The organism is Dietzia timorensis (genome assembly GCF_001659785.1).
Classification (GTDB): domain Bacteria; phylum Actinomycetota; class Actinomycetes; order Mycobacteriales; family Mycobacteriaceae; genus Dietzia; species Dietzia timorensis.
This window is the reverse complement of the sequence record NZ_CP015961.1, coordinates 3,262,069-3,377,014: the sequence shown is the minus strand read 5'-3', so window position 1 is coordinate 3,377,014 and position 114,946 is coordinate 3,262,069. Positions and strand designations below refer to the sequence as shown.

Annotated in this window: 100 protein-coding genes and 1 pseudogene (1 of these 101 cut by a window edge); 48 read left to right on the top strand and 53 right to left on the bottom strand. The window is 67.1% G+C overall.

The features are described 5' to 3' along the window. The 4 genes from BJL86_RS15570 to BJL86_RS15555 form a co-directional block, all read left to right on the top strand. On the top strand, positions 1-795 hold the 3' portion of the coding sequence (locus BJL86_RS15570) for a DUF1906 domain-containing protein (RefSeq protein ID WP_067478822.1). 72 nt of this gene lie to the left of the window's left edge; 795 of the gene's 867 nt are visible here — the last part of the coding sequence; the start codon falls outside the window, past its left edge; its stop codon occupies positions 793-795. Positions 796-875: 80 nt separating this feature from the next. After that, on the top strand, positions 876-2,165 hold the full coding sequence (locus tag BJL86_RS15565; protein WP_067478819.1) for an alpha/beta hydrolase-fold protein: 1,290 nt from the start codon (positions 876-878) through the stop codon (positions 2,163-2,165). Between the two features lie 31 nt (positions 2,166-2,196). Then, positions 2,197-3,033, top strand: a complete 837-nt coding sequence (locus tag BJL86_RS15560) for a serine acetyltransferase domain-containing protein (protein WP_231887358.1) — start codon at positions 2,197-2,199, stop codon at positions 3,031-3,033. Then, positions 3,030-3,902 carry an aldo/keto reductase gene (locus BJL86_RS15555; RefSeq protein WP_083657658.1) on the top strand — a complete coding sequence of 291 codons (873 nt, stop codon included), beginning with the start codon at positions 3,030-3,032 and terminating at the stop codon, positions 3,900-3,902. Before BJL86_RS15560 ends, BJL86_RS15555 begins: the two co-directional genes overlap by 4 nt. 93 nt (positions 3,903-3,995) lie before the next feature. Here BJL86_RS15555 and tpx read toward each other — a convergent pair whose 3' ends face one another. Continuing rightward, complete coding sequence (gene tpx, locus BJL86_RS15550) at positions 3,996-4,493, bottom strand: thiol peroxidase (RefSeq protein ID WP_067478813.1); 498 nt, start codon at positions 4,491-4,493, stop codon at positions 3,996-3,998. Positions 4,494-4,690: 197 nt separating this feature from the next. On the opposite strand from tpx, the gene BJL86_RS15545 reads away from it, so the two are divergent. After that, positions 4,691-5,347: a YdcF family protein gene (locus BJL86_RS15545; protein WP_067478810.1), complete on the top strand. Its 657-nt coding sequence runs from the start codon at positions 4,691-4,693 to the stop codon at positions 5,345-5,347. A 68-nt stretch (positions 5,348-5,415) separates the two neighbouring features. Continuing rightward, on the top strand, positions 5,416-5,859 hold the full coding sequence (locus BJL86_RS15540) for an SRPBCC family protein (RefSeq protein ID WP_067478807.1): 444 nt from the start codon (positions 5,416-5,418) through the stop codon (positions 5,857-5,859). On the opposite strand, the gene aroD is transcribed toward BJL86_RS15540, so the two are convergent. The 4 genes from aroD to BJL86_RS15520 all read right to left on the bottom strand — a co-directional run bounded on the left by aroD (position 5,856) and on the right by BJL86_RS15520 (position 9,988). Continuing rightward, positions 5,856-6,641: a type I 3-dehydroquinate dehydratase gene (gene aroD, locus BJL86_RS15535; protein WP_067478804.1), complete on the bottom strand. Its 786-nt coding sequence runs from the start codon at positions 6,639-6,641 to the stop codon at positions 5,856-5,858. The genes BJL86_RS15540 and aroD overlap by 4 nt on opposite strands. Positions 6,642-6,675: 34 nt before the next feature. Next, positions 6,676-8,043: a lipase family protein gene (locus tag BJL86_RS15530; RefSeq protein WP_082908772.1), complete on the bottom strand. Its 1,368-nt coding sequence runs from the start codon at positions 8,041-8,043 to the stop codon at positions 6,676-6,678. A 95-nt stretch (positions 8,044-8,138) separates the two neighbouring features. After that, complete coding sequence (locus BJL86_RS15525) at positions 8,139-8,795, bottom strand: response regulator (RefSeq protein ID WP_067478801.1); 657 nt, start codon at positions 8,793-8,795, stop codon at positions 8,139-8,141. Continuing rightward, positions 8,792-9,988, bottom strand: a complete 1,197-nt coding sequence (locus BJL86_RS15520) for a sensor histidine kinase (RefSeq protein ID WP_197487688.1) — start codon at positions 9,986-9,988, stop codon at positions 8,792-8,794. The genes BJL86_RS15525 and BJL86_RS15520 overlap by 4 nt, the downstream gene beginning before the upstream one ends. Before the next feature lie 137 nt (positions 9,989-10,125). Here BJL86_RS15520 and BJL86_RS15515 point away from each other — a divergent pair, with 137 nt between their 5' ends. From BJL86_RS15515 to BJL86_RS15505, 3 genes are all read left to right on the top strand, one after another. Beyond that, positions 10,126-11,262 (top strand): patatin-like phospholipase family protein, encoded by a 1,137-nt coding sequence (locus tag BJL86_RS15515; protein ID WP_082908770.1) that lies wholly within the window; start codon positions 10,126-10,128, stop codon positions 11,260-11,262. Positions 11,263-11,354: 92 nt separating this feature from the next. Further along, positions 11,355-12,848: an FAD-binding oxidoreductase gene (locus BJL86_RS15510; RefSeq protein WP_067478798.1), complete on the top strand. Its 1,494-nt coding sequence runs from the start codon at positions 11,355-11,357 to the stop codon at positions 12,846-12,848. Positions 12,849-12,939: 91 nt separating this feature from the next. Continuing rightward, a complete protein-coding gene (locus tag BJL86_RS15505) occupies positions 12,940-14,259 on the top strand; it encodes a class I SAM-dependent methyltransferase (protein ID WP_067478795.1) in 1,320 nt (439 codons plus the stop codon). Here BJL86_RS15505 and BJL86_RS15500 read toward each other — a convergent pair. The 6 genes from BJL86_RS15500 to BJL86_RS15475 all read right to left on the bottom strand — a co-directional run bounded on the left by BJL86_RS15500 (position 14,256) and on the right by BJL86_RS15475 (position 20,870). Then, the gene (locus tag BJL86_RS15500) at positions 14,256-15,671 is read right to left on the bottom strand and encodes an amidase (RefSeq protein WP_067478792.1); all 1,416 of its coding nucleotides are present in this window, start codon (positions 15,669-15,671) and stop codon (positions 14,256-14,258) included. The genes BJL86_RS15505 and BJL86_RS15500 overlap by 4 nt on opposite strands. A gap of 80 nt (positions 15,672-15,751) precedes the next feature. After that, entirely contained in the window at positions 15,752-17,611 is a 1,860-nt protein-coding gene (locus tag BJL86_RS15495; RefSeq protein WP_075845094.1) for a penicillin-binding transpeptidase domain-containing protein, read from the bottom strand. Between the two features lie 89 nt (positions 17,612-17,700). Further along, positions 17,701-18,426 carry a GTP pyrophosphokinase gene (locus BJL86_RS15490; RefSeq protein ID WP_231887357.1) on the bottom strand — a complete coding sequence of 242 codons (726 nt, stop codon included), beginning with the start codon at positions 18,424-18,426 and terminating at the stop codon, positions 17,701-17,703. 83 nt (positions 18,427-18,509) lie between these two features. Beyond that, positions 18,510-19,139, bottom strand: a complete 630-nt coding sequence (locus BJL86_RS15485; RefSeq protein WP_156896136.1) for a hypothetical protein — start codon at positions 19,137-19,139, stop codon at positions 18,510-18,512. A 455-nt stretch (positions 19,140-19,594) separates the two neighbouring features. Beyond that, the gene (locus BJL86_RS15480; protein WP_067476436.1) at positions 19,595-19,963 is read right to left on the bottom strand and encodes an Ig-like domain-containing protein; all 369 of its coding nucleotides are present in this window, start codon (positions 19,961-19,963) and stop codon (positions 19,595-19,597) included. A 376-nt stretch (positions 19,964-20,339) separates the two neighbouring features. After that, the gene (locus BJL86_RS15475) at positions 20,340-20,870 is read right to left on the bottom strand and encodes a ferritin (protein ID WP_067476433.1); all 531 of its coding nucleotides are present in this window, start codon (positions 20,868-20,870) and stop codon (positions 20,340-20,342) included. 349 nt (positions 20,871-21,219) lie between these two features. On the opposite strand from BJL86_RS15475, the gene BJL86_RS15470 reads away from it, so the two are divergent. After that, complete coding sequence (locus tag BJL86_RS15470) at positions 21,220-23,070, top strand: Hsp70 family protein (RefSeq protein WP_197487622.1); 1,851 nt, start codon at positions 21,220-21,222, stop codon at positions 23,068-23,070. A 12-nt stretch (positions 23,071-23,082) separates the two neighbouring features. On the opposite strand, the gene BJL86_RS15465 is transcribed toward BJL86_RS15470, so the two are convergent. From BJL86_RS15465 to BJL86_RS15455, 3 genes are all read right to left on the bottom strand, one after another. Next, positions 23,083-23,610: an RNA polymerase sigma factor gene (locus BJL86_RS15465; protein WP_067476429.1), complete on the bottom strand. Its 528-nt coding sequence runs from the start codon at positions 23,608-23,610 to the stop codon at positions 23,083-23,085. A gap of 25 nt (positions 23,611-23,635) precedes the next feature. Further along, on the bottom strand, positions 23,636-24,112 hold the full coding sequence (locus tag BJL86_RS15460; protein WP_067476427.1) for a hypothetical protein: 477 nt from the start codon (positions 24,110-24,112) through the stop codon (positions 23,636-23,638). 236 nt (positions 24,113-24,348) lie between these two features. Then, complete coding sequence (locus BJL86_RS15455) at positions 24,349-25,716, bottom strand: L,D-transpeptidase (RefSeq protein WP_082908627.1); 1,368 nt, start codon at positions 25,714-25,716, stop codon at positions 24,349-24,351. Between the two features lie 538 nt (positions 25,717-26,254). On the opposite strand from BJL86_RS15455, the gene BJL86_RS15450 reads away from it, so the two are divergent. After that, the gene (locus BJL86_RS15450) at positions 26,255-26,908 is read left to right on the top strand and encodes an SDR family oxidoreductase (protein WP_067476421.1); all 654 of its coding nucleotides are present in this window, start codon (positions 26,255-26,257) and stop codon (positions 26,906-26,908) included. Here the strand turns inward: BJL86_RS15450 and BJL86_RS15445 are convergent. After that, complete coding sequence (locus tag BJL86_RS15445; RefSeq protein ID WP_067476418.1) at positions 26,895-28,067, bottom strand: pyridoxal phosphate-dependent aminotransferase; 1,173 nt, start codon at positions 28,065-28,067, stop codon at positions 26,895-26,897. The two genes, BJL86_RS15450 and BJL86_RS15445, sit on opposite strands and share 14 nt — an antisense overlap. Before the next feature lie 37 nt (positions 28,068-28,104). On the opposite strand from BJL86_RS15445, the gene BJL86_RS15440 reads away from it, so the two are divergent. Then, positions 28,105-28,599, top strand: a complete 495-nt coding sequence (locus BJL86_RS15440; RefSeq protein ID WP_082908626.1) for a Rieske (2Fe-2S) protein — start codon at positions 28,105-28,107, stop codon at positions 28,597-28,599. Beyond that, the gene (gene pnuC, locus BJL86_RS15435; RefSeq protein ID WP_067476415.1) at positions 28,596-29,309 is read left to right on the top strand and encodes a nicotinamide riboside transporter PnuC; all 714 of its coding nucleotides are present in this window, start codon (positions 28,596-28,598) and stop codon (positions 29,307-29,309) included. The genes BJL86_RS15440 and pnuC overlap by 4 nt, the downstream gene beginning before the upstream one ends. A 56-nt stretch (positions 29,310-29,365) precedes the next feature. Here pnuC and BJL86_RS15430 read toward each other — a convergent pair whose 3' ends face one another. From BJL86_RS15430 to BJL86_RS15415, 4 genes are all read right to left on the bottom strand, one after another. After that, complete coding sequence (locus BJL86_RS15430; RefSeq protein WP_067476410.1) at positions 29,366-29,971, bottom strand: class I SAM-dependent methyltransferase; 606 nt, start codon at positions 29,969-29,971, stop codon at positions 29,366-29,368. 32 nt (positions 29,972-30,003) lie between these two features. Then, a complete protein-coding gene (locus BJL86_RS15425) occupies positions 30,004-30,639 on the bottom strand; it encodes a TetR/AcrR family transcriptional regulator (RefSeq protein ID WP_067476408.1) in 636 nt (211 codons plus the stop codon). An 83-nt stretch (positions 30,640-30,722) separates the two neighbouring features. After that, positions 30,723-32,117 carry an SPFH domain-containing protein gene (locus BJL86_RS15420; protein ID WP_075845092.1) on the bottom strand — a complete coding sequence of 465 codons (1,395 nt, stop codon included), beginning with the start codon at positions 32,115-32,117 and terminating at the stop codon, positions 30,723-30,725. A gap of 94 nt (positions 32,118-32,211) precedes the next feature. After that, positions 32,212-32,646 (bottom strand): NfeD family protein, encoded by a 435-nt coding sequence (locus BJL86_RS15415; protein WP_067476404.1) that lies wholly within the window; start codon positions 32,644-32,646, stop codon positions 32,212-32,214. A gap of 459 nt (positions 32,647-33,105) precedes the next feature. Between BJL86_RS15415 and BJL86_RS15410 the strand changes: the two genes are divergently transcribed. Beyond that, positions 33,106-33,993, top strand: a complete 888-nt coding sequence (locus BJL86_RS15410) for an HAD family hydrolase (protein ID WP_197487621.1) — start codon at positions 33,106-33,108, stop codon at positions 33,991-33,993. 36 nt (positions 33,994-34,029) lie between these two features. Next, positions 34,030-34,386 (top strand): hypothetical protein, encoded by a 357-nt coding sequence (locus tag BJL86_RS15405; protein WP_231887258.1) that lies wholly within the window; start codon positions 34,030-34,032, stop codon positions 34,384-34,386. On the opposite strand, the gene BJL86_RS15400 is transcribed toward BJL86_RS15405, so the two are convergent. Further along, complete coding sequence (locus BJL86_RS15400) at positions 34,383-35,498, bottom strand: LLM class flavin-dependent oxidoreductase (RefSeq protein ID WP_082908625.1); 1,116 nt, start codon at positions 35,496-35,498, stop codon at positions 34,383-34,385. The two genes, BJL86_RS15405 and BJL86_RS15400, sit on opposite strands and share 4 nt — an antisense overlap. A 71-nt stretch (positions 35,499-35,569) precedes the next feature. Between BJL86_RS15400 and BJL86_RS15395 the strand changes: the two genes are divergently transcribed. Next, a complete protein-coding gene (locus BJL86_RS15395) occupies positions 35,570-36,388 on the top strand; it encodes an inositol monophosphatase family protein (RefSeq protein ID WP_082908624.1) in 819 nt (272 codons plus the stop codon). 6 nt (positions 36,389-36,394) lie between these two features. Here BJL86_RS15395 and BJL86_RS15390 read toward each other — a convergent pair whose 3' ends face one another. After that, positions 36,395-37,204, bottom strand: coding sequence for a TetR/AcrR family transcriptional regulator (locus BJL86_RS15390; RefSeq protein WP_067476403.1), 810 nt, complete (start codon positions 37,202-37,204; stop codon positions 36,395-36,397). Between the two features lie 577 nt (positions 37,205-37,781). On the opposite strand from BJL86_RS15390, the gene ectA reads away from it, so the two are divergent. The 4 genes from ectA to bluB all read left to right on the top strand — a co-directional run bounded on the left by ectA (position 37,782) and on the right by bluB (position 40,856). Continuing rightward, positions 37,782-38,204 (top strand): diaminobutyrate acetyltransferase, encoded by a 423-nt coding sequence (ectA, locus tag BJL86_RS15385; protein WP_231887259.1) that lies wholly within the window; start codon positions 37,782-37,784, stop codon positions 38,202-38,204. A gap of 110 nt (positions 38,205-38,314) precedes the next feature. Further along, positions 38,315-39,628 (top strand): diaminobutyrate--2-oxoglutarate transaminase, encoded by a 1,314-nt coding sequence (gene ectB / locus BJL86_RS15380; RefSeq protein ID WP_067476402.1) that lies wholly within the window; start codon positions 38,315-38,317, stop codon positions 39,626-39,628. Positions 39,629-39,711: 83 nt separating this feature from the next. After that, the gene (locus BJL86_RS15375) at positions 39,712-40,113 is read left to right on the top strand and encodes an ectoine synthase (protein WP_067476395.1); all 402 of its coding nucleotides are present in this window, start codon (positions 39,712-39,714) and stop codon (positions 40,111-40,113) included. Positions 40,114-40,205: 92 nt separating this feature from the next. Beyond that, positions 40,206-40,856, top strand: coding sequence for a 5,6-dimethylbenzimidazole synthase (gene bluB / locus BJL86_RS15370; RefSeq protein ID WP_067476390.1), 651 nt, complete (start codon positions 40,206-40,208; stop codon positions 40,854-40,856). Between the two features lie 19 nt (positions 40,857-40,875). Here bluB and BJL86_RS15365 read toward each other — a convergent pair whose 3' ends face one another. After that, positions 40,876-41,925: a DUF2332 domain-containing protein gene (locus BJL86_RS15365; RefSeq protein ID WP_067476388.1), complete on the bottom strand. Its 1,050-nt coding sequence runs from the start codon at positions 41,923-41,925 to the stop codon at positions 40,876-40,878. Positions 41,926-42,037: 112 nt separating this feature from the next. On the opposite strand from BJL86_RS15365, the gene BJL86_RS15360 reads away from it, so the two are divergent. Together BJL86_RS15360 and BJL86_RS15355 are read left to right on the top strand one after the other, a co-directional pair. Beyond that, positions 42,038-43,114 carry a glutathione S-transferase family protein gene (locus BJL86_RS15360; protein ID WP_082908622.1) on the top strand — a complete coding sequence of 359 codons (1,077 nt, stop codon included), beginning with the start codon at positions 42,038-42,040 and terminating at the stop codon, positions 43,112-43,114. 126 nt (positions 43,115-43,240) lie between these two features. Then, positions 43,241-44,113, top strand: a complete 873-nt coding sequence (locus BJL86_RS15355; RefSeq protein ID WP_067476383.1) for an SGNH/GDSL hydrolase family protein — start codon at positions 43,241-43,243, stop codon at positions 44,111-44,113. A gap of 6 nt (positions 44,114-44,119) precedes the next feature. On the opposite strand, the gene BJL86_RS15350 is transcribed toward BJL86_RS15355, so the two are convergent. The 4 genes from BJL86_RS15350 to BJL86_RS15335 all read right to left on the bottom strand — a co-directional run bounded on the left by BJL86_RS15350 (position 44,120) and on the right by BJL86_RS15335 (position 49,444). Further along, on the bottom strand, positions 44,120-45,412 hold the full coding sequence (locus BJL86_RS15350; RefSeq protein WP_067476380.1) for a globin domain-containing protein: 1,293 nt from the start codon (positions 45,410-45,412) through the stop codon (positions 44,120-44,122). A 44-nt stretch (positions 45,413-45,456) separates the two neighbouring features. After that, positions 45,457-45,906: an Rrf2 family transcriptional regulator gene (locus BJL86_RS15345; RefSeq protein ID WP_075845091.1), complete on the bottom strand. Its 450-nt coding sequence runs from the start codon at positions 45,904-45,906 to the stop codon at positions 45,457-45,459. Between the two features lie 111 nt (positions 45,907-46,017). After that, positions 46,018-47,802, bottom strand: a complete 1,785-nt coding sequence (locus BJL86_RS15340) for an acyl-CoA dehydrogenase (RefSeq protein WP_067476371.1) — start codon at positions 47,800-47,802, stop codon at positions 46,018-46,020. Positions 47,803-47,839: 37 nt separating this feature from the next. Further along, positions 47,840-49,444 (bottom strand): acyl-CoA synthetase, encoded by a 1,605-nt coding sequence (locus BJL86_RS15335; protein WP_082908620.1) that lies wholly within the window; start codon positions 49,442-49,444, stop codon positions 47,840-47,842. Positions 49,445-49,580: 136 nt separating this feature from the next. Here BJL86_RS15335 and BJL86_RS15330 point away from each other — a divergent pair, with 136 nt between their 5' ends. The 7 genes from BJL86_RS15330 to BJL86_RS17870 all read left to right on the top strand — a co-directional run bounded on the left by BJL86_RS15330 (position 49,581) and on the right by BJL86_RS17870 (position 56,285). Continuing rightward, positions 49,581-50,582 carry a Zn-ribbon domain-containing OB-fold protein gene (locus BJL86_RS15330; protein WP_067476370.1) on the top strand — a complete coding sequence of 334 codons (1,002 nt, stop codon included), beginning with the start codon at positions 49,581-49,583 and terminating at the stop codon, positions 50,580-50,582. A gap of 12 nt (positions 50,583-50,594) precedes the next feature. After that, complete coding sequence (locus BJL86_RS15325; protein ID WP_075845090.1) at positions 50,595-51,644, top strand: lipid-transfer protein; 1,050 nt, start codon at positions 50,595-50,597, stop codon at positions 51,642-51,644. A 3-nt stretch (positions 51,645-51,647) separates the two neighbouring features. Beyond that, a complete protein-coding gene (locus BJL86_RS15320; protein WP_075845089.1) occupies positions 51,648-52,874 on the top strand; it encodes a thiolase domain-containing protein in 1,227 nt (408 codons plus the stop codon). Next, positions 52,871-54,106 (top strand): acyl-CoA dehydrogenase family protein, encoded by a 1,236-nt coding sequence (locus BJL86_RS15315; RefSeq protein WP_075845088.1) that lies wholly within the window; start codon positions 52,871-52,873, stop codon positions 54,104-54,106. The genes BJL86_RS15320 and BJL86_RS15315 overlap by 4 nt, the downstream gene beginning before the upstream one ends. A gap of 14 nt (positions 54,107-54,120) precedes the next feature. Next, a complete protein-coding gene (locus BJL86_RS15310) occupies positions 54,121-55,245 on the top strand; it encodes an acyl-CoA dehydrogenase family protein (RefSeq protein ID WP_075845087.1) in 1,125 nt (374 codons plus the stop codon). Between the two features lie 138 nt (positions 55,246-55,383). Continuing rightward, positions 55,384-56,109, top strand: a complete 726-nt coding sequence (locus tag BJL86_RS15305) for a hypothetical protein (protein ID WP_067478642.1) — start codon at positions 55,384-55,386, stop codon at positions 56,107-56,109. Between the two features lie 11 nt (positions 56,110-56,120). Beyond that, on the top strand, positions 56,121-56,285 hold the full coding sequence (locus tag BJL86_RS17870; protein ID WP_197487675.1) for a PIN-like domain-containing protein: 165 nt from the start codon (positions 56,121-56,123) through the stop codon (positions 56,283-56,285). Between the two features lie 248 nt (positions 56,286-56,533). Here BJL86_RS17870 and BJL86_RS15295 read toward each other — a convergent pair whose 3' ends face one another. Beyond that, positions 56,534-57,643, bottom strand: coding sequence for an NAD(P)H-dependent flavin oxidoreductase (locus tag BJL86_RS15295; protein WP_197487676.1), 1,110 nt, complete (start codon positions 57,641-57,643; stop codon positions 56,534-56,536). A 2-nt stretch (positions 57,644-57,645) separates the two neighbouring features. Continuing rightward, positions 57,646-59,286 (bottom strand): acyl-CoA synthetase, encoded by a 1,641-nt coding sequence (locus BJL86_RS15290; RefSeq protein ID WP_067478632.1) that lies wholly within the window; start codon positions 59,284-59,286, stop codon positions 57,646-57,648. Positions 59,287-59,338: 52 nt separating this feature from the next. Between BJL86_RS15290 and BJL86_RS15285 the strand changes: the two genes are divergently transcribed. Then, positions 59,339-60,175: a crotonase/enoyl-CoA hydratase family protein gene (locus BJL86_RS15285; RefSeq protein ID WP_082908758.1), complete on the top strand. Its 837-nt coding sequence runs from the start codon at positions 59,339-59,341 to the stop codon at positions 60,173-60,175. Positions 60,176-60,199: 24 nt separating this feature from the next. Here BJL86_RS15285 and BJL86_RS15280 read toward each other — a convergent pair whose 3' ends face one another. From BJL86_RS15280 to BJL86_RS15260, 5 genes are all read right to left on the bottom strand, one after another. After that, positions 60,200-61,723 carry a fatty acyl-CoA synthetase gene (locus BJL86_RS15280; RefSeq protein ID WP_067478629.1) on the bottom strand — a complete coding sequence of 508 codons (1,524 nt, stop codon included), beginning with the start codon at positions 61,721-61,723 and terminating at the stop codon, positions 60,200-60,202. A gap of 65 nt (positions 61,724-61,788) precedes the next feature. After that, on the bottom strand, positions 61,789-62,889 hold the full coding sequence (locus BJL86_RS15275) for an NAD(P)H-dependent amine dehydrogenase family protein (protein ID WP_067478626.1): 1,101 nt from the start codon (positions 62,887-62,889) through the stop codon (positions 61,789-61,791). A 9-nt stretch (positions 62,890-62,898) separates the two neighbouring features. Next, entirely contained in the window at positions 62,899-63,873 is a 975-nt protein-coding gene (locus tag BJL86_RS15270) for a DUF1648 domain-containing protein (RefSeq protein WP_067478623.1), read from the bottom strand. A gap of 63 nt (positions 63,874-63,936) precedes the next feature. Next, positions 63,937-64,935 carry an IS481 family transposase gene (locus BJL86_RS15265; RefSeq protein WP_083657683.1) on the bottom strand — a complete coding sequence of 333 codons (999 nt, stop codon included), beginning with the start codon at positions 64,933-64,935 and terminating at the stop codon, positions 63,937-63,939. A gap of 66 nt (positions 64,936-65,001) precedes the next feature. Continuing rightward, positions 65,002-65,397 (bottom strand): GntR family transcriptional regulator, encoded by a 396-nt coding sequence (locus BJL86_RS15260; RefSeq protein WP_067478731.1) that lies wholly within the window; start codon positions 65,395-65,397, stop codon positions 65,002-65,004. 375 nt (positions 65,398-65,772) lie between these two features. Here BJL86_RS15260 and BJL86_RS17865 point away from each other — a divergent pair. Continuing rightward, positions 65,773-66,090 (top strand): annotated as a pseudogene (locus BJL86_RS17865) (transposase); the annotation flags it as partial. 278 nt (positions 66,091-66,368) lie between these two features. On the opposite strand, the gene BJL86_RS15250 reads toward BJL86_RS17865, so the two are convergent. After that, complete coding sequence (locus tag BJL86_RS15250; RefSeq protein ID WP_156515488.1) at positions 66,369-67,604, bottom strand: esterase/lipase family protein; 1,236 nt, start codon at positions 67,602-67,604, stop codon at positions 66,369-66,371. 810 nt (positions 67,605-68,414) lie between these two features. Between BJL86_RS15250 and BJL86_RS15240 the strand changes: the two genes are divergently transcribed. Beyond that, positions 68,415-69,703, top strand: a protein-coding gene (locus tag BJL86_RS15240) for an IS3 family transposase (protein ID WP_156515443.1) whose coding sequence is annotated in 2 segments (ribosomal slippage) — positions 68,415-68,688 and positions 68,688-69,703 — 1,290 coding nt in all. Because the reading frame shifts where the segments join, the coding sequence is not laid out codon by codon here. A 211-nt stretch (positions 69,704-69,914) separates the two neighbouring features. On the opposite strand, the gene BJL86_RS15235 is transcribed toward BJL86_RS15240, so the two are convergent. After that, complete coding sequence (locus BJL86_RS15235) at positions 69,915-70,760, bottom strand: aldo/keto reductase (protein WP_067476699.1); 846 nt, start codon at positions 70,758-70,760, stop codon at positions 69,915-69,917. Between the two features lie 168 nt (positions 70,761-70,928). Between BJL86_RS15235 and BJL86_RS15230 the strand changes: the two genes are divergently transcribed. Then, positions 70,929-73,208: an ATP-binding cassette domain-containing protein gene (locus BJL86_RS15230; RefSeq protein ID WP_067476696.1), complete on the top strand. Its 2,280-nt coding sequence runs from the start codon at positions 70,929-70,931 to the stop codon at positions 73,206-73,208. Here the strand turns inward: BJL86_RS15230 and BJL86_RS15225 are convergent, their stop codons facing one another. Beyond that, the gene (locus BJL86_RS15225; protein WP_156515399.1) at positions 73,209-74,159 is read right to left on the bottom strand and encodes a hypothetical protein; all 951 of its coding nucleotides are present in this window, start codon (positions 74,157-74,159) and stop codon (positions 73,209-73,211) included. Between the two features lie 109 nt (positions 74,160-74,268). Between BJL86_RS15225 and BJL86_RS15220 the strand changes: the two genes are divergently transcribed. After that, complete coding sequence (locus BJL86_RS15220; protein ID WP_082908638.1) at positions 74,269-75,783, top strand: flavin-containing monooxygenase; 1,515 nt, start codon at positions 74,269-74,271, stop codon at positions 75,781-75,783. 30 nt (positions 75,784-75,813) lie between these two features. On the opposite strand, the gene BJL86_RS15215 is transcribed toward BJL86_RS15220, so the two are convergent. Further along, complete coding sequence (locus BJL86_RS15215; protein WP_067476690.1) at positions 75,814-76,323, bottom strand: hypothetical protein; 510 nt, start codon at positions 76,321-76,323, stop codon at positions 75,814-75,816. Between the two features lie 169 nt (positions 76,324-76,492). Between BJL86_RS15215 and BJL86_RS15210 the strand changes: the two genes are divergently transcribed. After that, a complete protein-coding gene (locus BJL86_RS15210; protein WP_231887268.1) occupies positions 76,493-77,296 on the top strand; it encodes a GAP family protein in 804 nt (267 codons plus the stop codon). A gap of 24 nt (positions 77,297-77,320) precedes the next feature. On the opposite strand, the gene BJL86_RS15205 is transcribed toward BJL86_RS15210, so the two are convergent. From BJL86_RS15205 to BJL86_RS15195, 3 genes are all read right to left on the bottom strand, one after another. Continuing rightward, entirely contained in the window at positions 77,321-78,163 is an 843-nt protein-coding gene (locus BJL86_RS15205; protein ID WP_067476687.1) for a PIG-L family deacetylase, read from the bottom strand. Between the two features lie 34 nt (positions 78,164-78,197). Continuing rightward, on the bottom strand, positions 78,198-79,376 hold the full coding sequence (locus BJL86_RS15200) for a glycoside hydrolase family 3 N-terminal domain-containing protein (protein ID WP_067476684.1): 1,179 nt from the start codon (positions 79,374-79,376) through the stop codon (positions 78,198-78,200). A gap of 81 nt (positions 79,377-79,457) precedes the next feature. Then, a complete protein-coding gene (locus BJL86_RS15195) occupies positions 79,458-79,919 on the bottom strand; it encodes an SRPBCC family protein (protein ID WP_067476681.1) in 462 nt (153 codons plus the stop codon). Positions 79,920-79,967: 48 nt separating this feature from the next. Here BJL86_RS15195 and argJ point away from each other — a divergent pair, with 48 nt between their 5' ends. After that, positions 79,968-81,209 (top strand): bifunctional glutamate N-acetyltransferase/amino-acid acetyltransferase ArgJ, encoded by a 1,242-nt coding sequence (argJ, locus tag BJL86_RS15190; RefSeq protein WP_067476678.1) that lies wholly within the window; start codon positions 79,968-79,970, stop codon positions 81,207-81,209. Positions 81,210-81,233: 24 nt separating this feature from the next. On the opposite strand, the gene BJL86_RS15185 is transcribed toward argJ, so the two are convergent. From BJL86_RS15185 to BJL86_RS15175, 3 genes are all read right to left on the bottom strand, one after another. Further along, positions 81,234-82,361 carry an alpha/beta hydrolase family protein gene (locus BJL86_RS15185; protein ID WP_156515398.1) on the bottom strand — a complete coding sequence of 376 codons (1,128 nt, stop codon included), beginning with the start codon at positions 82,359-82,361 and terminating at the stop codon, positions 81,234-81,236. 96 nt (positions 82,362-82,457) lie between these two features. Next, complete coding sequence (locus tag BJL86_RS15180; RefSeq protein ID WP_075845083.1) at positions 82,458-84,353, bottom strand: long-chain-acyl-CoA synthetase; 1,896 nt, start codon at positions 84,351-84,353, stop codon at positions 82,458-82,460. Between the two features lie 102 nt (positions 84,354-84,455). Beyond that, positions 84,456-85,025 (bottom strand): TetR/AcrR family transcriptional regulator, encoded by a 570-nt coding sequence (locus tag BJL86_RS15175; RefSeq protein ID WP_067476672.1) that lies wholly within the window; start codon positions 85,023-85,025, stop codon positions 84,456-84,458. A gap of 429 nt (positions 85,026-85,454) precedes the next feature. Between BJL86_RS15175 and BJL86_RS15170 the strand changes: the two genes are divergently transcribed. After that, on the top strand, positions 85,455-85,616 hold the full coding sequence (locus BJL86_RS15170) for a DUF2613 domain-containing protein (protein ID WP_231887267.1): 162 nt from the start codon (positions 85,455-85,457) through the stop codon (positions 85,614-85,616). Positions 85,617-85,622: 6 nt separating this feature from the next. Continuing rightward, the gene (locus tag BJL86_RS15165) at positions 85,623-90,200 is read left to right on the top strand and encodes an alpha-(1->3)-arabinofuranosyltransferase domain-containing protein (protein ID WP_083657657.1); all 4,578 of its coding nucleotides are present in this window, start codon (positions 85,623-85,625) and stop codon (positions 90,198-90,200) included. Here the strand turns inward: BJL86_RS15165 and BJL86_RS15160 are convergent. Further along, positions 90,125-91,384 (bottom strand): acyltransferase family protein, encoded by a 1,260-nt coding sequence (locus BJL86_RS15160; RefSeq protein WP_075845081.1) that lies wholly within the window; start codon positions 91,382-91,384, stop codon positions 90,125-90,127. The two genes, BJL86_RS15165 and BJL86_RS15160, sit on opposite strands and share 76 nt — an antisense overlap. 183 nt (positions 91,385-91,567) lie before the next feature. Here BJL86_RS15160 and pgfA point away from each other — a divergent pair, with 183 nt between their 5' ends. Further along, positions 91,568-92,851, top strand: a complete 1,284-nt coding sequence (pgfA, locus tag BJL86_RS15155; RefSeq protein WP_075845080.1) for a cell envelope lipid trafficking protein PgfA — start codon at positions 91,568-91,570, stop codon at positions 92,849-92,851. A gap of 136 nt (positions 92,852-92,987) precedes the next feature. On the opposite strand, the gene BJL86_RS15150 is transcribed toward pgfA, so the two are convergent. Beyond that, a complete protein-coding gene (locus BJL86_RS15150; protein WP_198034332.1) occupies positions 92,988-94,250 on the bottom strand; it encodes a polysaccharide biosynthesis protein in 1,263 nt (420 codons plus the stop codon). A gap of 57 nt (positions 94,251-94,307) precedes the next feature. On the opposite strand from BJL86_RS15150, the gene BJL86_RS15145 reads away from it, so the two are divergent. Continuing rightward, positions 94,308-96,194, top strand: coding sequence for an MmpA family trehalose lipid delivery protein (locus tag BJL86_RS15145; protein ID WP_075845079.1), 1,887 nt, complete (start codon positions 94,308-94,310; stop codon positions 96,192-96,194). On the opposite strand, the gene BJL86_RS15140 is transcribed toward BJL86_RS15145, so the two are convergent. Beyond that, positions 96,191-96,856, bottom strand: coding sequence for a phosphatase PAP2 family protein (locus tag BJL86_RS15140; RefSeq protein ID WP_198034331.1), 666 nt, complete (start codon positions 96,854-96,856; stop codon positions 96,191-96,193). The two genes, BJL86_RS15145 and BJL86_RS15140, sit on opposite strands and share 4 nt — an antisense overlap. Continuing rightward, positions 96,856-98,040 carry a glycosyltransferase family 4 protein gene (locus tag BJL86_RS15135; protein ID WP_075845077.1) on the bottom strand — a complete coding sequence of 395 codons (1,185 nt, stop codon included), beginning with the start codon at positions 98,038-98,040 and terminating at the stop codon, positions 96,856-96,858. The genes BJL86_RS15140 and BJL86_RS15135 overlap by 1 nt, the downstream gene beginning before the upstream one ends. A 458-nt stretch (positions 98,041-98,498) precedes the next feature. On the opposite strand from BJL86_RS15135, the gene BJL86_RS15130 reads away from it, so the two are divergent. Then, complete coding sequence (locus BJL86_RS15130) at positions 98,499-99,341, top strand: RNA polymerase sigma factor (RefSeq protein ID WP_067478786.1); 843 nt, start codon at positions 98,499-98,501, stop codon at positions 99,339-99,341. 554 nt (positions 99,342-99,895) lie between these two features. On the opposite strand, the gene BJL86_RS15125 is transcribed toward BJL86_RS15130, so the two are convergent. Further along, complete coding sequence (locus tag BJL86_RS15125) at positions 99,896-100,852, bottom strand: hypothetical protein (RefSeq protein ID WP_067478439.1); 957 nt, start codon at positions 100,850-100,852, stop codon at positions 99,896-99,898. Between the two features lie 195 nt (positions 100,853-101,047). Here BJL86_RS15125 and BJL86_RS15120 point away from each other — a divergent pair, with 195 nt between their 5' ends. Beyond that, positions 101,048-101,878, top strand: coding sequence for a class I SAM-dependent methyltransferase (locus BJL86_RS15120; RefSeq protein ID WP_067478442.1), 831 nt, complete (start codon positions 101,048-101,050; stop codon positions 101,876-101,878). On the opposite strand, the gene BJL86_RS15115 is transcribed toward BJL86_RS15120, so the two are convergent. From BJL86_RS15115 to BJL86_RS15095, 5 genes are all read right to left on the bottom strand, one after another. After that, the gene (locus BJL86_RS15115; protein WP_067478445.1) at positions 101,875-102,546 is read right to left on the bottom strand and encodes a response regulator transcription factor; all 672 of its coding nucleotides are present in this window, start codon (positions 102,544-102,546) and stop codon (positions 101,875-101,877) included. The two genes, BJL86_RS15120 and BJL86_RS15115, sit on opposite strands and share 4 nt — an antisense overlap. 171 nt (positions 102,547-102,717) lie before the next feature. Further along, entirely contained in the window at positions 102,718-104,217 is a 1,500-nt protein-coding gene (locus tag BJL86_RS15110) for a sensor histidine kinase (protein WP_067478448.1), read from the bottom strand. A gap of 79 nt (positions 104,218-104,296) precedes the next feature. Continuing rightward, positions 104,297-104,737, bottom strand: a complete 441-nt coding sequence (locus tag BJL86_RS15105; RefSeq protein WP_156515475.1) for a DUF6802 family protein — start codon at positions 104,735-104,737, stop codon at positions 104,297-104,299. Beyond that, positions 104,737-106,110: a hypothetical protein gene (locus BJL86_RS15100; RefSeq protein ID WP_075845076.1), complete on the bottom strand. Its 1,374-nt coding sequence runs from the start codon at positions 106,108-106,110 to the stop codon at positions 104,737-104,739. The genes BJL86_RS15105 and BJL86_RS15100 overlap by 1 nt, the downstream gene beginning before the upstream one ends. Next, entirely contained in the window at positions 106,107-106,754 is a 648-nt protein-coding gene (locus BJL86_RS15095; protein ID WP_156896135.1) for a hypothetical protein, read from the bottom strand. The genes BJL86_RS15100 and BJL86_RS15095 overlap by 4 nt, the downstream gene beginning before the upstream one ends. Positions 106,755-106,862: 108 nt before the next feature. Between BJL86_RS15095 and trmB the strand changes: the two genes are divergently transcribed. The 6 genes from trmB (at position 106,863) to BJL86_RS15065 (ending at position 114,881) form a co-directional block, all read left to right on the top strand. After that, positions 106,863-107,681, top strand: a complete 819-nt coding sequence (gene trmB, locus BJL86_RS15090; protein ID WP_414836064.1) for a tRNA (guanosine(46)-N7)-methyltransferase TrmB — start codon at positions 106,863-106,865, stop codon at positions 107,679-107,681. A 249-nt stretch (positions 107,682-107,930) separates the two neighbouring features. After that, a complete protein-coding gene (locus BJL86_RS15085; RefSeq protein ID WP_067474123.1) occupies positions 107,931-108,662 on the top strand; it encodes an NYN domain-containing protein in 732 nt (243 codons plus the stop codon). A gap of 46 nt (positions 108,663-108,708) precedes the next feature. Then, positions 108,709-111,405 (top strand): MMPL family transporter, encoded by a 2,697-nt coding sequence (locus BJL86_RS15080; RefSeq protein WP_067474120.1) that lies wholly within the window; start codon positions 108,709-108,711, stop codon positions 111,403-111,405. 86 nt (positions 111,406-111,491) lie between these two features. Beyond that, positions 111,492-112,844: a lysylphosphatidylglycerol synthase transmembrane domain-containing protein gene (locus BJL86_RS15075; RefSeq protein ID WP_067474114.1), complete on the top strand. Its 1,353-nt coding sequence runs from the start codon at positions 111,492-111,494 to the stop codon at positions 112,842-112,844. After that, the gene (locus tag BJL86_RS15070; protein WP_082908469.1) at positions 112,841-113,251 is read left to right on the top strand and encodes a DUF3054 domain-containing protein; all 411 of its coding nucleotides are present in this window, start codon (positions 112,841-112,843) and stop codon (positions 113,249-113,251) included. Before BJL86_RS15075 ends, BJL86_RS15070 begins: the two co-directional genes overlap by 4 nt. A 70-nt stretch (positions 113,252-113,321) precedes the next feature. After that, entirely contained in the window at positions 113,322-114,881 is a 1,560-nt protein-coding gene (locus BJL86_RS15065) for an adenylate/guanylate cyclase domain-containing protein (protein WP_067474112.1), read from the top strand. The last annotated feature ends 65 nt before the right edge of the window (positions 114,882-114,946 follow it).

Sequence of the window (114,946 nt, the reverse complement as noted above, 5' to 3'; positions counted from 1 at the left end):
GGCCTGGCGCCGTCCGCCAACGCGCAGTCCTCGGTTCCGGGTCTGCCGGAGCTCTCCGGGCTCCTTCCGGGTGGCGGTCCCATCACCAACGCCGGGTCCAGCCCGCAGCTCGGTACGATCATCGACTACTCGGCGGGCGTCCCGTCCGCCGGCGCCGTGCGCGGAGCGGGCCACATGGGCGCCATCCGCTACTGCTCGAATCGCCGTCCCGGCGCCGAGTGGATGCTGGGCAAGCCGCTCGCTCGCCCCGAGGCAGATGACTTCCGCGCCAACGGCCTGACGGTGACGTCGTGCTACCAGTACGGCAAGGACGCCACCGCGGACTGGCGCGGCGGCGAAGGCGCAGCCAACCACCACGCCCCCATCGGCATCGGCATCCACTACGGTGCGGGCGGACCCGCTGGTTCCGCCATGTACGTCGCCATCGACGACAACCCCAGCCGCTGGGAATTCGACAACCAGATCGCGCCATACCTGCGCCGCTGGGACCAGCTGCTTCGCGGCGCGGGCCTGGTGCTCGGCGTGTACTGCAACGCCCCGACGATCGACTGGTGCCGCGGGCAGAATCTCGGCACCTACTACTGGCAGCACGGCTGGGGCTCGAACGGCATCATCCACCCGCTCGCCACGATGTACCAGATCCCCGGGCATTACCCGAACATCGGCGGGATTTCCTCCGACGTCAACCGCGTGTACTCGGTCAACTATGGCCAGTGGGGCACCAGCGGGGGCTTCTCCCTCCCGCCGCTGCCGCAGCTTCCGGAGCTGCCGGACTTGGGATCTGTTCAGGGATAGTTATATTGCCATAAGATACGTTGCAGCCGCCTCTTAGTTCGACTTCCTAACCGTCGGGCGGCCGAACGAGGAGTATCTCTATGGCGCTTCGCCCGTCCCCGTCCACCTTTTTTCGCGCACTGACGTGCGCCGTTATCGCCCCGGCGCTGGTCTTCACGGCCGCACCCGCCGGGGCGCAGGTGTCTGATTCACTGGATCAGCTCCAGGGCTCGCTGTCGGGCGAGGACGGATTCACCGCGTCGGTGTCGGATTCGCTCGGTTCGGCGGGGCCGGACACCTCTACCCAGATCCTCGGCTCCTCTGGCCATCCGCTGTTTGCCGGCTCGACCGGCATCGGCTCGATCGCCGCGGTCGGTATCTCCCCGGCGATCCTCGGGCCGGAAGCCGGGAAGATGCCCGATTCGGATCCTTCTCTCGCGGACGACGATATCCACGTGGTCCGGCAGATCGACCGCAACGAGGCGCTCGACGGGAACTACGGCGACCCGGTGATCCAGGGCTCGATCGACAAGCTGCGCAGCGATGAGCGCTACGAGCAGTGGGAGATCGCCTATGGCCCTATGAAGCGCAAGATCAAGGTCGAGGTGTACCGGGCGGCGGGAGGCGGCGAGGCGCCGAACCTGTACCTTCTCGACGGCGTCGGCGCGTCCGATCCGAGCGGCTTCGCCCAGCGCGGGGTTTTCGACACGTTCAAGGACGCGGGCGTCAACGTCATCGTCCCGACCCAGGGGCCGGGCGCCATGTGGGCGGACTGGGAACAGGAGGACGACGCCCTCGGTATCAACAAGTGGGAAACATTCATCACCCAGGATCTTCCCAAGGTACTCGCCGGCGACGAGATCGACCTGAAACACAGTGGAAAGACCGGCATCGGCGGCGTGTCCATGGGTGCTTCCGCTGCGATGTCGATGGCCGCACGTCACCCCGGGAAATACGACGCGGTTGCCGGCATCTCCGGCTGCTACGAGACCAAGGGGCTGGGCAAGATCCTCGCCGATTTCACCGTCGCCTCGCGTTCGGGCGACATCGACAACATGTGGGGCGAGTACCCGAACGAGACGTGGGAGGCACACGACCCCACGATCAATTCCGACAAACTGCGGGGGACGAAGGTTTTCTTCTCCTCGGCCACGGGGGCGGCGGCCCCGAACGAGCTCGCCACCTACGACTACAACCCGCTGCACTACACCCAGGGGCTCTTTCTCGAGCAGGCGGTCAACGTCTGCACCAACCGATTCCACCGCGCGCTCGACCGCGAGGACATCGACCACGAGTTCACGCTGGTCCCGCAGGGCATGCACAACTGGTGGACGTTCGCGGGGCAGATGCCGGCGGCCTGGGAGTCGATCCGCGGAACTCTCGGGGCATAGATTCACGCTGATCTGAAGTATTGTGGGCGAAGTGACTAGCACGCATCACGACGCCAACGCCTCTGCATCCGTGTGCACCGCCGACCCGTCGACGGCCACCCGGGTGTGGGACCAGCTGTCCGAAGACGCCCGTATGTCCAGGGACGAGCCGCTCGTTGCGGGGCTCGTTCTCGACCTGATCGACGGGTGCGACACCTTCGCGGAGTCGCTCGCGAGACTGGCCGCGGCGAGGATCGCGACGCCGGAGATCCCCCGCCACGTCCTCACCAAGGAGATCCACGCGGTGCTCGCAGCGCACCCGCCGCTCATGGACGCGGTCGCGGCGGACCTGCAGGTCTCGTTCGAGCGTAACCCCGCGTACCCGAACCACCTCGTGCCGTACCTCTTCGCCAAGGGGTTTCTCGGTTTCCAGATCCACCGGGTCGCGCACGAGATGTGGAACGCCGGCCGCGTGATGGCCGCCTCGTTCCTCCAATCCCGGGTGTCCGAGGTATTCGCCATGGACATCCATCCGGCCGCGCGCGTCGGGTCGGGGATCCTGGCCGATCACGCCACGGGCATCGTTATCGGCGAGACCGCCGTCATGGGTGATTGTGTGTCGATTCTCCAGGGCGTGACTCTCGGCGGAACAGGTAAGGAGGACGGCGACCGCCACCCCAAGGTGGGCAATGGTGTGCTGCTGTCCGCGGGCAGCAACATCATCGGCAACATCTCGATCGGCGACAACGCGAAGGTCGCTGCCGGCTCGGTCGTGCTTTTCGACGTGCCCCCGTTTACGACGGTCGCCGGGGTGCCCGCGAAGGTCGTACGGGTGGGCGAGCCCGACGTCATTCCTGCCGAGGACATGGACCAGAGCATCGCGAGGTGAGCGACGTGGCGACGAGGTCGATAGCGCTCCGCTCGGGGGCGCAGATGCCGATGCTCGGGCTCGGCACGTACAAGCTGGGCGCCGAGGGCTCGGATTCGCTCGCCGCGGACCGCGCCGCGCTCGAAACGGCGCTTGAACTGGGCTATCGCCATATCGACACCGCCACCGCGTACCACAACGAGCCCTTCCTCGGCGGCGTGCTGGACGGGTCCGGGGTCGACCGCGCGGAGCTTTTCCTCACGTCCAAGCTGCGCAACGCCGACCACGCCGAGGGTGAGTGGCGCGGCGCGCTGGAGCGCTCCCTCGAGGCGCTGCGCACCGACTATCTCGACCTGTACATGATCCACTGGCCGCTACCGGATCACGACCTGTATCTTTCTGCCTACGCAGAACTCGCCCGCGCTCGGGACGAAGGACTTATTCGTGACGTCGGTGTGGCGAATTTCCTCGCCCCTCACCTTGATCGCCTCGTGTCGGAGACCGGGGAGGCGCCGGCCGTCGATCAGATCGAGTTCCACCCCTCGTGGCACAACCCGGACACCGTCGCCAGCTGCGCGGAGCTCGGCGTGGCAGTGGAGGCGTACTCGCCCTTGTCGCGGGGAGCGGATTTCGGCGCGGAGCCCGTGGCCGCGGCGGCCTCCGCGCATGGCGTTCCCGCCTCGCAGGTGGTGCTCGCCTGGGCATTGCAGCAGGGGGTGTCGGTGATTCCCAAGTCTGCGAATCCCGAGCGGCTCGCGGAGAACTTCGCAGTCGCCGACACCACTCCGCCGTTCGAGCTTTCTGCCGAGGAAATCGCGGCGATCTCCGCGCTGGAGGGCCAGAACCAGATCGGACACGACCCGAACACCTACGCCGGGATGCAGCGGTAGGAGTACGAGCCGCCGAGCGGCCGGAACGAACGTCGACGAACAAGAAGAAGCGGCCCACCTTCTCGGTGGGCCGCTTCTTGGATATCGGGTGTGCTACTTGAGCGAGGCGATGGCCGAATCGTAGTCCGGCTCCTCGGTGATCTCGGGAACGAGCTGGCTGTGGACGACCGTGCCGTCCTCGTCGTAGACCACGACGGCACGAGCGTTGAGTCCGGCCATCGGGCCGTCGACGAGCGAGGTGCCGTAATCGGTGCCGAACGAGGAGCGGAACGTCGAGCCCGTACGCACGTTCTCGATGCCTTCGGCGCCACAGAAACGAGCGGCTGCGAACGGGAGGTCCGCGGAGACGCAGACGACCTCGGTGTTGTCGAGACCGGCGGCGAGCTCGTTGAACTTGCGCACCGAGGCCGCGCAGACGCCTGTGTCCACGGACGGGAAGATGTTGAGCACGACGCGCTTGCCGGAGAGGTCCGAGCTGTACAGAACCGACAGGTCAGAGCCCACGAGCTCGAAAGCGGGAGCAGCGGTTCCGCTGGCCGGGAGGTCGCCGACGGTGTTGACGGGATTGCCCTTGAGTGCAGTAGTAGCCATACCTTCGTTGTACCCGAAACAAGGAGGCGGTGTCGCAGCTCACCCACGAATTATTAAGAATCGGCGACAAGTTGGTCACAAAACGATTGGCAGCGGCGATGTAGCCAGGTAGCGTGGCGCACGCGTATAGACAACTCTAGTCACATTTGTCACAGCCGGGGATTGCGCCGCCCCGGATATCGGAAGGCTTGCTGTCCATGGTCAACATCTCCGAGACCCGCCCTTCGCGGCGGCGTCCCCTGCTCCGTGCCGCTGCGGCCACCGTTGCCGCCGCCGGCATGGTCTTCACCGGCGCGACGACGGCGACTGCGCAGTCGCTGGAAATGCCCTCGGACAACGCCCTATTCAACGGCGGCCTCTCCCTGGCGTGCCAATACGCGCCCGCGGACATGCTCGAACGGTGTGGTCAATACGAGCACTTCAGTTCGGACAGTCCGGCCGTCCTCAGCGTCAACCCGTTCACCACGTACATCGTGGTGCTCGGCGCCGGCCTCTACGAGGACGGATCGATTCGTCCGGTCCTCGAGCAGCGCCTGCAGGCCGCGCTGCGGCTCGCCAACCAGTACCCGACCGCGCCGATCATCGTCACCGGCGGCGTGCCGCAGAATGGTGTCACCGAGGCGCGCGCGATGAACGACTGGCTCGTGGGCGCCGGTGTGTTCCCGGGCCGGATCACCCAGGAGGATCGCTCGGGGAGCACCGTGCAGAACGCGCAATTCTCCAATCGAATCCTCGAAGAGCGCGGTGCCACCGCGGCCGTTGTTGTCACCAACGACTTCCACCTGAACCGCGGCGTGCTCAACTTCCGCCAGGCAGTGGGCGGCAGGATCCCCATCACCGGCGTCGTCGCCTAAAGCCCTCTTGGGGGCAATGCGCGGGTTCTCGGGCATAGATGTGAGTTGCCTCACTATAATTGCCGGTTATGGCTGTTTCAGTGAAGAAGGAAATCGATATCGCGGCCTCGGTGCCCGAAGTGATGGAGGTCCTCGCCGACGTCGAGTCGTTGCCCACGTGGTCGACGGCCCACACGTCCGCGGAGATTCTCGACAAGGACGAGGAGGGGTGGCCTCTCAAGGTGCGAGAGGTCATCTCCCAGTTCGGCGTCAAGGACACGATGGTCCTCGACTACGAGTGGTACGAGGGCGAACTCTCGTGGACCCTCGCCGAGGAGAGCTCCGCACAAAAGGCTCAGGAGTGCCGTTACCAGCTCACCGATAATGGCGACGGGACGACGCACGTCGAGTTCGACCTCACCGTCGAGCTCAAGCTCAAGCTGCCCGGTCTCGTGGTGAAGCAGGGGCAGAAGCTCGCCGCCGATACCGCGACCAAGGGCTTGAAAAAGGAGACCGAGCGTCGTTACGGCTAGTCTCGCGCGGCGTCGAGACGATCGACCGCCTCGCGCGCCTCGCGTGCCGGCACCTGCCCGGGCGCCGAGGCCGCCGCGACCGTGCAATACGTGGCGCACGAACCGAAGGCGGGCGCCGCGACTCGGGTGACCTGCCCGAGGCCTCCCATCGCGATGGCTATCAGCGGGACCTCCGACTCCTCCGCGGCCAGCGAGGTGGCATACATCAGCTCGGTGACGTCGGACGCCGAAGCGGGCATGACCGCGAGCTTGGCGACCGACGCCCCGGCCTCCGCCATCGCGGCGAACACCGCACGCACCTCGTCCGCAGGCAGCGCGCGATCGAAGTGATGCTCCGATAACACGACGGGCGTGCCCGCGCGTCGGCATGCGTCGAGGGCCGCCGCGGCGAGGGTATGGGAGCGCTCGACGTCAACAAGCGCCACACCCTGCGCCCGGGCGAGCCGAGCAACCAGAGCGAGGTAGTTGTCCGGCAGGTCCGGGCTGGCCGCGGGAGGATTCGGGCGCAGCTCCGGTCTGCCCTCCTCCGCCGGGGTGCGGTATGTGGCAAGGATCGGCATGCCCGGCAGCAGGTCGGCGATGACGGCGAGGGCCGCGTCGATCTCGCCTTCGTGGGCGGCCGGTTCGAATCGATCGACCCGCCACTCGACGAGGTCGACAATCCCCGGCCCCAGCGCCGCGATCTGCTCGCATTCGGAGCGCAGCCCCGCGGTTTCGGCGGAGACGAGCGGGACGATGACGGCGGTGCGCCCGGCGCGCAAAGGGGCGGGAAAGCTCGGCATGGTTATCGAGCTTTCCCGCCCCGTGAGCGATTCGTCAACCCGCGCAGTTCTGTGGTGCAGGCCGGTCGAGCACGCGATCGACGAGGTAGTCGTTCACCGTGTTGATGTTGGTGAGATACGGGGTCATGTGATTGATCGCCGAACGCGGGACGATCGGCGGGAGCCCGTCGGTGACGAACTCGACGTCCGTGCCCCCGGCGCACCACGTGGCCGCGGCATTCTTGATCGGCTCGTAGGGGATGACGTCGTCGTTGAGGTTGCCCTGCAGGCGAACCGGGACCGCGGGTGCCTTCTGCCCCAGCCGTTGACTGTCCATGAGCTCGCGCAGTTCCGGGCGCCGCTCGATGATCTGGTCGAGGGATTCGCCGGTGGCGGTGAACTCGTTGGTCGACCTCAGCGGGAAGGTGAGGATCGAGTCGCCGATGCACTGGTTCGCCGTCTTGTCGAGCATGTGGCGACCCGCGTCGCTGAGCTCCTCGTCGAGCACGGTCTCGAGCTCGGGTTCGGCGGCGACGAAGGAGTTGACCGCGTAGCCGATGACTCCGGCGATGAGATTGCCGTCGACCTGCTTGAGCGTGGCGCGCAGATCGAGCGGCGGTGCGGAGGCGTTGACGCCCTTGAGGTTGAGCTCGGGCGCGTACTCGGGTGCGGCTTCGGCTCCAGCGGCGGCCGCGCCTCCGCCCTGCGAATAGCCGGTGACAACGACCGGGGATTCGGGCGACAGGCGGCCATCGGACGCCGCGATCGCCGAGCGCGCTCCGTCGAGCACGGCGTGGGCCTGGGCGTCGCTGTGGACGTAGGTGTGCTGCCCCGGCGTGCCGAGGCCCTCGTAGTCGGTGACGAGCACGTCGAAGCCGCGGTCGACAAGCGTCCACGCGGCGAGCGCCTCGTAGCCCGGGGACAGGCTCGGAGGGGACGTGGCCACGTTGATGCCGGTCTCGAAGTTGCGGGAGGGCGCGCACTGGTCGCCGGCGCCCTGGGTGCCCGGGGCGACGACGGCGAGCGGGCGCTCGCCGCCCGGCGCGGGTGCGGTGGAGCGGATGTAGGTGCCGGTGACGGGCACCTCCCCGCCGCGCGCGCCCACAGAGGTGTACATGATGCGCTGCGCATCGCCCTTCCACAGTCCCGGGAGTCCATCGAGCGCGAGGTGCATGGGCTCGGAGCGAATGATCTGTCCGGTCTCCCCACCGGGGAGTTCGGCCGGGGGTGCATAGAAATCGGGATGGGTGAAGCCGTTATCGGACACCGACTGGGCGGAGGCCGTCGGCGCCATCGCCGCAGCGCCGGTGCCGGCGAGCGCAAGTGCGCACGTGCCTGCCGCGATGGTCCGGAGCCCTCGGCGAAGGGCTGAGGGCGTTCGCGACGCGCCTGCGTCAGGCGGAGTGAGCTGAGTCGTATTCATGGCGCTCACGATACGAATTTCGACCCCCGCCCGAGGGCTTTTCGGGGTTTTCGTTCCGCGCGAGTCGGTGCCGGAGTGCCTTGTGTGTGGAGGTGCTAGAGAAGGCCGAGTTCGCGCCCCTTGGCGACTGCGGCTGTGCGCGAGGAGACGTCGAGCTTGCCGAACACGTGAGTGAGGTGAGTTTTGATCGTCGCCTCGGAGACGCCGAGCTCGCGCGCGATCTTCCGGTTCGTCTCGCCCGACGCGACCGCCTTGAGGACCTCGTGCTCGCGCGGCGAGAGCTCGGTGTCCGGATGCGCCTGACGGCCGGTGCGCAGGTTACCCATCAGCGTCGCCTGCACGGCCGGGGCCAGCGCCGATTCGCCACGCGCCGCCGCGCGGATCGCCCCGACGAGCTGATCGGGTTCGGCATCCTTGAGCATGTAACCAACCGCGCCGGCCTCGATGGCGCCGAGGATCTCGGGGTCGGAATCGTAGGCCGTGACCACGAGCACCGCGGGCGCGTCCTCGCGGGACCGGATCGCGCGCGTCGCCTCCACCCCGCCCGGGGTAGAGCCCAGCTCTCCGACCTCCCCGAAGCGCAGGTCCATGAGGACGACATCGATGTCGCCGATGCGGGCGCGCTCGATTGCCGCCTTCGACGTCGACGCCTCGGCGACGACCTCGAGATCGTCCTCGGCCCCGACGAGTGCGGCGAGGCCGCGTCGGACGACCGCGTGGTCGTCCGCGAGAAGTAACCGGATCGTGCTCATCGCGTGGAATCCTCCTTCGAGGCCGCAGCGAGGTCGCCGTCGCCTGCGACCATTCGTACAGGTGCGGTGGCGCCCAGGACCGTTCCCACCCCGGGCTGGGAGTCGATGCTCAGCCGGCCGCCGAGCTCGTCGAGACGTAGGCGCATGTTCTCGAGCCCGAAACCCTCGGCCTCGCCCAGCCGGGCGGTGTCGAAGCCGGTTCCATTATCGCGGACGATCAGCTCGATGCCGTCGCGGGCGCGGGTCGCCGAGACCTCGATCTGCGTCGCATGTCCATGCCGCACCGCGTTCGACACCGCCTCCTGTGCGATCCGCACGAGCGCCGAGGACACCCGCACCCCGCCGTCGACGTCCCCGGTGCCCGTGACCCGCACGCGCGGGCGGGTGCCGTCCGGGAGTGCGGGCGCGTGCAGTGCGACGCGCTCGAGCGCACCCGCGAGCGTCGTACCCTCGAGTACCGCCGGGCGCAGGGCGGCGACGACCCGGCGAGCCTCGTGCAGCGAATTTCCCGCCGTCTCGCGGGCCAGGCGGATGTCGTCGATCGACGGGTGCTCGGGGGCCGAACGCTCGACGGCGCGCAGCAGCATCTGGATGCTCGCCAATTCCTGTGCGATGGTGTCGTGGATTTCCCCGGCCAGCCGCGTCCGCTCGGCCTCCTGTCCCGCCGCACGCTCTTTCGCCGCGAGCTCGGCCCGTGTGTCCATGAGCGAGCGATAACCGACGGCCACCGCGATCGCCGCGGCCGCCGCGACCGTCGGCCCGGCGACTCCACCGATCGTCCACTCCTGTTGGGTGCCAATGGTGACCACGGCGATCACACAAACGAGGACCACCGCGAGCGAGCCCGAACGTAGCGGCAGCACGTGCAGGCACAGGAAGAACAGCGGGAACGCGAGGTAGGCCGCCGAGGGAACGTGGACGATGAGCAGCGTCCACAGCACAACGAGAGCCGCGACCCACAGGAGCGCCCCCTGTCCGCGGGCCAGGCGCGGCAGGACCGCCCCGAGGCCGTAGACCAGGAGCAGGCAGGATGCGGCGGCGAGAGAGAACAGCCGTTCGCCGTCATCCAGCGAAAAGGCCTGTACGACCGCGACCAGCCACAGTCCCGCGAACAGGGCGTGCAGCGCCCAGTTGAGGGCGAGCATGACGTGGTCGGGCGCCTGGTGCGCGGTGCCTGATGGGGCGTCGATCATGCCCCTGAACTTACGTGTTCTCCCGATGCGAATCAGCGTGTACGGGTTACGCGGGGCGGAACGTGGAGGACAATGGGGGCGGAAGACGTGCGCAGGGCACGGGAGTAGACGCTCGAATCGAGGAGGTGCGCCCGAAAATGCGAGTGGCATTGGCGCTGGGATCCGGCGGTGCGCGCGGGTACGCGCACATCGGCGTGATCCGCGAGCTCGAGGCGCGGGGGCACGAGATCGTGGCGATTTCCGGGTCGTCGATGGGTGCGGTTGTCGGCGGACTTTATGCCGCGGGCAAGCTCGACGAGTTCGAGGAGTGGGTGCGCCCGCTGACGCAGCGCGATGTCGTGCGGCTCATCGATCCGGCCCTCACCGGCGGTGGCGCGATGCGCGCACGGCGGGTGATGCAGCGCTTGTCGAAGATCCTCGACGGCGCACGCATCGAGAACGCCCGCATCCCGTTCACCGCCGTGGCGACGGACATGCATTCGCGGCGCGAGGTGTGGTTCACGCGCGGGCCGATGGACGTGGCGATGCGCGCCTCTTTCGCGATTCCCTCGGTGATCACGCCCGCTGTGGTGGGGGAGCGGCTGCTTATTGACGGCGGGGTGATGAACCCGGTGCCGGTCGAGCCGCTGATCGCGACGAACGCGGACATCATGGTCGCCGTCTCGCTCACCGGTCGGCGTGGAGATGCCCTCGGCTCGGTGATCAACGAGTCCTCCGACGAGGCCGAGGAGGACATCGAGGCGAAGGTGAAGAAGGCCGACGATGCCCCGCACCGGATCGAGGACCGGGCGACGCGGCTGCGGGCGGCGACCTCGGAGATGTTCGACCGGGAGATGACCCGCTTTATCGCCAACCGCCTACTGCCCGCGCTCGAGGACTGGGAGGTCGGCAAGACCCAGGCGGGCACGAAGGTGCGTAAGCGGCTCGCCGGCAAGGTCTCGCCCGAGATGGTCGCAGACGCCGGCGCCACGTCGAACTACGACGCCGCGGAGGAGATGGTGAGCGACGAGCTCGACCACGCGATCTCGCCCGGCGCGGTCGCGGAGACGTACGGTACGCTGCCGAAATCTCTGGGCATGTTCGACGTCGTCGTGCAGGCGCTCGACGCGGTCGAGGCCGTGATCACCGGGTACCGCCTCGCCGGGAACCCCCCGGATATCCACATCTCGGTGCCGGCGAGCACGTGCACCGCGTTCGACTTCCACCGCGCCGAATACGTGATCGGCGTCGGGCACGACCTATGTACCGAGGCGTTGGACCGCGAAAAGCTCTAGGGCGACCGATGGGGAAATCGCCGGTAACGAGGATGTGAAAAACGCCCCTTCCGCTTGGCGGCGCCGCGAGCGGCGGGTCTACTGTGGTCGGTATGGCATCAACATCCCTCGCGCAGTCCGGCACGGCACAGTCCACGCTCATCGTCGGGGAGAGTGCACATGCCGAGGGAGTCGAGCGGATGCTCGCGAGCTTCCGCGCCATTCCGGCCGAGCGCCGCGTTCGCCTGGCGAAGAAAACCTCTAACCTGTTCCGCGCCCGCCAGTCCGCGCAGGGCCCGGGGCTCGACACCTCGGGGCTCACGAAGGTCATCTCGGTCGACCCGGAAGCTCGCACCGCGGACGTGCAGGGCATGTGCACCTACGAGGATCTCGTCGACGCGACGCTACCGTTCGGTCTCATGCCGCACGTGGTGCCGCAGCTCAAGACGATCACCCTCGGCGGCGCCGTCACCGGGCTCGGGATCGAGGCCACCTCGTTCGCGCTCGGCCTGCCGCACGAATCGGTGCTCGAAATGGATATCCTCACCGGCACCGGCGAGATCGTCACGGCCCGGCCCGGGGGCAGCGAGCGCGAGCAGTCCCTCTACCGCGGATTCCCCAACTCCTACGGTTCGCTCGGGTATTCGCTGCGCCTGAAGATCACGCTCGTACCGGTGGCCGAGTACGTGGCAGTGCGCCACGTCCGCTTCCACGACATCGCCGAACTGACGAAGGCGCTGGACTCCGCCGTCACAAATAAGGCCTATGACGGCGAGGGCGTCGACTTTATCGACGGCGTCGTGTTCTCCGGCGACGAGATGTACCTGAGCTTCGGCCGAATGGTGTCCGCGGACGAGATCGGGGCGGACTCTCGGCCCTCGCGCTACGACGGCATCGGCGACAAGCAGGCGATCTACTATCGATCGCTGCAGCACCCCTCCGGCGTGGCCACCGACGTGCTGCGGATCCGCGACTACCTGTGGCGCTGGGACACCGACTGGTTCTGGTGCTCCCGGGCCTTCGGCACGCAGAACCCGAAGGTGCGCAAATTCTGGCCGCAGCAGCTGCTGCGCTCGTCGTTCTACTGGAAAATCATCGGACTCGACCACAAATACGACCTCGGCAATAAGATCGGCGCGCTCAAGGGCGAGGGCCCGCGTGAGCGCGTGGTGCAGGATGTCGAGGTGACCATCGACCGGCTGCCGGATTTCATCTCCTGGTTCCTGCGCGAGGTGCCGATCGAGCCGCTGTGGCTGTGCCCGCTGCGACTGCTCGACAAGGGCGATGCCACCACGGCCGGGGCTGGTCCCGGCGCGGGTAGGCCGTGGCCGCTGTACCCTCTCGAATCAGGAACCACCTACGTCAACATCGGTTTCTGGTCGTCGGCCCCGATCGAGCCGGGCACGAGCGAGAACGCGTGGAACGTGCGTATCGAAGAAGAGGTGTCGAAGCTCGGCGGACACAAGTCCCTGTACTCCGATGCCTTCTACGACGAAGCGACCTTCGCCGCGCTTTACGGCGGGGAGCACGCCGACCGACTCAAGGCGGAATTCGACCCCGACGGGCGGTTCCCCACGTTGTATGACAAGACCGTGCGCGCACGGTGATTCGCGGCGAGCGGCGCACATTCGCGTCGCCGGCGCGTCGAGACTGATAGCGATAAAAAGATAAAGCACTTTCGGAGGTAGAGCGTTGTTGATGGGGCGCAAGGCCGGCACCGGAGCCGAGCCGATGACGATTGGCGAGATCATTTCTTCCGTTGCCGACGGTGAGGCGTCGCCGGTGCGCATCGAGGCTTACGACGGCAGCTCGTTCGGGCCTGCCGTCTGCCCGTTGGTAGTGCGGCTTGTCTCTCCCGAGGCGCTGCAACAGTTCGTCCTCGCGCCCGGCGACCTCGGTCTGGCCCGCGCCTATCTCACCGGATCGATCGAGGTCGACGGGGTGCACCCGGCGGCGCCGCACGATATTTTCGGCGCGCTCGAGATCCTGCGCAAGAAGATGGCGCACAAGCCGGACCTCGCAACCGCGCTGCGCATCGCGAAGTCGGTGGGGTTGAAGAACGTCAACCCAGGCGTGCCGGTGCCGGAGATGGAAGTCATGCCGCCGTGGCGGCGTGCCCTCTCGGGTCTGCAGCGGCACTCCAAGGAGCGCGACTCGAAGGCCGTCTCGTACCACTACGACGTGTCCAACAAATTCTACGAGTGGGTACTCGGCGAGTCGATGACCTACACGTGTGCCTGCTACCCGAACGCCGGGGCCTCGCTGGAGACCGCGCAGGAAAACAAGTATCGCCTCGTGTTCGACAAGCTCGGGCTGAAGGCCGGGGACCGGCTTCTCGACGTCGGTTGCGGTTGGGGCGGAATGGTGCGCTACGCGGCACGCCGCGGCGTGCACGCGATCGGCGTGACCCTATCGAAAGAGCAGGCCAGCTGGGCACAGGCCGAGATCGAGAAGCAGGGCCTGGGCGAGTTCGCCGAGGTGCGGCTGCAGGACTATCGCGACGTGCCCGAGGGGCAGTTCGATGCGATCAGTTCCATCGGCATCACCGAGCATATCGGCCGCGATAACTACTCGTCGTACTTCGGCAAGCTGCGCAGCCTGCTCAAGCCCGGCGGGCTGCTACTCAACCACTCGATCACGCGGCCCGAGAACTCGCGCACGACGAAGGCCGGAGCCTTCATCGATCGCTACATCTTCCCAGACGGCGAGCTCGCCGGGCCGTCGATCATCTCGGCCGAGGCCGAGAACGCCGGTTTCGAGACCATCCACTCCGAGAACCTTCGCCCCCACTACGCCTTCACGCTGCGCGATTGGTGCAAGAACCTAGAGGCCCACTGGGACGAGGCGGTCGAGGAGGTCGGCCTACCGATGGCGAAACTGTGGGGCCTGTACATGGGCGCGTGCCAGTACGGATTCGAGACCAACGTGATCCAGCTCCACCAGTTCCTGCTCGTCAATCTTGACGACGAGGCGGGGAAGTCGTGGACGGTGCCGCTGCGCCCCTGGTGGGAGGCCTAAGGCGAAGCCTTGGTGATGTCGGGGAACGGCGAGGCTTCCTCCAGCTCGAACGCGATCTGCAGCAGAGTGGCCTCGTCCCCGCGGGCAGCGCTGAAGTGCACCGAACCGGGCATGCCGTTGCTCGTCGCGCCGTGAGGAAGCGAGATCGCGGGCCCGCCGCCGACGTTGTTGAACGGAGTGAAGCTGACGTACTTCTCGAGCCGATCGAACAGTTCCTCGAAGCCGAGTGCCGGCGACATGACGCCGAGCTTCGGCGTGGGGTGGCTCAGCGTCGGGCTGAGGATGAGGTCGAGATCCTCGAACGCCGCGTCGTAGAGCGCGGGTATCTCGCGAAGACGTCGCACCGCGGGCGCAGTCTTGTGGATGTTCTTGGCCCAGTGCTTGGCGAGTCCCTTGGTGAACGGGTCGAGCTTACGAGGATCGAAATGCCGGCCGTGGCTCAGAGTGCTCTCGAGCATGAGGAGCGCCGCAGACAGGCCCCAATACAGCGTGAAGTCGCGGGAGAACTGCACACCGGCGGGCGGGGCGATCTCGCTGACGCGGTGCCCGGCGGCGACGAGAAGCTCCGCTACGGAATCCACGGTGGCGACGACCTCTGGGGCGACAGTGGTGAGGTCGGAGGTGCGCAGCACCCCGATCTCAAGGCGCCGTTCGCCGGGACCGGTGACGTTGCCGATACGCGGCAGGTCGGGGCTCGGCGCTGTGGCCTCCATTCCCGCCATGAACCGCGCGGTGTCCCGGACGGTACGGGTGAGCGCACCCTCGGCGACGAGATTCACCGGTAGCCGGCGTACACCGGGCTGGTCGAGATGACGCTCTCGGCTCGGCTTCAATCCGACGAGGCCGGCGGCCGCGGCGGGGATGCGGATGCTTCCTCCGCCGTCATTCGCGTGGGCTATCGGCAGGGCGCCCGAAGCGACGAGTGCCGCGGACCCGCCGGACGATGCGCCGACGGAATAGTAGGTGTTCCAGGGGTTGCGGGTGGGTTCGCGGTCGACCCATTCGGTGCTCGCGGTGAGCCCGTACTCGCAAAGCGTCGTCTTGCCGAGAAGCGCGAAACCCTGGGCGAGATACTGCGCGCCGGAGGGAAAGTCGACCTTCGCCGGATGCGGGCGGATGGCGGCCGAACCATGGCAGCTGGGCAGGCCGGCGATATCGGTGTTGTCCTTGACCATCGACGGCACGCCCGCGAACGGGCCGGACCCGAGCGAGCCGGACGTCTGCGCGCGGGCGCGGTCGAAACACTCGAAGGCCGTCGCACCCAGCTGCGGATTGACGCTCTCGACCCGGGCGATCGCGGCCTCGGCGGCCTCGGCCGCGCTCATCGCGCCCGCGCCGATCGCCTCGGCGATCCCGGTGGCGTCGAGTGTGCCCAGAGCGTCGTCGGTGAACGAATGAACTCGTGTTGCCATGGCCGAAAGTACCTCGCCTCGTGCGCCTCGACTCGCGGGATTAACACCGCGTGTCATTTTGGACGAGTGTACAAGAGGGGCTAGTACGGCGCCTGGGAAAGGAAGTTCGCGGCCATCGACACCGCCGGCTTGGAGCTGTCCGCCTCCTGCATGAGCACCGCGAACGCGAGGTCGCCGGCGTAACCGGTGAACCAGCCGTGCGGGTCGCCCATCCCGGTTTCCGCAGTTCCGGTCTTGCCCCGTAGGTCGGGGATTCCGCCGGCGCCCGTCCCGGTGCCCGAGGTGACGACCTGGCGCATGTAGTCCTGAATCGTGCTCGCCACGGCCGGGTCGAGCGGCGCCGGCGGGTTCGGGACGGTCGCGGGCTCGCCCTGGAAGAACGTGGGGAGCACGAGGTTACCGCCCGCGGCGACCGACGCCGACATCAGCGCGAGGCCGAAGGGGCTGGCCGTGACAGTGCCCTGTCCGATTGAAGCCTCGACGCGCGCCGGTCCCTGCTCGGCAACCGGCACCTCGCCCGTGTAGGCGTCGAGCCCCGGGATGGTCATCTCCGTGCCGATGCCGAGCTGGGCGGCGGTATCGCGCAGCGCGGTGTCGGTGAGCCCCGAGGACAGCATCGCCTGAGTCGTGTTGCACGAGCGGGCGAACGCGGTTCCCATCGAGACCTGGCCGAGCGCGAATTCGTCCTCGTTGGGGATCGTGCGCCCGTCGACGCTGGCTACGCCGGGGCACGAGACGGTGTCGTTCGCTCCGACGACGCCGGCGCCGAGCGCCGCCGAGGTCGTGACCACCTTGAACGTCGACCCCGGAGGGAAATGGCCCTGCAGCGCGACCGGGCCGAGCGAGCTCGCCGAGTCGTTCTGTGCGACGGCGACCACCTCGCCCGTGGACGACCGGATCGCGACGATCGACGATGCGAATCCGCTGCCGGAGACCGCCGATTGCGCCGCGGACTGGATAGCCGGATCGAGCGTGGTGGTGATGTCACCGATGGGCTCGGGCGCGGCGGACGCCAACTCTTCGCGGATGACGCCGGAGGAGGCGATTCCCGCGGACCATCCTCCGCGCTCGCCCATGCGTTCGCGCAGCGGCTCCTCGACCGAACTCATCGCGGGCGAGGGGAGCCCGACACTGATCAGCCTGTGGTCTTCGTCGAGGATCACGTTCTCGGTGCCAGCGAGCTGCTCCCGGATCGGCGCAATGTCCTCTTCGCGGAGGCTGACGACCGTGTAGTTCTCCGGTTCTTCCTCGCCGGATTCCGCGGCGCCGTCGATGGCGCGCTGGGCGCCGTCACGAATCGACTGTGCGGTGATTTCCGGAAATTGCTGCCCGACCAGTGCGGCTACCTGCTCGGGCGCCTGCGACTCCGGGCCGATCGCGGAGGTGGGGATCTGCACGTTGGTCACCGGCAACCACTCCATGGATGGCGAGCCGTCGGCGGCGAGGACGCGGCCCGAGTAGTCCAGCTCGTTCTTCAGCAGTAGCGAATCGCCCTCGCCGAAACGGTCGTCGAGCACGGCCGGGGACCACTCGACCTTCCACTCCTCGCCTACCTTCGTCATTTCGGCGGCACCCGTGCCGGTGATCGTGCGGGGGTTGCCGTCGCGGTCAGGGGCGAGATTCCACGTCATTCCCAGCGACACCGTTCCGTCCGGGAGGTCTCCGTCGCCACGATCGATCTCGAGGTCGGGACCCTGTTCGTCCGTTGTCAGCCCCGAAATCGATTTCTCGATGGACGCGCGCGCGGCTTCCGGATTGCTGGTCAGGACTGCCGCAGCCCCGGCGTCCTCGTTGTTCAACGCCTCGATAAAGGAATCGAGCTCGGACGATCCGTTGTCCGGGCTGAAGACCGAACAGCCACCGAGAGCAAGCGTCGCGGCAAGGGCGGCTGCGGAAAGCCGAGTCCATGGCCGACGGGAAGGACGAGTTACAGGTGCCATGGTTGCAAATACTAGGCACTTCGGAGGTCACGTGGAGGTGTGACGGTGCGTCGTTACGCCAATGTTAGGTATGAATATTTCGGCGGCGCTTAGAGTTTCGTCGTCCCTGCGCCGCGGATCTCGCGATGGATCGACTCCATCCTCTTATCGAGGAGGTTGGCGGTTTCTGCCGCCTCGGTAAGCTCGGCGAGCAGTCGGGAGGGGACATCGCGGTCGTATTTATAGAAGGTCTTGTGTTCCAGACTCGCCCAGAAGTCCATCGCGATCGTTCGGAATTGGATCTCCACCTTGACCGGCTCGGACCCCGTCGACAGGTGCACAGGGGTCTCCATGATCGCGTGCAGGCCGCGGTATCCGTTGGGCTTGGGTTCGGCGATGTAATCCTTGAGCTCGATCGTCCGTATGTCCGGTTGCGCATCGAGCAGTTGCTGCATTCGGTACGTGTCGCCGATGAACGAGCAGGTCACCCGAACGCCCGCGATATCGGTGAGGTTCTCGTGCATGGACGTCACGCTCAGCGGTAGGCCGCGTCGCCGCAGCTTTCCGACGATCGAATCGAGGCTCTTGACCCGGTCGGAAATGTGCTCGATAGGGCTGTATTGCTCGCGGATCGAGATCTCGTCGCGGAGGATCTGCAACTTGGTCAGGACCTCCTGGATCGCGAATCTGTACGGCATGAAGCCCTCGTTGAGCTTTCTGCCCGCCTCGAATGCGCTCTCCAGCACCTCGGGTGACGGTGCTCCGTCGGCGTCGCGGCCCTCGAAGGGGAGGAGAGGGCCGTCGGGGTCCGGAACGTTTTCAGCTGTCGTACTCACAGTCACCAGTGTGCCTAAACAACCACAAGGCGCCCCAGGAGGACACTGGGACGCCTCGTAGAAGTGGGTGCGAAGACCTTAAATCAGATGCTGGAGCCGGCGGGGATCGGAGCGCCGACGACGTCGCCTGCCAGCGGGTTCCACACGTAGATGGACTGCGTTTGCGGCGCCTCGGCGTTCGGGTCGTCGCCTTCCGGGGCCTGCTTCTCGTTGACGACGGCGGCGAAGTCGAAGAACTGCTGGCCGAGCGTCGTGTTGCCTTCGGGCTGGGTCTTCGTCGGGGTGCCGGCGTTGACCAGCACGACCTTCGTCGGCGAGGAGCCGGTTGCGCCCTCGGTGGAGAGCTCCACGGCGCCGAGGTTTCCGCACGAGCTCGCGACGTTTTCAACGGTCCAGCCCGGGAAGTCGCCCTCGAAGTCCTCGGGCGCAGGGGTCTCCTCGGCGATTGCCTCGGCGTCGAGACCGCATTCTGCACCCGGTGCTTCCGCATCGCCCTCGGCCGGTGCCGCTTCGCCGGTCGTATCGTCGGCGGGGGTGTCCTGCTGCGCCTCGGGGGCGGCATCCTCAAGTGCGCCGTCGACGGGCGCCTGTTCGGCCTGCTCGGGTGCGGGGGCGGCGGGCGCCTCCTGGGCGCCGGCCGGTCCTGCGCCGATCACGGTGGCGGCGGCCATCGCTCCGGTGGCGATTGCAAAGCTCTTACGACGAGTGTTCACAGTGCGGTCCTTTCATCTTGGCTCTGGGTAGGGCCTCGAAATGTTCGCGGGACCAACGTAAGGGGCCGTGCAAGCGGGAATCAACACCCGGAAACGAAGACTCAGTTTCCTTATTCTGTGTAAATCCGGGCGTGGACGCGAAAAACCACATACGTCACAACTGTCACACCAGCAACACGCCCCTCTAGGTTCGTGGCGAGGAAATAGGCTTTGAACTGCGGAAAGTGTTCTGGCGCATCGATGGTGCGCAAGTGTCGCGAGGTGCACACGTTCGTATCCGTCGAATCGTGCGGGATCGGAGCGCGCCGCAGGGAGAATACGCAGATTTATTTATTTTCACGTGCTGATTCAGGTTCTCCGCGATCCTGCAATGCTGCGAGTGCACGGGTTTTCTGCGCGAATGTACCGCCCAATGTAAGCGAGAGTGAGCGCGAGCGAATATCTCGCGCGCCACATCAGAGGTCGGGGTCGTCCCCGGTCGTGGATCCGGCGCTCGCGGAGGGGGCCGGAACGGAAACGTCGGCGGGTGCCGTACTCACCTGCAGTTGCTTCTCGGTCGTTGTGCCGGCCGGATTCTCGGCGACCGCGTCAACTGTGAACGATTCGTTCGCGCCGAGCGGCTCGGTCGTCGCCCACGCGGTCGTGCGCCCCTGCGTCTGCTCGACCGCGGCCCCTGAGATGCTTGCGTCGTCGCTGTCCCGTGAGACCGAGACGTCGGTGAGGAAGCCGCCGGAGGCTTCCACGCGGATGGGAGAACCGGGCGAGAGTGGCTCTCCGGCCGCACCCGGGATGGTGATGACGGCGGACGCCGGCGCCGGGCTCACCGTGGCGCTGCTCCCTGCTCCTTCGGGAGGTCCGACGGAACATCCCGCGAGGGCGTACGCGGCCGCGGCGGTAAACAACGCGCAGCCCACACGGCGGAAGGCTCGCGCCCTGGGCGCCGCCGAATCCAACCGCTCCATGTCCGCCCCCTCCCCGGGAAAATGCTGTCGCCGAGGACGCGCTGGGCACCCGCGGCCGGATACGTGCAGTATGCACCGCGGTGTGCACAATGAGCACTTATTTATTCCGCGGCCCGGACCCGCGCGCGCCCGGAAGCCGAGGAGAAAAACCGAAGAAATAGCGATGACGGCGGAGGATCCGATCCTCCGCCGTCATCGCGGAATCAGTGCTCGGGGCGAGTGCGCCCCAGGGGGCGAATTAGATCGCGCCGCCCGCAGCGGCCGGCGGGGTGCCGGTGTTCGAGGAGGCTCCGCCGCCCTCGCGAGCGAGGTGACGCTCGACGTCGAACCAGTTGTCGCCCGCACGCTCGGCGATGGTGACCATCGTGTCCATGTTGGCGACCTCTTCGACCTGCTCGCGCAGGAACCAGAGGATGAACTGCTCGCCGAGGGGGTCGTTCTCCTCGCGTGCGGCATGGAAAAGTGCCTCGATCTGGCCGGTGACCTTGACCTCGTGGGCCTGGGCGGCCTTGTATGCGTCGAGCGGCGACTCGAAGGCGTTGCGCGGGGCTTCGATGGCGCTGACCTCGTAGGACTCGCCGCGGTCGAGGAGGTACTGGACCATCATCATCGCGTGGTTACGCTCGCCGAGCGAGTGTGCGTAGAACTGCGAGGCGATCTGCGGGAGGTCGCTGGCATCGGCCCACACGGCGATGGCGACGTACTGCTGCATAGCGCCGAACTCGTTGGCGATCTGCTCGCGGAGAAGATTGTGGAACTTGGAAGCCATGATGTGCCTTCCTCTCATCTTTGTCGGTTGTTGTTTCCGTCTTGCTTTGGTAGAAACCATACGCCGATCAAATTTGCACGGCCACCAGCGAGAACGTGTTTTCCACCCGAGTGGGTATAAGTTCGCAGCCCCCCTTAATCGAGTGGAGGGCAGGCTCCACTTACACCAAAAAGGGTGTGTGATCCTAAGGATTTCGCGGCCGGATCTGCTCTGCGGTCCGGTACCGCGACGAAACACTTCGGGCCGTGGGGGACGACATACCTCCGGTGAGGGTTCACGCTCGTGGTTTTCGCACCCGCGCGGCGCAGCCCCTCGCCGCCTGAGAGGGGCCGCAGGGCCGCCGGGCACAATGGAGACCGAATTACATACGTCGACGCGGGAGGCGCGAGTGGCCGGTGGATGGAAGCTAGCGATCGACTTCGGCACGTCCAATACGGCGGCAGCGCATACGTCGCCGAGGAGTGGTGAGGTCGAGCCCGTGGCGCTCACGCACGGCGGCAATCTGTTGCCGTCGGCGGTGTACGCCGAGCCGAGCGGCGCGATCGCGGCGGGCGCCGCGGCGGCGAACCGCGCGGAAGGTGACGCGTCAGGGTTCATGCCATTCCCCAAACGCGCCATCGGCAGTAACACGGTGCGGCTACGAGACCGCGAGGTCGCGGTCGTCGACCTCTTCGCCGCCGTGCTTCACGTCGCCTACCGCTCGGCCTGCCGCAAGCACGGAGATATCCCGCCGGAAAAGGTGGTGCTCACGCACCCGGAGGCCTGGGACGATTCGGCGCTGCTCGCGCTCAAGGAGGCGTCCCGCCGCGCGGGGATCGACCCCGATTCGCTGCTTTTCGTGTCGGAGCCGCGCGCGGCCGCCACTTATTACACGACCACCTCGAACCTGCAGCCGGGCGAGCGCATCGGCGTATTCGACTTTGGCGGCGGAACCCTCGACATCGCCATTCTGGAGGCCGTCCCGGGTGGCGACTTCCGCATTCTCGCCGCGCGCGGCGACAACGGTATCGGCGGCCGAAACTTCGACGCGCTCATCCGCGAATGGGTCTTCTCCCAGCTCGACGACTCCAACCCACCGCTTGCCGAACATCTGCGTTCGGGCGCGTCGACCTCGTCGCTTCGCGCCCTAGATATCTCGGTCCGCGCCGCAAAGGAGGTTCTCTCCGAGGAAGCCTCCGCCTCGATTTCCGTGTCGACGTCTGTGGGGGCCGAGACGCTCCTGCTCACCCGCGCGGAATTCGACGGACTCATCGGCGCGGAGATCCAGCGCGCGGTCGAGCTCACCTGGCAGGCCATGTCTGACGGCGGAGTTGCGCAGAATGGCCTGCGGGCGCTGTATCTCACGGGCGGGTCGAGCCAGGTCCCGCTGATCCACTCGCGTCTGTCCGAGTTCGCGCCGGTCGCCACCCTCGACGACCCGAAAACCGTCGTGGCCCAGGGCGCACTCCTCGGCGCGCTGCGAGTCGAGCAGATGCAGCCTCCAGCGCAGTCCGAGGACTACAACTTCGCCCAGCACGGTTTCGCGCCGGCCCCGGCGCTCGACGGCTCCGGGCCCGCACAGGGGCCACAGCAAAATGTCGCCGGTCCACACCAGGCGGCGTCCCCCCAAGCCGGGAGCGGCAGCAAGAAGAAGAGCGGCGGGCTCAGCGGAGGAAAGTTGGCCGCGGTAATCGGCGCGGCCGTTGTGGCCGTCGCGGTCGCCGTCGGAGGCACCTACTTCCTCACGAGCGGCGGATTCGGCGGCGCGGAATCCTTCGTCACCGATCCGGTGGGCGAGGGGCCCGACGGCATCACCGCAGCTCTCCCGGAGGCGATGCGCAACGTCACCACGTGCGAGGCCAAGGAACAGACCGCGCCATCGGGCAAGACCGTTCCGGGCGCCCAGTGCATGGCGGACAACGAGGCCGGCGCACTCGGCGAGAAGTCGTCATACTCGTTCCCGGCCTACGTCGATGAGGTCGCAGCGATTTCACTGGTCGACGAGCAGCGCGCCGACGCCGCGAACCCGGAGAGCCGAATCAAGGTCACGGAGATGACGTCGGACAGCGGCAACGTTCTCGGCTTCATACAGGAGGGGCAGGGGTTCCTCTCGCTCCTCGTGGTCAACACGGCGAACCACCTCATCCTCGACTCGTTCTTCCCGGGCGATGTGGCCGCGGCCGAAACTCTGTGGGAATCGAGCGGCTTCGCCGCGATGTAGCGTTGTGCCGCGCTACATGACGGGTTCGAGGATCTCCCGCAGCTGGGTCCGCGCGCGGTTGATGCGGCTCTTCACCGTCTGGACGGGAACACCTTGGTGCGCGGCGATATCGGAGTAGGTGAGTTCGGCGTATTCGCGCAGGACGATCGCCTCGCGAAAGGCTTCGGGGAGCTTTGTCAGCGCGTCTTGGACGGCCTCGACCACGACGACTCGCTCATCGATGCGGGGTGCGCTCGAGGCGAGGTCGGTGTCGATGTTCTCGTCGGGCATGTCCCGGCGCTTGCGAATGACGGCGAGCGCCGCGTTCGCAGCGATGCGGTGAATCCAGGTGGAGAACTTGGCATCGCCACGGAACTTGTCGAGGTTCTGCCAGGCGGCGGTCAGAGCATTCTGCAGGGCATCCTCTGCGTCGTGCTGGTTTCCAGCGATACGTAGGCACACGGCCCACGTGCGCCCGCGGTACCGGCCGACGAGCTCTGCGAACGCGTTCTGATCGCCCGTCCGAGCGCGTTCGAGCAGCTCGGTGTCGGTGGATTGCACGCCCGGTTCCCCTTCGTGTCAGTCGTCAGAACGCCGAAGGATCGTCTAAACCTGAGGCCCCTTCGTCTTGTTCGACGGTACCTAAGTCCGCCGAATCTGGGTAGGGCTCGGTCAATTCCGGCTGGTCGATCGGCGTTTCGGGTGGCGCCAGAATATCCGATTCGGGCTCCGTGGAGTCGATATCGTTCACATCGTCGGCGGCGGCGTCCGAGTCATCCGCGGCGAGCGGATCGTCGTCCGGGGCGGAGGGCTCGTCGTCGAACTCCGACAGGTCGACGTCATCGCCGGCGGGATCCGGCACGGCGCCGTCATCGGCGAGATCCGGATCCGAGGCGAGGTCGGCATCGCCGGGGACCTCGATGTCCTCGGGCGGTGGTGTGGAAGGGTCGACGGCTACTGCGAGCGCGTGCTCCCAGAAATCGGCCGGCAGTTCCGCCGGAGCGAGGTCGGCAAGGCCGAGCCCATTGTCGTCTGCCGGAGTTGGTTCCGGTTGTGTGTTCACTGCACGTTCTCCAATGCAGGTTCAGCGGTAGCTGTAAATGAGTTCCGCTTGACGGGTATAGCTGATCTGAACATTGAGATGCACCGGGCGGTCTCAATGTTCCGAACGGATTCCCCATTCTTTACCATGTGGAGACAATCGTAGAGTTCGGATCTTTCTACCTGCGAAAAGTGCGGGGGCATCCGTAGATGCCCCCGCACTTTGGAAAGCCACCCGAGCGATGGCGCGGCCGCGAACTAGAAGTCGGCCTGACCGGTCTGCCATTCCTCCCAGGGGATGTTCCAGTCGCCGTTGGCCCACGGTTCGAGCTCGGGCCCGCCGGTGTTGTGGACCTGGAGCACGTCTCCGGCCACGGCCCAGTCGTAGTAGATCTGGGCATTGGCGGGCGAGAGGTTGAGGCAGCCGTGCGAGGTGTTCTGCACGCCTTGGGCCCAGATGTTGTCGAGGGCGTGCGTGTAGATGCCGTCGTTGGACAGGCGCACGCCGTGCGCGACCGTCGTCTTGTAGCCGCCATTGGCGATCGGGAATCCGTAGGTCTCGGAATCCATCACGACGCTCGGGGACTTGTCGAGCACCGTGTAGGTGCCCTCCGGGGTCCAGAAGTGCATCGATACGCCATTGTGCGTCTCGTAGCCGCCTTTGCCCATGGACGTCGGCAGCTCGCCGACGAGCTCGCCGTTCTCGTACATGCGAAGGATCTTGTCGGAGTCGTCGACGATCGCCTCGCGCTTCGCGCCGATCGTGAAGTTCGCCGTCTGGCGCTCGCCGCCGCCGTACATGCCCTCACCGAGATCGACGCCGGCCACGTCGATGTCCACGGACACGTTGGTGCCCGACGGGTAGTACTCGCGCGGACGCCAGTCCGCCTGGGTCGGGGTGATCCAGTACCAGCTGCCCTCGACGTCGGGGTTGTCGGTCTCGACCTTCATGCGCTCTTCGGCAGCCTTGCGGTCCGTCGGAGCCTGGTCGAAACGGACGGACATCACCAGTCCGACGCCGTATTCGCGATCGCTCTCGATCGACCCACCGCCCGAGGACATCAACGTCGGGGTGGCGATGTAATCGGGGCTGACGACGGTGAAATCGCGCGTCTCGGACTGCGATTCGCCGTCCGCGCCCGCGTAGGTCACCTGGGCGGTGTAGTGCTGGCCGAAGTCGAGCGGGCCGTCGGGGGTCCACGAGGTGTCGTCCTCCGACACCGTTCCGGCGACAGCATTCGGGTCGTCCGCGGGAATGAGATCCGCCGACTCCTCAGCGGTGGTCGACGTCGACTCGGCGTCCTCGCCGCTTTCCTCATCCTCCGGCTGTGCGAGCGACGAGACGTTCGCGGCCGGGGTGGGGCCCGAGTACTCGCCCGGCTGGCTCGGTACCACCACAACCTCTTCGAGCGTGCCGTCCTCGACGGAGATCTCGGCGCCATTCGGCTCGACATCCGCGGCGTCTTCATCGAATGAATAATTGATCGTGGCGGGCGTCGCCTGCTCTTCGGCCTGGTTGTCGCCGTTGCCTCCATCCGTCGGGATGGTGCAGCCTCCAAGGGCAAGGGCGGCGACAGCTGTCATCACGGCCGCTGAATACGTTGCCCGCTGGCGGAGCCTTCTCATCGTGCTAAACCTCTGATCGAAATTGCTCGTTGATAGTTCTGTCGTACTAATCGTGCGTATGTCGTCATGTCGCGCACGTGCCGGGCAAAAGTGTAGGAGCCGCGGACGGAGTCGCCGTTACAGGCGCCCGTGCCCGCTTCCGACATCTGCTTGCCGACAGCGTGGTTCCCGACTTATTCACTTGGATTCCGCGCCGAAAGATAAAGTTCCTTCGCTCCCCATATGGGGCCGACTTGTATATATCCGTGGATGTGCGCAGCGTTTCCTATTGTGCCGTCTCGATCGCCAGTATCCAAGCTCACGGCGCTCGTTCGCCACTCGTTTATACAGTTGTTATCTGCCAATATGAGTATTTACTTATTCAAATGTGGAGTTGCGTCCGGTAATTTCGCATCGACCAGTAGCTAGGGCCGAATGTTACAAAAGTGACGAGTGTGAATAATCACATGCAATCCTTCCCCGGCGACGCGTGCGGGGTGGGAAGGCGGGGTGATCTCACGCCGGATGCCATCTCGAGCGAAAGTGGTAGACCGGGGGCATGTCTCACTACACAATCATCGGCGGCCACGGAAAGATCGCACTGCGAGCCGCCCGGCTGCTCACTGACCACGGCGATTCGGTCACGTCACTCATTCGTAATCCCGACCACGCGGACGACGTCAAGGAGGTCGGGGCGGATCCGACAGTCCTCGATATTGAGAGCGCCGACGTCGCCGCTCTCACCAAGGCCTTCACCGGCACCGACGCGGTGATCTTCTCCGCGGGCGCCGGGGGTGGCAACCCGGACCGCACCTACGCCGTCGACCGGGACGCGGCAATCCGCTCGATGGATGCCGCCCAGGCCGCCGGGGTAGAGCGCTACATCATCGTCTCGTATGACGGCGCCGGGCCGAATCACGGCGTGGACCCCACCGATTCGTTCTATCCGTACGCGCAGGCCAAGGCCGCGGCGGATGAGCACCTGCGGGGAACGGAACTCAAGTGGACGATTCTCGGGCCCGGCAAACTCACGCTCGATGAGCCGACGGATTCGATCGGCATCGGCGAGGACAAGCGGGAGGATCGCAAGACCAGCCGTGGCAACGTCGCCGCGGTCATCGCTGCTTGCCTCCACCGGCCGGACACGGAGAACCGCACGATCGAGTTCTCCGATGGCCCGACCCCCATCGGCGAGGCGCTCACCCGCGAATAGGCAGCGTGGACAGGCGCTCCGCGGCATCCGCGAGGACCTCGGGGCGCTTGCAGAACGCGAAGCGCGTGAGGTGCGACCACGCCCCGGCGCTCCCGGCGTCGACGAACGGGGAGAACGGCACCGCCGCGACGCCGATCTCGCGCGGCATTCTGCGGCATAGCTCCGTCGCATCGGAGTAGCCGAGAGGCCGCGCATCGGCTGCGAGGAAGTACGTCCCCACGCAGTGCGAGACCCCCATGCCGAGCCCGGTGAGCGCCGCATAGAGCTGATCCCGTTGCGCCTGCAGCTGCGCCCGCAATTCGCCGATCCACGCCTGCTCGTGCTCGAGCGCGTGGGCGACCGCGATTTGCAGCGGCGTGCCGGAGCTGAAGCTGAGATATTGCTTGGCCGCCATTGCACCGGCGATCAGGTCCGCGGGCGCTGTGATCCAGCCGATCTTCCAGCCGGTGCAGCTCAGCGATTTTGCGGCGCTCGACACACGCACGGTGCGCTCGCGCATGCCCTCGAAGCGCGCGATGGACCGGTGCCGGGCGCCATCGAACACGAGGTGCTCGTAGACCTCGTCGGAAATGGCGATGATGTCGTGCTCGCGACACTCCGCCGCGATCGCCTCGAGATCCCCATCGGAGAGCACGGCCCCTGTGGGATTGTGCGGGGAATTTACGATGACGGCGGACGTCGCATTCGAACAAGCGGCCGCCAGCGCATCGCGGTCGAGGACGAAGGTCTCGCCGGCCGGAACGAGCGGGACCGTCCGACGTCGTGCCCCCGCAAGATCCACGCAAGCTGCGTAGGAATCGTAATACGGTTCGATCACGACGACCTCCGAGCCGGGCTCGACGAGCCCGAGCAGCGCCGACGCGATGCCCTCGGTCGCGCCGACCGTCACGAGGATCTCCGTGTCCGGATCGTAGGTCAGCCCCTCATCGCGGGAGATCTGCGTGGACACGGCGTTCCGCAGCTCCTGAACGCCTCGGCCGGGCGCGTATTGGTTGTGGCCGCCGGCGGCGATGACGTCGGCCGCCACCTGCAACATCGATTGGGGCCCCTCGGTGTCCGGAAATCCCTGCCCGAGGTTGATCGCCTGATGTGTGCGCGCCGCGTCTGAGACCTCGGCGAAGATCGTCGACGCGTGGGGGAGGAGCCGTTGAACCGTCATGTGGCCCAGTGTAGGGAGAGGACTAGCATCTCTAGACATGGGCAAGGAACACGATGACGTTCGCCGAACGACCACTGCCGCGCCGGACGTGATTCCGGCGCCGTGCACGCGGCGCGCGCTGCTGGCGGGAATTCCGGGCCTGGTGGTCCTCCCCGGCGCGCTGGCCGCCTGCTCGGGCTCGATGTCGCCGCGCGAGGCGCAATCCACCGCCCAGACCTCTGTTTCGGTCCCCGAGACGACGCTGTCCGCCGGTGATGTCCCCGTCGGAGGGGCCACCATCGTCGACGCCGGCGACGAGGGCGGCTCCGTGGTCGTCGCGCAGCCGACCGCCGGCGAATTCGTCGCCTTCTCCGCCGCCTGCACCCACCAGGGCGCGAAGGTCAAGCTCGTCGGAGAGACTTCCTTGCGCTGTCCACTTCACGGTTCCCAGTTCGACGCCACTACCGGCGCGGTCACCAACCCGCCTGCCGAGCGGCCGCTGGATGAGGTCGCGATCCGCGCCGAAGGGGACCAGCTGGTGATCGGGGAGTGAGCGTTCTCGTCGACCTCCTCGACGCCCAACTCCTCATCGCAGGGATTCCGATCCTGTGGCGCGAGATCGTCGGCAATCTCTTCGGCCTCGCCTCGGCTATCGGAGGTATGCGCAGGCAGGTCTGGGCGTGGCCGGTCGGCATCGTGGGCAATGGCTTGCTGCTCACGGTGTTCCTCGGCGGCGTCTTCCACACCCCGCAGAACCTGGACCTGTACGGCCAGGCCGGCCGGCAGATCATGTTCCTCGCCGTCAGCGTCTATGGCTGGTGGACGTGGTCGCTGGGCAAGCGCCGCGCACGCGCGCTCGGTCTCGACTACGCGGGGCAGGAGGCCGTCGTCCCGAAGTGGGCCTCGCGGCGCGAGCGCATCGGCCTCGTCGTCGCGATGCTCGTCGGCACGGCGGCGCTCAGCGTCCTTTTCCGAGCTCTCGGCTCGTGGGGGCCGGTCGCCGACGCGTGGATTTTCATGGGCTCGTTGCTAGCGACCTACGGAATGGCGCGCGGCTGGACAGAATTCTGGCTGCTGTGGCTCGCCGTCGACATCGTCGGCGTGCCGCTCCTCCTCACCGCCGGCTATTACCCGTCGGCGGTGCTCTACATCGTCTACGCCGGCTTCGTGCTCTGGGGCTTTATCGTGTGGTGGCGCGTGGGCCGAAGGTTCCACGCCGCCCGCTCGCTCGCGCCGGACCCATCTCCCGGCGACGCCGTATAGCCGAACACGCGACACACCCGCCTATGACGTCGGAGCCGCCGATCCTCCCCGGCCAGTCACTCCCACGTCGTCGCGTGGAGAACGGCGTCGACTGCCGTGGCCGTACCGGCGGGCCGCAGCTCGTGGCGCAGGGAGAGCACGCGAAGACCGGCCGCCCCGGCCGCGAGGTCTCCGAGCTCCGGGAGCGTCGAGGGGTCCTTGGGCCCGCCCACCCCGCGGCGCAGATTCTCGGCCGCGTGCCCCACGAACAGCAGGTGCCCGCCGGGGGCGAGCCAGCCTGCGGCGCGCGCGATCACCTCGCGGAGCCGCTGCAACGGTAGGTGCACGAACCCGATCACGACGAGCTCCACCGGGCTGCTCGGCGACCACGACAACGCGTCTCCAGCAATCCAGTCGACGTGCCCGGTCCGGCCGTCGTCCGAATCCCGTTCCCGAGCGCTCGAGATAATATCCTCGTCGACGTCGATCGCGTCGACCTGCCATCCCAGGCCGGCGAGCCAGCGCGAGTGGCGGCCGTCGCCGCAACCGAGGTCCACTGCCGTGCCGACGCCGAGCCCAGCCTCCATGGCCGAGGCCACCTCGGCGACAACCGTCGCCGCGGGCGTCGTTCCCCACGGGTCGGGGTGCGCAAGATACTGCTCGTTGGGCACGGAAGGGTTCACCCTCACTCCTTGGTTGTCGTCGAACGCCGAACCTAGCGGCGGATGAGAAAAATCGGGGCCATGTATACGCGAGCGTACTCGCGGGTCTTTTCCGACGAATCGAGGTCCGGTGGGCCATCGGGAAGCAGCACCAGCGATTGCAGGAAGTGCCCGAGCATCGCGCCGAGCGCCCGTGAACGGCCCTGGATTTCCTCGTCGGACAACTGGCGCGAATGAATGTCGGAAGCCCAGGTATTACGCAGGATTCGCGACAGCCATTCGGTGATCACATTGAAGTCCTGGCGGGAATTCTCCATCATCGCCGTCGTGGTGAGGCCGGAGTCGAAACGGATGATCGCCTCGATGTACCGGGATTCGCGGAAGTAGGTCAGCGTGTAATCGAAGATGTCCTCGATGTGCCGGACCGGATCCCATTCGATGGAATCGTAGGGCACGAAGGACTCTTCCACGTCCATGGCGAGCTCTGTGAGTTCCAGAAGGCTGGTGGCGTCCATGATCTGCTGCATGCGTCCGATGCGCCGGTACAGAGTCACCCGGGCGACTCCCGCGGCGGCGGCGATGTCGTCGGCGTTGGTCCCCTTCACTCCGTTGGCGATGAAGACCTCGCGCGCCGATTGCAGGATCGCGATGGTGTCTTCGTCGAACGGAAGGAGCGGATTAGGTCTCATGAACTCAAAAATTACACGAGCGCCCCGGCGGAACTCATTGTCCGTCGGGGCGCTCGGAATGCGGGTGGCGTAAGTTGCTGTACTCAGCGCTGGGGCGGGGTGTTCCCGGGCGGGAAGTAGTAACCGCCGCCCTGCTGGTTACCGTGACCCGGGCCCTGCTGCCCTTGCTGCTGTTGCCCTTGCTGCTGGTGCCAGTTGGGCTGTGGCTGATTACCCGCCTGTGGGTCGGCGTGACGGCCGTAGGTGTCGTTTCCCTGCGGCTGACGATCGGTGATCGCCCGCTGATCGCCCGCGCCCCCGCTCGTCGCCGAGCCTCCCTGGTCTGCGGGGACCTTGTCGAAGATCTCTGGACGCGGCTTCCGCGAACGCTTGTCCGCGGCCGCGGAGTCGGTCTCTTCGGTACTGCGCGCCGCGGCCTCGGCCTGCTTGACTGTCTCGACAATCGTCGGGTCGGTAGATGTGTCGAACCAATCCTCGGGCGGGGTCGCCGCCGCCGGTTCCTCAACAGGCGCAGAGGGTGCCTCGTATCGGAACACGCCCTCCTCGTCCTTCTTTGCCATGGCGCGTGCGAAGGTCTCGAGCGAATCGCCGAACTGCGACGGGATCATCCACATCGTCGCCGCGTCGCCCTTTGCCATCTCGGGGAGGTTCTGGACGTATTGGTAGGCGAGCAACTCCGGGCTCGGTTTCGACGCCTTGATCGACGAGTTGACCTTGGCGATGGCCGCGGCCTCGCCCTCTGCGGTGAGGTAACGTGCTGCGCGCTCACCCTGCGCGCGGAGCATGAGCGACTGCCGCTCTGCCTCAGCAGAGAGGATTGCCGACTGCTTGGCGCCTTCCGCGTCGAGAATCGCGGCCTGCTTTGCGCCCTCGGCGGTCTTGATCGACGCTTCCCGCTGGCCCTCTGCCGTGAGGATCATCGCGCGCTTCTCTCGGTCCGCCTTCATCTGCTTTTCCATCGACTCCTGGATGGACGGCGGTGGATCGATTGAGCGCAGCTCGACGCGCGCGACGCGCAGGCCCCAGCGGCCCGTCTCCGAATCAAGGACACCACGCAGCTGCTTGTTGATCATATCGCGGCTGGTGAGGGTCTGTTCGAGCGTGAGACCACCGACGACGTTACGCAGTGTCGTCGTGGCGAGCTGCTCGACGGCGACGATGTAGTTATTGATCTCGTACACCGCGGCCTTCGGGTCGGTGACCTGGAAGTAGACAACGGTATCGATGGACAGCGTCAGGTTGTCCTCGGTGATCATCGACTGGGGCGGGAACGCGACGACCCGCTCACGCAGGTCGACCTTCGCGCGAATCCGGTCGATAAAAGGGATGAGCAGCGTGAGCTGTCCGTTGACGGTGCGGTGGTAACGGCCGAGCCGTTCGATGACGGCGGCTTCCGCCTGGGGGATCAGCTTGATCGTGCTCGCGACAATGGCCGCGATAAGCACAACCAGGATGACCAGAAACACAAGTGCTGCCATGTTCGGTCCTGTTCTCGTCTCCGCCGCCCGGCGGGGCGGAAGTGGGATGGGTCGCTTATACGGGGATCGTGTGGTTTGTGGCGTGCATTACCGGCTAGTCGATGTATTTCTTGGCGACTATGGCCGTCGCTCCCTCGATCTCGTGGACCCAGACCTTCTCGCCGACGCGGAAGGTTTCCCCTGGGACCAGGGATTTGGCCGTCCATTCGTCCCCGGAGATGGACACGAGACCGGTGGAATTCTGGATTTCCCCGGTGACCTCCGCCTCGCGGCCGGTGAGCGCATCGACATTGGTGTGCGCAGGGTCCCCGGCCAGCATCCGTTTCTTCGCGAACGGCCGGACGACGAAAATGAGCATCAGTGATACCGCGGCGAAGACGATGCCCTGGAGCCACAATGGAGCGCCGAGGGCAGCAGCCCCCGAACCGCCGAGTGCGCCGCCGGCGAGCATGAGCAGGATGAGGTCGCCGCCGATGGTCTCGGCGAAGGCGAGGCCTACTGCTGCGGCTAACCAGATCAAGGCGGGCATGGGTCCCACCCTACCGGCGCCGTTTCGCACATATTATTACGGAAAGGAAACAATCACCGACCACCTGAGCGAATCTGGGACGTTCCGACCGTGTTGTGCAGGAGCGATAAGGCGCTCTGTACAAACTCGGCCCCTCATGTGCACAAAATAACCTTGCGCCTGCGAGAAAAGAACGTAATGGTTAGGAGCCGCCGCCCGATATACTGATCGTGGCAGTGCACTTTCCGTGTCGGACACCACATAAAAGTGTCCGGAGGATTGTGTCTCGACACTGGCGACTATAGGAAGAGTGACGTTAACGATGCCTCTAGATATGATCACCGAAGCCTGGAACGCGATCTTCGATGCCATTCGGCTTCCGCTCGCAGGTTCCATCGACCCGCTCACCGCTTCGATCGACCGCGGCGCAACCCCGTAAGTAAGTCCGGGGCGGCGCTCGCGGCGAGATAAGGACTCTTCGTGACGGCGCTGCCCGGACCCACCCCTGCCGATCTCCTTCCCGATGGCTCGGCCATTCGCCTTGTCGTCTGCGATATGGACGGCACCCTCCTCGGTGCCGATGGCCGGATTTCGCTCCGGACCTGGGAGATGATTCGCGCTATGCGCTCGGCAGGGATCGTTTTCGTGCCCGCCAGCGGTCGCCAGTACGCGACCCTGGCGGACCTTTTCGCCGATATCCACGACGGTCTCACCGTCATCGCGGAGAACGGCACCGTCGTCATGCGCGACGGCGTCGAGATAGCGATCGAACCCCTGCCGGGCGGAGTCGCCGATAGCGTTGTCGACGTGGTCCGCGACCTCGGCAGCGGTACCCCCGAGGGCGGCGAGCGCCGCGGCTGTGGTGCGGTCGTGTGCACACCCCAGATGGCGTACACCGAGCGCGAAGACGAAGACTTCCTCCGCGAGGCGCGCCGCTACTACCACGCGCTCACCACCGTCGCCGATCTCCACGACATCCCGGGCGAACCGGTCAAGGTCGCCATCTTCACCTTCGGCGAGGCGGAGGATTCCGTGGCACCCGCGCTCCGCGCCGCCGGTATCGATTCGCTTGCCGACGTCGTGGTTTCCGGACACCACTGGGTGGACGTGATGCCGCCGAACGTGAACAAGGGAGTCGCGCTCGAGCGCCTGCAGGCGGCGCTCGGGGTGCGAAGGGACGAGACCATGGTGTTCGGCGACTATCTCAACGACCTCGAGATGATGGACTACGCCGAGGCCTCGGTCGCCATGGCGAACGGACACACCGACGTCATCCAGCGGTCTCGTTACGTGGCGCCGCGACATGATCTGGACGGGGTGGCGCAGGTCCTCGAGCACGTGCTCGGGCCGCGGCTCGCGCGCAGGTGAGCGGCTACTGCTGCGGCGATTGGATACGGTGAAGGCGTGGCACTCTTCGGATTCGGACCCCGCTATCGCTCGCCCCTGCCCGACGGGGACGGTGACGATTCGCGCTGGGATCGATCGGCGCGTAGGAAGCGCGCGGGCGGCCAGAAGGAGATGGATCTCGGCACCAAGGCGCTGATCTTCGGGGTGATCGCGATCGTGCTGAGCTGGATGCCGCTGCTCAACATCATCGGCATGGTCGCCGGGCTGATCGCGATCGTGTTCGCCGGGCTCACCCGCGTTCCGAACACGCCGGTCACGGTCCCGCCGAACATGCAGCGATCCAACATCGGCCTCGGTCTGGGCGTCGCCGCGCTCGTGATCTTCGTGGTCTCGACCTACATGCTGCTCAATTAGCTCGGGGAGTTCCAGCGCTCGGCGAGCAGCTCCATCGAACGGATGCGCACCGCCGGATCGTGCGCGTAGGTCGTGGTGATGATCTCGTCCGCTCCCGTGCGCTCGGCGATCTCGTCAAGCGAGGCGACGACCTCGTCCGGGGTGCCCACCGCGCGCACGCGCAGCACCGAATCGAGCATCGCGACCTCCATCGGAGTGGCGACGTCGGAGATATCTGGCAGCGGCTTGGCGAGCTTGGTCTGGCGGCCGCGGCGGATCCCCAGGAACATGCGCTGGGTAGTGGTGAACTGGCGCCATGCCTCCTCCGAGTTCTCCGCGGCGAGCACGTTGACGGCGACCATCACGTGCGGTGCATCGATCCGCGCCGTCGGCGACTCAGTGGAAAAGGTGTCGCGGTAGGTCTTGATCGCCTCCTCGAAACCCTCGGGCTGGAAGTGGCTGGCCACGGAGAAGGGGAGGCCGAGCTGGCCCGCGATGGAGGCGCCGTTGACGGTGGACCCGAGCACCCAGATCGGCACATCGGTTCCTGCGGAGGCGACCGAGCGGACCGGCGTCGAGTGGCCGGTGCCGCGCCCGGAGAACCAGCCCTGCATGTCGTAGATCGCCTGCGCGAAGAGCTTTGGCTCGGGCGAGAAATGGTTGATCAGCTGCGAGGTCATCTGATCGGTGCCGGGGGCGCGGCCGAGGCCGAGATCGATGCGGCCCGGCTCGATCTGCGCGACCGTGCCGAAATCCTCGGCGACCTGCAGCGGCGCGTGGTTCGGGAGCATGATGCCGCCCGAACCCACTCGGATCGTCGATGTGGCGCGCGCTGCCATCGCGATGATGATCGAGGTCGCCGAGCTCGCCACTCCCTCGGTGTTGTGGTGCTCAGCGAACCAGTAGCGAAAGTATCCGGCCCGCTCGGCGGCCGCGGCGGCCTCCATCGACGCGGACAGCGCATGCCGCCCGTCCTCGGACACCCCGACGAGATCCAGCACCGACAACGGCACCCCGTTCCGCGCGCGCTTCGCCGCCTGGGCATAGTCTCCGAGGGGCGAGGGAGCCGCCGAGCCCCCGTCCGGATCCGGTGTATCTGCTGGGGTCTGGGGGTTGGTGGTCTCCGACGTCATAAGTACCGGTTTACACTCTTGAGGTCGGGACCTGGCCCTGAAAGGGGCCGGACACGAAGAAGGGAACGTCGATGACCAGCGCGAATCCGCACCTTTCCGCCGTCCTCGAGCTGCTCGGGCGGACGAGGGAGATCGCCATCGGGTACTTCTACGCCCGCCCGGGTGCGCTCGGCACCGAGGACAAGGGCGGCGAGGCCGGTTTCGATCCGGTGACCCTCGCCGACAGGGAGATCGAGGCAGTACTGCGCGAGGGGATCGAACGGCGGTGGCCAGGCGACCGGATCGTCGGCGAAGAGGAGGGCGAGAGCGGCCGCGCCGACGCGGCACGCTCGTGGTTCGTCGATCCCATCGACGGGACGAAGGCATTCTTCAGCGGGATGACCGGCTGGGGGACGCTGATCGGCGCGGTCGAGGACGGGCGGGCCGTCGCTGGCATCATGGACCAGCCCGTGCTCGGGGAGACATATATCGGGTTCGATGGTTCGGCCGAGGTGATTCGCCGCGGACTCGTCGTCGACTTCGGCGTGCCCGAGCGCGAGAAGCTCGCTGTGTCTACATGTGAAGAGCTGGGCGAGGCGGTCTGCTATTCGACGCACCCGTCTATGTTCGACAGCGGCGAGTGGAACTTCGGGCGGCTCGGCGATTCGGTGCGGCTGCAGCGCTTCGGTGGGGACTGCTATGCCTACTGCCAGCTCGCGGAGGGCCGGGTGGATCTCGTCGTCGAATCTCAGCTGGGCGCGCACGATATCGTCGCGCTCATCCCGATTATCGAAGGCGCCGGGGGTGTGATCGAGGGTCCCGACGGGACGAGCCCGCTCGCGGGTGGCACTGTGGTCGCCGCAGCTACGCCCGAACTCGCTCGGCAAGCGTGGGCGGCGCTGCGGGAATAACTCGGATCAGTCGCCCTCCACCGGATTGAGCGGCATGCCGCGCTTACGGTCGGAGCCGATCTTGGCTGCTATGAGCTGCGGATCGGGAACCTCTACTCCGTCCGGCTTTTCCTGCGCCATCCTGTCGAGCATGCCCTGGAAGACGATCGCGGTGGATTCGGCCAGATACTGGGCGTCCTGCTCGTGGCCCTCGATGAACCACCAGCTGAGCACGCGCGAGAAGTAGCCGACCATGCCGATTCCGCACACCTTGGCCAGCGGATGTTCGTAACCGAGCAGCGAGGAGAGCAGCTCGCTGATGAGATCGCTGAAAGAGTAGCTCGACCCGACGCTGAGGCCCTCTCGGTTGGCCGGCACCGACGTCGCGTCGATGACGACGACATTCGCCCTGTAGGGCTTCTCGGTGAAGAACTCGCTGTAGGCGCGGGTGCCGGCGAGGATGATCGGGTGGATGCTTCCGGGGGAGCGCTTGGCCGCCTCGAGATCGTCGACGGTGACAGCCGAGATCGCGTCGAGAACCCGGGTGCGCGCCTCGTGAACGATGGTGTCATAGAGCGCGTTGAGGATAGTCTCCCGCGAATCGAAGCTCTCATAGAAATAGCGCTCGGACAGGCTCGCCCGCTTACAGATCGCGCGGACGGTGGCCGCCGCGTAGCCCTCGCCCCCGACGATGTCGAAAGCTGCATCGAGGAGCGCCTGATAGCGCTCGCTCTGACGCTCCTCCGAGGTTTTTCCCCCGTAGACGCGAGAGGTCTTCTTCCCGGTCGAATCAGATGAAGCGTCCTGCCCCGAGTCCGCACCCGGTGAATCTGTCATATCTGGCTCCCCATGAATCGAACGAAGACCACTGCTGTCGCGGGCGCGCAACGGCGGTGATCTTGCTCCGAAGTCGGGGAAATGCCGTTCCGCCGACTCCGGTGGCAAGAAAACTTCTCTTTATCTGAATGCTAGCTGTTTTCAATTCCGGATCGGGCAGAAGTGACCGTACTGTTCTGCAAGAATTCACTCTCTTCGGCATGCGGCGCGCTCCATCGAGATGCGCGGCGAGTCGGGGCCGCGGGGCCGCGAGACTCCGCCTGGTGGAATCTGTGCACGTCCCACCGTGTGCTATTGAACTACACTCAATGGGGTTCGGGACGTTGTGTTCGCGCAAGGGAGGGATCCCGTACCGAGTGCGCAACGTCACACCGAGGGAGTGACCTGTAGGTTCAACGGCTTTGCACGTTGCCGCGTACCCCCTCGGCTGGCATGAGGAAATCTGTCGCATAACGTTGATGAGGAAATGAATACCTTTACAGAGGGACCAGGATCCGATTCGAACCCCGCCTCTGGCGGAGGTGAAACACACGATGGCACCGTGTTCCGTCAGCCCGAAGTCGCTGACGGCATACGGATGTGGGAGATCACTCGGGACACCGGAGTGCTCGACGAGAACTCGACCTACGCCTACACGCTGTGGGCGAAGGAATTCGCCGGAACCTCCGTGGTGGCCGAGGTGGAAGGAAAGGTAGTCGGTTTCGTGACCGGCTTCATCCGCCCCTCCGAGCCCGACACGATTTTCGTGTGGCAGGTCGGCGTCGATGCCGACCAGCGCGGGAAGAAGCTCGCGGCGCGCATGCTCCACGATATTCTCGACCGCCTCGATTCCCAGGTCGTGCGATTGCGCACGACGATCAGCCCCGATAACGAGGCCTCCCAGAAGCTCTTCGCTTCCGTGGCGAGGGACCGCGGTAAGGAGCTCGTCCGTGAGGACTACCTCCAGGCCGCAGATCTCGGCGAGGGACACGAGCCTGAAGACCTTTACTCGATCGTCTAGATGAGATTTCGGCGCCGGAGGCGCCACGTTTAATTCGAAGTACGACCACTTCCGCTCTCGGCGCAGGTCGCGACGCGGAAACAAAGAATCCTCACACAGGAGTGATGGTAATGACCGAGAACAACACCGAAACGCCCGAAGACATCGCAGCGGTCCCGGACCATTCCGATGTCGCCATTTTCGGCGAGCGCGAGTCCGAGGTCCGGTCCTACTCGCGGAACTGGCCCGAGGTCTTCGACACCGCCAAGGGCGTGCGCATCACGACCGAGAGTGGCGAGCAGTACCTCGACTTCTTCGGCGGTGCCGGCGCGCTCAACTACGGCCACAACGACGATGACATGAAGGCCGCGCTCCTCGAGCACATCGAGCGCGATGGCATTACGCACTCGCTCGATAAGTTCACCGTCGCCAAGCGTCGTTTCCTGCAGTCGTTCAGCGACAAGATCCTCGAGCCGCGCGGCCTGGACTACAAGGTCATGTTCCCCGGCCCGACGGGCACCAACGCCGTCGAGTCCGCGTTGAAGCTCGCCCGTAAGGTCACCGGCCGCGAGGCGATCCTCAACTTCACCAACTCGTTCCACGGCATGACGCTCGGTTCGCTGTCGGTGACCGGTAACTCCATGAAGCGCGCCGGCGCCGGTATCCCCCTGGTCCACGCCACGCCGATGCCGTACGACAATTACTTCGGCGGCATCACCGAGGACTTCCAGTGGATGGAGCGAGTGCTCGAGGACTCGGGCTCGGGCATCAACCGCCCGGCTGCCGTCATCGTCGAGTGCGTGCAGGGCGAGGGCGGCATCAACGCCGCCCGCGCGGAGTGGCTCAAGGCTCTCTCCGAGCTGTGTAAGCGCCAGGACATCCTGCTCATCATCGATGATGTGCAGATGGGCTGCGGCCGTACCGGCGAGTTCTTCTCCTTCGAGTTCGCTGGCATCAAGCCGGACATCGTCACCCTGTCGAAGTCCATCGGTGGCTACGGCCTGCCGCTGGCGGTCACCCTGTTCCGCAAGGACCTCGACGTGTGGGCTGCCGGAGAGCACAACGGCACCTTCCGTGGCAACAACCTCGCGTTCGCCACCGCCGCCGTGGCGATCGAGAAGTACTGGTCCGACGACAAGCTCCAGAACCACACCCTGGAGAACGGCAAGTGGCTGCGCGAGTTCTTCGGCAAGCTCGTCGAGAAGCACCCCGAGGAGCTCGAGCTCCGTGGCCGCGGAATGGCCTTTGGTATCGCTTTCCTCAAGCGCCCAGAGCTCGCCGAAGAGGCGCTCGCCGAGTGCTTCAACCGCAAGCTGCTCGTCGAGACCGCGGGACCGAACGACGAGGTCATCAAGTTCCTCGCTCCGCTGGTCATCACCCGCGACGAGCTTGAAGAGGGCTCGAAGATCTGCGCCGAGGTCATCGACGAGCTGTTGAGCAAGTAGTTTCGATTGCGGAGGCGGTGCGAATGCGCCACCTCCGACGTCATAACTTCCGATAGACAGATTTTGAGAAGGAGAACCCAGCGATGATCGTACGTACCACCGAGGAAATCACCGGCACCGATCGCGACGTCTCGAACGAGGACAACACGTGGCGCTCCAAGCGCATCGTGCTCGCCGACGATCGCGTGGGCTTCAGCTTCCACGAGACCACGATCCCGGCGGGAACGACCAACGAGTTCCACTACGCCAACCACATCGAAGCCGTGTGGCTGTTCGAGGGCAAGGGCAAGCTCATCGACCTCGACAATAACAAGGAGTACCCGCTCGCCGCAGGCTCGATGTACCTGCTCGACGGGAACGAGAAGCACCAGGTCGTTTGCGAGGAGCAGATGCGCATGATGTGCGTGTTCAACCCGCCGGTTACCGGCCGCGAGGTGCACGACGAGAACGGCGTGTACCCGCTCGTCACGCTCGACGACGAGTAAGAACGCCTAGCGCTTCGGCGCTGCGAGGGGTGGTTGCCCCGGCCCTGTGTGGCTGGGGCAACCACCCTTTTCTCATGTAGAGGGGAGCGGGAGTGGCCGATCGACGAGATCAGGGGACGTTCTCCCCGGGGTTCGCGAGGGAGCTCGACCGGCTGTTCGCGTGGCGCCGGGACGTGCGCAGGTTTCGACGCGACGCTCCGGACCCGGCGGTTGTCGAGGAGATCTTCGCCGCCGCCGAGCTCGCGCCCTCGGTGGGCAACAGCCAGCCGTGGCGATGGGTGGAGGTGCGTTCGCCCGAGATCCGGGCCGAGGTGCGGGAGAATTTCCAGGAGGCCAATGCGGCGGCGCTTTCCGGGTACAGCGGCGAGCGGGCGAAGCACTATGCCGGGCTCAAGCTCGCCGGGCTCGACGCGGCGCCGATCCAGCTCGCCGTGTTCTGTTACCGCAATCCGGAGCAGGGACATGGGCTCGGCCGCGCGACGATGCCGGAGACGCTCGAGTACTCGGCCGCGATGGCGATCGGCACGTTCTGGCTGGCCGCCCGGGCGCGCGGGATCGGGGTCGGCTGGATCTCGATTATCGACCCAGAGCGACTGAGCGCGAGTCTCGACGTGCCGGAGGAATGGGCGCTGGTCGGCTACCTCTGCGTGGGCTACCCCGAGCGCTCCGACGACGTGCCCGAGCTCGAACGGGCCCGGTGGCAGGGGCGTACCGACCCCGCCACGCGCCGCTTCGTGCGATGACGTGGGATTCGCGCAGTGATCAGGGCTCGAGCGAGCGAACCCAGTCGCCGTGGCCGTGCGTCGTCGCGAGCGGTGTTTCGTTGACCGAAATGACGAAGACACCCTTGTTCTTGCGCACCGCCGGTGGCACCTTTTCGGCGACCTTGGGGAGGATCGTCACCCCTTCGTTGGCGATCCACACGGCGCCATAATCGCGGGAGAGCTCGCGCATCGTGCCCGCGAATTTCTCCCGGTCGCCGGGTTCGAGATAGGCGAGCACCGCGGTATGGAAAACCACGGGCGTCGTATCCGGTGCCGCCTCGCGTGCCGCGGCGACGGCCTCGCCTGTGCGCTCGACGAGATCGCCGGCGAGGATATGAGCCGGCTCGGCGGCGGCGATGTCGAGCGCGAGAGCGAGTCGCTCGGCGCGTTCGGTCTGGCCGGGCCAGATGAGTGTCTTGAGCCATGCGCGATTGTCCGGATCGGCCGGGTCCAGCGGGTTGAGGTCGACCCCGCCGCGCCAGAGCACCACGGGAAGCGCGCGAGGCGGCGCGATCATCCCACGCATATCGCAGTCGAGCACCGGCGCGGGTGCGTCGGAGTCGTGCGGCGTCGCCGATAGCTCGGTCACTAGGTCGGAGCCCTCGGTGTGAAAGCGGAAGTTGTAGCGGTCGGGGTAGAGGCACAGCCCCGCCGACGCGCCAGCCTCGATGAGCGAGACCGTTCCCGCGCGGGCCGAGGACGCGGCCGCGGCGGAGAAGAACGGGAGCAGGCACGCGGTGCGCTTGGCCTCGTTGGTCTGCGTCGAATGGGTCATCGCGATCTCGGCGATCCGCTCCCAGTTGCCGAGGAGGAATGTGCGGAACTCGTCGTACTTGGTGGTTTCGGCCGCGCCCGCGAATCGGGCGGCGGCGAAGAGCAACACGGGTTGACGGCGCAGTGGCGGAAGCTCGGTGATGAGCGCGCTGATCTCCGGGTCCTCGGCAACGCCCTCGGTCCAGGCAGAATAGACGGGGTTACGCCCACGGACCTCGTACTGTCCGAAATTGGCGTAGCGGGACGCGACGTCGGTGACATGAGCGGAGTCCATGGCCGCATTCTTCCACGTGGTTGCGGGCTCTGGTGATTTGTCCGCGAAGCACCTATATTGGTGATATATCAACAAACGTTGGCGGTGACCCCGCCGAATGTCAGGAGGATCGATGTCGGACGACCTCAAGCCCGCAAACCTACCCACGACCGGTGCATTCGTTCGCGATACCACCTATATCAACGACCGCGTCGTCTCATCGCTCGAGCCGGGAAGCGCGCCGCAAGGTGATGTGATCGGGGAAATGACGTGGCCGGTCGAGGCGGGGCGCTACCGCCTGGCTGCCGCGCGCGCCTGTCCCTGGGCGCACCGCTCGGTGATTACCCGCCGTCTCCTCGGGCTCGAGGATTCGATCTCTCTCGCGCTCGCGGGCCCAACCCACGACAAGAACTCGTGGACCTTCGATCTCGACCCGGGCGGGGTCGACCCCGTGCTCGGCATCGAGCGCCTCCAGCAGGCGTACTTCAACCGGATCCCCGATTACCCGCGCGGCATCACGGTGCCCGCCCTCGTCGATGTCGCCACTACTTCCGTAGTGACCAACGGTTTTTCCAAGATGAACACCGACTTCGTCAAGGAATGGACGAAGCTCCACCGCCCCGGCGCCCCGGACCTGCTGCCCGACGAGCACGCCGACGAGATCGCCGAGATCGACGCGCGCGTCTACCCGAAGCTCAACAACGGCGTGTACCGGACCGGCTTCGCCGCAGATCAGGGCCCGCACGAGGAGGCCTTCGACGACGTCTTCGCCACGCTCGACTGGCTCGAGGAGCGACTGAGTACGAGGCGCTATCTCGTCGGCGACCACATCACCGCCGCGGACATCCGCACCTTCACCACGCTCGTCCGCTTCGACGCTGTCTACCACGGACATTTCAAGGCCAACCGCAACAAGATCAGCGAGATGCCGGCGTTGTGGGGATACCTGCGCGATCTGTTCCAGACGCCGGGATTCGGCGACACTACCGACTTCACGCAGATCAAGCAGCACTATTACATCGTCCACCACGAGATCAACCCGCGCGGCGTCATCCCCAAGGGCCCGGACCTGTCCGGGCTGCTCACCCCGCACGGGCGCGAAGAGTTGGGCGGCACGCCGTTCGGCGATGGCACCGCACCGGGCCCGGTTCCCACCGGCGAAGAGGTGCCGCGCGAGCACAGCGCAGAGGTCGGCCTCCCCGCACGCTGACGTCGGACGCGCGACTCCCCTGTTGCGGCCGCATTCGTTTCTTCGTCATTCCCGCCTCGCCGGCAGAGAACTTTAATTACAGTCAGTTCTATATAGCCGGGCTAGAGACGTGAGAAGGCGAACGGCATGGCTGCAACAGTATTCGGACAGGTAACCCGTCGAGTGGGCGCCATCGTGGCCGCGCTGGCGGTCGGAATCGGCACGGCGAGCGCGGCCACCGCTGCCCCTCCTCCCGAAGGCGCTCGGTACATCGCCCTCGGCGACAGTTACGCCGCCGTCGGCGGCCTCGCGCCGATCGCCCCGGGTTCGGCCGAGGACTGCGGCCAGACGGTCAACAATTACGCACACATCGTCGCCGAGGCCAAGGGGTATGAGCTCACCGACGTCAGCTGTGGCGGGGCGAAAACTAAGGACATGTACGAGCGGCAGAAGGAATGGACGCCGCCCCAACTCGACGCCCTCACCGCCGACGCAGAGCTCGTGACGGTGATGATCGGCGGGAACGACAGCGACGTCTTCGGCGGCACCGTCGAAAACTGCATCAAGGCGACGTTCCAGCTGCCGATCATCGACGCGCCGTGCACTCACCGCATTGGCGAGGCGCCCATCACCACCGTTCGAGAGGTCACTTACCCCGCCGTCAAGCAGGTGCTCACCTCGATCCGAGAGAAGGCGCCCGCCGCGCGCGTGCTGATCGTCGGGTACCCGTGGCTCGTTCCTGCGCAAGGCGAGTGCCTGCCGCAGATGCCGGTACTCGCGTCGGACATGCCCTACTTCCGCCGTCTCCAAAGCGAGCTCAACGGCGCGGCCGCCCGCGCGGCAGAGGAGACCGGCGCGGAATTCATCGACATGTCCGCGGCCTCGGAGGGGCACGATCCGTGTAAGCCTCCGGGAGCCCGGATGGTCGAGCCGATCCTCCTCACCGACCACCCGGTGCCGCTGCACCCGAACGCCTACGGGCAGCAGGCCATGGCGAGCCAAATTCTCGCACATCTGTAGAGGCGACTAGACGAGCCAGTCGTTCGGCGCGAAGAGCTCGGCGTGGACGCGATCTTCTGTTACCCCGAGCGCGGCTAGTGCAGAGCGCTGCGCCTCGAGGAACCCGGTGCCGCCACAGAGGAAGACGTGCGCGCCCGCCGGGATATCGACCTCGCCGAGGTTCATCAGTCCCGTATGGATCTCGCCCGGACCGTCTGCGGTGTCGGCGCCGGACTCGTACCAGGAATGAACGACCGAATCACTGAGCGATTCCGCTGCGCCCGAGACCTCGGAACGGAGGACGTGCTCGTGCGGAGAGCGGTCGGCGTGCAGGACGGTCACGGGCCGGCTGAACTGGGTGGCCTCGAGCTCGCTGAGCAGGCCGAGCATCGGCGTGATCCCGATTCCGGCAGAGCACAGCACGACCGGAACCCCGAGATTGTCCTCGGTGAGCCCTGCGTGGGCGAGGGTGAGGTCGCCGAACGGCAACGTCACCTCCACCTCCGAGTCAACCGCGAGGTTGCGGTGCAGCCAGGTGGACACCTCACCTGCGGGAGTGCTGCCCTCGTCGACGCGGCGCACGCCGATACGCCACGTCCCGCCATCGTCCTCGCCCGGTGCCCCCATGAGCGAGTACTGCCGCAACTGGCGTGCGCCGTCGTCCAGCCGCGCCCCGACCGTGATGTATTGTCCCGGTCGCGACGCGGGAAGTGCGGAACCGTCGGCGGCGCGCAGCGTGAACACGGCCACGTCGTCGGTGACGTCCTCGCGCCCGACGACGCGGGCGGTGCGGAACACCTCGCCGGGCTCGACGCCAGCGTCTGAGTAGAGTGCTCGCTCGAAACCGATGAGAGTCTCTGCGAGGATCCAGTACACCTCGTCCCACGCGGCGGCGATCTCCGGGGTGATTGCGTCGCCGAGCACCTCGACGATCGCGGCGAAGAGATTGTCGTGGACGACCTGATACTGGTCCTCGCGGATGCCGAGGCTAGCGTGTTTGTGTCCGATTCGGGACAGGAGGTCGACCGGGGACTTCCCCTCGACGAGGTGGGAAGCGAAGGTGGCGATCGAGGCGGCGAGTGCCCGCTGCTGTGCTCCTTGCTTCTGATTGCCGCGATTGAACAGGTCGCGGATGAGCTCCGGGTGATTGTCGAACAGCTTCGAGTAGAACACCGGGGTGATGTCGTTGATGTGCGCCCCGATGACGGGAAGCGTCTCGGAAATGATCTTCCGGTCGGTTTCCGAGAGTTGCCGCGGCGACGAGAGTAGATCGCGGTGATCGTTTAGGCGGGTGGAGACCTGTTCAGTGGACACACTCATGGTTGGAACCCCTCGTGAATGAGAAAAGTCGCCTTGTGGCGCGGTCAGCGCAGCTGCGAACCGATCGTGGGGACACCGCGCAACCCGAGGTCGCCGGGAGGCGTCGCCGCCAGGTCGGCGAGCGTGTACCCCGACAACGCGTCGAGGTACGCCTTCCTGGCTGCCTCGAGTGCCTCGGGTAGACGGCCGATCATCAGCGCGTCCGGGTTACCGGTTTGCCCCTCGTGGGGTCGCTCGCCCTCGGCGAGCGTCATCACGGTGTCCGCGGTGGTCGAAAGTCCGGCCTCGGAAATCTCGAGACCGCCCCCGCGGCCCCTGTGGGCGTCGATGAGCCCCTCGTCGACGAACGTCGACAATACCTTCGCCACTTGTGACGACGAGGTGCCGAGTTCGACGGCGAGCGATGCCGCCGTCGCCCTTTGCCCACTCCTGCGGAATCGGGCCAGGAGAACCAGCGCCCGAAGCGCGAGAAGTGAGGTGGTCGTTAGCTGCACAATTTCGAAGCTAACAGAGCCGGACCTGCGGTTAAACACCTTCGAGCTGTGAGGTTAAAGACGGATTGTGCGGCGGTGATTGCGCTCACCGAGCGTCCGCCGTCGCGCTCCCTAGAGCACCGCCGGGTCGAGGTCCACCAGAAACTTCGAGCGCCCGTCGACGAGGTCGAGCATCGCGTCGACGCGGGGGAGTTCGTAGGTGAAGAAGTACTCGGCAGCTGCCTTCTTTCCGGGAGCAAGGGAAGAACCGGACTCTGCGGCTGCTCGGGCGGTGTCGAGCCAGATCCAGGCGACGACGATGTGCCCGGCTGCCTCGAGGTACGGGGTTGCATTGGCGAGCGCTGTCTCGGGGTCGGCGGTGGACCACACGTTCGCCGTCACCTCGACGAGCCGGTCGAGCCGCGCTTGCAGGGAAGCGGCGAAGTCGGCGAACTCCTCGCCGGCCGCGGCGATCGCGTCCCCGATCGTGTCGGCAAGCAGCGCCAGACCGGACCCGCCGGACATGATCACCTTCCGGCCGATCAGGTCCTGGGCCTGGATGCCGTGGGTTCCTTCGTGGATCGGATTGAGACGGTTATCGCGATAGAACTGCTCGACGTCATAGTCGCGGGTGTAGCCGGACCCGCCGAGCACCTGGATCGCAAGATCGTTGGCGATCGGGCCGTATTGCGACGGCCAGCTCTTGACGATCGGGGTGAGCACGTCGAGGAGGAGCGCGGCGTTCGCGGCATCAGCGCCACCGGCGGTGTCGGCTTCGTCGACGAGCTTCGCCGCGTACAGGCACAGCGCCATCGCCCCCTCGGCATAGGCCTTCTGTGCGAGCAGCATCCGCCGCACGTCCGCGTGCTCGGTGAGCATCACCTGTGGCGCTTCCGGATCCTTCGCCCCGACCGGGCGTCCCTGGGGGCGGACCCGCGCGTAGTCGAGCGACTGCAGGTAGCCCGTCATTCCCAGCGCCGCCGCACCCGCGCCGACACCTACGCGCGCCTCGTTCATCATGTGGAACATGTACTGCAGGCCGCGGTTGACCTCGCCGACGAGATACCCGACGGCGCCGGCCTTGCCGCCCGGGGTATGCGTGCCCTCGCCGAAGTTGAGCAGCGTGTTCGTCGTGCCGCGGTAACCCATCTTGTGGTTCAGACCGGAAAGGGTGACGTCGTTGTGCTCGCCCAGCGAGCCGTCCGCGCCAACCAGGTACTTGGGAACGATGAACAGCGAGAGCCCCTTGACTCCCGCCGGCGATCCCTCGGCGCGAGCGAGGACGAGGTGGACGATGTTCTCCGACAGCTCGTGTTCGCCCCCGGAGATCCACATCTTCTGCCCCGAGAGGCGATAGGCGCCGGCGGAATCGGGGACCGCCCTGGTCTTCACGTCCGCGAGGGACGAGCCCGCGTGCGGTTCGGACAGGCACATCGTGCCGAAGAAGCGACCTTCGAGCTCGGGCTCTACATATGTCGCGATCTGCTCCGGTGTGCCATGGGCGAGGATCAGGTTCGCATTGCCCATGGTGAGCATCGGATACGCGGCGGTGGAGATGTTCGCCGCCTGCAGCCACGCGAAGCAGGCGCGGTGCACGACGAACGGCAGATTGATGCCGCCGTGCTCCTCGCCGAAAGCCGCGGCGAGCAGGCCGGTGTCGGCGAACGACTCGAGCGCCGGTGCGACCTCGTCGATGATCGACACCGTGTGCCCGTCGAACGTCGGTTCGTGGGTATCGCTCTTGCGATAGTGCGGTCGGAAATGGGTCTCGGCGATGGAACGCGACACCTCCAACATCGCGTCGAACGTCTCCCGTGAATGGTCGGCGAATTTCTCCCGCTTCGTCAGTTCCTCGACCTTCAACCAGTCGTGGAGGAGGAAGTCGATATCGGCCTGGGAAAGAATCGGTGCGTCCATGAACCCACACTAGGTGAGCCGGCGCACATTCGGCTCGCTAGGACCAGTACGGATCCTTGAGCACGCGCTTGACGAGCTTCCCGTTGTCCTGCCGGGGTAGAGCATCGACGAAGTCGATAGACCGTGGGAGTTTGAACTTCGCGACCCTGGCCGCGAGGCTGCCGAGGATGGCTTCCTCGAGGGCGGCCACGGCATCCGGGTCGCTCGCGTCGAGAGTGTTGGCCGGTTCGACGACCGCCTTGACCTCCTCTCCCCAGTCCGGGTGCGGGATACCGAACACCGCAGCATCGCGAACCTGCGGCAACGCGGTGAGCTCGGACTCGATCTCGGCGGGATAGATGTTGACCCCGCCGGAGATGATCATGTCGTTCTTCCGGTCGCACAGGAACAGGTAGCCATCGGAATCGACATAGCCAAGATCGCCCATCGTGAACATCGATCCCACGTAGGAACCGGCGGTTTTCTCCGGCGCCTTGTGATAGCTGAACGACGAGCCGTGCATCTGCATGTAGACATTGCCGATCTCGCCGGTGGGCACAGGGGCCCCGTCGTCATCCAGAATCTGCAATGTGGTGGTGGACCAGGGACGGCCTACGCTTCCCGGCTTGCGCAGCCACTCGGCTCCGGTGATCGTGCAACCGCCACCCTCGGTGCCGGCGTAGTACTCGGTGATCACCGGGCCCCACCATTCGAGCATCGCCCTCTTCACATGTAGTGGGCATGGTGCGGCGCCGTGGATGACGTTGCGCAGCGACGAAACATCGTAAGATGCGCGCACCGATTCTTCGAGCTCGAGCAGCCGCGCGAACTGGGTGGGAACCATGTGCGAATGGGTGACGCGGTGGGCGTCGATGAGCCTCAGCATCTCCTCGGCGGACCACTTGTCCATGAGTACGACGAGCTGGCCGAGCTGCAGCGAGATGACGACGAAGTTGAGTACCGCGGTGTGGTACATCGGCGAGCCGCACAGATGGACGTTGTCCGGCTCGGCGATGCCGAAGCCGGCGAAGAAGAAGTAGTTCGGAACGCTGACCTGATCCGGGGATGCACCCGTGAGTGGGCGGCGCACTCCTTTCGGCTTTCCTGTCGTGCCGGAGGTGTAGAGCATCGGTCCGCCGAGGGTGCGCTCGCGTGGGAGCTCGTCGCCGTTGTGGCCGGCGGAGAGCTCGCCGAGGGGACGGAAACCGGCGACGTCACCGATAGCGAAGCAGCGTTCGGAGGCGATCCCGGACTCCCTCCGGGCGGCATCGGCGACGCCCGCGAACCGTTCCGCTGCGAAGAACGCCTTAGCCTCGGAATTGTCGAGGATGTAGGCGACCTCGGGCCCGGTGAGGTGCCAGTTGGCCGGCGCGACGTAGACGCCGATCTCGAGCGCGGCGAAGTACAACTCGACGAATTCGAGGCAGTTGGGCGCGAGGATCACGATGGCGTCGCCGCGGCCCACGCCGAGATCCTGCAGCCCGTTCGCGAACCGGTGTGCGGCGGAGACGAGGTTCGAATACGTGCTGGTCCGCCCGCGGGAATCGACGATCGCCGGACGGTCCGGATCGGCCTCGGCGATCGCGAAAGCGCTGGTAACATGCGTGCCCGTCGCGGGGTTCTCCACTCCGGCGCTCGCGGGAACCGTTGGTGGCTTGGTCATTGGGAAGTCCTCACGTGCCGTTGATGCGGCGGCGAGATCGCCGCGTCTTCTCTATCCATACACCGGTGGACAGTTGTCTGTACGGCTGTGCGGAATCGCCGGGCGGCGGCGGGGCGTGTGTGTTTCACTTCACATCATGGCTACCGACAGCATTGCGGTCCAGATCGAGGCGCCCGAAGGCGAGGCGCTGAGCGCGCCCCTGCACCCGTCATTCGACTACACCCGTTCCACCGGCCCGATCCTCGGGGCGTTCTTCGCCGGGTTGCGCGAGCGCACCCTCCGCGGAATCCGCGACAACTCCGGCCGGGTCCACGTCCCGCCGGTCGAGTTCGATCCCACCACCCATGAGGCGCTGTCCGCGAGCGACATCGTCGACGTCGCCGAGGAGGGCGAGGTGGTCTCGTGGACGTGGGTTTCCGAGCCGGGTGCGTCGGCGGCGCTAGCCAGCCCGCACGCGCTGGCACTGATCCGTCCGCGAGGTGCGGACACCGCGATGCTCCACGTCATCGCCGCCGAGTCCGCCGCGGACATCTCGACCGGGATGCGGGTCGAAGCGCGCTGGATACCCGAGCCCCGCGGCTCGATCCGCGACCTCTACTTCGTGCCTGCCGGTAGCCAAATGTCGCCCGGACTCGCCGACTACCGTGGCGGCCTCGACGATTCCGACCGCCTGGTCACCCCGGTCGAACTGGACGTCACCCACACCGCCGGGTTCGCCGAGCGCACATTCCTACGCGGATTGGCGGCGGGGAAGATCATCGGCCGCCGCAGGTCCAACGGGCCGGAGGTGTACGTACCGCCGCGCGACTGGTGCCCGTCCGACGGCGTGCCGATGGGCGAGTTCGTCGAGGTCGCCGACACCGGGGTGGTCACGACCTTCGGCATCGTCAACGCCGCGTTCGCCGGGCAGAAGATCACGCCTCCCTATGTGACGGCGTACATCCTCCTCGACGGATCGGACCTACCCATCCAGCACCTTGTCCTCGGCATACCGGCGAACGAAGTCCGCATGGGGATGCGCGTACGCGCGCACTGGGTCCCCGAATCCGAGCGCGTCCACTCGATGGCGTCGATCTCCCATTTCGAACCGACCGGCGAGCCCGACGCACCGCGCGGCTCGTTCGAGAAGCACTTGTAAGGGGCCGAGAATATGACCACCACAACGCCGGCCCGCGACGTCGCGATCGTCGCCTTCGCCCACGCCGCCCACTCAGAGGCGAGCCCGGGAACGACGAATGGCGTGGAGATGCTCGCGCCCGTCTTCGCCGAGTGTTACGAGCAGTCCGGCTTGGACCGCAGGGAGATCGATTTCTGGTGTTCGGGGTCCTCGGATTACCTCGCGGGGCGTGCCTTTTCCTTCATCTCCGCGATCGAGGCGATCGGCGCGACGCCGTCGATCCAGGAATCCCATGTCGAGGGCGACGCCGCCTGGGCGCTGTTCGAGGCGTGGCTGACCATCCTGTCCGGCCATGCCGATACCGCCCTCGTTTATGGTTTCGGCAAGGCCTCGGCCTCCGCCGATCTCGATGCGACGATGGCCGCACAGCTCGATCCCTACACTCAGTCCCCGCTCGGGCCGGGGCGACACCAGCTTGCAGCGCTACAGGCGCGCGCGGGACTCGATGCGGGCATGTGGAGCACGGACGACCTCGCGCGAATCGCTGCACGCACCCACGGGATAGAACTCGCCGAGGTGGCAGCGGCACGGGCGGAGGCGGATCCGCTCACCGCATTCGACTGCCCGCCGGTGACCGACGGTGCGTGCGCCGTCATTCTCGCGGCAGGCGACCGCGCGAAGGAAATCCGCACGACACCCGCCTGGATAGCGGGGCTCGGGCAGGCGATCGACTCGGCGGAGCTCGGTGCCCGCGACCTCACCGCCAGCCCGAGCGTGCGAGAGGCGGCCCGCCAGGCCACCGGCGGCGCCGAGCTCGGCCCCATCGACCTCGCCGAGCTGCATACGCCGTACAGCCACCAGGAGATCATCGTGCGCCGCGAGCTCGGCCTCGGCGACAACGTCCGAATCACGCCATCCGGTGGCTCGCTCGCCGCGGACCCGATGTTCTCCGCCGGCTTGGAGCGCATCGGCTACGCCGCGAAAGCCATTTATGACGGCGGAGCCCGCCGTACTCTCGGCCACGCGAGCGCCGGCCCCCTCCTCCAACACAATCTCGTCGCACTTCTGGAAGGGCGTGGGTAGATCATGAACCCAGCGAACAGGCCGCCGGTGGAGGCCGCTGTCCTCGGGACCGGGCAGACCCACCACACCTCCCGTCGCCTCGACGTCTCGATGGCGGGGCTGTGCCGCGAGGCGATCGACGCGGCGATGGCCGACGCGCGCGCGGGGTGGGACGACATCGACGCGATCATCATCGGCAAGGCCCCCGACCTGTTCGAGGGCGTGATGATGCCGGAGCTCATGATGGCCGACGCCCTCGGCGCCGCCGGCAAGCCGCTGCTGCGCGTACACACCGCCGGTTCGGTCGGCGGGTCCACCGCGATCGCTGCGACGGCGCACGTGCAGTCCGGCCGCTTCCGGCGTGTGCTTGCGGTCTCGTGGGAGAAGCAGTCCGAGTCGAACGCTATGTGGGCGCTGAGCCTGCCCGTTCCCTTCGCCGCGCCGGTCGGCGCCGGCGCAGGCGGCCACTTCGCCCCGCACGTGCGCTCCTACATCGAGACCTCCGGTGCCCCGCTCGACACGGGAGCGAAGGTCGTGGTCAAGGATCGCAGGGCGGGCGCCCGCAACCCGCACGCGCACCTGCACCAGCCGGACATCACCGTCGAGCAGGTGATGGCGGGGAAAATGCTGTGGGACCCGATCCGCTACGACGAGACCTGCCCGTCCTCCGACGGGGCCTCGGCAATCGTCATCGGAGACTCCGTCGCCGCGCGCGAGGCCGAGAGCGCCGGCAGGGGCGTCGCCTGGATCCACGCGACCTCGATGCGCACCGAGGCGGGCACCTACTCCGGTCGCAACCACCGCAGCCCGCGCGCGGGGCGCGACGCGGCCGCCGCGCTGTGGGCAGAGGCGGGGATCGACGACCCGCGCGCGGAGATCGACGTCGCCGAAATCTACGTGCCGTTCTCGTGGTTCGAGCCGATGTGGCTCGAGAACCTCGGATTCTGCGACGCGGGCGATGGGTGGAAGCTCGTCGCCGAGGGGGCGACCGCGCCCGACGGCGATCTCCCCGTCAACCCCTCCGGGGGCGTGCTCAGCTCGAACCCCATCGGCGCCTCCGGGATGCTGCGCTTCGCCGAGGCGGCACGCCAGGTGATGGGACGCGCGGACGAGCACCAGATCGCCGGTGCCCGCCGCGCGTTCGGTCATGCCTACGGCGGGGCGAGCCAATACTTCTCGATGTGGGTGGTGGGAGCCGAGCCCAACGAGGCCGTAGCCTCTCTCCGGGAGACTCAGGACCAGGCGCTATGACCGGCGAATTCTCCACCACGGCACCCGAGTTCAGGCGCGAGCTGCGCGAATTCTTCGCCGAACTCATGACACCGGAGCGCCGCGAGGCTTTCGCCGCCACCACCGGCGAGTACGGCCACGGCAGCGCCTACCGCGACGTCGTCGCCGAGCTCGGCCGCGCCGGGCTCCTCGCGCTCGGTTGGCCGGAGAAGTTCGGCGGGCAGGACCGACCGCTGGCCGACCAGCTCATCTTCGCCGACGAGGCCGCCATCGCCGGCGTGCCCGTCCCGTTCCTCACCGTCAACTCGGTCGCCCCGACGATCATGGCCTTCGGCACGGACGCGCAAAAGGACTACTTCCTCCCGCGCATCGCCCGCGGCGAACTCCACTTCGCCATCGGCTACTCCGAACCCGGCGCCGGCACGGACCTCGCGGCACTACGAACGCGTGCGGTAAAAACCACGAATGACGTCGGAGAAGCCGTATATCGCATCTCGGGTCAGAAAATGTGGACCTCCTTGATCGCGTATGCGGACTGGGTGTGGCTCGCCGTGCGGACCGATCCCGACGCGCCTCGGCACAAGGGGATCTCGCTCATCGCCGTACCGACGAACGCTCCCGGATTCTCGTGGACCCCGGTGCGCACGATGGCCGGCCCCGACACCTCGGCCACGTTCTACGACGATGTCGAGGTCCCCGCGTCGAACCTCATCGGCGAGGAGAACGGCGGCTGGGCGCTCATCACGAACCAGCTCAACCACGAGCGCGTCTCGCTCACCACCGCCGGCGCGTTGCAGGCCTCCCTGCGCCAGGTGCTCGACTGGGCGACCTCGACGACGTGCGCCGAGGTCGGCATCGGCGGCAGTGGAACGGTCGCCGAGCAGCCGTGGGTGCAGACCCATCTCGCCCGCGTGCACGCGATGGCCGAGTATCTCGCGCTGCGGAACCTCGAGATCGTCTTCGCCGACGATGACTCGGGCGTGGGCCGCGTCACGGCGTCGGCGACCAAGGTGTTCGGCACCGAGGCGGCGTGCGAGGCCTACCGGTTGCTCATGGAGGTACTCGGTCCGGCCGGATATCAGCGTGCGGGATCGCCGGCCGCCGTTCTCGGCGGGCGCATCGAACGGCTGCACCGCTCCGCCCTGATCCTCACCTTCGGCGGCGGCACCAACGAGGTGCAGCGCGACATCATCGCAATGGCCGGGCTCGGCCTGCCACCCGCGCCCCGCGTGGCACCGGCGCGACAGAAGTAGAGAGGCGGGCGACCATGGACTTTCGACCGACAGGCGATGTGCGCGAACTGACGGACCTCGTGCGCGACCTCTGTGCCGCGCGCGGCGGGGAGGACACTCTCGCCGAGCTCGACGCGAGGTTCGGCCCCGGGGCCGAATCCGCGGGCGCGCAGCGCGCGAACTCGCGGCTGAACGAGCAATTGTGGTCCGGGCTTGTTGACGCCGGGGTGCCGCTCGCGCTGGGGCCCGAGGCGGCCGGCGGCGACGGGCTCGGCGTGACTGCCGCCGCGTACGTATTTTTTGAGCTCGGGCGGGCGCTCGCCCCGGTTCCGTTGGACTCGGCCGTCGCCGCCGCGCACGCGCTGGCCGCGGCGGGAAACCCCGCACTCGCCCGGTCCGTTGCAACGGGGGAGCTCATCGCCGCCGTGCCGGACATTCTAACGGGCGTCGAGGTCGAGCACGGCGAGGGGGAGTCGGGCTCCGACGTCATACTCCATTCGGTGTCGTGGGCGCCGGCGGCGGACCTCCTGTGCGATTCGGTACCAGGTGGCCTGCGCGTGTATCGCCTTCCCGCCGGCGGGGTGCAGGTTGAGCGGCTCGTGCCAGTTGATTTCTCGTGCGCCGGGCGCGTGACAATCTCGGCGGAGGCGGCAGCAGCTGCGGAGAGGCTGGACGTGTCCGGGGAGGCGGCGGAACTCGAGTCGCTACGGCGGCGCGTGCACCTGGCCGCGTACCAATGGGGAGTGCTCGATGCGGCACTGGAGCGGACCGCGCGATATGCCTCCGAGCGGAACCAGTTCGGGCGGCCGATCGGCACGTTCCAGGGAGTGTCCGGGCGGCTCGCGGACGGACTCATCGACGTCGACGCAGTGCGTCTTTCGACCCTGCGCGCGGCGGACGAACTCGACAAATGTGGAGGCGTTCCGGGGCCGGCTGCGCGAGCCGCGGTGGCGGCGGCTCACTTCTGGGCGAGCGAAGCTGCCCACCGCGTCGCGCACAGCGCGGTACACGTCCACGGCGGGACTGGGCTCGACCGGTCCGAGCCGCTGCACCGCTACTTCCTAGCGGCGAAGGCCGGGGAATTCCGGCTTGGCGGCGCGACCGCGCAGCTCGCCGACCTCGGTCGGACGCTCGCCCTGCACGGCGATCCGTGGGCGTGAAACCGGTTCGGCAGTGGTAGCAACCCCACGCGCGCGGGTTTCCGTGCAAGACTTTGTGCAACGCGAAACGGAGTATCTTTAGAGGCCCGGAGCGCGTCGTCCGCGCGAAATTACGAGGACACCGAATGGGGTTGGATCATGACAGTGCTGGAACAGGCGTCTGCCGTCGACAAGCGATCTGCCCCGCTGTATTCGCAGGCCGAGGCGTCCAGGTTCTTGGGGCTTTCTGCGTCGACGTATCGAAATTGGGCGCGTGGCTACGCATACGAGCGTGGCGGAAAAACGATCACTGCGGCGCCTGTCGTCACGACCGTAGCCAGGGAAACGGCACACGGCCCCAATATTCCGTTCGTCGGTCTGGCGGAGGGCTATGCGCTATACGCGATTCGAGCGACCGGAGTCCCGTTGCAGAAGATTCGCCCAGCTTTGGCGATTTTGGATCGCGAGGTAGGCATGCGCCATGCACTCGCATCTCGGCGGCTATTTACAGATGGCGCCGAAGTGCTCTTCGACTACGGCGAGAAATCGGGTGGGGACGAAAGGGATGCCCTGCGAGGACTCACGGTGGTTCGAGACAACCAGCGAGTGATGGCGGACGTCGTGGGCAGCTACCTCAATCGAATCGAATTCGGTGGCGACGGTCTCGCCGACCAGATTCCATTGCTCGGTTTCCGATCTGCTGAGGTGGTTGCGGATGTTCGGAGATCGTTCGGTCAGCCGACTTTCGAACGAGGGGGAGCGCGGCTGGAAGACGTGCTCTCGCTTTTTGTCGCCGAGCGCGACGTGGACGTGGTCGCCGCGGAATTCGGCATCCCGAGGAGCCAGCTTGAGGACGTTCTGGCCGTCTACGTGCAGGCCGCCTAAGAGCGACACCAATGGCGCCCTTCTTCCTCGACCGGAGCTTAGGGCGGGTCCAGTTGCCGCAGCTTCTGCGTGACGATGGCTGGGAACTCCATACGCTGGCTGAAGTCTTCGGTGTGCCGAAAGAGGAAACAGTCAGTGATGTCGAGTGGCTCACGCTCGCTGGAGCGAACGGGTGACCAGTCCTCATGAAGGACCAGAGGATTCGTTATCGAAGTGCTGAGGTCGGTGCCCTTATCGACAGCTCGGTCCGTGCATTCGTATTGACCTCAAGGAATCTCACCGCGCGTGAGATGGCTCGAGCTTTCATCACGCATAGGTCGCGGATCCACGCGGAAGCGCTCAAGCCGGGGTCTGCACTGTTCGCAGTAACCACGTCGTCGATTCGCGAAATCGACCTGTCGGCATATGAAAGTCGAGGCTACCTCTAGTCGCCCAGCGTCGCCCGCATCCGCCCGACGGCCTCGCGGTACTCGCGCACGATCTGCGCCATCGTGTCGGCCACGGGCACGACCCCGTCCAGCGAACCGATGATCTGCCCTGCAGGCATCGCGACCACCGCGGGGTCCTGAGCGGCCGCGATCCGCTGGTGCGCCTCCGACACGAGCAGGTTCTGCAGCGGCATCGGCAGCGGCGAGGGGGCGTCGTCGGCCTGCCAGGCGTCCGTCCACTTCGACTTGAGGAGCCGCGCCGGCTTGCCGGAATAGATGCGCGTGCGCACCGTGTCCTGCGAGCTCGCCTCGACCAGCGCCGCCTGCATCGCGCGGCTTCCGCCGTCATCGGAATATTCGGTTGCGGTGAGCCAGCGCGAACCCATCCACGCCCCCTGCGCACCCATGCCGATGACGGCCGCGAGCTGCGTGCCGTCCCCGATCCCGCCCGCGGCGAGGACGGGCACCGAGCCGCCGAGCGCGCGCACGATCTCCGGCACGAGCACCACCGTCGCGACCTCCCCGGTGTGCCCGCCCGCCTCGCCGCCCTGCGCGATGACGACGTCGACCCCGGCATCGACATGCGAGACCGCGTGCCGCACCGCCCCTGCCAGGGCGGCGATCTTGACGCCCGCATCATGGGCCTGCGCGATGACGTCGGGCGGCGGAGAGCCCAGGGCGTTCGCGATGAGCACGGGCCTGTGCCGCAGCGCGACGTCGACGTGCGACTGGGCGACCGAGTGGAGCCAGCCGAGCACGCCGGCATCGTGGGCCGCGTCGTTCCCGAGCGGCGGGACGCCGAGATCGTCGAGGACACGGGACACGAACGCGCGGTGCGCCTCGGGGATGAGCTCACCGAGGTTTTCCGGGGTGCCTTCGGTGGGCACCTTGTTCGGCATCACCACGTCGACCCCGTACGGCTTGCCGTCGGTGTTCTGGTCCATAAAGGTGAGCGCGTCGTCGAGCTCGCCGGCATCGTTGTAGCGGACGGCTCCGAGCACTCCGAGCCCGCCCGCGCGGCTCACCGCCGCGGCGACCGCCTTCGACGGGGTGAAGGCGAAGACCGGGTAGTCGATGCCGAATTTCTCGGTGAGGGGCGTGCGGATGGTCATCGCGAGAACTCCTGGGAATCGTCCGGTTCGCGGGAGGCGGCGAGCTCGGCCGCCCACTGGTAGTTCGGCTTGCCCGCGGGGCTGCGACGGATCTCGCTGGTGACCCAGATGGAGCGCGGGCACTTGTAGCGGGCGATGCGCTCGCGCGCGACCTCGTTGATCTCGGCGAGCGTCGCCGCATCCGCCGAACGCATCGCGACCACCGCGGCGACCTTGTTGCCCATCCGCTCGTCGGGGATGCCGATCACGAGCGCGTCGAACACTTCCGGGTGCGCCTTGAGCGCGGCCTCGACCTCTTCGGGGTGCACCTTCTCGCCGCCGGTGTTGATCGACACCGAGCCGCGCCCGAGCATCGTCACCGTCCCGTCGGCCTCGACGACGGCATCGTCGCCGGGAATCGCGTAGCGCACCCCGCCGAGCGTGACGAACGTCTTCGCGGTCTTGGCCTCGTCGTTCCAGTAACCGAGGGGGATGTGCCCGGTGCGGGCGATCTTGCCGACCTGCCCCGAACCGGGCTCGACGGGATTGCCCTCGGCGTCGATGACCTTGGTCTCTTCGTCGATCATCACCCGCGGACCACCGGTAGTGCCTGCGCCTTTTTCCACCTTCTCCAGGCCCGAGAACCCGGTTTCCGAGGAACCGATGTTGTCCGAGAGCAGCAGATTCGGGAACGCCTCGAGCCATTGGTCCTTGACCGCGGGCGAGAACAGCGCCGCCGAGGAACCCACATAGAGCAGCGAGGATGCGTCGTAGACGTCCGGATCCCAGGCGTCGATGAGTGGGCGCGCCATCGCATCGCCGGTGATGAACATGAGGTTGATCTTGTGCCGGGTGACGTTCGCCCACACCGTGTGCGGGTCGAATTCCGGCTCGATGATCGACATCCGCCCGCCGAACAGCGCCTGCAGGATCGCCCACTGGGCGCCGCCGTGGATGAGCGGCGGCAGCGCGTGCGAGTTGATCGGCCCCGAGTCTGCGCCCTTCTTTGCGAGCTCCCACTCGTCGGCGACGACCTCGCGGGTGAGGAAATCGATGCCCCCGCCGAGAACCATGAACACGTCTTCGTGGCGCCACATCACGCCCTTGGGTGCGCCCGTCGTCCCGCCCGTGTACAGCATGTACACGTCGTCGCCGGAGCGCTCGCCGAAATCGCGTTCCGCCGATTGGGTGTCGAGGACCTGCTCATAGTCGGCAGTCCTGACGCCGCCGGCCTCCGACGTCATAACCGGGGCATCGGTCCCGTCCGCGACGAAGATCACCTCCGCCACGCCCGGGGTCTCGGGCAATGTCTCGGCTATGACGTCGGAGTAGCGGCGCTCGGCGATGACCACCTTCGCCTCCGAGTCGCTCAACAAATGCCGTAGTTCGGAAGAGACGTAGCGGTAGTTGATGTTCACCATCACCGCTCGCGTCTTGTAGATGGCGAGCATGGACTCGATCGCCTCGATGGTATTACGGCTGTAGAGGGCAACCTTGTCGCCGGGGCGGACCCCGGCGGAGTGGAGGTGGTGCGCCAGCTGGTTCGCGCGCCGGTCCAACTCGGCGTACGTGCGCTGCCGCTCGCCCTGGACGAGCGCGACCCGCTCGGATACCAGGTCGACGCTGTGCTCGAAGAGGTCCGCGATGTGGAAGGCCATACCCGAAACCTAGAACGTGTTATCGTTCCCCGCAGCGGATTGAGTGATGCTCATCACTTTCACATGGCCTTGCAGGAGGTACACGGTGCCGGAAAAGACGCCCGACGAGCAGCAACTCGTCACCGAGAAGCGCGGCCACGTCCTCGTGGTCACGATGAATCGTCCCGAATCCCGGAACGCGTTGTCCGGCGCGATGCTGCGCGGGATGGAGGCGGCGTGGGACGAAGTGGATGCCGATCCCGACATCCGCGCGTGCATCCTCACCGGCGCGGGCGGATATTTCTGCGCGGGCGCCGACCTCAAATCGATGAACGAGAAGGCGCCGGGCGATAAATTCGCCGAAGGGGGCTGGGACCTCACTCGGTTGCCGGCGCTGCTCAAGGGGAGGCGGCTGAGTAAGCCGCTCATCGCCGCGGTCGAGGGGCCCGCGATCGCCGGGGGCACCGAGATTCTCCAGGGCACAGACATTCGCATCGCCGGACGCTCCGCGCGCTTCGGGGTGGCCGAGGCCAAGTGGGGGTTGTACCCGCTCGCGGGCTCGGCGGTGCGCCTGCCCCGGCAGATTCCCTATACGGTCGCGATGGACCTGCTGCTCACCGCGCGCTCGATTTCGGCGGACGAGGCTCTCGAGTACGGGCTCATCGGTCGCGTCGTCGACGACGGCACCGCACTCGACGCGGCGCTCGAGGTCGCCGAGCGTATCGCCGCGAACGGTCCGCTCGCCGTGCAGGCGATCATGCGGACCGTGCGCGCCACGGAAGGGATGCACGAGGAGGAGGCATTCCGGTTCGACGCCGAGCAAGGCGCGGCGGTCTTCGCTTCCGACGACGCGAAGATCGGGCCGCGGGCGTTCGCCCGTAAGGAGACTCCCGAGTTCACGGGGGAGTAGGAGAGTCCGGGCCGATCGGCAGGCTCAGTGCTCGTCGCGCAGAACGCGTTTGAGTAGCTTCCCGCTCTGATTGCGCGGCAGCTGCGGCACAAAGATCACCTGCTTCGGCACCTTGAACGAGGCTATGCTCTGCGCGGCGAATTCGACGATCTCGTCCTCGGTCGGCTCGGCAGCACCATCCTTGACGACGACGAACGCTGTGACCTGCTCGATCCACCGCTCGTGCGGCATTCCGACGACGGCGACCTCGGCGACGGACTCGTGTCCATAGATCGCCTCCTCTACCTCCCTAGAGGCGACGAGCACCCCGCCGGTGTTGATGACGTCCTTGATGCGATCGACGACGGTCACGTAACCCTGTTCGTCGCGGACGACCAGATCACCGGAATGGAACCATCCGCCCTCGAACGCCTCCTCGGTCGCCTCCGGTTTGTTCCAGTACCCCAGGCATAGCTGCGGGGAACGGTAGACGATCTCGCCCTGCTCTCCGGGCGCGACGTCGTTGCCTTCGGCGTCGATGACCCGCGCCTCCACGAACATCACGGGGCGGCCGGCGCTGGCCGGGCGCTCGTCGTGTTCCTCCGGGCGAAGCACCGTTGCCACCGGCCCGATTTCGGTCTGGCCGAATGCGTTGTAGAAGCCGAGCTCCGGATATTTCGCGCGCAGGCGCTGCAAGACCGGCGTCGGCATGATCGACGCTCCGTACTGCGCCTTCTTCAGCGAGGAGATGTCGCGCAAGTCGAGGTCGGGGTGGTGCGACAGTGGCACCCACACAGTCGGGGCGAGGAACATCGAACCGATCGAATCGCGCTCGATCGCCTCGAGGAGTACCGGAATGTCCGGGCGCTCGTGCAGGAAGACCTCCGCGCCGATCGCGAGGTAAGGCACGAGGAACGCGTGCATCGCGGCAGTGTGATAAAGCGGCATGCACACCAGTGGCCTGTCGTCCGCGGCGTAATCGAGCGCCTGCAGGCAGGCGAGGTAGTGGTAGATCTGCCCGCTGTGGCTGATCATCGTGCCCTTGGGCTTGCTCGTCGTCCCCGAGGTGTACATCAGCTGGACGAGGTCGTCCCCGCCCGCCGGCGGGGCCAGCTCCGGGATCTCTCCGGCGGAGGCCTGCGCGAGGAGGGAGTCGGGTCCCTCGCGGAAGTCGAGGACGTGCTGAATAGAGGTGTCGGAGGCGACGGCGTCGAAGTGGGGGCGGAGCGCGGCGTCAACCAGAAGGGCAGTGGCTCCGGAGTCGGCGAGGATGTAGGACAGCTCCTCGCCTTGCAGCGCGAAGTTGACCGGGACGTGGACGAGACCGGCGCGCGAGGCGGCGAAGAACGCGATCGCATAGGCGTCGGAGTTCGTGCCGTAGGCGGCGATCCGGTCGCCGGGTTCGAGGCCGAGTGAGAGCAGCCGCCCGGCGGCGCGGGAGATCGCGGCGTCTAGTTCGGCGTAGGTATGCGAGCGGCCCGAAAAGTGCAGGGCGACGGCGTTCGGGGTGCGCGCGGCGGCCCTGCGGATGAGGGCGTCGACACTGTTGGCGCGAGCGAGATTCGACATAGGAGTGATCCTAATCACAATAACGCCGAGGTCGCTACGGACGGTTAGTTATTACTAACCGCAATTCAGGATTGGCGTGGGGAAACCAGCCCTCGGCCGGTGACGAGCGGGAGGTCCTTCGCGCTCACGATTCCCGGCGGCGCCGCATGTACGGCCTCGACGCAGTTCGCCAGCCGTGCGGCCGTGGTGAGCATGCCCGAGGCGCCGTGGTCGCCGTCGGACGACATGTGTGTGAGCTCGAGCCGAAGATTTGGCTCGCCGGAGATCTCCACGCGGAACGAGGCGGGACCGCCGTCGAGCGGCGCCGCCCACTCGGGAGCGAGGTCTGCGTCGAGGTCGGTTCGCGCGCGGAGCACGTGCTCGAGCGCGATGCGCGGCTCCCCGTCCACGGTGCCGATGACCTCAAAACGCAGCGCCGCCTGCGTGCCCGCAGCGATGTGGGTGCACACCGTGTCGATATCGCTGGGCGCCGGCAGTCGCTCCACGTGCTCGGTCAACTGCTCATCAAGTATGACGTCGAGCGCCGCGGCAAGCTGGCGAACTGTTCCGCCCCAACCGCTGGCCAAGACCCCCGGCAGCGCAATCACGGGATCGCGGTCCATCGGCGTGCCGAACCCGAAGAATCCCTCGACCATGGCTGCATTGTCATACGTCGAATAGTCCGAGATCTCGAAGGCCCGGATCTCGTCGATGCGCGAAGCGATCGACGTGAGAGTTAGAGGCAGAATGTCGTTGGCGAAGCCCGGGTCGATGCCTGTGATGTGAAGTGTGGACTGCCCGGCGGACGAGGCCGCCTCGAGCCGTTCGATCCATTCCGGGGATGCCGATCCCCAGGGGTACTGCAGGACCACGGGGCCGGACGCGATGACGTCGACGCCCGCGCGCAAAAGCCATTCGAGGTCGTCGACGGCCTCCTCCATGCGGGTGTCGGCGTCCGCGGCATTGATCACCACATCGGGTCTTCCCCGAAGCAGAGCATCGCGGTCGCTCGTCGCGAGAATTCCGGTGGCGTTGCTGCGTCCGGCGAGCTCGGCCGCGTCCTTTCCCTCTTTGGCCGGATCGGATACGAACACTCCGACGAGTTCGAGTTCGGGGCGATCGAGGATGAGTCCGAGGGACAGAGTGCCCACGGCTCCGGTGGCCCACTGTGCTACGCGAATCGACATTCCCCGATACTAGGTTCGCGCGAGCAGCTGCCGGACCGTTTCCGCCGCTTCGTTCGGCTCCGCGAGACTGATCACGACGGACCGGCCGCTCGTGCGATTGAGGCGGATGCCGGGTCCGCCTCGGACGATCAACCCTGTGGTGCCTGCACGGAGTCGGTACCCCCAGCCGCCGAAGTCCATCGGATTGATGTCGATCACCTCGACGGATTCGATATCGCTCAACGCGATCGACCCCCGGGGAAGTCCGAATCCGAACGCCCACGTCACTGCGGTCTGATCGATACGAACCCGGAGGTATGCGATGAGCGGGATCGCGATGATGCCGGCGACGAGCGTGATCGCTACCGCCCACCAATCGACGAACGCCACGAGAATTGTCGAGCCGAGAATGAGTGCGGCAACCGAACCGAGCAGTGCCGGGTTTCCACTCTGACCACCGAAGTATGCGGCTTTCTCGCCCGAACGTAGGGACTCGCGCGGGGCGCGCCGAGGATCCGAGTGGCTGGGCTTCTCGGGCTCCGTTGCGTGGGTGGGGAAAGTCAGCGCCGTCACGCCGGCGCAGACGATGGCGCCGGCGAGTCCGAAGAGGAAGGCGTTGCCGCCGAGATGTGCCTCAGCTCCATCGAGCTGGAAATAGAGGGTGGCGAGCAGCAACGGTGACACCAGTCCGACCGCGCCTGCCAAGAGGGCGCCGGTAACCTGCCCTGACCGTCCTCGCATCAGCCCGAAGTACGAGAGACCGAGGTTGAGAGCGTTGAAACCGAACATAAAGATGGCATCGAAGGCGTAGTTGGCGTTCTTTCCCATCCAGTCATCCGGCTCGCCTCCGGTACCGAAGTGAATTGCCACCGAGTCCGGCAGCTGGTTGTACCACGACTGCGCGATGGCGAAGCATGAGAGTGAGAGGAGGAACGGGACGAGGCATACCGACAGCGCGACGTGAATGCGGAGCGGGCCCCTTAGGCGCGGTGGGTACTTGCTCATAGCGGACATCGACTCAGCCTTCCTGTGATGTCTGGCGTTCTGCGGCTCGGGGCACGCCTTGATCTAGCTGTGATGTCCAGGGAGGTTGGTCAGTCGGGTGACTGGGGGTTGGCCTCCTATAGCGGAGTGTGCTCGGTGATGATTGTAGAAGTGCATCCACTCGGGCAGGGCTGCGTTGCGTTGTGCGGTTGACGCGTAGAACTGGGCGTAGGCCCAGCCGTCGGACAAGGTGCGGTGGAAACGTTCGATCTTGCCGTTGGTCTGTGGCCGGTAGGGACGTGTTCGCTTGTGCTTGATACCTAGGTCAGCACATGCATCTCGCCAGGTATGGGCGCGGTAACACGAGCCGTTGTCGGAGAGAACTCGTTCGACCACAACGCCTCGTTCGGCGAACCATGCACTCGCTCGGCGCAGGACCCCGATCGCGGTCTCGGCCTTCTCATCAGAGCAGATCTCGGCGTAGGCGACCCGGGAGTGGTCATCGATGACCGTGTGGACGTAGGCGGTGCCGATTCGGGGGCGGTAATCCTTCCCACGCTCGCCCGTTCGATGCGCTGTTGCTAGCGAATTCTGCTGGCCCTGCTTGCGACCGACGAACTTGTGTCCGCCGCCGTCGGGGATGTTGCCGAACTTGGTGACGTCGACGTGGATCATCGAGCCCGGATAGGGGTGCTCGTAACGGCGCAGCGGCTCCCCAGTGACCCGGTCGATGTAGGTGAGTCGGTTGATCCGGCATCGCGCCAGCACCGCATGTACGGTCGAGGCAGGCACGCCGAGCCGGCCAGCGATCTGGACCGGTCCGAGCCGCTTGCGCCAGCGCAACGCCACGATCCGACGCACGACCGACTGCGGTGTCTTGCCCGGGCTACGGCGAGGACGCGAGCTGCGATCGGCCATTCCCGAGGCGCCTTCGGCCCGGTATCTATCAGCCCACTTCTTCGCTGTGCGCGGCGCGACCATAAACATTTTCGCCACCGCTGAATACGTCCAATGGTCCTCGACGACCAACTTCGCCAGCCGCAATCGTGTGCGTGGCGTCAAGACAGCGTTAGCGTGGGACATGAAGACCTCCGGGACCTGAAGCGGTGAACTAGACAGCTCCACTCCACTACCGGAGGTCTTCCCTTGTCACCCCGACTCACCACCGAGCAGCGGTACAACCTCCCCGGACATCACAACTAGCGCATGGTCGACGGCGGCGCGGATAGCTGCGGGTGGCAGGCCGGCGGCGAGCGCTTCACCGACAGCCGCGTGAATGCTGCGTGCTTGGGTAGAGAAGTCCTCGTGCTGCGCGGAAACGATGGTTCCGCGTCCGCGGCGAAGCTCGACGAGCCCGGCATCCCGAAGGTCTTGATACGCGTGCAGCACCGTGTGCACGTTGATATCCAGTGACGCGGCGAGTTCCTTCGCGGGCGGCATCTTGGTTCGCGCCGGAAGTGTCCCGTCGACAATCGCCGTGGTGATCTGTCTGACCAGTTGCTCATAAATCGGCACGGAGGAGGCTTCGTCTATCGAGTACCTCATGTGCGCCTCCCCAAGAAGTAATTACATTAATAGTTATAGCTTAACTAGAACAATTGGTGCAAGGGTTGGTCCCGTGAGTATTGAGTGTCGAGATGCAGTCCAGACTGACAATCTGTCAAGTTGTCAAGATTCGATATCGATCAAACAAAAGCTGAATACACGTTTTACCAGCGGGAAGACGTGTCTTTGTGTTCAAGGTGCAAGTTAACCCGTCAAGTTAAGTTGTCAAGATCGTCCATCCGTGCTGGTCTGGACTTGACGATTCGAGAGTTTTTGCAAGTAAGTCCTGTCGAACATCTTGACGAGTTTCGAGAGAGCGCCATCAGCTAGGGCGTGTCTCCCATGGCTGAGCGGTGACCCGCGAGACCGTGGCCGTATGGAAAGGCTAAGGTCGTCGAGGGGATCATCTACCGCTACCGCGCCGGTATTCCCTGGCGGGACCTGCCCCGGGAGGATTTCGGTGCGTGGCAGACCGTGTGGAAGCGTCACGCCCGCTACGCCCGGGACGGCACCTGGGATCGCATCCTGCACGTGATCCTGGCCGATGCTGACGCAGCTGGAAAGATCGACTGGAACGTCTCGGTCGACGCCACCATCTGCCGCGCTCACCAGCACGGCAGAAATGCAAAGCGCCCTGAGCAGGACACAGGGGGCAGGGTCGAATCGCAAGAACCGGCCCTTCCGGGACTGTGAACCCGCAGGTCATGACATCGGTCGCTCGCGAGGAGAGCTGACCACCAAGATCCACAGTGCCGTCGACGGGCGCGGCCGGCCTCTGGCGAACGTGATCACCGGTGGACAACGAAACGACGGCGCGATGCCGGCCGAAGTCCTGGCCGACATCCACGTCCCACGCCGCGGCAAGGGCCGACCCCGCACCCGCCCCGACGCGGTGATCGCAGACAGCCATCAGTTCATGGGAGCACCACGGAGGGATCCGGACGAGTCGCGTGATCCGCCGCTGGCTTTTCTCATGACCCCTCCCCATCGGTGACCGACGCGGCCGATCCACCCACCGCCGCCAACGAGGGGGAGACCGATCCGACCGGGGCGCCCGGCCAGCCCTGTCCGCCACCGGGCACCACGACCTCGCAGGGCACGGGCTGCCCGCGTCTCGCCGGATCCAGCCCTTGCTTGATGAGTTCCTTGCCCCGCAGCGAGTAGGTGGCGGACAGGTGGTCGGACCGGTCCTCGGTGCATCCGTCCTGCAACAGGATGTTCCGGACCGTGGCACCCGGGCCCGCAACGAGGAACTGGCCGGGGTACGGCGTCACCACCTCGTCATACCGCGAGGTGATGATCGTGTAATCCAATCCTGGCCGGGTATCACCGGCGTCGATCATCTCCTCGATCACCGGGGAGCCGATGGCCTGTTGAACCCCGGCGGGACCGATGACCAGGCCGACCGTGGCCATCAGACCTGGGTCCGACACGTTGGCCGACCCTAGAACCGAGCCGATGCCCAACGACCCGGCATCGTCGAGCGTCCATCCGAGAGTGCCGATCCCTAGCAACGAGGTGCCATGTGTGTTGGGGTTGACTCCCACCATGCGCTCGACCGTCTGGTCGCCGCCGTGGCGCTGGATGTACAGCTGGAGCTGGGTGCCGCCCTGCGAGTGCCCGACCATGTCGACCTTCGACGCCCCCGTCTCGTCGAGGACCCGTTCGACGAAGGCCGCCACCTCGGTCGAGGACTCGACCAACCCGCGGGATGCGTATAGCCCCGGCACGAGTCCGACGAGGGACTGGTTCTCATCGCCGTAGTTGAGGGCGTAGACGCAGTAGCCCTCCTCGACAAGCTCGGGCGCCAGCGCCGACCACATGGTGTAGGCGTTGCTCCACGTCCCGTGGACAAGCACGACCGGGTTGGGGTGCTCGGGGCTCGGGGTGCAGTCCCAGTCGTTGACCCCGTCCGGAAGCATCGCCGGATTGAGCAGTGAGCGACGGAAGGCGGTGCCGAAGTCGTCTTCGCGCGGGCCGGCCGGCACCGAGTCCCAGTCGGGAGCTCGTAACGAGCCCGCCACGTCGAGCGATCCCGCCGACCCGGGATCACCCTGTTGGGCGGCAGCGACCGCAGGCTGCGCCATTCCGAACGCCAGGAGCGCCGCCATCAGAGCGCTCCCGCAGCGGCGGGCGAGGAGCCCCATCGCTACCCCGAGACCGGGCTCGCGGTCGATGATTTGTGTTGTGGGTTGGATCTCTGACACGACGCCCTCCGATTCGTACACGCATCCCTGCACTTCCCGGACCTGAACACTGTTGACGTGAAGAGCGAAATGCGAATCACTGTGATGTTTCTCACAGTACAGACAATGGGCTGTGACGGGCGGCCTTTCGGACCGATTACTGCCTCAGGTTCTCCGCCATCTTTCGGTTCGAGTCCCGGAGGACGGCGGCAAGCCGAAGAAGATCGATCCCGCGGCCGAGGAGCAGTGCGTCCTGACCAGCTGGCAGCTACAACCTCTCCCGGACCGCCTTGGTCAGTCGCGAGTACGCGCCCGACCCCGGATCGCGGACCCAGGTCCGGGGTCCGGGGTCCGGCCTTGGGTAGGCCCCGGGCGGCGAGCTCGGTGGCGTCCGGCCGGTACCAGTTGGTCAGCGGGATCTCGTCGACGACGTGGACGATGTCGGGTCGGGACGCGAGCGGGACCGAGGTCAGCGCCCCGCTCACGTCCCTGGTGCCGATGGCCTTTTGCGCCCCACTTGCTCACCGCGGCGACGGCGATCGGGCCGTCGGAGGTTGTTGGGGATAGGTGCGTCTGGGAAGGTTAGGGATCGAGGCTGGAGACTCAAGCTAACCCAGGCTCTGAGGTAAGGGCCTAAAACTTTACGGCCGGGGAAGGAAGCTCACGGTCTTATGGTGGCGGTCAAGACTCCAATTTCGCGACCGCCCAACGGTTATGCGGACCGTTGGTGCGGTGGCCTTCAAGTTTCGTTAAAGGGGTTTGTCTAATTGTGCACCCTGAACCGGTCCAGGTTTGATGCCGCTGCTGTTTGAGTCCGGAAGGATGGACAGCATGCCGAAGAGTATCGATCCCCAGCTGCGCGCGAGGTGTGTGCGGCTCGTCAGGGAGCACCAGCAGGAGTACCCCACTGTGACCGCTGCAGTCACTGCGGTGGCCCGGCAGGAAGGGGTCTCGCGCGAGTCGGTGAGACGCTGGCTGGCGCAGGCCGAGGTCGACGATGGGGCCCGGCCCGGTATCACCAGCGAGGAGTCTGCCGAGGTCAAACGCCTCAAGTCAGAGAACCGACGGTTGCGCGAGGATAACGAGATCTTGCGACGGGCCTCGATTTTCTTCGCGGGGGAGCCAGGCCCCCGAGGCCGCTGATCTGCGCGTTCATCGACGAGATGAGAGCCGAAGGTTTCGCAGTCGAGTCGATCCTCCGTGTCTTGCGCCAGCAAGGCCTGAGGATTGCTGCACGCACCTACCGATCCTGGAAGCGGCCAGGCCACATTGCTGCCCGAACCGTCACAGACGCCCAGGTCGAGGACAAGATCCGCACCTTCGCCTGGAGGATCAACCCCGTCACCGGGCGGGTCCAGATGACACCGGAGGGCTTGTACGGGCGGCGGAAGTGGGTCGCCCTGCTCCGCCGCCAGGAAGGTCTGGCCGGCACGTCACGGGGCGCGGTGGACCGGGCGATGCGCACCCTCGGACTCGAGGGCGTGCGACGCGTCAAGAAGCTCCGCACGACGATCCCCGACCCGAATGGGAAACGGGCAGCTGACCTGCTCAATCGCGACTTCACTGCCCCTGCGCCGAACCGTGTGTGGGTCACCGACTTCACTTACGTGCGCACCTGGGCAGGATTCGTCTATGTCGCGTTCGTCGTGGACGTGTTTGCCCAGCGGATCGTGGGCTGGCACGCCAGCACGTGCAAGAAGGTCGACCTGGTCATGACTCCGCTGAGGATCGCGCTCTGGCAACGAGATCGAGAGGGAAACCCTGTGTCACCTGGCGATTTGATCCATCACAGCGACGCAGGATCCCAGTACACCGCGATTCGACTGACCGAGCACCTCGCCCTCGAAGGCATCTCCCCGTCAATCGGCACCGTCGGCGACGCCTACGATAACGCGCTCATGGAGACGATCAACGGTCTCTATAAGACCGAGTGTATCCGCACCACCATATTCCACTCAGGGCCGTTCCGGACTCTCGCAGACGTCGAGTTCGCGACCGCCGGCTGGGTCGACTGGTACAACAACCGCCGCCTCCACGGCTCGCTGGGGATGCTTACCCCGGTAGAGTCCGAGGCGCTCCACTACGAGGCCCTCACCCGAGAGCCCGCACCCACAAAGTAGCGGCTGAAAACCCGGGCCGATTCAGCCTGGCGCGCACATGGACATTGAGCTAGGCCGAGGAGGAAGGCGGCTCGGCGGTCGATGTGGGGTCGGAAAACACGCTCCGGGCCGATTCACCGCGGCTGGCAGGTGTGTTTCCTGCCGCGCGCGGTGAAACGGCCCGGGGAGAGACTGTCGAGAGGAAAAGGGGCTCGCGCGGTGCGAGAGCTGCCTAGAACTCCTCGTACGTCGCGGGATCTTGGCCCTTGTTGCGGCCGTCGGGCTTACCGAGCGCGGTAATCGCGTCGACCTCGTCGTTCTTCAACGCGATGGTGGCCGCGTTGAGGTTGGAGATCTGGTGCTCGTCGGAACCTGCCTTGGGAAGCGCGACGACGCGGCGGGCAACATGCCAGGCGAGCACGATGCCGGCGGCGTCAACCCCGTACTTGGCGGCGAGCTCGGCCACTACGGGCTCGGTGAGCACCTCGTTGCCACGGCCGATCGGGCTCCATGCCTGCGTGATGATCCCGCGGCTGCGGTGAAAGTCGACGGCCTCGACCTGCGGGAAGTAGGGGTGAAGCTCGATCTGGTTGACCGCGGGTAGAACGCCGGTCTCGCTCTCGAGGCGGTCGATGTGCTCGGGAAGGAAGTTGCTCACACCGATCGCGCGGATGATGCCGCGCTCCTTCGCGGCGATGAGCGCCTTCCATGCCTCGACGTATTTGTCGACCTTCGGGTTCGGCCAGTGGATGAGGTACAGGTCGATGTGGCCGAGACCGGTGCGGAAGACGCTCTCCTCGATCGTGGCGAGCGCTTCTTCGTAATCGTGGTGGCGGCCGGGCAACTTCGAGGTCACGGTGATCCCCGAGCGTTCGCGGCCCGCCGCGCGGATCCCCTGCCCGATGGTTCCCTCGTTCTCGTAATTAAAGGCCGAATCGAGCAGCGAATACCCGTTGCCGATGGCGCGCGCGATGGCATCGGCACCGGCGTTGCCCTTGAGCTTGTAGGTGCCGAAGCCGATCGTGGGCAGGGTGAGCCCGTCGTGCGACGTCACTTTCGGAATCTGTATCGCGTTCATGTGGGCGTCTCCTCTGTAGGTAATTTTCCGGCGCTAACTGTCGTGGCCTCCAAGTGTAGGAACGAACAGTCGACAGGGTTTGTGCCAAGAATCCGCTGAGTATCTCGGGAGGCGGAGGCGCTGGCGCACGCAGCGGAAATGACAGAGCGCTCCAGTACTGTGATTTCCATGGCCAACGACCATTCCGCCGACCAATCCGCAAAGCACGAACATGATGAAATCCGCGTCCGCGGGGCGCGCGTCAACAACCTCAAGGGCATCGATGTAGACATCCCCAAGAAGGCGCTTTCGGTGTTCACCGGACTTTCCGGCTCGGGCAAGTCCTCGCTGGTGTTCGGGACGATCGCTGCGGAATCGCGTCGGTTGATCGACGAGACCTATTCCACCTTTATCCAGGGATTCATGCCCTCCCTTCCGCGCCCGGAAGTGGACCATCTGGAGAATCTGACGGCGGCGATCGTCGTCGACCAAGAGCGCATGGGCGCCAACGTGCGGTCGACGGTCGGCACCGCGACCGATGCGAATTCGTACCTTCGGCTGTTGTTCTCGCGGCTCAGCGAACCACACGTGGGTGCGAGTTACGTGTTTTCGTTCAACACCCCCGAGGGCATGTGCCCGGCGTGCGAGGGCGTTGGCTCTGTGAGTGTGCTCGACCGCTCGGTGTACCTGGACACGGAGAAATCCCTTGCCGAGGGCGCCATTTCGGCGCCCGGCTTCAACGTCGGGGACTGGCACTGGACGGCCTACGAGGCGACTCCGAAGCTCGACGTGAACAAGAAGTTGAAAGACTACGACGAGGCCGAGTGGGAGTGGTTCCTCCACGGCGGGCCGGTCAAAGAGAAGCGCGGAAGCTCGAACCAAACCTATCTCGGCGTGGAGAAGAAACTGCGGCAGCTTTACCTCGACCGGGACACCCCACCCAAGCAAAAACACATCCTCGAGTTCGTTGACAGGGTGTCCACACGGGAGGCCTGTGTGGAATGTGGCGGCACCAGGCTCGCCGAGGCGCCCAGAACTGCGACGGTGCGGGGAAAGACGATCGGCGAACTGACCGATATGCAGATCGATGAGTTGCTCGATTGGGTCGGCGAGATCGACGACCCGTCTGTGGCCCCCACGGCACGTGCCCTCAAGGACATGCTGTCGTCCATGGTCAACGTCGGACTCGGGTACCTGAGCCTGTCTCGTGCTGCGGGCACGCTGTCCGGAGGCGAGGCGCAGCGGGTGAAGATGGTCAAGCACCTCGGAAGTGCGCTCACCGACGTCACGTATGTTTTCGACGAGCCGACGATCGGGCTGCACCCGCACGACATAGCCCGGATGATCGACCTGCTCACCGATATTCGCGACAAGGGCAACACCGTCCTCGTCGTCGAGCACAAACCTGAGGTCATTCGCCGCGCGGACCTCGTTATCGACCTCGGCCCCGGCTCGGGCGAGTCCGGTGGAGAGGTCTGTTACCGCGGTGACGTCGCCGGGCTTCACGACGCGGACACCATCACGTCTCGTTCTCTCGACGCGGGTCTCGAGTTGGCCGAGGCTCCGCGCACGCCTTCCGGCGAACTCGTCGTCGACGGGATCACCAAGAACAATGTCCGCTCCGAGTCCCTGCGGATCCCGCTTGGCACGCTCACCGTGATCACCGGAGTCGCCGGCTCCGGGAAGTCCTCGCTCGTCCACGGCGGGCTCGACTCACACGCGGACGCGCTGGTCGTCGACCAGGCGCCGATCCGTGGGTCCCGTCGCTCCACTCCATCGACCTACACGGGACTGATGGACAAGGTGCGCCAGCAGTTCGCGCGCGCCAACGGGGTTAAGCCTGCGCTGTTCAGCTTCAACTCCGAGGGCGCCTGCCCGGGTTGCGGCGGGTTGGGCGTCGTCTATACGGACCTGGCGATGCAGGCCGGGGTATCCACGCGCTGCGAACAGTGCGAAGGTCGCCGCTTCCTTCCCGAGGTTCTCGAGTACACGTTCAAGGGCCGGTCGATCGACGATGTGCTGAACACGTCGTTCGAGGCCGCCGCCGAACTGTTCACCACGGGCGAGGCGGGCAAGATCGTCGGCAGAATGAACGACGTGGGTCTCGGTTACATCAAGCTCGGCCAACCGCTCAATACGCTGTCCGGCGGCGAACGCCAGCGCCTCAAGCTCGCCACCCGCCTCACAGACGCCGAGCCCGTCGTCGTCCTCGATGAGCCGACCACCGGACTGCACCTCGCCGACACCCACCGGCTCGTCGACATGATGCACGGACTCGTCGATGCAGGTCGCACGGTCGTTGCCATCGAACACAACATGGCGGTCATGGCGGCTGCCGACTGGATTATCGACGTCGGCCCGGGCGCCGGCTCGCGCGGAGGGAAGGTCGTCTTCGAGGGCACACCTGCACACCTCGTCACCGCCGACACCATCACCGGGACCCACCTTCGCGAGGCGGTCGGCGGGTAACTACTCGCCGGGCGCTGCGTCCTTATCGTCCTCTCGTTCCTGCAGGGCCTTCTGTTTCCTCTTCGCGAAGGACCACGCCACGACGCCGGCGATGAGGATGAGCCCGACCGGCTGGATGAACGGTTCCACGGCGCCCAACCACGAGGGCAGTGCCGGCAGATCGATGCTCGGCAGGGAAATGCTTGGCAGGGAAATGTCCGGCGTGGGGATGTTGATGCTGGGCAACGAGATTTCGGGAATCAGTGGAGACAGCTGACGGACGAGCCACGAAATGATGCGCCCGCCGACCCATGCTGCGCCGATACCGAGAACAATGGCGATGGCCTTGATCGCGGCCGATCGAAGCGCGAACTTCTGCGGATTCGCCAGCTGTTTGGCATCGCGCCGCGCCGAGTCCGAACCGGCGGCCGGCACAAGGAACTGAGGCTTAGCAGTCATCGCCGTCGTCACCTCGGCAGTCTTTCCCAGCGAACGCAATTTGACCTTGATCCGCAAGGTCTTGCCGTCCTTGTCCCGGTCCTCTTCGACGCTTTCTTCGTCGCCGTCGTCCGCTTCCGCGTCGGAGGTGTCGAACGAGAAGTATTTGGCATCGAATACCGCGTGCCACGGATGGTCGGCGCTGTCCTCGTCGAGACGGCGAGCGGCGCAGTCGTGCTCGCTCAGCTCGCCCTCTTTCGCTTCCTTCTTGTCGAGAGCAGCGAGACGCTTACGGGCTTTCTTCCGCGCGGCGTCATCCTCCGACTTTTGTAGAGCGGGGGAGCCGTCGACCCACATGCGGGCGAGGGTCGTGTCGACGACGCTGTGCCGAATCTCGACGAGAACCTCGTGGCCGGCAACCGAACCGGAATACTCGACGGGCTCGGGGGATACCTGAAATCGGCCGCGTAGGGCGTCGCCCTTGCTCTCGTCGCCGGAAGGGGCATCGTCGGGCGAGTTCTCGGCTGGCGTCATCGTCGTCCACTCATACCCTTTTTCGGCGGCGGTGGCCAAGTTGTTCGTGCCAGAATAGTCCCACACCACGGCGCAGGGCGACCTTCGTCCTGTGGAGGAGGGATCCACGATGGCCGAAGCTAACGAGCAGCCTGCCGGCCGCACCGGCAACGGCGACGACGCAGGCGGCGGGATCGACGTCGACGTCGCCATCATCGGCGCCGGAATCAGCGGAATCGGCACGGCCATCGAACTCGGCCGGCGCGAGACCGGAAAAACCTTTGCGATCCTCGAGGCGCGCGACGCGATCGGCGGTACCTGGGACTTGTTCCGCTACCCCGGGATCCGCTCCGACTCGGATGTGCAGACCTTTTCCTATGGGTTCAAGCCGTGGACCGGGGACACGATGATCGCCCCGGGCGAGGAAATCCGCGACTATGTGCGCGAAGCGGCGCGCGAATACGGTGTCGAGGACTCGATCCGATTTCGCCACAAGGTCGCCGGAGCGCACTGGGATTCGGCAGCCAAGAAATGGACGGTGACCTGCGAGGTCACCCGCGACGACGGTTCCGTGCGTACCGAGGCCGTGCACGCGACGTGGCTGTTCAACGCCAGCGGATACTACCGCTACGACAAGGCGAACAACCCCGAACTTCCCGGTCGCGAGGACTTCGCCGGCGAGATCATCCACCCGCAATATTGGCCCGAGGGGTTCGATTACAGCGGCAAGAAGATCGTCGTGCTCGGCTCGGGCGCTACCGCGGTGACGCTCATCCCCTCGCTCGCCGAGAAAGCCGAATCGGTGACGATGCTGCAACGCACTCCCACTTACATGTTCCCGCTTCCCAGGGTGTCCCCACTGGTCAAACCGCTGCGAAGGCTGTTCGGTGTCGAACGTGCGCACCACATCATGCGCGCCATCCACATCGAATTCCAGGCCACCCAGTACTCGATACTGCGCCGCTTCCCGGCGTTCGGCCGCAAGTTCATCGAGTCCTTCGCCAAACGGTACCTGCCCGCCGGTTACCCGATGGACCCGGACTTCACCCCGCCCTACAACCCATGGGACCAGCGCCTGTGCGTCGTCCCCGACGGCGATTTGTTCACGGCAATCGCCGAGGGTGACGCCGAGATCGTCACCGACACTATCGACCACCTGACGTCGGACGGCATCGTCACCCGGTCGGGGAAGCACCTACCGTGTGACCTTCTGGTGACGGCGACGGGCTTTATTCTCCAGCCACTCGGAGGCATCGCCCTCTCCGTCGACGGGCAGCCGATCGAGGTCGGAAAACACGCGGCCTATAAGGGGATCATGCTCTCGGACGTGCCGAACCTCGCGTTCGCCGTCGGCTACACGAACTCCTCGTGGACGCTGAAGATCGGGCTGCTCGCCACCCACTTCACTCGCCTGCTGCGCTATATGGACGAACGCGGTTACCGCATCGCGACGCCGCGATTCTCCGGGGACTTTTCCGCGACGCGCCCGCTCCTCGATTTCGGAGCGGGCTACGTCAAGCGGAACGAGGACAAGCTGCCGCGCGTCTTCGACTCCGGGACGTGGACCATCGGTAACCGCTACGTCGACGACCGGAAGGTTTTGCTCAAGGGCCGGATCGACGACCCGGACCTCCACTTCTCCTAGTCGAAGAGCTCTACGCGCCCGCCGAGCGGACTAGTCGAGAGTGAAGGATCCGTTCCCCGACAGGTATGCCGACGGGACGAGCGAGCCGATGGTCCCCGCGGAACCGAACTGGACGCTCAGCGGACCGAGCACGCGGGTGGAGAAGTTGATCGAACCGGAACCGAACTCGACACTCTCGCCGGATTCACCCGGTTCGGTTCCGCACGCGTCGACCTCGAAGGTGCCGCGCTCGCCGGATGTGAAGTTCGACCAGGTGACCTCGAGCTCGTCGCCCGGGGACGAGCACGTGGCCTCCGAGTCGGCGACGCTGACGATGCCGACCCCAGACGCGCCTTGCTCCACCTCGAGGGAGAACTCCTGGAGAGCGGGGGCAGCGCTGCCCCCGCTTCCGGATGCGGATCCGGTCCCCACGACCGTCGCCGGGTTCTGGAATACATCGACGGAGCTGGCCGCGGATGCGGCCGGGGCGATGAATGCGGCGCCGGCGACGAGGGAGAGGCTGCTCGCTGCAACGAGAGCTCCACGGCGAATCCTGAACATCAAGGGGACTTCCTTCGCGAATCTACTGGGCTTGGTCGGGCGACCCTTCCATTCTGCGACACCCCGGTACTGTTGAGTAGTCCGGCGCCCTGAAACAATCCACAATGAGCAATGAAATTCGTCTCATGGGCGATAGAAGTTAACGTGCGCCGGTACCGGCGAAACACACATGGGCGAACAGATGGAGGTGCCGTTAGTGGTCTTCGGGCACATCCTGCAGCTTATGGGGCTCGCCGCGGTCGACTCGGTCAACCTCCTCGCGTTTGCGGTTATCGCAGGCCTGTGGCTGAGCCTGCGGGATAAGCCCGGCCTCTTCGCCCCGCGCGCCGCGCAGTTCACCGGCGGCGCCTTCATCGGGATCATGATCCTCGCCGCGCTCGCGGTGTGGGTGATCGGCGCGAACCAGGATTTCCTCCGCGAGCTGTGGGAGAACCCTATCGTCGCCGTCATCGCCGGCATCATCGGTGTCATACTCCTCGCGGTCGCGTTCAAACCGCAGAAGAACAAGCGCGCCGAACACGCGGCGGCGAAGCTCGCCGATTCTCGGCGCGAGGGCTACGAGGTGGCTGCGGAGCAAGCAGTCGACGAGGCGCTCGCCGAGGACAGTCCGATTCCGAAATCGGTGCTGCAGAAGTTCGGACTCTTCGGCACCGGCATCGCGCTGGGCATTATCCAGTCGGGAACCTCGATTCCGTTCGCCACCGGCGTCGTCGTCATCTCTTTCGCGGGCACCTCAGTGCTTCAGCAGATCATCGAGATCGTCGTCTTCGCGCTCGTGGCCATTGCGCCGAGCGCATGCCTCATCACCGTGCTGAGTAAAGTCAACAGCAGCAGGGTGGACGCGGCCACGTCGAAGATCAACAGGTTCCTCGCGCGGGCAAAGACACTGGGCAAATGGCTCACGATCGCCGTCGGCGTGGCCCTGGTCATTCTCTCGATCGTCCGGATGCTCCAGCTCGGGGTTCTCTTCTAGCCATTCAGAACGTAAGGCGCATCATCAGTCGCCGAACGGCCAGCCCTCGACCGGCGGGCCCACGGTGCCGCGCGCGTCGACGTACTCGGGAACCGTCACGAACTCTGCGCCGAATCGGGCATCGTAAATCGCGCGCGGAAGAGACAGCATCATCCCGACGTCGCTGGTCTGCGAGGCGTGGCACTCCATCGCGCGGCGCTTGGCCGCGAGCTCGTCGGCGTCGAGAGTGATCTTCCAGCGCAGATCGGAATCGTCCAGGCCCATCGGCTCGCCATCGCTGCCGATGTTGATCGATTGCGGATCCATCGTCTCGAACACCGCGGCCAAGTCCGGTGCCTCGGCTTTGAGGACCTCGAGGAGTGCGGGATCGGCCATCTGCGCGGCGCTCTCGCTCGCGCTGAACGACGTGAACAGAAGGCGCACATCCGGTCGCAGGCGCGCGGCGGCTACGGCGATCTTGTGTACCTGGACATGGTCGGGATGCCCATACCCGCCGTGGTGGTCGTAGCCCAGGAGATAGTCGGCGGCGACGTCATCCAGCACCTCGACCAGGCGTCCGGCGGCTTCGTCGACATCGGCGCGGGCCAGCACGAGATCGTCGGCATTCGTCTCCGCGCCGAGCATGCCCGAATCGTGGTAGCCGAGCCAGCGCGGCGGCTCGATGCCGAGGACGCGAGCGGACGCCTCGACCTCGCCGCGGCGGAAGGAGACGATGTCCTCGCCCGAGGCCGGCGGCGTGCCATAACGACCGTCGGTGGCGATGATGAGTACGACGCGGTGCCCGGCACGCGCGGCGCGGAACATCATGCCGGCGGTCTGGGAGGATTCGTCGTCTGGATGGGCGTGGAAGAACGCGATCGTGGACACGCAGACGATTATTACGCGCTCCTGGCGCCGCGTGCTACTCGTTGCAGCCGTTGGAGCTGCGCAGCTCGGACATCCGCTGCACCGACGCGTCGAGCCGCTCGACGGGGTAGCGCCCGTCGTTCACCGCCTGCTCGATGATGTCGATCGTCGGCACGAGCTCGGCGGTCGAGATCCAGAGCGGCGAATCGGCGCCGGCGATGAGCGATTGGAGAACCGCCTCCGGAACTGTGTAGTGGTCCGTGATCGCCCGCATCCCAGACAGGTCGTCGGTGAAGATGACCCCGTTGTAAGGCGGACCGCCGTAGCCCTCTCCCGAGCGCAGGAGGTCGTAGGCGCCCGGCGACATCGACGCCGGTTCGCCCGGCGCGGTGATCCCCGGCGCATCGAGGTGGCCCATCATGACGGCGGTGCGCGGCATCCCCACCAGCTGCGCGAAGGGGCGGAGCTCGTAATCGCGTAGCTCTTCGATCGGCGGGACCGACACCGCGGACTGGTGCGAGTCCCCGGTGCTGCGGCCGTGGCCCGGGAAGTGCTTGAACACAGGCGTGATCCCCGCCTCGAGGAGCCCTTCGGCGAAGGCACGCGCGTAATCGATGACGACCTGCGGGTCCGGAGAGAACGAGCGGTCCCCGATCACGTCGTCGTCGGGTTGGGCCGAGACATCGATCGTCGGGGCGAAATCGACGGTGATCCCCAGACGCTTCATCTCCTCGCCGCGCATCCGCGCGAGATTGCGAACCTCCTCGATCGGCATTTGCGCCATCGCGCGCGCCGACGGCAGCGGTCCGCTCACCGCGTCCATCCGCGAGACCCGGCCGCCCTCTTCGTCGATGGTCACCATCAACGGGAAGGGGGCCTGACGGCGGAGCTCCGGAAGCTGCCCGGAGGCGAGGATCGGCTCGGCGACGTCGGACCCGATGAAGATCCCGCCGACGTTGATGTCGTTGACCGCCCACATCGCGTCCTCGGCGCTCGCCACGCCAACGGTGAGCAGCTGCGCGATCTTGGTGCGAACCTCCATCGAATCGAGTTCGGTGTGGATCGGGCACGTATCGGTCTTCGGGGACGAGGTGGACGTCTGTTCGGACGCCGCCGAGACGGTGGGTTGCTGCACCGAGGGATCCGAGGATTCGCCGGGGAGCAGGGCACACGCGGAGGTCGTCGCCATCACCGTGCTCATGGCGGCAGCCAGTAGCCCGGACCGAAATTTCATAGCCGCCATCTTAACGGCCCTCACCCTGGCGGTCAGCTCCGGCCGGACAATAGGGGGCCATGTGTCTACTTCGGCGCTCGGCTAACGGGTCTGTTCGCAGGCGGCCGCGATCTGCCGCGCATCAACGCCCAGCGTCTTACGAACAGCGCGCTCGTGGAAGGGATCGGAAATCCGCGAGGCGACGTGTACGACCGCCGGGGCATGTTCGAGCACCCGCTCGTAGTGCAGCCCCAGCACGGTGGCGCCCTCACCGCGCGCGTCGAGTCGGTAGGTGATGCGGGTTCGCTCGCCGTCCGAGAAGGACTCCTGCGTGAACCCGGCGTACGGCGCGCTCTCGATGACCTGCCACTCCCGCTCGCCGGGGAAACCGGAGGCGCGCCGCTTCTCCAGCCACCGGAAACCGGGGGCGAAATCGCCGCCACCGGCGACCTGCACCGCCTGCACTCCGCTGAGAATCTCAGGCAGGCGGGCCACGTCGATGAGCAACTCCCACACGGTGGCCAGCGGGGCGTCGATTTCCTGGGACACTTCGATGTCGGCCATGACCCCACCCTAACCGCGTTCGCCGCCGCGATCGTTCACAATGGATCCATGACCCAATCCCGCCCCGCACCCACACAGGCCCACGAGCACCTGGATCTTCCCCGTGGCTTTCGCTGCTTCGTGACGGCGGCGGGGCTGCGCGAGCACGGCCCTGACGTATCGCTGCTTGCCGCGGAAGACACCGAGAACGCCTCATCCGCGGCCGTGTTCACCCAGAGCCTGTTCGCCGGTCCCTCGGTCCGAGTGAGCCGCGAGGCGCTTTCCGGTGGGGCGGGCCGGGCGTTGGTCACGGTCGCAAAGAACGCGAACGTCGCCACCGGTCAGGTCGGCCTCGATAACGCGCGCGAGCTGCAGCAGCTCGCCGCCGGCGTCGCCGGGCTCGACGCAGAGCAGGTGTTCGTCGCCTCCACCGGCGTGATCGGTCGGCGCTACCCCATGGACCTCCTGCGCTCCGCGTTCGACGCAATGGCGGATGACGGCGGGGTCGGCGCGACCACGGAGGCGGACGCCGTCGCCGTGGCCGAGGCGATGATGACGACCGACACGCACCCCAAGACCGCCGAAGCCCAGGTCGCGGGCAGCGATGCCCGCGTTGTCGGGATCGCCAAGGGCGTCGGGATGGTCGAGCCCAACATGGCGACGATGATCGCCGCGATATGCACCGATGCCCAGGTGCCGGCGGAAGAGCTCGACGAGGTGTTCCGGAGGGTCGTCGACCGCACGTTCAATGCGCTGAGTGTCGATACAGACACCTCGACCTCGGACTCCGCCGTCATACTTGCATCCGGGGCGGCCGGGCCGGTGCCCGCGGACGCCTTCGAGGACGCGGTTGCGGCGGTATGCCTGGACCTGACCCGGCAGCTCGCGCGTGACGGGGAGGGCGCGACGAAGCTGCTCACCGTGTCGGTGACGGCGGCGCGCGACGACGCCCAGGCCAAGCGGGTGGCGAAGGCGGTGCTCAACTCGCCGCTGGTGAAGACCGCGGTGCACGGGGCGGACCCGAACTGGGGCCGCGTGGCGATGGCGATCGGCAAGCTCGGTGTCGAGGGCGGGCCTGACCAGGACATCGATCCGGAGAAGGTGCGGATCGTGTTCGGCGACCTCGAGACGTACCCAACCTTCGCGGGGGAGGCGGAGCTGGAGCGGCTCACCCAGATCATGAGCGCGGAGTCGGTGGAGATTCGCGTCGAGCTCGGCATCGACAACAGCGGCGAAGGTGGCACGGCGACGGTGTACGGCTGCGACCTCACCCGCGAGTACATCGCGATCAACGCCGATTACACGACGTAGCGCCGCACGTTCTGCGGCCGGACTCTAGCCGGAACTCGATTCCGAGCTGGACGTCGACGGCGAGGAACTGCCGGAGGAACCTCCGGCCGACTCGGACCTGCCCGGCGAGACCGGCGCGGTGACGGTAGGGGGCTGCCCGCGCAGATGGGCACCCGGCACACCGAGCTGGGTGAGCAAGATGGTCCGCACCCGTTTCCACGGGCCCTGGCGGATGTCGGTCCACGGGTCGTGATTGCCGCCGGGCACGATCTCCAGGCGTGCGTCGTCTCCGGCCGCGCGGGCCTTGGACACGTAGTCCTCGGACTGGGCGGGCAGGACGACGTCGTCCTTCTCGCCGTGGATGGCGACGACCTCGACGCCGGTGGGAAGGTGCGAAACCGGGCTGGCGTCGACGAACTTCTTGCGGTCCTCGTCCAGCGTGGTGCCTAGCAGCGTCTTGAGGTAGCGGTCCCCGCTCTCCTCTGCCTTGACCAGGTCCGCGACGCCCGCGAGGGACACGCAGTGCGAGACCGGCTGCCGGACGTTTGCGCCGGGAAGGTTCGCCGGCAGGGCGCTGCGACCGGCGATCCACAGCGCGAGATGGCCGCCGGAGGAATGCCCGCACACCGAGACGGCGTCGAGGTTGAGGCGGCCGCCCATCTGATCGTTGATCTCGGGCAGGTAATCGACCGCATCGCAGACGTCCTGGACCGTGGTGGGCCAGCCTCCGCCGCTACCGGTGCGGCGATACTCGATATTCCACACGGCGACGTCGAACGAGGCGATATCCTCGGCGAGCTTGCCCATGTACTCCAGGCTCTGCTCCTGCGACCAGCCACCGCCGTGGACGAGCACGACGACCGGCATCGAGGGGTTGACGGAGGCCGGCAGATAGAAATCCCCGAACGTCTGCTGCCCGCCCTCGGCGGCGTTGCGATAGAACGTGCGGCGCGGAGGCAGGACGTCGACGGGCCCGTCGGGCCGCTGATAGTGGAACGTGCTCGGACGGTCCACGCCGCGCAATTCCGAGGACTCGTCGGATCCGGAATCGGAGCCGGTGCGGGCCACCGAGAATGCCGCCGCCCCTCCGACCCCTGCGACCATGCCCCACAGCATCTGGCGGCGCGTCGCCGGGCGGCGCCACGCTGGGCCACGCCGGCGGGATGTGCTCAACGGAACTCCTGCTCGCTAGGGGGATCGGGAGATGGGACTCCGCCTGAGTTTAATGACGCGAGCAATCACCGTCCAAGCGGCGCGAGCGGGAGAGATCTACTTTCCCCCAGATACCGATCCCGCGGCGACGTCCTTCTCGGCGCCGTCGTAGTAGGGCACGTATTCGCAGTCCTTGGACGAGAGCACGTACAGCGGATCGTCGAAGCGCGTGGCGTCGTAGCCGTCCTTCTTGAGATCGGTCTTACGTACCTTGAACGTCGAGGTCTCCTCGAGCTGCTCGATGATCCTGATGAACAGCGGGACCGCGTAGTTCGGCAGCGAACCGGTGAGCGCCTCGGCGTAGGCCTTGCCATCGAAATCCGCGCCGTCCTTGAGCGTGAGCGCCGCCATTCCCGCACGGCCGTCGGTGCCCGGGATCTGTACGCCGTAGACGGTCGCGGTGTCGACGCCGTCGATTCCGCCGAACGCACCCTCGACCTCGGTGGTCGCCACGTTCTCGCCCTTCCAGCGGAAGGTGTCCCCGAGCCGGTCGACGAAGGCGATGTGGTTGAAGCCCTGGTTGAACACGAGGTCTCCGGACAGGAACCAGGCGTCGCCCTTCTTGAAGGCGTCGCGCACGATCTTCTTTTCGGTGGCGGCCGAGTTCGTGTAGCCGTCGAAGGGAGTCGTTTTCGTGATGTGGCCGATCATCTGGCCGACCTCGCCCGGCCTCGCCTCGACGAGCCAGCCCTTCTTATTGCGGACGAGTTCCTCGGTGTCGGTGTCGACCTTGACGATCTTGTGCGGGACCGTGGTGAACCCGGCGGTGGAGTCGACGCTGAACGCGTTGACGAACGCGACGGGCGACTCGCTGGCGGCGTAGAACTCGCACACCCGCGGGATGTTGAAGCGCTCCTGGAATTCCTTCCAGATCTCCGGGCGCAGGCCGTTGCCCATGATCATCCGCAGGTTGTGCTCACGTTCCTGCGGGCGGACAGGCTGACCCAGTAGATACCGGCACAGCTCGCCGATGTAGATGAATGCGGTCGCATCGAAACCGACGATCTCGTCCCAGAACCGCTTCGCCGAGAACTTTTCGCCGATCGCGAGGCAGCCGCCGGCACCGAGCACCGCGGACAGCGCGACCGTGAGCGCGTTGTTGTGATACAGCGGCAGCGGGCAGTAGAGGGTGTCGGTGCTGCGCAGGCGCGCACCGGAAAGGCCGAAGGCGACCATCGCCTTGTTCCACCGCAGGTGGGTCATCTTCGACGCCTTGGGCATGCCCGTCGTGCCGGAGGTGAACACCTGGTAGGCGGTCTGCTTGGCGAGAACATGGGGGGTTGACGGCGGATTGTCCGTGCTCGCGTGGCCGCCCATCTGCTCTACCAGATCGTCGAGCCACGGCAGGTCCCTCATCGCGTCGGGGCGCTCTCCGGCGGCGGCGTCTGCCACGCGAAGGTCGTGCGCGGTGTCCACACCGATGACGGTGCCGCACCACTTACTCGACCCCGGAAGTGACAGATAGGCCTCTTCGCACTCGGCGCCGATGAGCATGACCTTCGAATCCAGCAAGCCCTGCGAGTGGTCGAGTACGTCGCCGCGCTGGTGCACGTTGATCATGCCCGCAGACGCGCCGAGCTTGACCGTCGCCAGCACGGCGAGCAGCGCCTCAGGGCGGTTGGTAATGCACACGCCGACCGTGTCGCCCGAACGCACGCCCTGCGCGTCGAGCACCGCGGCGATCTCGTTTACGCGTTCGTTGGCCTCGCGGTACGTCCACACGTCGTCGGCGAACTTGAGAAACGGGCGGTCCGGGGCCTTGTCGACGTTCTGCTCGAACACCTGCCCGATCGAGCGCTTGTGGTGGCTACGAATCGTGCGCAGGAGGAACAGGCCGCGAAAAACCGAGGGCAGGTCCGGGATCATGTCGGGCAGCCCCTTGGCGATGTCCGTGATCGAGACCGTCGAATATCGGTTTTTGCGTGCTGAGGTGTCTTTATGCGGCGCGGACAAGATTCTCCCTGACGTTGCAGTTGCGTGTGCAGTATGGAATTGGCTTGGCGGTGAAGGACCGTGCGATGGCGCGGGACCCGTACGCACGGACGGCTTCGATTTCTAAGATGTTTCGCGAGGTAGGGGTGTTGAGTTCGTGCCGGCGAGGCCACCCCAGCTTAACTGGACGACGAGATCGGCCGCCGCGTTCTGGTCGACCTCCTTGTTCGCCACCCGGTCGGCGACGGCCTCGCCCGCGCCGACGAGCGCGACGGCGATGAGCTCGGCGTCCTCGCCCGAATACGTGTCCGAAGTCGAGCGCTTGAGCAACTCTGCCGTCATCTCGATGAACAGTCGGCGGGTGGAGGTCACCGTCTGCCTGAAGGGCGGCTCGGCCTCGGCCTGCCGGTAGACGACGTTCCACGAATCGGCGTTGGACTCGACGAACTGAAGGAAGGACGAGATGACCTTCTTCAGGCGCGTCTTCGGGGAATCATCCGGCGCGATCTGCGCCTCGAGGGTGTCGATCAGCCGCCCGGACTCGCGAGTCACGCACGCGAGAAAGAGCTCCTCCTTCGAGCCGTAGTAGAGATACAGCATCGGCTTCGAGGTCTCGGCCTGCTTCGCGATCGCGTCCATCGACGAAGAGCGATACCCGTGCTCGGAGAAGACCTTGATGGCCGCGTCGAGCATCTGCTGTTCCCTGATCGCACGGGGTACGCGCTTCGTCCCGGCGTGCTTCTTACTCTCGCCGCCACTCGGCTCGCGCGGAGCTGTGGACGACGCTCTCTTGGAGGATGTGGCTCTGGTGGGCACATGTACCTCCCCATGCTCGACTGCGACGTGATGTGGATGGGCTCCACGCGGTGCGCGGCGGTCCGCCACGCGCTGTGATCTAACTTACCCGCCAGTAATATATCGCGCTCGGCGGGATCCCGGTCGCGTGACCTCAAATACGCTCGGAGTGGGAGTCCGCGGCATGTGCCGCCACGCGATGATGCGTCATGTTGGGCAAGCCTTGTGGCAGCTGTTAAAGTCACCACAGATACGCCCGCGCCCGGGCCGCCGATTCACGCCGGGGCCCGCGCAGCAACCGAAAGGGTCACCTCGAAAATGAAGGCAATGGTAGGAAGTCTTGCCGGAGTAGGCGTCGGCATCGTTGCCGGTGTCATCGTGGCTTTCGGCGCGCAGGCAGCCGTGGCGGAGAACTCGGTCCCCGAGCTCGAGACCCCGCCGGCCGACCAGTCGTTGTTCGGACAGGTCGAGTACGGCTCCCGCGGCTAACCGAAGGTGGCGTCACCGGCGCTGCCGAAGTCCGCGCCGCGCCTGCGAGGACTGGCCGACTTCGTTCTCGCATTCCCCGCATTCCTTCTCGTCGTAGGGCTGCAATCGCCGGGCAAGATCGTCTCGGACACCAAATACGATCTCCTCGTCGACCCTGTCGGCTTCCTCTCCCGCAGCGTGCATATTTGGACCGATGAGTCCTTTTCCGGGCAGGTGCAGAACCAGTCCTACGGCTACTTCTTCCCCCAGGGTGCCTTCTTCGCGGTGGGCCAGCTCGCGCACGTCCCACCGTGGATCACGGAACGACTGTGGTGGGCGCTCGCGCTGACCATCGGCTTCACCGGCATCTACCGCCTTGCCCGAGCGCTCGGGATCGGCCGCACCCCGTGGCAGATCCTCGGCGCTCTCGCCTATGTCGGCGCACCGAAGGTGCTCACCTCTCTCGGGACGATCTCCTCGGAGATCTGGCCGATGATGCTTGCGCCGTGGGTCGTGCTCGCCATCCACAAGGGCCTGACCTCCCGGTGGACCCCGCGCCGCGCAGGCGCCGCGGCCGCGCTCGCGGTCGCGCTCATGGGAGCGGTCAACGCCGTCGCCACCGTCGCCGCGTGCCTTCCCGCGCTGCTGTGGTTGCTCACCTCCCGTCCGAACCGGACATGGCGGCGGCTCGCCGGCTGGTGGGTCGGCCTCAGTGCGCTCGTGAGCCTCTGGTGGATCGTGCCACTTGTCGTACTCGGCAGCGTCGCCCCGCCGTTCCTCGACTACATCGAATCCGCGGCGGTGACCTCCCGCTGGTCCGCGCTCGTCGAGGTGCTCCGCGGCTCGAGCAGCTGGGTGCCGTACATCTCCCCGAACGTCGGCGCCAACGAGCAGATCGTCGCGACCCCGCTGGTCATCATCGCCACGGTCGTCGTCGCAGGCGCCGGCCTCGTCGGGCTCGCCTGGCCGGGCGCCTCCGGGCAGGGTGCCGCCGGACGAGGGGGCACCGGGCGAACCGAGGAGCGAGCGATCTCCCATCGCGGCCGGCTCGCCCTCATGGCCGGGTCAGGACTGCTCCTGCTGACGGCGGCCTACGCGATTCCCGGACCCGGCTGGATCACCCCCTCCTTTCCCTTCGCCGAAGCGGTCCAGGATTTCCTCGACGGCGCCGGAGCCCCGCTGCGCAACGCCCACAAATGGGAGCCGGTGTTGCGTCTGCCGCTCGTCCTCGCGGCGATCTATTTCTTCACCCGCGCCGCGGGCCGTCTGCCGAAGGGGTCGGGGTGGCGCCCGCACGCGCTTCGCCTCGAGCGCATCGAGCGCTACCCCGGCCTGGCCGCCGTCTGTGCGGTCGTCCTGGCCCTCGTTCTCGCGCTGACCCCGGTGTGGCGCGGCGAGCTCGCCGCCAACGGTCCGCACGAGGCGCCCGCCGAGCATTGGTCCGAGGCGGCCGACTGGCTGGCCACCAACGCCGCGGACTCCCGCGCGCTCGTCGCGCCCGGCTCCTCCTTTGGCGTCCAGGTGTGGGGCACCTCGCGGGACGAGCCGATCCAGCCCCTCGCCGATTCGCCCTGGGCCGTGCGCGATTCGATTCCGCTGCAGCCGGCGCCGGCGATTCGGGCGCTCGACTCCGTGCAGCGCGTCTTCGACTCCGGCCGCCCCTCGCCGGGGTTGTCGGCGACGCTCACGGAGCAGGGCATCGGGTATGTCGTCGTGCGTTCGGATCTCGTGCCCCAGACCGGCGGGACCCGGCCTGCGCTCGTCCATCAGGCGTTGCGCGAGTCCGGCGGGTTCACGCCCGTCGCCCGCTTCGGCGTACCCCAGGGCGCCGCCCCGATCGTTGGCGAGTCCGCGACCGCGACCGTCGATTCCGGGCTGCGCCCGCAGGTCCCGTCCATCGTCATCTACCGCGTCGGCTCGGCCACCGATCTCACCCCGTATTCGATCCCGCTCGACCAGGTCCCGCAGGTCGCCGGGGGCCCCGAGGCGCTCGCGCGGCTCGATGATCTCGCCGCCCTGCGCCCGGGTTCGGCAACGGATTCCGGCGACGGCGCGGGCGCCGAGCCGACGACGCGGCTGCTCGCGAAGGACGCCGAGGCGGCGGGGGCAGCGGGGGCCGGGGATCTGGGCACGTCCGCCGTCATCGGAACCGACACACCCGGCCTGCGGGAGACGGACTTCGGAAGGGCGTCGCAGTCGACGTCCGCGCTGCGCACTCCCGGGCAGGAGCGGACCACCCTGAGCTCGCAGCTCGACTACGCCGCGCAGATCGATCCGGATGACGGCGAGCAGGCCGATCCCGGGGCCGGCGATTCCGCCGAGGCCTACCGCACACATCTGCGTTGGCGCGGGGGCGAGATCACCGCGTCGAGTTCGGCGGGCGCCGCCGACGAGCCCGGTCCCGTCGCGCAGGGCAAGGGTGTCGCAGCGCTCGCCGACCGGGACGAGCGAACCACGTGGCACTCGCGCGGAGGGGACGGAGCGTTCGGGCAGAGCGTGCGCGTGGACTTCGATGTCCCTCGCGACAGGCTCGTGCTCACCGTGCAGACCCCGGGCCCGGAGGAGCTCGCCGGTTCGCCGGTCGTGCGGGTCAACGTCGAGACCGACACCGGCTCGACGGTCGCGTCGATCACCCCGGGCGAGCCGTCGACGATCGCGCTGCCCACCGGCGCCTCGACATTTGCAGAGGTGACGGCGGTGGCCACCGAAGCCGGGACGAGGGGCTTTGATTTCGCGATTTCCGAACTCGGCGTGCGCAGCGGCGGGGAGGACGTGACCCCGCGGCGCGAGGTCGTCGTCCCCGCGAGCGGGCGGCAGGTGCTCGGCTGGTCGCTGGGCGCGCAGTACCCGGGCCGCTCGGCATGCATGCCCGAGGCCGGGCGTATCGCCCGGCCCGGAGGCAGGCCGGGGCCGGAGGCCCCCACTGCGTGCGAGGCAGGGTTCGCGGTGCCTGCCGAGGAGCCGGGCGAATTCACCCGCACCCTGGACTCGGCGCGCGAAGGCGAGTTCCGTCCGCTGCTGAGCGTGCGGGCGAGGGCGGGGGGAGCGCTCGACGCGCTGCTCACCGCCGGGCGTGACGAGCTCACCGCGAGTGGGGATGCCGATGTCGACGATCCGCTCGGCAACGCGCTCGCAGCAGTCGACGGAGACCCGGGCACCGCCTGGCGGGCGCCGCAGTCCGTCGTCGACGACGAAGAGGACGCGAAAGCCGAAGACGAACGCGACGGCAGGGGGAAGGACGACGACGCCGGATCGGAGGAGGCCGAGCCCGCGGAGCTGCGCATCGGTGTGCCCGAGCGCGGCCGCATCGGTTCGGTACGGATCTGGCCCACGGCGGCGGTGAACGGGGCGCGGCCGGAGGTCGTGGAGATCGAGATCGGCGACCGCACCGAGCGCGTCGACCTCACCGACACCGAGCCCGAAACCGATGGCTCGTGGATCCTCGATATCCCGGACGCCACGGCCTCGGAGGCCACCATTCGCGTGCTCGAATACTCGGTCGTGCGCAACGATGCGGGTTCCGGCTTCGACGCCCGCCCGCCCGCGATCGGGGACGTGCGCCTGCTCGGCACCGATGGGCTCCCACTTGCCCGGCCGCTCGGGACCGGCGAGGAACCGATCCGCGTGCCGTGCTCGGAGGGCCCCGTGATTCGGGTCCGCGACGCCCACGGCGAGGTCGCGTCCGAAACGCGAATGACGGTGACGACCACGGTCGACGCGCTGCGCCGCGGCGAACCCGTCCTCGCTGCGCCCTGCGGCGACGCGCCGGCACGCCTTCCGGCGGGCGAGGGTACGGTCACCGTTGAACCGGGCCCCGCGCTCAGCGTCGATGGGCTCGAACTGTCCCCGGCCTCGGCGCGGGCGGGCGATCCGGCGCTCGGCGAGGCCGCACAGGACCGCGCGAACACCGTCGTCGAGGAGGACGGTCCCGCGCGCCGCGTCCTCGAGCTGACCACTCGCACCGGCGACGCGGGGACCCTGCTTGTTGTGCCGCAGTCGTACAACACCGGATGGAATGCGCGCCTTGTCTCCGCAGACGGCGAATCCGAACTCACGCCGATCCCCGTCGGCGGTTGGCAGCAGGGCTGGATTCTTCCCGCCGGGGTCGATGCGGGCGCGAAGATCGTCATGGACTTCCCTCTCGACGGCTACTACCGCGCCGCTCTCTCCACCGGACCGTTCGCGCTGATCCTCGTGCTGTGGCTGTTGCTTGCGCGCGGCCACGACCGGGCGGGCGCCGCCAGCGAACCCCGCAGAGGCTCGAGGCGCTGGTGGCTGGCCGGGGGAGCGGTTACCGGCGTCGTCATCGGCGGCGTGCCCGGACTTGCGCTATTCGCTGCCGCCGTCGCGGGTCTGCGTGTGCTCCCACGGCGGGCCGCGCCCGTCCTTATCGCCGGGGCCCTCGGCGTCGCCGCGATGCTCGTTGCGCGCGAGCCGTGGCCGGGGACCGAGTGGGGCGGTGATTCGATCGCCGCGCAGCTGCTTGCGTTGGCCGCGCTCGCCGTGGTGTTCGCCCGCGGGGCGCTGGACTACCCGCGCCGCGCGCCGGAGCCCGATGCCGAACCGGGCGCCGACGCGGGCACTACCGGCCGCAGCGGGGCCTGACCGGCCGCGCGTCTGGCGGGTTCCTCGATCCACGCGTAGCTCGCCGCGGACACGACGATCGTCACCGCGGCGGTCGCGATCCACATGATCGGCATGTGGCCGCCGAACATCGGCACCCCGAGCACGCCGAAGAGCAGCTGGAGCACGACCATGTGCCACAGGAAAATACCGTAGGACCAGCGACCGAGAGCGAGCATGGGGCGCGAACCCAGGAACCGGAAGCGCGCCGCGGGACCGGCGAGAACGATCGGCGAGAGAAGGCACCACGCGATGAGCGCGCCCGAGCCGGTGCGCCCGGCGAATTCGGCGGGGCTCGCCTGCACGAAGCCCTCGGTGTAGAGGCGGGTGCTCGTCGTGGTGAGGAAGATCAGTGCCGCCGCGGCCCACCACGCCCACTTCGACCACGGGGCCCGGTAGAGCGCGAGCAGCGCGCGAGGCGGCGCGGCGGTGAACTCGGCGAGCAGGATGCCGACCGCGAACCACGAAGCGAACGCGGCGGGGAGCGTATGCGGGTTGATTCCGGCGGGAAGGCCGGCCGCCTCCCACGGCACGTACGCCCACGCGAGGCTGACGGCGGCGATGCCGAGAATCAGTGGCACCCGCCATTTCGCGCGGTCTCCGCGCAGCGGCGCCAGCGCGAGCCACAGCAGCGGCAGCACGACATAGAAGGCCGCCTCCACCGATAGCGACCAGGCGTGGGTGAGACCGGCGACGAGTGCCCCGGGCACGAGTACCTGGACGAGAGCCAGGTTGGCCACCCATTCGCCGATCCCGATGCCGACGTTCTCCGGCAGCGCCAGCATGGCGACGAGGACGACGACGAGATAGGCGGGCATGATGCGCACCAGGCGCGAGCGGTAGTACTCGCGCACCGGGCGCTGCGGGCGGCCCGGGCGTGAGCTCTCTCCGCCGTCATGGGCGGTGTTGGCGTGGCGGCGCCACAACAGAAATCCGGACAGCGCGAAAAACACCGCGACCCAGAGGTCGAAGCGACCCCACACGCGGGCGAGCGGGGAGCCGGTGGATGTGGCGGTGAGGAAGGCGACGTGCGTGGTGAGGACGCCGAACGCGGCGAGCGCGCGCATTCCCTCGAGCGGCGGGATGAATCCTTTGGCCGTGCGAAGCGGCGCCGCGGCGGTGGCCGGCGGCGCTGGAGGCGTCTCGTGCTGTGCTGGGGTGTTCATCGTCCGCCTCATATATTCGCATTCCGCTGGGCTACACGCCGCGCCGGTTCGCAGCGTGAGGCTGGACACGTTTATACTTCACAGAACGACAAATCGACGCTTGCCTTGCAGAACGAGTATCCTCCGGCCCCGCTTGACGTCGGTGAACGTGCTGGGAGGTCACGCCGAAAAGGAGCCTGTTGCATGACATCCCACTCGCCGCGGGGGAGTAAGACGCGCCTCGCGCTGCCAGCCATTTTCTTCGGTTTGGGCGCGTTTCTCATCACGTTGGCGCTGATGCTCGTGTTCGCGGTCGTGCCGAGCCAGAAGGTCACGCCGCTCGATCTCGATTCATTGACGATCACCGAGGAAGCCCCGGCGAACCTTCTGGTCGGCGCGAATTTCGCAGCAGGCGAGCCGACGCCGGGCAACGCCGAGCGCGAAGAATGCCGTCCGCCGTCCCCTGAGGAAGAGGGCGAAGGCGAAGATGCCGAGGCGCCGGCCGAGGGCGAAGGCGAGGAGGCGCAGCCCGAGGAGGCTCCGGAGGACGCGCCGCTGCCGATGTCCTGCTTCATGGAGGCCGGTGTCCCCACCGTCGCGCAACGCCAGGTGTACGCGGTCGAGCCTGGCGATAAGGACACCGTTACCTTCCAGGCCTCGCAGTCCGTGCTGCGCCAGGACCGGCTCGACGAGGGCGACGAAGAGGGTGCGCTCGTTCAGGCGACCAAGGACCGCGTGACCATGGACCGCAAGACCGCCGAGCCGATCGAGGGCAACAACGGCTCGGTCGAGCTCGTCGACGCGGAGACCACCGGCGAGGCGCCGGCCGAGTTCCACCGCGAGGGCCTGCAGTACAAGTGGCCGTTCGATCCGAAGGAGGAGGACTACGACTACTTCGACGCCTCCACCTTCACCACGAACCCCATCCATTTCGTCGAGGAGTCCGAGGTCGACGGCGTTCCGGTGAACGTCTACCGGCAAGAAGTCGGGCCGATCAACATGTACGACTCGATCGCCGCGCACTTCCAGGCCATCAACCCCGGCTTCTCCCAGGCCGTGAACTCGATTCTCGCGTCCTACCGGATCAGCGGCACCGCCGGCGCCTGGGGCCTCGACGGCGATCCCAACCGCGAGGTCCGGATGAATCGCTTTTACACCAACGAGCGCACCATCTCGGTGTCGAAGTCGACGGGGCAGATCCTCAAGGGTCGCGAGGACCAGTTCCAGTTCTTCGCCGAGGATCAGGGCGCGGCGGATGAGTTCTTCGCCGACAAAGCGGCCGTCGAGCAGGAGAAGCAGCAGCCGACCCGCACCGCGTTCTCGTACGTCGGCGCCTGGGATCAGCCGACCATCGATCGTGCGGTCGAGCGGTCCCAGGAAAGCGATTCGCGGGTCACCCTGTATGGGCGCACCCTCCCGATAAGCCTGGGCATCATCGGCCTGCTCTTCATCGTCGGCGGATTCTTCGTCACCCGCCGCAAGAACTAGCGCTCGCGCTGCCCACCGCTTTTAGTGGCCGGACCCCGAGATGGGGTCCGGCCACGGGTGATTTAACGTGATCTACCCAGAAAGCGGCCCGGTTGCTCTGCGTGACCTCCCGCAGGGGCTGATCCCGCGCGGGGAGTTACGGGCGCGCCGACCGCGCGGCGGCCGGCCGCAAGGCGAGCCCGGCTACGACCGCCGTCACCACGAGCGACAGCCCGGTCCACGTCGCCAGTGTCGTCACCGACAACGCATCGCGAACGGCGGACCCCGCAGCCCCGGTCGCCGCGAGAAGCGGCGCACCCGCGACGAGCGCCACGCCGATCCAGGCGACCCCCGCCTCGCGGGTGCGATGCGCGGCAATTCCCGCGAGCAGCAGCACTTGGATCACCGACTGCAGTGCGCCGAGCGCCGTGAACAGCCACAGCCATCCCGCCACGGGCGCGTAGTCCTCACCGACCACGATCGGGACCACAGGAGTGACGGCGAACGCGCCCAGACACAGCGCGAGGCCGACGCCCCCGACGACCGTCAATGCGAGTCGGCGGGCCCGCGCGTGGGAGGCCGGGTCCGCCATCTGCGGGAACAACACGGTCGCCACGGCGGCCGGAAGCCAGAACGCCACCTTCGTCGCGATCGAGCCGAGCGCGTAGTTGCCGGCGTCGACGGGGTCGAGCACGGCGCGCGCGACGAGCAGGTCGGTGGTGGTCAGCGCGATGAGGGCCAGCTGCACCTGGCTTGCCCGCACGACATCGGCGACCCGGGGGTGCGCGGACGGCCGGCCCTCGTGCGCCGCCTCGGGCGCGGCCCGTCCGGCGGTCCACCGGGCGAGCGCGAACACCGCGACCACCCCCGCCGCCTCCGCGGCGAGCGTCGGCGCGACGTGCCCCGTGGCGGCAAGCACCGCGATCGCGGGAACCGATTTCCCGATCCCCGCGAGCGCGGAGAATACCGAAAAGCGCACGAAACGCCCCGCGGCCTGCATCAGCCCGAGCTCGACGCTGAACACCGCGAGCGCCGGGGCGCTGGCCATCGCGGCGACCGCCGTCACCATCGACGTGGACAATGCCGCGGACACCGGCCACGCGAGGACCGCTACGGCCACCGCGAGCCCGGCCGCGACCTTCCAGCCGATACGGCGAAGGTGTTCCTGCGACGCTCCGAGCGTGCGGTCGCGCGCGACGACCGCCTGTAGCGCGAGGGTCGGTACGGCGGCGATGAGCTGCACCGACAGCAGGGCCGCGAACTCGCCGTACAACTCGGGGCCGAGCCAGCGCGAGGCGGGCAGGTGCACGAGATAGGCGGCGATATTCGCGATCATCGCCCCCGCCGTCACAACCAGCGCGTTGCGCCCGAAACCGGGGGTTCGGGGCGTCGCGGAACTGGGCGTGGGGGCGTCGGACATGGGCTTCAGTGTGCCAGTTGCGCCGCGCGGGTCCGCCGGGCAGCTACCGTCGTGTCCATGACCGACGCACCCAGCACCCGCGCCGGCGCCGGCATTCGAACGTGGGCGCCCGACGCCCTTCTCATCGCGATCGCGGTCGCCGCGCTGTGGGGTCACGCGCTCGTCGGGGGTGCGGGTGGGCGCTTCGTGTTACTGCGCGATGCCGTGAGCACGCCGGGCCCGCCGCTGTCCGATGCGGCGCTCGGCGTCGGGCCCGCAGCGGCGCGGGCGGTGCCGCAGGACGTGACGATGTGGGCGCTTCAGCACGCCTTCACGGCGGTCGGCGCGCCCGAGGCGCTCGTGTTGCCACTACTCGTCGCCGCGGCGCTAATCCTGCTCGGTGTCGCCGGACGCGCGTGGGCGCTCGCCGCCGTGCCGCACGCCGGGTTTGCGGTGCGGGCGCCCGCCATCACGGTGGCGATGTGGAACCCCTTCGTCGCCGAACGCCTCGCCCAGGGGGCATGGTCACTGCTGCTCGGCGTGGCAGCGGCCGCGCTCGTTCCTCTTTACTTCTTGCTGACGTCGCCCAGCCGCGAACGCTCGGCCCGCGGCAACCCCGCGTGGCTCGTCCCGGTGATCGCGCTCGCCGCGTTCACACCGACCGGACTGGTCATGGCTGCCGTAGCCGTGGTGGGAGCGATGGTGGTCGCCGCTTGTGCGGGCCGCCGGGTCGCACGGGCTGCGGCCTTCGCCGTGCCGGCGCTCGCACTGGCTGCGATGCCGGCGCTCGCGGGGACACTCCTCGGGTGGGGCGCCGGTGATGCGGGCAGCGCGGAGGCAGGCGTCGCCGCGTTCGCTGCGCGCGCAGAGCCCGGGCTCGCGACAATCGGCTCGCTCGCCGGACTCGGCGGCATCTGGAACTCCGACGCGGTACCAGGCTCCCGAACGGGCGCGCTCACCGTGCTGCTCACCCTTCCTCTACTTCTGGTGTGGATCACCGGGGCCGTGTTCGCCTTCCGCCGCGTGCGCCCGACCGGCGATTCCGCTTCCAGTGCCTCTTCCGGCGCCCCCGCCGACATGCTGCCCGCGCGCACCGCGTTGGGCGCCGCGACCGCGGTCATCGCCCTCGTCTCGCTTGCCGCGACCCCACCCGGCCAAGCGACGCTCACCGCGATGATCGATACCGCTCCCGCCCTCGGCATCCTCCGCGACGGGCAGAAATGGGTGGGCCTCGCGATCCCGGGCGCGGCCGTCGCCATCGCACTGGTCGCACACGCGGTCCGCACGGGAATCGCCCCCTCGTCGACTCGCCTCGCCGCGGCAGGTGCGGCGGCGTTCGTCCTCGTGCCGCTCGTGCTGGTACCGGACGCCGGAAAGTTCCTGAACAGGGAATTCGTCCCCGTGCGTTACGGCGGGGGCTGGGACGGAGTCAACGACGTACTCGCCGCGGCGAGCGAGGCATCCGGCAGTCGGCAGACCGTCCTCGTCCTGCCCGCGGGCGGCTTCCGCTCCACGCCACTGTGGGCCGGCGGCCGCGTTGTGCTGGACCCAGCGGCGCGGCTGCTGCACGCGGACGTGCTCGAACCGGGCGACCTCGCCGTCGGCGGGCAGATCGTCGAGGGCGAGGGCGGCGACGCCCGCGACGCGCAGCGCGCACTCCTCGGTGGCGCCGACGCGGGCGAGCTCGCGGCCATGGGCGTCGACTGGGTGCTCGACGAGACGACAAGCCGCGGCGAGCGCGGAAACGCCGCCGACACTCTCGCGGGAGCGCAGCAGCGCTTCGCCGACGACGAGCTGACGCTGTGGCGCCTACCCGCCGCGGATCCGGCCGCCACCGAAAACGCCGAAGCCTTCGCCCCCGCGTCGGAATCCGCCCGCCGACTCGCTCTCGTCGCGCACGCCGCCTGGGCACTCGCGCTCGTCGGCGGCGCGGCCGGAGCCCTCATCGCCGGGCGTCGCCGCTAACCTCTCGCGGCCTCCGCTACGGAATCGGCGCCAGGATCAGACCTGGCGTCGCGCTTCGCGGCCGTCGCCGCCAGTCCACCCATGACGGCGGACGCCGCGATCCCCAGGCATACACCGCCGACGACATCGCCGAACCAGTGAACGCCGAGATAGATGCGGCTGATCCCGACCGCGGCGGCCACGACTACCGCGAGCACCCACGCCACCCGCCGCCGCGCGGCCGGCCATGAGGTACCAAAAACGGCGACGACACCGAGGCACACGGTTGTCGCGATTGTCGTGTGCCCGCTGGGAAACGACCAGCCGCCGGCATACTCGAGCCAGTCCCGCGCATCCGGACGCGGGTGGCGCAACCACTCCTTGACAAGGCGGAACGTTAGTGCCGCCGCGAGCACGCCCGCGGCGAAGAGCAGCGGTCGCCGCCACCGTCTCGTCCACGCGGCTACGCACAACGCGATCGCCGCGGTGAGTGCAGAAGCGGTGAGAGGCGCGAACACCGCGCTCACCGCGCGCATCGGGGGCGAGAGCCACGGCGAACGCAGCTCCAGCGCGAAATCGTGGACCGTCGTATCGACCGCATCGGTCCACCCGAACCAGGTGATCGCGACGGCGAGGCAGAACGCCACGCCCGACGTCATACCTACCCGTGCGGCGGCCGGCACTACCGCTCCCGGCCGGAATCCGCCGGTGGGGCGATGACACCGGAGTGCACGCGCCCCGTGGCGGCCTCGGAGAGCAGCCATGCGGCGGCGGCGCCGGCCGATTCCCAGGAGAAACCGGCCGCCTTATCGCGGGCGGCCTCGCCCATGCGCTCGAGCCGTGGGCGGTCGGCGAGGAGCTCGCGGGTCGCGGCGATCATCCCGTCCAGTCCGTCGACGAGGATGCCTGTGCGCCCGGTGTCGATGGAATCGCGCAGGCCCGCGGCGTGGGTGTAGCCGATCGTCGGCACCCGGTGCTGCCCGGCCTCCATCACCGCGAGGCCCCAGCCCTCCTTGCGCGAGGGCATGAGGTGCACGGTCGCGGCGCGCAGGATCTCGTGCTTGCGGTGCTCGGAGACGTGCCCGTGGAAGGTTGTTGCGCCGGATACGCCGAGCGCGTCGGCGTGCTCGCGCAGCTGCGGCTCCCACCAACCCCCGCCGATGACGTCGAGGTGCAGGTCCGGCAGGTCGGGAAGAAGCTCGGCGAGCAGCGAGAGCGCGTCCTCGACGTGCTTGTGCGGCACGAGCCGCGACAACACGACCAGGCGCGGCCCCGGCGCGCGTCCCGACGGCGTGCCCGCGGAGATCCCGGCGGGAATGGGATCGACACCATTGCGGATCACCGCTATGCGTGAGGCGGGCACGCCCAGCGAGGCGAGTTCGGCTGCCGAGGGCCGCGAGACCGTGAGCCACTGGCGGCGCCGGTGCACACGCGGGGACAGCCGGGATTCGATCCACCAGCCGATCCGCGCGAGGACCGGCCCCGCGACAGGCCACTGCTCGCGGTGGCAGTGGTGGGTGAGTACGACCGTCGGCGCGCCCGAGAACGTCGCAGCGAAAAAAGGCACGCCGTTCTGGGTATCGATGACGGCGGAGAACGCCTCGCGCCGGCCCATGCGCGCCGCCGCGCGTTCGCGCAGGAGAAACAGGCACGCGCGTGGGTATACCGAAAGCCGTCGCCCTCCCCGGCGGAAGGTGACCCCGCCCGCGGACTCGGTGCGCGCGGCGCCTCGGTACTTCGCTGTGCGGAAGACGACCTCGTGCCCGGAGGCGGCGAGATATCTGCCGATGTGCTCGAGATAGCGTTCGCTGCCGCCGCCTTGAGGGTGGCTGCTGTCACGCCAGCACAGGAGGAGATATCGAGCCATGGGCGGCAAGTTTACCGGCGGCCCCGGCCGGTGGCGATTCGAAACCCCAGGGCACCGGCAGCCGTTCGCGGTGGTGACTCCCGGCCCGTCGGTGCACACACGATAAGCGCTCGAACAGGCGGAGTTCGATTTTTGTCAGTAGAGGCAAGTAATATTCTCCAGGAATTATCGACGTGTTTACAGCAGTTGGCCGGAAGCACCGTGGCGTCCGCGAGTTCCTCGTGGCTTGCGACAATCCCTCGTCGTCGCGGTGCCCGACTGAAGGCCGGGTTCACGCGCGTTCGCGCGGGCCGGGCGGTCAGGGGGCAAAGTAAATACCGTCGAAAGTGGAGTATGTGCGTGCCCTTGTCCTGCGGTCACGTTTCACGAGATAGATCGAGGGGCGGTCTCGCCACGCCGCCGTCTTGCGCGGGCACCGGCGCGGCGAGTAGCGCCGTGAAGAAGAGAGGAGGAGGGGAATGGCACCGTCGTCGACGCCGATTCCCGGCTCCTCCGAACCCGAATCCTCGGAGCCCGGATCCGGCGGCGAGGCCGGATCGGGCGGTGGATCGGGCGCCCCTTTCGCAGGCTCGTCAGCGCGCCGTCAGGAACTGGGGGAGGATGATGAGAAACCCCGAGCGATAGCCGGGCTCTCCGAGGAGGTCGTCGCGGCCGCCGTCGACGGGGATGCCAAGGCCATCGGCGTGTTGTTCGCGGTGCTCAATCCTCGGCTCGTGCGGTACCTCGGGCTCATGGTCGGTCGAGATGCCGACGACGTCGCCTCCGACACCTGGGTCGAGGTCATGCGGAGCCTGCCGCGCTACGTCGGAGGAGCGGACACCATCGGCGCATGGGTCATCGGCATCGGCCGCCACCGGGCGCTCACCTACTTCCGGCGACAGAAGTCGCGCCCGCAAAGCGCCGCCGGGATCGACGACTTCGCGGAGATTCTCGCCGGGGAATCCAATACGCACCAGAGCGTCGAGGACTCGATGTCCACGGCGCACGCGATGGCGCGTATCGCCGCCCTGCCCAAGGAACAGGCGGAGGCGGTTTTTCTCCGCACTATCGTGGGCCTGGACGCGGTGAGCGCGGGCGAGGTTCTGGGGAAGAACTCGGGTGCGGTACGCACCTCCGCGCACCGCGGGTTGAAGAATCTGGAGAAGCAGCTCGTCGCGGAACGTGATGCGGACCGCAGACTCGAGGCGGCCGGATCGGCGGAAAATCCCGCGGCCCGCGGCGGAAGCAGGAAGACTCGATCAGCGGTGCGACCCACGATCAGGGGGCGTCAAAGCAAACGAGGGGACCCTCCCGATGGATAATCGGCGGCGAATCGTGAATACTTTGCAAACTTGCGCATTGTGACGGAAAAGCGGAAAAAAATAAAGGCCGTAACGGTTATTGATATGTGATCGTTACTTAAGGCGGCGTAACGAAATTTCTTCTTTAGGAACTGGAGAAGTGTGAACGGCGAGAGCTTGCCCGGCGAGGGCGACGAACTCGAGCGATTGCTCGAAGGCGGTGAGTTGGCGGGATCCCCCCTGTCATCACTGCTGGGTTCGGCGCGCGCCGGTTTGCCCTCTGCTGATGGGTTCACAGTCGTCGCGGGCTCCGCGGGCGCCGCCGCCCTCATCGGCGGCGCAGCATCCCTGGCCTCGGGTTCAGGGGGATCGGCCGCGGCGGCGGGCGCCGGAACAATGGGTGCCGCCGGCGCCGGAGCGGGCGGTGTCGCAGGGGTGGCGGGTGCCGCCGGCGCGGCCGGCGCTGCGGGCGTGGCCGGTGGAGTCGGCTTGGGAGCCGTGGTCGCGGTGGCCGCGACTGTCGGAGTGGTCGCCACGGCGGTCGTCGGGGGTATCGCCCTCAATTCCGGAGAAAGTCAGGACCCCGTACCTCCGGCTGCGACGACGAGCGAGAACGCCGAATCCACGGGCGAGAGCGACCCGAGCGGTCTGTCGTCCACCACCGAGCCGTCAGAGTCGTCCGAGACCTCTGCGACGGACACGTCGAGTTCTGACTCGGACTCGTCGACGTCGGCAAGCGATAGCGATTCCGAGAGTTCTTCGGGCGAGTCGAGCCCGAGCGTCGGCGAGGGAGATCGCTCGTCCGCGTCGCCGGGCACCCCGTCCGTGCCGATCGATCCGCCCAAGGCCCCTGCGGCCCCTGTCCCTGTGGATCCCGGACGCGATGCCGTGGCACCGCCGATCACGCCGGAGGCGTCTCCCGAGCCTGAGGCGCGGGAGGATGTCATCTCGCCGCGAGTGGCCGAGGCGGACGAATCTCCTAGGGCGGTGGAAACCAGCTCGCGGACGCTGACGGCGGTACCCCCGGTTTCGAAGCCTGACGGCGAGACGCGCCCCACACGCGCGACGCTGACCGCGGCCCCCGCGACGGAATCCTCGGAGTCGCCGAGTGCGACGACGAAGACAGACACTGCGTCAACCACATCAACCACGTCAACCACGTCGAGCGCGGAGTCGGAGACGACGACGGCAACGTCGGAGTCCTCGGCTACGACGTCGGCGCCGACGGCGACGACGACTGTCGAGTCCGTGCCCACCACACAGGAAACGGCTCCGCACGGATCCAACACCCGGTGCACGTTCGGCACCGACTGGGTGATCTGCATCGTCGTGGACCGAGGCCACATCGAAATCGGCGCTTCGGCCAAGTCTTCGCCTTCGACCTCGACCTCGACATCGGCCACCGTGAGTTCTTCGGAAATCGCGAGCCCCGCGGATGCGACGACGGAAGCGGAATCCAGCACGACCGCGCGGACGTCGACGCCGAACAGCGAGGTTCCGACCGCTGAAGATACTCGCACCTCCGACGTCACAACAGACACATCCGCCACGTCCCGCGAGCGGGCCGAAGCGACGACGACGTCCGAGCGAGACCGCGCTGTCGACGACGATCCGGCCCCGAGTAGGGAATCGACCGTGACGACGAGCCAGCGCGCCGAACGGCGCGCACAGCGCTCCGGCCGGATGGGCGCCGACCACCGGTGAGTGCTCGGGAGTCGAACCGGCGAATGCTCGCATTGGTCGAGCGAACCGTGCCCGGTGTGCGCCCGGCGGCCCTGCGCTTCGTCGCCCGGCGCGCGACGTTTGCCCGGTCACTCGGGCTGCTCACGTCGTTCCCGCTGGAACAGTCGGATCCCGAGGTGTTCTATCGCGGGCTCGCAAGGGACACCCGCGAGCTACTCGACGACCTGCACCGTGGCGTGCGTGGCGAGTCCGCGCGCCTGGCCGGGTCGACGGTTCTCGACGTCGGCGGAGGGCCCGGCTATTTCCGCGACGAGTTCGCCGGGGCCGGAGCGTGGTACGTCGCGGTCGAGCCGGACACGCGGGAGCTGTCCGCCGCGGGGATCGAGCACCGCGATGTCGTCCGCGGATCCGGAATGGAATTGCCCTTCGCCACCGACAGCATCGACATCTGCTTCTCGTCGAACGTGGCCGAGCACGTCCCGCAGCCGTGGACGCTCGCCGAGGAAATGCTGCGGGTGACCAGGCCCGGCGGGATCGTCGTCCTGTCGTACACCCTGTGGTACGGGCCTTTCGGCGGCCACGAAATGGGTTTGACGCACTATCTCGGCGGGGCGCGGGCGGCGCGGATGTACGAGCGTAAGCACGGGCACCGTCCGAAGAACTACTTCGGGACCTCGTTGTTCAAGGTCGGCTGCGCCGAGGGGCTGCGCTGGGCGCGGTCAGCGGACGCCGAGGGGCGGGCGCGATTCCTCGCCGGATTCCCGCGCTACCACCCGTGGTGGGCGTGGTGGTGCACTCGCGTACCCGGAATGCGAGAGGTCGCGGTGTCGAATCTCGTTCTCGTGCTGGAAAAGACTGCGAAAGGCGAGAATTAGCCGACGCGGTAGCCGACCCCGCGAATCGTCTGCACCTTCTGCTCGCCGATCTTGCGGCGAAGGGAGCGGATGTAGACGTTGACGATGTTCGAACCCGGGTCGAACTCCATTCCCCATACGCTCTCGAGCAGCTGGATTCGGCTGATCGTCTCGCCTTTTCGGCGCATGAGCAGCTCGAGCAGCGCGAACTCGCGGTTGGTCAGCTCGACGATCTGACCGTCGACCTCGACGCGGCGCGTGCGGATATCGAGGCGCAACCCGCCGTGCTCGATGATCGACGTCGAATCGTCGCCCGCGGACTCGTCGTGCTCCTTGAGCCGTAGACGGACCCGCGCGAGGAGCTCCGGAACGCGAAACGGCTTCGACATGTAGTCGTTGGCGCCCGATTCGAGGCCCTCGACCGTGTCGTCGATGCTGTCGCGGGCGGTGACGATGATGACCGGCGCCGCGAGGCCGCGCTCGCGCTCCACGCGCAGCAGCTCGAAACCATCGATGTCCGGGAGACCGATATCGAGGATCACCAAATCGATGTCGGAGATCGACGACAAGATGGCGCGGGCGCTTTCGCCGTCCGCGGCCTCCAGAGGTGTGTACTCGGCTTCCGAAAGTGCCTTGACGAGCATTGAGCGGATGAGCTCATCGTCCTCGACCACCAGGATGCTTTTCACCTAGTGTCCTCCAAAATCGACTTGATCGGGTCCGCCGCGTGGGCGCTGGACGTCCATGCCGCGCTATCTGAACTTCGCACGAGCATAGACGACGCCGTCGGCGGCACGCTTGAATGCCATTGCTTCAACTATAAGACCAGATATTACGGATATCGGGACATTTACGTTGTCTCATTGCGCACTTGCGGGCCGAACGAGCGGGATAGTGAGGGCGAAGTAGGCACCGCCGTCCGGGGCATTCGCGGCGCCGGCGGTTCCGCCGTGCGCTGCGGCGATCGTCGACACGATCGCCAGTCCCAGGCCCGTACCGGCCCTTCGATCGCGGAGCTGCCCGCGAGCCGTGGCGAAACGTTGGAAGATCAGCTCCTCCTGGCCCTCCGGTATGCCGTTGCCGTGATCGCGGACCCAGAAGTGGATTTGCGGTCCGTCGTCAGGGGCGGTGAGTCCGAGGGGGAGGGGCTGTCCCTCGGCGTAGATGCGGCAACCGATCTCGATGCGGCTGTCCGGCTCGGTGTAGCGAACCGCGTTGGAGGCGAACTGCAGCAGAGCCTGGGTGATGCGCTGGCGGTCGAGCCACGCGGTGCACTGCGCCTCGGGGCGCACGTCCCATATTCGGTCGGCGACCACCTCGGCCTTCATCTCGACCTCGAGGATGAGTTCTTCGAGCTCGGTGGCCAAACGGCGCAGGAAATCGGGGCGGCGCGAGCGCGCGAGGAGGAGTAGATCCTCGACGATACGGGTCATTCGGGACAGCTCGTCCTGCACCAGCAGGAGCGTCTCTTTTCTTTCTTCGGGTTCCTCCGGGAGGATGTCGAGGTAGCCCTGGACCACCGTCAACGGGGTGCGCAGCTCGTGGCCGGCGTCGTTGAGGAACTCGCGCTGGGTGTAATACGCGATCTCCACTCTGTCGAGCATCGCGTTGACGGTGAGAGCGAGCTCGACGAATTCGTCCGCTCCCGAGACGGGCACCCGCCGCGAAAGATCCTCGGCCGAAATGCGTTGTGCGGCGTGACGCACTCGGCGCACCGGGCTGATCACCCAGCCGGCCAGCACCCACGACAGCAGCGCGGTGACGACGAGACCGACGGCGAGCGCGTAGAGCACCAGCTCCATCACCCGTTGAATGTCGTTCTCGGCCGAATGCGGGCTCACCGCGACGAGCAGATTGGCGTCCTCGTCCTTGCCGGTGACTGTTACCTTCGCCCAGCGAATCTCCGAGGCGGTGACGCCGGAAGAATCAGGGCTGTTGAGCGCCAGATTCAATAGGGCTGCGCGTTCTTCCAAGTCGAAGTAGGGATCGCTTTCCGCGGCGTTCTTCGCCATCGTCATCTGGGTGCCCGAGTCCTGCGACGTCGCAATCATGATCTGGTCGTCCTGCGGGTACTGCTGCGACAGAAATGCGCGCATGATCGCGGTCGTCGACGCCGAACCGCTCGACGCCAGCTCGCCGGCGCCGCTTTCGACGTAGCTGATGAAATCCTCGACCTTGCGCTCGATGAGCTGGTTCGTTTCGCGCTGCTCCGTAAGCCGCAGCAGCTGGAATACGATGAGCGCGACGACCGCGAAGACGATGAGCGTCGTCAGCGAGATGCCGAGGACGATGCGCAGGCGCGCCGAGGACCACCAGCGGCGGCTGTGCGGCGCCTTGCTGCGCTCTATCCGGTAGGGCATGAGTTCAATTGTGACTGTCGCGGGCCGGACGGGGAACGGAGACCGCTGAATTCTCGCCGCAACACGCCGATTCGGCGCGCTAGATACGTCCCCAACCGGTACACGTCCAGCGCGGGACGTCCTCGTTGAGCGAAGGATCCCCGTTGAGGAAGCCGCCGAACTTGGTCCGCTCCTTCGGGTTGGTGAGCTCCCACGAATCGTAGGTTCCGTCGAAGCGGACGGTGGAGACCTTATCGATAGCGCGGTCGCCGTCCTCGTCGCTATATACGGTCAATCCGCGCTCGTCCTGCAGAGTGACAGCCTCCATGAACCCGTCGCCGTCCATGTCCGCTTCCGGGTCGCCGATGTCGAGCACCTCACCGGACAACGGGATACGGAAGCTGAGCGAATCGGCCGAAGCCAGAGACAACTTGTCGAGCCCGCAGAGGACGGGGTCGCCCGCGGGCGTGGTCAACGGATAGTTGACGCCATTGCCGAGGTGCTCCTCGCCGAAGGGGTAAGCATCGAAGAAGTCGCTCATTACCGTGGTCCTGTCGTTTCTGGTGATCCGCTGTGGATGGAATGCCGGAGTGCGGCGATGCGTTTCTCGATTTCCCTGACCCTGTGGCCGCTGTCGTAGGCGAAGGCATCGGTGATCGCCGCCTCCGCATGCAGGAGCTGCTCGGAGACGACGAGTTCGATCTCGGAACGAAGCGCGGCGAAATGCTCGACGGTTGCGGCGGTGAGATGGCTGCGCAGCGCGGCCACGCGCCGGGCGCGCACGCCGAGGGAACCGAGCGCCGCGCCCGCGGCCAGTGCGAGTGGGATGATGAGCGCCATCGCCGCCCACGAGCCGCCGAACGGCACGGCGACGAGCCGACCGAGGCCGGCCCCTCCGGCCGCGCCCATGAGCAACATGATCGCCTCCTCCCCGCGGTGCACCGGAGGTCGACTGAAACGCAGCCGAAGCTGTGCGGACGTCTCCGCGGGTGCGTCCCCATCCGAGCCGAGATGTCGCCGACGTAGCTGCGTCGCCTCCGCCCGGGCGTGCTCGCTAAGGAGCCGGGAGACCTTCGCCGATGCGGAGTTGATCGACTCGATCGAATGCTCCAACTCGCCCCGCCCCGACGCGGCGAGCGCGTTCTTCGCATCCGTGGCGAGCTCGCGCAGTTGCCGGGACACCAGGGCCTGCAATCCGACCCGCGCCGCATGGGATTGCTGCCGCAGAACCGCCGAACGCGCCGTCACCGACTCGGTTCTGGCGCGTTGTAACCAGTCGAGCGTTGCCTGTGTCTCACGCGCCTTGCGAGCGGCGTCCTGCGGCGCGGATGCACCACCGGGTATGACGCCGGACATGCCCCGCCCACCGCGGCGGGCGCGTTCCCGCGCGGCGCGAAGCAGCGCACCCGTGACGTCCGGCGCGTCCAGCCCGGCCGCGGCGGCGTGCGAACCCCGCCCGGGAGCCCACAGCAGCGGTGCCGCGATATCGTGTTCGCGCAGCTGAGTCGTGATGGTGTCCGCGGTATTCGCGAAGTCCGGGTAGCGCTCGGCGCGAACCAGCACCACTGCCACCGGGAGCTGACCGGCGAGCGCGACGATCGCCTCCATGTCGTCGGGGCGGATCGGGCAGATGAGGTCGACGGCGACAAGCACAACATCGACGGCCCCCGCCGGTACCGCCGGTGCAGGCGCCCCAGTGGCGGCGTCCCCGAGGGTCTCGGTGACCTCGGCCGCGGTGTGGGCGCGCAACTCGGCCGCGAGCTCGCCGGCGCCGCAGTCGCGCGCGCCGAGAACAGCGACGGCGAGGCCCGCGTGGGGGAGAGGAGCGGCGACGTCATCCCCCTGGGCGGGTACTGGCGCCGTGTTGATGCCGGGGACGGTATGGGCGGGATTTTCGGTGGTGGGCGCGCTCATGAGGCGCCCTGCCGTGCGAACGGGGCGTTGTGGGCGAGGGTGGACAGCTCCGCGCTGAGCGCCTCGGCTACATCGCGCGCGCCAAGGCCATCGCAGTCGCGATCCAGGCGCAGAGTCGCCACTGCCAGGCGCAGCGCGGGGACCTCCGCTGCAGCCTCGTCGACGAGGCTGCAGGCCTGGTCGAACCCCGTCGAGCCGGGGGCGCACTCGCCGACGGCGACGAGACCCTCGGCCCACGCCGGGCGTTCCTCACCCGCCCAAGTGTCCGCGCGGGTGGCGACCACAACCGCTGGATGGCGGCGGGGACGGCGCAGCCACTGCAGTTCGTGCCTGCACGGGGCGGTGCACCACGCGAAAAGCTCGATGTCCGGCACCGTCGCCGGTAACGTCCGGTTCGCGTCGACCACCTCGCATCGCACGTCCAACGCGGTCTCCAGCGCGGCCGCGAGGCGGCCTCGTCCGGCGCCGGGACCGCCGACGACGCGCACACGAGGCGGCGCTTCCAGTCCGGACGCGATTTCGGCGAGCAGCCGCCCGTAGCGCGCGTCTGCCGAGATGGCGCCGCGGGGAGGTGCGCCGAGGGCCGCGGCGTGCCGCCGGATGAGGGCGGAGGCCGCGGCGGCGAGAGCGCCGGTTTCGGTCATGGGAACATCGAACCGCATCGGCACCGAGTCATGGGGGCGCTACATTTTCTCGGTCGGCGAGGCACGAGGATTTTGGCGCCAGCGCGCACTTGTGGACACAATGCCACGGTGAGTGACACGGCAGATGAGCAGGCGAAAACCACCGGCGAGGGCGACGACGTGCGCGCGGCCGGGAGCGACAACGATTCCGCGGCGGTGACACCGGACGACGACCGTAGGCTCTTTCCGCGCGTCACCGCATACCGATTCCGCCGCGGATCGATGCGCCCGGGGCAGCAGAAGAACTGGGAAAAGTACTGGTCGACGTACGGGCGCAACGTCGCAGACGAAGTGGTCGACCGGCAGGAGTGGTTCGGCCGCGAGGCTCCGCTGATCGTCGAGATCGGCTCCGGCACGGGTACCTCGACCGCCGCGATGGCCGAGGTCGAGCCCGATAAGGACGTTATCGCCGTAGAGGTGTACCAGCCGGGCCTCGCACAGCTGCTCGGCCTCGTCGTGCGTGGGGAGCTGGAGAATGTGCGCATGATCCGCGGCGACGGCGTGGACGTGCTCACCAACATGATCGCCCCCGCCTCGCTCGCCGGGGTGCGCGTGTTCTTCCCGGACCCGTGGCCGAAGGCGCGCCACCACAAGCGACGGCTGCTGCAGCTCGGCACCTTCGAGCTGATCGCGTCCAGGCTCGCCCCCGGCGGTGTTCTTCACGTCGCGACCGACCACGTCGATTACGGGGAATGGATCGACGAGGTCGGCAACAGCGCGCCGAGCCTGTCGCGGATCTCCGAATCGGAGATTCCCGATGCGATTCCATTCACCACCGAGCGGCCGGTGACGAAGTTCGAGGGCAAGGGGCTCGACGAGGACCGCGTGATCCGGGAATTTTTCTGGCGCCGGCGAATCGACGCCGAATCGACGGCCATGGGGAGCTAAAGAGCTGGTAGGTCGCCGTAAACGCGCAATGTGGCGGGGCCGTGAACGGCGGACTCGGTAGCGTCGGAGCGAGTCCGCATGTTTCATCCGGGGCGGTAGTGGCCGATAGATTGGGTAGTCGGTGCATGATCCGCCGCCCGGCGGCGGCACCGATTCGAAGATATTTGCTCCCGCACGGGGGCCATTGACACCCATAGTGCGCTCATTACAAAGAAATCGGCATTCCTTATGAATAGACCTGAAAATCTCATGCCCGGGAACACCGACGTCCCGCCCGCCGATCCGTCCGCCCCGTCCGTCGGGGCCGCCGGATCGGACGTCGCGGCAGGTGCCGCTTCCGACGTCACACATGATCCCGATTCGGACCAGGGCGTGGTGCTGCTGGTCTGGGATGCCCCGAACCTCGACATGGGGCTCGGCGCGATTCTCGGCGGCCGGCCGACCTCGGCCTACCGTCCACGGTTCGACGCGCTCGGCCGGTGGCTGCTCGGGTTCACGGCGGACGTGTCGCGGCGCACCCGGCAGCAGTTGGTCACCGAGGCGACCGTGTTCACCAACATCGTGCCCGGGCAGTCTGACGTCGTGCGGCCGTGGGTCGAGGCCTTGCGCAACGTCGGCTACGCGGTGTTCGCGAAGCCGAAGAGCACCGAGGACTCCGACGTCGACGAGGACATGCTCGACCATATCGACCGCATCGCCGACGAGGGACGGCTCGCGGGTCTCGTCGTCGCGTCCGCCGACGGACAGGCGTTTCGCGAGCCCCTTGAGGAGCTCGCCGAGGACATTCCCGTCACGGTCATCGGGTTTCGCGAGCACGCGACGTGGGCGACGCAGTCGGAGGTGCTCACCTTCGTCGATCTCGAGGACGTCGACGGGGTGTTCCGCGAGCCGCTGCCGCGCGTGAGCCTGGAGAACCTCCCGGCCGAGGGCGCCTGGCTGCAGCCATTCCGCCCACTGTCCACGTTGTTGTCCGCGCGCTGAAACAAGCGCACACGCAAGAAGAATCAACCCGTAAGAAGGCCAGGTTTTGTTTAACGCATGGGGACGAACGGTCGCGGCGAAGCGCGGAGTCGTACTGGTGGTGATGGTTGCGGCGATGATCCTCATCGCCGGCGCAGGCCACTTGTTCGGCAAGGAGTTCACGCAAGGCGGATTCGAGGATCCCAAGTCCGGCTACGCGACCGCCGAGCAGATCGAGCAGGACGCCTACGGTCGTGACGCCATGGGCGATGTCGTCGTGCTCTACCACGCGCCCGGCGGAAACGTCGACGACCAGGGCTTCCTCGGTGACGTCTCGAGCTCGCTCGAGCAGCTGCAGCAGTCCCACCCCGACGACGTCATCGGGGTCACCAGCTACACACAGAACCAGTCGCCGCAGCTGGTCAACCGCGACGAAGGCTTCATCGTCGCCTCCGTGCAGCTCGCCGGTTCCGGCGACGAGGTGCTGCCGCACTTCAAGGCGATCGAGGACGACCTCGGCGTCGACGGGGCCGAGACGCAGGTCGGTGGCCTCCAGGCCGTGGCGGGAGCGATCGACGAGGGGATGACCAACGACCTCAAGCGGGCCGAGCTCATCGCGCTGCCCCTGGTGTTCGTGCTGCTCGTCGTCGTGTTCGGTGGGCTCGTGGCCGCCGCGCTCCCGGTGCTGGTCGGCGTGCTCACCATTCTCGGTGCGCTCGGCCTGCTGCAGCTGCTCGGCATCATCCACCCGGTCAACTCGTTCGCCAACAATGTCGTCACCCTCATCGGGCTTGGCCTCGCCATCGACTACGGCCTGTTCGTGGTGTCCCGCTTCCGCGAGGAGATGGCGGCCGGATACGCCCCGCCCGACGCGGCCAGACGCTCGGTCGCCACCGCCGGACGGACCGTGGCGTTTTCCGCGCTCATGGTCGGTGTCACGCTCTCGGGATTGCTGCTGTTCCCGCAGGAATTCCTCAAGTCCGTGTCCTACGGCGCCATCGCGGCGGTCCTCCTCGCCGCACTGCTGTCGGTGACCTTGCTTCCGGCCGTGCTCGCGATGCTCGGCCATCGCGTCGACATGCTCTCGGTCCGCAAGGTCCTCGCACGCTTCATTCCGCGCCTGCGCGAGGACTCCGGGCCGCGCAAGGCCGTCGCCCCGGGGCAGGAGCGGGGCTTCTTCGCGCGCATCGCGGCATTCGCCATGCGCCGCCCCGTGATCGTCACCATTCCGATCGTCGTGGTGCTTCTCGCGCTCATCGCCCCGTTCTCGGGCGTCAAGTTCGGCGGCATCAACGAGACCTACCTGCCGCCGGACAACGACACCCGCGTCGCGCAGGAAGCCTACGATTCGGCGTTCCCCGAGTCGCGCACCGACCCGGTCAAGCTCGTCGTGACCGGCGCCGATTCGACCCAGCTCACCGAGATCCGCAACGAAGCGAACGACGCGCCCGGGCTCACCGGCACCTTCCAGTTCGCACGCTCGGGCGAGACAGACGAGCAGGGCCGCGATGTCACCGTCCTGCAGGCGTCCATCGTCGATCGAAACGACGCGGACGAGACCGTCGAGTACCTGCAGAAATTCCCGATCCCCGACGGCACCGAGGTGCACGTCGGTGGTAACCCGGCGCTCGAGTACGACTCGATCCAGGCCCTCATGGACGGCCTGCCGTGGTTCGTCCTCTACGTGTTCGTCGCCACCACGATCCTGTTGTTCCTCGCGTTCGGCTCTCTCGTGTTGCCTATCAAGGCGGCGCTGATGAACCTCCTCGGGCTCGGCGCCACGCTCGGCGTGCTCACGTGGATCTTCGTCGATGGGCACGGAGCGAGCATGCTCGGCTTCACCCCCGGCCCGCTGACGTCGCCGGTCGTGGTCCTTCTCGTCGCGATCATCTACGGACTGTCCACGGACTACGAGGTGTTCTTGCTGTCGAGAATGGTGGAGGCGAAAACGCGCGGGGTACCGACGAACGTCGCGATCCGCTCCGGCATCGCGCGCACGGGCCAGATCATCACCTCCGCCGCGCTCATCCTCATCGTCGTCACCGGCGCGTTCGCGTTCTCCGAGATCGTGATGATGAAGTACATCGCCTTCGGCATGATCGCCGCGCTCATCATCGACGCGACCGTCATCCGCATGCTGCTTGTGCCCGCGGTGATGAAGATGCTCGGCGAGGACTGCTGGTGGGCGCCGCGGTGGATGAAACGCATCCAGGAGCGCGTCGGCCTGTCCGAGGCAGAGCTCGACGACGAGGAGCACCTCCTGCCGAGCCAGGGCCGCGCCGAACTCGACGGACGTAGTGGCCAGGCCGCGCACGAGGATGGCGAAGCCCACGGCGCCGCCACCGCAGCAACCACCTCCACGCATGACGACGGAGAGATCGATACCGCCCCGGAGGTACCCGGATACCCGGGTGCGAAGGACCACGCGTCCGCGGAGACGAAGGCACCCGCCGCCGAGGCCAAGCGCCCGTCGATCAAACGACGCAGCGTCGCGCGCTCCTACGCTCCCGGGGCCGCGCAGCAGCCCCCGGCCGCCGGAACCCCGGCGGCGACGTTCGCCGCGAGCCCGTCCGCCGAGGTCGCAGTCGACTCGTCGACCGGGGGTGCGGAGTTCTCGGCGCCCGAAGCGCCTGTGGAGGACGCCGTCTCCGGCCGGGAGAATCCGGCCGCGGGCGACTCCGATCGCTACGGCCGCCATGCGGGCCGCGATGAGTCGATTTCGGCCAAGGACCTGATCGCACGCGTCCGCGAGGAGAGAAAGTAAGTTCGCCGTCATAAATGCGGCACTAGGGAAGCAAAAGGCCCATTGCCCTCCGGAATATCCGGGGTGGGGACCGTTAGGGTGAGGGAATGACCGAGACGAGCCAGCCCGTGAGTGTGCTCCGCCGCATTCAGCTGGTTCTGTCGAACCCCTGGGTCAAGACGATCCTCGCGTTCGCGGTGCTCGGCCTGCTCGTGTTCTGGCTGCGCGACCAGATGCCGTTCCTCGCCGAGGGCTGGCACGCGGTGCGCAACATCCACTGGGGTTGGCTCATCATCGCGCTGGGATTTTCCTACCTGTCGATGTCGAGCTACGGCTCCGTACAGAAGACGCTGCTGGGCTCGGCCGGGGTCAAGGTGGGGTACTGGGACAGCGTCGGGCTGATCTTCGCCGCGAACGCGATCGCCACGTCGATCCCGGGCGGGCAGGTGTTCTCGGCGACCCTCACCTACCGGCGCACGCGGCAGTGGGGCGCGACGCGGGTCATCGCCTCGTGGCAACTCGTCATCTCCGGCGTGCTCGCGACCATCGGCATCGTGGTCCTCGCGCTACTCGGGTTCTTCCTCGTGGGCGCGGTGTCGAACCCGATTCTGCTCACGCTGTCGGGGATCGCCCTGTTCGCGGTGATCTTCGGAGTGCAGTGGGCCGCGCGGCACCCCGACCGCATCGAGAGCGTCGTGATGACGGTGCTGCGATGGATCAACGGCAAGCGCGGCAAACCCGCGGACCACGGTTCGGCGAGCGTCAAGTCGATCATCGACCAGGCAGACGCCGTCGACCTGAGCCGCCGCCACCTCGGTTCTGCGTTCTTCTGGTCGCTGCTCAACTGGGTCGCCGACATCGGCTGCCTGTGGGCGGCGGCCGCGGCGGTCGGCGCACAGCACTCCATCGGCGGACTCGCTATCGCGTACGTCACCGGCAAGGTCGTCGCGATGGTTCCGGTCACCCCGGGCGGGCTCGGCACGGTCGAGGTCACGCTCATCGGCACGCTCACCGCCGGCGGCATGCCCGCCGACCTCGCGCTGGCCACCGTGTTCGTCTATCGCGTGGTGAGCTACTTCCTCGTCGCCGCCGCCGGCTGGGTGGTATTCGTCCTCTTCTACCGCAGCGCCACCGACATCGACCCGGACGTCGACGACCCCGCTCCCGGCGCGCGCGGCGGCACCGGACGCGGGGACGCCACACGCGCCACCACCTCCTCCGCGACATCCGTAGAGGACGAGGAGGTCGCCGGCCTCGAACCGGAGGCCGACACGACCATCCCGCCGCTGGTCGACTCGGTCCGCCATTCCGCGGTCGAGGTGAGCCGCTGGCCGTTCAAGGGCCGCACGTATTCCCCCGTGCGCCGCTCCGGCGAGAATGACGGCGGACACCCGACGCCGGGCCATGGCGGCACAGGGCTCACAGGAAACGACAAAGATCCGGAGGTACGACCGAGATGACGACCCAGAACCCCCGTCCCGCACACGGCGCCACAGGGCAGGGCCTGTGGTGGATTCTCGTCGTCGACGTCATCGCGGTGCTCGTGTTCTCCGTACTCGGCCGCGGCGCCCACAACCGCACCCCCGGCATCGCCGGCGTGTTGGAAACCGCCTGGCCTTTTCTTCTCGCGCTCGCCGTCGCGTGGATCGTCCGTCTCGTGTGGAAGTCGGGCCCCGCACCGCTCACGATGGCGACCGCCGGCTACCTGTGGGCTGTCACGCTCGTCGGCGGGATGGTCATTCGAGGCCTCGCGACCGGACGCGTCCCGCACTGGTCGTTCATGATCGTCGCCGCTATCGCGATGGCCGTGCTGTTCTTCGGCTGGCGCGCCCTCGCGGGGCTGGTCAATCGCCGCGGCGAGCGCTGAATCCGCGGTATTCCCGCCGTACTCGGGAAATTCTGCGCACCGGGGCCGCCCCGGGTGGGACACTTGAGCGATGACCTCCACTTGGAAGCCCAAACGTGACTTCGGGTCGATCCTGCTGGGCTCCTCCGGCGAACGTGGCCTCGCGCGCCGAATTCGCGTCCAGGTGCTCCTGACCTCCTCGCTGGTGGTGGCCAACCTCATCGGCGCGCTGTGCGCCATCGGGCTCGCAACCGTCGGTATCCCGCTGCCGTCGATCTTCTTGCCGCATCTGTGGTGGGTTCATTTCATCGCGCTGCCGATCTACGTGGGCATGGCGTTCATCGTGGGCATCGGCTGGGGCACCTACAGCGTCACGCGCGAACTCAAATGGGCCAATGAGGATCGTGCCCCCACCGCTCGCGAGGCCAAGCGTTTCCGCCGGGCACCCCGCACGCTCGTTCGTCTTCAGGCACTGCTCTGGGCGGGTGCGGTTGTCACCTTCACCCTGATGTACGGCATCGGAGAGCCGGATCTCATTCCCAAGGTCTTCTTCGTCGTCGCCATGAGCGGCGCGGTCGTCGTCGCGATCTCGCAGTTGCTCATCGAATTCTCGCTGCGCCCCGTCGCCGCGCAGGTCATCACCGCCGGGTACCGCCCGCGCCGCCGCGGAGGGGTCCGCACCCGGACGGTGGTGTCCTGGCTCGTCGGTTCGGGTATCCCGCTGGTCGGCATCATCCTCGTGATGTTCTTCGGCACCTTCCGCTACGAAACATCCAAGATGGATCTCTTCGTCGGCGTCATCGTGCTTGCGGCGATCGCATTGTCGACGGGGTTGTTGCTCACGATCTTGTCGTCCACCTCGGTCACCGACCCGATCCGTAGCGTGCGCAACGGGATGGAGGCGGTCGCCGATGGCGACGTCGACGTCGACGTCACGGTCTACGACGGCACCGAGCTCGGCGACCTCCAGGCCGGATTCAACGCGATGGTCGGGGGCCTTCGCGAACGCGACCGGATGCGCGACATCTTCGGTCGCCACGTCGGGCGGGACGTCGCCGCCGCGGCGCTCGATACCGATCCCGAGCTCGGCGGGACAGAGCGCACCGTGGGAGTGGTGTTCGTCGACGTCATCGGCTCCACCTCCCTCGCCGCCGAGCGCAGCCCCTCGGAGGTCGTCGAGGCGCTCAACACGTTCTTCTCGGTCATCGTGGGATCCGTCGAATCGCATCGCGGCCTGGTCAACAAATTCGAGGGCGACGCCGTCCTCGCCATTTTCGGCGCGCCCATCGCGCTCGACGACAGCGCAGCGGCCGCCCTCTCGTCTGCGCGTGAGATAGCCCATCGTCTGACGTCGGACGTGCCGTATCTCTCGGCGGGTATCGGGGTCAGCTATGGACGGGTGGTCGCTGGGAACGTCGGCGCGATCGAGCGCTTCGAGTACACCGTCATCGGCGACCCGGTGAACGAGAGCGCTCGTCTGTCCGAGCTCGCCAAGCGTGACCCGACTCGGCCACTCGCATCCGGCCGTGCGCTCGAGGCCGCCGACAGCGCCGAATCGCGGCGCTGGGAGGAGGCGGAGACGCTCACTCTGCGCGGCCGTTCCGAGGACACCGTGGTCTTCGCCGCGCGCAACTCCGGCGCCGACGAGTAGCGCGCCTGGTGCCGCACCAACGACGGCGGCCCCCTTGGATCACCCATCCGCCGGGGTCGGAATCA

Bases quoted from the DNA above. Each gene is read 5' to 3' on its own strand.
- BJL86_RS15565 (WP_067478819.1), top strand. From the start codon at position 876: ATGGCGCTTCGCCCGTCCCCGTCCACCTTTTTTCGCGCACTGACGTGC.
- tpx (WP_067478813.1), bottom strand. From the start codon at position 4,493: ATGGCTACTACTGCACTCAAGGGCAATCCCGTCAACACCGTCGGCGAC.
- BJL86_RS15545 (WP_067478810.1), top strand. From the start codon at position 4,691: ATGGTCAACATCTCCGAGACCCGCCCTTCGCGGCGGCGTCCCCTGCTC.
- BJL86_RS15540 (WP_067478807.1), top strand. From the start codon at position 5,416: ATGGCTGTTTCAGTGAAGAAGGAAATCGATATCGCGGCCTCGGTGCCC.
- aroD (WP_067478804.1), bottom strand. From the start codon at position 6,641: ATGCCGAGCTTTCCCGCCCCTTTGCGCGCCGGGCGCACCGCCGTCATC.
- BJL86_RS15530 (WP_082908772.1), bottom strand. From the start codon at position 8,043: ATGAATACGACTCAGCTCACTCCGCCTGACGCAGGCGCGTCGCGAACG.
- BJL86_RS15525 (WP_067478801.1), bottom strand. From the start codon at position 8,795: ATGAGCACGATCCGGTTACTTCTCGCGGACGACCACGCGGTCGTCCGA.
- BJL86_RS15520 (WP_197487688.1), bottom strand. From the start codon at position 9,988: ATGATCGACGCCCCATCAGGCACCGCGCACCAGGCGCCCGACCACGTC.
- BJL86_RS15515 (WP_082908770.1), top strand. From the start codon at position 10,126: ATGCGAGTGGCATTGGCGCTGGGATCCGGCGGTGCGCGCGGGTACGCG.
- BJL86_RS15510 (WP_067478798.1), top strand. From the start codon at position 11,355: ATGGCATCAACATCCCTCGCGCAGTCCGGCACGGCACAGTCCACGCTC.
- BJL86_RS15505 (WP_067478795.1), top strand. From the start codon at position 12,940: ATGGGGCGCAAGGCCGGCACCGGAGCCGAGCCGATGACGATTGGCGAG.
- BJL86_RS15500 (WP_067478792.1), bottom strand. From the start codon at position 15,671: ATGGCAACACGAGTTCATTCGTTCACCGACGACGCTCTGGGCACACTC.
- BJL86_RS15495 (WP_075845094.1), bottom strand. From the start codon at position 17,611: ATGGCACCTGTAACTCGTCCTTCCCGTCGGCCATGGACTCGGCTTTCC.
- BJL86_RS15475 (WP_067476433.1), bottom strand. From the start codon at position 20,870: ATGGCTTCCAAGTTCCACAATCTTCTCCGCGAGCAGATCGCCAACGAG.
- BJL86_RS15470 (WP_197487622.1), top strand. From the start codon at position 21,220: ATGGAGACCGAATTACATACGTCGACGCGGGAGGCGCGAGTGGCCGGT.
- BJL86_RS15455 (WP_082908627.1), bottom strand. From the start codon at position 25,716: ATGAGAAGGCTCCGCCAGCGGGCAACGTATTCAGCGGCCGTGATGACA.
- BJL86_RS15450 (WP_067476421.1), top strand. From the start codon at position 26,255: ATGTCTCACTACACAATCATCGGCGGCCACGGAAAGATCGCACTGCGA.
- BJL86_RS15445 (WP_067476418.1), bottom strand. From the start codon at position 28,067: ATGACGGTTCAACGGCTCCTCCCCCACGCGTCGACGATCTTCGCCGAG.
- BJL86_RS15440 (WP_082908626.1), top strand. From the start codon at position 28,105: ATGGGCAAGGAACACGATGACGTTCGCCGAACGACCACTGCCGCGCCG.
- BJL86_RS15425 (WP_067476408.1), bottom strand. From the start codon at position 30,639: ATGAGACCTAATCCGCTCCTTCCGTTCGACGAAGACACCATCGCGATC.
- BJL86_RS15420 (WP_075845092.1), bottom strand. From the start codon at position 32,117: ATGGCAGCACTTGTGTTTCTGGTCATCCTGGTTGTGCTTATCGCGGCC.
- BJL86_RS15415 (WP_067476404.1), bottom strand. From the start codon at position 32,646: ATGCCCGCCTTGATCTGGTTAGCCGCAGCAGTAGGCCTCGCCTTCGCC.
- BJL86_RS15400 (WP_082908625.1), bottom strand. From the start codon at position 35,498: ATGACGTCGGAGACCACCAACCCCCAGACCCCAGCAGATACACCGGAT.
- BJL86_RS15395 (WP_082908624.1), top strand. From the start codon at position 35,570: ATGACCAGCGCGAATCCGCACCTTTCCGCCGTCCTCGAGCTGCTCGGG.
- BJL86_RS15390 (WP_067476403.1), bottom strand. From the start codon at position 37,204: ATGACAGATTCACCGGGTGCGGACTCGGGGCAGGACGCTTCATCTGAT.
- ectA (WP_231887259.1), top strand. From the start codon at position 37,782: ATGTGGGAGATCACTCGGGACACCGGAGTGCTCGACGAGAACTCGACC.
- ectB (WP_067476402.1), top strand. From the start codon at position 38,315: ATGACCGAGAACAACACCGAAACGCCCGAAGACATCGCAGCGGTCCCG.
- BJL86_RS15375 (WP_067476395.1), top strand. From the start codon at position 39,712: ATGATCGTACGTACCACCGAGGAAATCACCGGCACCGATCGCGACGTC.
- BJL86_RS15365 (WP_067476388.1), bottom strand. From the start codon at position 41,925: ATGGACTCCGCTCATGTCACCGACGTCGCGTCCCGCTACGCCAATTTC.
- BJL86_RS15360 (WP_082908622.1), top strand. From the start codon at position 42,038: ATGTCGGACGACCTCAAGCCCGCAAACCTACCCACGACCGGTGCATTC.
- BJL86_RS15355 (WP_067476383.1), top strand. From the start codon at position 43,241: ATGGCTGCAACAGTATTCGGACAGGTAACCCGTCGAGTGGGCGCCATC.
- BJL86_RS15350 (WP_067476380.1), bottom strand. From the start codon at position 45,412: ATGAGTGTGTCCACTGAACAGGTCTCCACCCGCCTAAACGATCACCGC.
- BJL86_RS15340 (WP_067476371.1), bottom strand. From the start codon at position 47,802: ATGGACGCACCGATTCTTTCCCAGGCCGATATCGACTTCCTCCTCCAC.
- BJL86_RS15335 (WP_082908620.1), bottom strand. From the start codon at position 49,444: ATGACCAAGCCACCAACGGTTCCCGCGAGCGCCGGAGTGGAGAACCCC.
- BJL86_RS15330 (WP_067476370.1), top strand. From the start codon at position 49,581: ATGGCTACCGACAGCATTGCGGTCCAGATCGAGGCGCCCGAAGGCGAG.
- BJL86_RS15325 (WP_075845090.1), top strand. From the start codon at position 50,595: ATGACCACCACAACGCCGGCCCGCGACGTCGCGATCGTCGCCTTCGCC.
- BJL86_RS15320 (WP_075845089.1), top strand. From the start codon at position 51,648: ATGAACCCAGCGAACAGGCCGCCGGTGGAGGCCGCTGTCCTCGGGACC.
- BJL86_RS15315 (WP_075845088.1), top strand. From the start codon at position 52,871: ATGACCGGCGAATTCTCCACCACGGCACCCGAGTTCAGGCGCGAGCTG.
- BJL86_RS15310 (WP_075845087.1), top strand. From the start codon at position 54,121: ATGGACTTTCGACCGACAGGCGATGTGCGCGAACTGACGGACCTCGTG.
- BJL86_RS15305 (WP_067478642.1), top strand. From the start codon at position 55,384: ATGACAGTGCTGGAACAGGCGTCTGCCGTCGACAAGCGATCTGCCCCG.
- BJL86_RS17870 (WP_197487675.1), top strand. From the start codon at position 56,121: ATGGCGCCCTTCTTCCTCGACCGGAGCTTAGGGCGGGTCCAGTTGCCG.
- BJL86_RS15290 (WP_067478632.1), bottom strand. From the start codon at position 59,286: ATGGCCTTCCACATCGCGGACCTCTTCGAGCACAGCGTCGACCTGGTA.
- BJL86_RS15280 (WP_067478629.1), bottom strand. From the start codon at position 61,723: ATGTCGAATCTCGCTCGCGCCAACAGTGTCGACGCCCTCATCCGCAGG.
- BJL86_RS15275 (WP_067478626.1), bottom strand. From the start codon at position 62,889: ATGTCGATTCGCGTAGCACAGTGGGCCACCGGAGCCGTGGGCACTCTG.
- BJL86_RS15270 (WP_067478623.1), bottom strand. From the start codon at position 63,873: ATGAGCAAGTACCCACCGCGCCTAAGGGGCCCGCTCCGCATTCACGTC.
- BJL86_RS15265 (WP_083657683.1), bottom strand. From the start codon at position 64,935: ATGTCCCACGCTAACGCTGTCTTGACGCCACGCACACGATTGCGGCTG.
- BJL86_RS15260 (WP_067478731.1), bottom strand. From the start codon at position 65,397: ATGAGGTACTCGATAGACGAAGCCTCCTCCGTGCCGATTTATGAGCAA.
- BJL86_RS15235 (WP_067476699.1), bottom strand. From the start codon at position 70,760: ATGAACGCGATACAGATTCCGAAAGTGACGTCGCACGACGGGCTCACC.
- BJL86_RS15230 (WP_067476696.1), top strand. From the start codon at position 70,929: ATGGCCAACGACCATTCCGCCGACCAATCCGCAAAGCACGAACATGAT.
- BJL86_RS15225 (WP_156515399.1), bottom strand. From the start codon at position 74,159: ATGACGCCAGCCGAGAACTCGCCCGACGATGCCCCTTCCGGCGACGAG.
- BJL86_RS15220 (WP_082908638.1), top strand. From the start codon at position 74,269: ATGGCCGAAGCTAACGAGCAGCCTGCCGGCCGCACCGGCAACGGCGAC.
- BJL86_RS15215 (WP_067476690.1), bottom strand. From the start codon at position 76,323: ATGTTCAGGATTCGCCGTGGAGCTCTCGTTGCAGCGAGCAGCCTCTCC.
- BJL86_RS15210 (WP_231887268.1), top strand. From the start codon at position 76,493: ATGGGCGAACAGATGGAGGTGCCGTTAGTGGTCTTCGGGCACATCCTG.
- BJL86_RS15200 (WP_067476684.1), bottom strand. From the start codon at position 79,376: ATGAAATTTCGGTCCGGGCTACTGGCTGCCGCCATGAGCACGGTGATG.
- BJL86_RS15195 (WP_067476681.1), bottom strand. From the start codon at position 79,919: ATGGCCGACATCGAAGTGTCCCAGGAAATCGACGCCCCGCTGGCCACC.
- argJ (WP_067476678.1), top strand. From the start codon at position 79,968: ATGACCCAATCCCGCCCCGCACCCACACAGGCCCACGAGCACCTGGAT.
- BJL86_RS15175 (WP_067476672.1), bottom strand. From the start codon at position 85,025: ATGCTCGACGCGGCCATCAAGGTCTTCTCCGAGCACGGGTATCGCTCT.
- BJL86_RS15170 (WP_231887267.1), top strand. From the start codon at position 85,455: ATGGTAGGAAGTCTTGCCGGAGTAGGCGTCGGCATCGTTGCCGGTGTC.
- BJL86_RS15160 (WP_075845081.1), bottom strand. From the start codon at position 91,384: ATGAACACCCCAGCACAGCACGAGACGCCTCCAGCGCCGCCGGCCACC.
- pgfA (WP_075845080.1), top strand. From the start codon at position 91,568: ATGACATCCCACTCGCCGCGGGGGAGTAAGACGCGCCTCGCGCTGCCA.
- BJL86_RS15150 (WP_198034332.1), bottom strand. From the start codon at position 94,250: ATGTCCGACGCCCCCACGCCCAGTTCCGCGACGCCCCGAACCCCCGGT.
- BJL86_RS15145 (WP_075845079.1), top strand. From the start codon at position 94,308: ATGACCGACGCACCCAGCACCCGCGCCGGCGCCGGCATTCGAACGTGG.
- BJL86_RS15135 (WP_075845077.1), bottom strand. From the start codon at position 98,040: ATGGCTCGATATCTCCTCCTGTGCTGGCGTGACAGCAGCCACCCTCAA.
- BJL86_RS15130 (WP_067478786.1), top strand. From the start codon at position 98,499: ATGGCACCGTCGTCGACGCCGATTCCCGGCTCCTCCGAACCCGAATCC.
- BJL86_RS15120 (WP_067478442.1), top strand. From the start codon at position 101,048: ATGCTCGCATTGGTCGAGCGAACCGTGCCCGGTGTGCGCCCGGCGGCC.
- BJL86_RS15110 (WP_067478448.1), bottom strand. From the start codon at position 104,217: ATGCCCTACCGGATAGAGCGCAGCAAGGCGCCGCACAGCCGCCGCTGG.
- BJL86_RS15105 (WP_156515475.1), bottom strand. From the start codon at position 104,737: ATGAGCGACTTCTTCGATGCTTACCCCTTCGGCGAGGAGCACCTCGGC.
- BJL86_RS15100 (WP_075845076.1), bottom strand. From the start codon at position 106,110: ATGAGCGCGCCCACCACCGAAAATCCCGCCCATACCGTCCCCGGCATC.
- BJL86_RS15095 (WP_156896135.1), bottom strand. From the start codon at position 106,754: ATGACCGAAACCGGCGCTCTCGCCGCCGCGGCCTCCGCCCTCATCCGG.
- BJL86_RS15085 (WP_067474123.1), top strand. From the start codon at position 107,931: ATGCCCGGGAACACCGACGTCCCGCCCGCCGATCCGTCCGCCCCGTCC.
- BJL86_RS15075 (WP_067474114.1), top strand. From the start codon at position 111,492: ATGACCGAGACGAGCCAGCCCGTGAGTGTGCTCCGCCGCATTCAGCTG.
- BJL86_RS15070 (WP_082908469.1), top strand. From the start codon at position 112,841: ATGACGACCCAGAACCCCCGTCCCGCACACGGCGCCACAGGGCAGGGC.
- BJL86_RS15065 (WP_067474112.1), top strand. From the start codon at position 113,322: ATGACCTCCACTTGGAAGCCCAAACGTGACTTCGGGTCGATCCTGCTG.